Source organism: Sphingobacterium sp. UBA5670, from assembly GCF_002420705.1.
Lineage (GTDB): Bacteria > Bacteroidota > Bacteroidia > Sphingobacteriales > Sphingobacteriaceae > Sphingobacterium.
The window spans coordinates 316,335-410,157 of the sequence record NZ_DIIM01000003.1 but is presented as its reverse complement, the minus strand read 5'-3'; the positions used below and the strand labels follow the sequence as shown (position 1 = coordinate 410,157).

Below are 93,823 nucleotides of genomic sequence, written 5' to 3'. Positions count from 1 at the left end.
AAACCCTTCTTTTTTCATGATTTCTTCTTTCGAAGTAACCGTCCCTCCCTTGCGGAGTGGTGCAAAGATAGGGAGATTAAATACAAACTTCCAAGCCTTTTGTTCTTATTATTTTCATTTTGGGCATAACTCGCTGTCAGGGTGGGAGATTCTTTTTGATTTTTGGTGGCGGGAGGTGCAGAGGAAGGCCAAAAACAGCTGATCCTGCAACCCAAATGAAAACAGGGAAGCACAAGGCACCGTGAAAGGAGCTGCCTCGAGGTTTCCCGAGGTTTGCCAAAGGATTTCAGCTCCGGCTTCAGGAGCAGGACGGAGTCTGGAATGGGACTATGCTGCCCCAGCTATACCACCGGCCTTCGCCGGCAACTAGGCGTTGACGCTGACATTGGGGGAAACAGGCAGGAGGCTCTGCAGGATATTATGTAGTACTACTGAATATATTCTGTCCATACAGCATGTATACGGGATATTGTACTTAGATGGGGATATCGGGTATCTATCAAAAAGTCTATATAGAAAGGACGCATACCTGGATCGGGATCTTACCTGTCTCAGGAAAGCTTATGGATAAGCTCAATCAACCAGTATGGTATCTATGTGTTATGTACCTGACACCGACATCCGGGGGAAACGCGTCGAAAAAGTATCGGAGCAGCTTCGGTGCAGGTTCGGGACAGCCTGTGGACAGCTTCGGAGCACGTTCGGGACAGCCTGTGGACAGTTTCGGTCTGCCAGCGTGCTGCGTCCGTGTTCCTTCCGTGTTGCCTCCGAGTATAACCCTGACTCACCCCGCTAGCACCAAGGACAAATGGCGTTCCGGTTGCGACCATGCCCCCCGGATGCCCCGACCAAGGGCCAACGCAGGCCCGAACCGCAGCCGAAAAACTCCGCAGCAACACTGTAAACACGCGAACAACTCGGAAAAACACGCTATAAAGACTTAAAAAGAATTTGGGGGCGGCAGCATCAGACTAGGAATGCCTTAATGTAACGATGCAGTGGAGCAGCTCTTGTTTCGCTCACCCCGCAGGTTTAAGTCGATATACCCGCAGCTTTAAAGCATCACACAAGTACTGTTTATTTATCCGTAATACACCATGAATCCAGGGTAAGTCCGAGCTGAGTCCGTGTTGAGTCCGAGTCTAACACGCTGCGAGCCCAGTCGCAGTATGCTCACAACCCGCTTAAACAGTATTTAAAGTGGCTTTGGGGACTGAATGAAGACCGGATAAGCCCTAGATAACGGCCGAAAAACGCGATATACTCGGAGTAACACAGCATAAAAGAGGCTAAAAAGAAACAGGCAATTTTACAACTATCGGAATAACTCTTTTTTCAGTAAATTTGATCTAGGTTAATAAATAACAAAAAGGAAGATCTTATTTTTAAGAAATTAAAGATAATGAATACTTTTATTCCAAATAAAATCATATTGATCCATGATAGACTATGCGCAGCTTTTAAAACAGGTCGAAGAATATGCCGAGAGCTATATTATAGATAATATCTCCGTTTGCCACTGTTTCCACAATACGATACACACTCGTTCAGTTGTACGTGCTGCAGAGGAAATTTCAGCGTACTACAAATTAGGAGAGGAGGATCACTTTATCGTTATCAGTGCAGCCTATTTTCATGATCTGGGTTACGTAAAATCCGATAATGCTATCGGTCATGAGAAGAAAAGTGTGGAGATTGCATTCGACTTTCTACGGGACAAAGGCATACCGGAAGACATCCAGGAAAAAATCAGAGGTTGTATTCTGGCAACCAGAATGCCTCAAGATCCCGCAAACCTGCTAGAAGAAATTCTCTGCGATGCTGACCTATTTCATTTCGGAAACGATGATTTCGTCACTAGAAATAAATTGATGAAAGCCGAAGCCGAAGCAGTACTCGGGAAGGAGATCGATAAAGATGTATGGAGGGCGGGCACAATTAAATTATTAAAGAGCCATCATTACCACACTGAATATGCACAGCAAAAGCTCAATGCAAAAAAAGAGATGAATCTAAAAGAACTAGAGAAAAAACAGGAGAAATCTATTTTAAAAAATAAGGAAAGCAAAAAAGAAGACAAAAAGGAAAAAGAAAAAGGTGGCAAGCCGGAACGTGGAATAGAAACAATGTTTCGTATTACTTCGTCAAACAATCAACGATTAAGTGATATGGCAGACAATAAAGCTAATATATTGCTAACGGTCAATTCTATTATCCTTTCTGTCGTCATTGCTGTTTTATTTCGAAAATTAGATGCCAACGAACATCTTATTATCCCAACAATAATCTTAACAACCGCAGTGGTTGCAACGATGGTCATGGCCATACTGTCAACAATCCCCAAAATTCCTTCAGGCAAATTTTCCAAGGAGGAAATTGAACAAAAGTCAGTCAATCTTCTTTTTTTTGGAAACTTCTATAAAATGAAACTCGACGACTACAATGAGGGAATGCAGAAAGTAATGGTCGATTCTGAATTTTTATATGGCATGCTGACCAAGGATGTTTATTCGCAGGGGGTCGTTTTAGGACGCAAATATAAGCTTCTTCGATACGCATATGGAATTTTTATGTTTGGGCTTGTTATATCGGTTGTTTCTTTTGTCGCCGCAACCATATTTTAATAGGTCCATATCAATAGAATCCCAATATGTTAAATCAGGGTACAAGACATACTTTAACAGCTTAAAAATAAAAAACTTAAACCAATTATTAGCTTCCAATTGACACGATATAAAATATTTATTGATGTCTTTGTAAACATGTTGCCATACTTATAAATTAATACGGATGAAGAATAAAGACCTTTACATCAACAGAGATATTAGCTGGTTATCATTCAATGAAAGAGTACTTGACCAAGCTGGGCGGCAGGAGGTACCTTTATTGGAAAAACTACAGTTTCTCGCCATTTTTTCCTCCAATCTGGATGAATTTTATCGGGTTAGAATGCCTGTATTAATGGCTTGGAAAAAAATAATGAAGCAAAATCCCGAACAGCTCATTCCAAACCTCGATATTGGCACGTATAAAAAGGCCTCAAAAACGATAAACAAACAACAGGAAAAATTTGGCCTATTACTCGCTGATATTATACAAGAATTGGCAAAAGAACATATATTCTTTATTTACAATCAAGCTATTCCTATAGACATAAAAGAACGCGCCGCACAATATTTCTTTCATACAATTGCCTCCTATCTCCAAATCATCCAGCTGGATGATACATCCTTTTTTCCAATTAACAATCAGCTGTACTTTGCGGTCACAGACGACAACACGGGAGCGGTATTCTTTCTCAACATTCCGTCCAATCATATTGGTCGATTTTTTACCTGTGAGGTTAATGGAAACACCTATGTCTTGCTCATAGATGACATCATCAAACTATTCTTTCCCGAAGCCGTAAGAAATACATCATTAAGCTTCTACTCCTTTAAAATCACCCGTGACGCGGAATTAAATCTGCAAGATGAATTTGAGGGGGATATTGCACAAAAAATTGAAGCGGAAGTCAATAAAAGAGACCTTGGCTATGCAACACGCTTTTTATTTCAACCTAATTTCCCAAAACAGCTGATTGAAACACTAGCTAATTTATTCGATCTGCGAAAAAGCAGCATTGTTGAGGGGGGAAACTACCACAACCTGAAGGATTTTTTCTCATTCCCGATTAAAATGGATAAATTTTCTTATCCCAAACAACAGCAGATCGAGAGATACCAAAATTTCCAGGAATCTATTTTTGATCAGATAGATCGAAAAGATATGCTGATCTGTACGCCTTACGAATCTTTCGACCCCATATTACGTTTCTTCAACGAGGCAGCAATAGATCCAGCCGTCGAGGAGATCTACACTACGCTATATCGTATCGCCAGTGACTCTCGTATTGCACAGGCGCTAGCCACAGCAGCGAAAAATGGAAAAAAAGTCAATGTATTTGTCGAATTGAAAGCACGTTTTGATGAAGCGAACAATATGCATTGGGCCCGTCTGATGAAAGAACAAGGTGTAAAAATTACCTACAGTATCCCGAATCTAAAAGTGCATGCTAAAATAGCACTTGTCAAACGTAAGGAAGGTCGTGAAAGTGCTCTATTTGGAACAGGAAATCTAAATGAAAAAACAGCTAAGATCTACACGGACTACTTCCTCATTACCTCGAATAAGTTATTGACTAAAGAATTAAAGATGCTATTCGAGTTCTTACCAGCAAGGAAGAAACCCAATAATCCGAATGAGCTATCCTTTGATCATTTACTGATTGCACAGTTTAATCTCAAGCATACATTTATATCGCTAATTGACCAAACCATCCAAGCAGCTAAAACCGGAGCCTCGGCAGCCATAAAAATTAAATTAAACAATCTAGAAGAAGAATCGTTAATCAATAAATTGTACGAAGCAAGTCGGGCAGGAGTTCAACTGCAGCTATTGGTCAGGGGCATCTGTAGATTAAAACCACAAGTACCTGGACTAAGCGAAAACATTGTCGTGAAACGGATTGTAGGTCGATATTTAGAACACGGAAGAATATTTATCTTCCAATATCAAACGAATACAAACACATACCTTGGATCATCAGACTGGATGAACCGCAACATCTACCGCCGCATAGAAACATGTTTTCCCATTCTGAACCCTGCATTAGCGGTTCAGATGCAAGAACTTTTTGATATTCAGTTTGCAGACGACAGCGAAGCGACTGTACTCGATGAACGAGGGCAAAACCAGTCTATAGAAATAAGGCAGCAGAATGTTTCTCAGCAACAAATCCTTGATTATTTAAAACGTTAATATGCAATCAATCAGGACTAATTACGAAAATAAGCCAAAGTCTTCTTGAAAAGGCCTACGATACAATTATTGAGCGTAAGCTAATCCTGTAAACCTGACAGCTTCATCAATTTAAAAGTTAATTATATATAAAGATGAAAAATTCTACGATACTAACAACTATGGCATTAGGTCTAGCAACGGCTATCTTCCCCGCCTGTAACCCCAATAATAAGGCCAAAGAAAACAACAGCAAGTTCACTCATGTTCAAGCAGAACAACCACATAATATTCCCTATACATTGTCTTCAGGCATAAAGATGAGTTTGCCGGATGAATTGCTGGAGATATCTGGAATAGCCTTTATTTCAGGACAGGATGATGATATTTATGCCATCCAGGATGAGCAGGGATTGCTATATAAATTTAACCAAGCGACTCAGAAAGTTACGTTTACACCCTTCGGTAAAGATGGTGACTATGAGGATATCTCTATCAGCAATACGCACATCTTTGTCTTAAAGAGTAATGGCAGTATCTATTCTTTTCCTAGCGCTGAAAAGGAAAATATAAAAAACGTTGTCGAACAGAAAAACCTGTTGCCAAAAGGAGAATATGAAGGGCTTTTTGTAGACCGGGAAAGCAACTTAGCCTACGTATTATGCAAAGAATGTAAAGTGGATAGAAAGCAGGCGCAAACTTCCGGTTATATCTTTACAATCGGCGAAAATGGACAATTCCAGCCAAAAGGAGAATTTGCCATTCAGCTCGACGAGCTGAAAGAATTCGACCCCAAAATCAAGAAAACATTTAAACCATCTGCCTTGGCAAAAAAAGCGGATAGTAAAGAATGGTATATATTATCCTCTGTAGACAAAGTTCTTGTCGTGACCGACGAGAATTTTCATGTAAAATCACTGAATTCCTTAGATCCGAAAATGTTCCCACAGCCTGAGGGTATCAATTTTGATTCCAAATTCAATCTCTATATCAGTAGTGAAGCCGGTAATCAGGATAAAGGGCTCATTTATAAATTTGAAAAACAATAGGCATGCAAAAGGTCGTCCCTTTCTTTCTCATTTTTCTTGCTAGTCATGGTTATGCACAACAAAAGCACAAACCGTCCGTAGTACATCAGGATAAAGCAATAGCTCCTATTCTTATCAAGGATAGCATAACGGTCATTGCGAATGCAAAATATGGCAAAGCGAGCCGGTTTAAAAAGTTCTTTTTGGGAGAAAACTACCGTAAAGAATGGGCGGCAAAGACCGCTTTGCCCTTGCTCCAGCTCTCTCAGCTGAACGGCGGATTAAGTCCTGTCAAACAGGGCGGTGGGATGCAATCTGTATCTTTACGGCTAACAGATCCCACAGGTAGAGAATGGGCTTTAAGGTCGGTCAATAAAAGGACAGAATCACTGATCCCCGAAGAATTACACGGCACCTTCGTCCAGGATGTCCTGGATGATGCGACAAGTGCGCAACATCCCTATTCTGCCTTAATGATCCCAGCTCTCGCAAATGCGGTAAACGTCCCACATGCACACCCCATCATCGGGGTTGTTGCCCAAGACAGCATATTAGGCGAATATGCCCCACTGTTTGAGCATACAGTGGCCCTATTGGAAGAGCGCGAACCACTTGGAGACTCAGATAATAGCCCCAAGGCTGTACGAAAGCTGCAAGAAGATAATGATGATAATTTTAAACCCAAGGCTTATCTAAGGGCCCGAATGCTGGACGTACTGGTAAGTGATTGGGACAGACATGAAGATCAATGGCGATGGTACAATGAAAATCAGGACAGTACAGATCGCGATAAGGATTATATTCCTATTCCCCGTGACCGGGATCAGGCATTGCGTGTCACACAAGGTTTTCTGATGAAAGATATTTATCAGCAGTTTGTGAACCCCGTTATGCAGGGTTTTACAATGGGAATTCCTAATATCCGCTATTCGTTATTCAAATCACGGTTCTTAAATGCTCACCCCAGCAACCAACTATCCCATAAGGAATGGACCAAAGAGGTATCACAATTTGTCGCCCGTCTTACAGATTCCGTGTTATGGGAATCGGTTCATAGCCTTCCCCAGTCATCGATTGCTATTCGTGGTGAACAAATTTTCAAGACACTTCAGAGCCGCCGTGATGCGATGCCTGCAGCAATGGAAGAATACTACCATTTTATCAATAACATTGTCGATATTCATTTAAGCGACAAAAATGAAAAGGTTGAAATAACCAGCACAAAAAATAAAAGCTTAAACATTAAGGTTTTAAAAATCAATAAAGATGGTAAAGTCACCAAAACATTGATGGACAAAACCTATAAAGATGACCTGACAAAAGAAATTCGTCTTTATTTATCCGAAGGTAAAGATTCTGTTGTGATCAATAATGCAAGCTCTCCCATAAAGCTTCGAATTATAGGGGACAGCATTCCAAAAACGTATGTGATCAGCCAAAGCAAATCCAAAATCAGGCTGTATGAAAACACCAAAGGATCAACATTCTTGGGAAACGCTAATAGGATAAAACTTCATTATGGCCGGGATAGTTTAAATACGCAATTTGTGCCGGTAAACCTTTATAACTCTTGGCTTCCATTGCTTACTGCCGGCTATAATGCCGATGACGGCTTCTCGCTCGGTCTTGGTGCCGCCTACACCCATCAGCGCGGATTTAGAAAAACACCATTTACATATAAGCAGCAGCTCACCGTTGCAACGGCTTTTCGGACCGGGGCATATAAAATCCATTATAGAGGAGAATGGACAGCTATTGTCGGTAATGCCGATCTTGTTGTCGACGCGTTGGCGAAAGCCCCTGACAACACCCAGAATTTCTTTGGCGTGGGGAATAACTCGCTCTTTCTGAAGGAACAATATGGTGCAAAATATTATAGGAGTAGGTTTAATATTTTCAATATCAATCCGCAGTTAAGATGGAAGCCTTCATCCACCTTAAACTTAGCAGTAGGTCCACATATTCAATTTTATCACTTAGATCCTGTTGAAAATGAGGATCGATTTATTCTAAATCCTCAGGCATTGCATTCATACGATAGTCTTTCGATAACCAAAGACAAAGCTTTTGCGGGCATCAATGCATTTTTGACACAGGACTCCCGTAATCGCAAGATCAATCCGAGCAAGGGACTATTTATCGAAGCCGCTTTAAATTCCTATTTTGGACTCAATCAGTATTCAAAAAATTCCGCACAGTTAAGTGCAGCAATGACCGGCTATTTTAGTGCGTTTAATGAGGGCATTATATTCGCCAATAGAATAGGGGGCGGAACAGTCGTCGGTAATCCTACGTTTTATCAATATCTATTTCTAGGCGGCCATGAAAATCTCAGAGGATTCCGTCAATATCGTTTCGCCGGCCAGCAGATGATCTATAATAACATCGAAGCACGCGTTAAAGTGCATGATGTCAAAAGCTATGTCCTTCCAGGTGAATTCGGACTCATGGGGATGTACGATATCGGGAAGGTGTGGGCCAAAGGTTATAACAACGACAAGTTTCATCAGGGGGTAGGCGGCGGAGTTTACTATATCGTAGCCAATGCGCTTCCTTTACATGTTGTCATGACAAAATCCAACGAAGGCTGGTATCCCTACTTCAGTACCGGTTTCCGCTTCTAAAATTTTCGATCCATGGAAATAAAGAAAGTACAACTCAGCACGACAAAAAGTGCCAATACGTATACAAAAAATAGACTTGACTTTGAACCATTCTTCAAATACCTGGAGTCATTTATAGAAAATGGCACTCCATCGGATGATATGATTCCTTTATTTGCATTGGAACGAATTAAAGAAATAGAGCATGTGAATGGTAAACTCTGCAAACATAATCTCAATGCATATAAGGATATCCTTCAATTAATTTATAGTCTCTCCGTATCGCTGATTGACACCGATCCAAAAAAATACTGGGCATTAACGACACCACTAGCGGAAGAAGCCTTCTATGGAACGGAAGCTTTTTTTGACCTATGTGGAACGAAATTCGCGGAACAGGAAATTCAAGGCAAAATGCGCGCTGGAAGTCTCCTAACAAACCAAGAAAAATTATTCTATACACTGATCTTCGAACGATTATATGGTTTTTCATCCAATGAGCATATCAGCATTGTCTATCATCAACTCGATGATCAGGGCAAAATCATCGATTACTATGATTTAGACATCGACTGCAAATTTGTTGAGATCAAAGCGAAGAAAACTTTGCCCGCTATTGATATTGGACGTCTGTCGGAAAATCCCAGTGATTCGCTATTCGACTGGAATACGGTCATTAGCACCGTCAAACTGGAAGATTTCGAATTATCGGGATTTAGCATAGTGACCTTCAGGAAGACCAGTACTGAACATACCTTACAGAGAATCCAATCTATTCTATTGGATCTTCCGACATACAACTATCATCTTTTCTTATCAGATTTAGAGAAAATCATGACGCCGATATTAAAAGGTGCTGATACTGTTTTTAGCCTATTTCCATTGTTTCAGTTAAATGGAGTGCCTTTTTTTGATTATACCATCACCAATAAAAGCATCCTGATCTCCGAAGCCTACACCACAAATAATTCCTTCAGGATCAATGCCGAACTTGCAGGCTACCTCAAACATCCGCATGTGATCTTTTATAATAATAATGCGATGAATGGCATCCGGAACACAAAGTCCATTTTCGACGAGCAGATTAGCAAATCTGGGGTAAAAGCCTATTTGTGTATCCCACTGATTCATAACCATTCCCTTTCGGGTATATTGGAAATATACAGCCGTGAAGAGGATCAGCTCGAAAATGAGACCATGCAGGCCCTAGGCGCCTTAGTTCCTATCTTATCACAACTATCGCAGGATATCACCCTTGAATTTAAAAAACGTATTGACGATATTATCATAAACCGCTTTACGACCATACAGCCCTCCGTTCAGTGGAAATTTAACCATGTCGCTGCTCAGTACATCCAGGAACTAGAAAATGACAGTCCAGACGCACATATCAAAGCGGTCGTATTTGAAGAGGTCTACCCACTTTATGGCGCTGTTGACGTCAAAGATTCCACGATCATACGAAATGCTTCTATTTTAAAGGATTTTAGCTTTAAGATCAAACAGCTCGCAATGCTTATTGATGAACTGTCTCTGGATGGAAAGCACAAGTTAATTATGACTTTTTCAAGCCGTGTCGACCAGATTACGGAATCTCTTGACCATATTTCTTTTGATGAATCAATGGTGAAGATCATCGATTTTTTCAGAAAAGATGTACAGCCATTTTTGGAAGAAGCCAGAAGGCAATTCCCGACGAAAATAGAGGTCATTGAACATTATGCAAGACATTTTTTCACCAATCGCGATACAGGTGAATTCTATCGGAATGAATTTGAAACTTCTTTACGCCAAACCAACCAGGTTATCAGCAGGGAACTCGATCATTTCAACAGTTTTATTCAAGGGAATTATCCGTCTTATTTTCAAAAATTTAGAACTGATGGCATTGAATATGATATATACATCGGTGAATCCATTACTCCGCAAAACCCATTCAGCTACGAATTTATTAACGTTTTTAGACGTCAGCAGATTATTTCGATGGCTAGAATTGCTTTAAAAACTTATCATCTAAAAGACATCCTACCGCTCGCTTTGGAGACAACTCAGCTGATCTTTATTAATCCTCATAGCATTGATATCAGCTTTCGGGAAGATGAACGTCGGTTTGATGTAGAGGGATCGCTCAACATCCGTTATGAAATAATCAAAAAAAGAATAGATAAAATACGTATAAAACGAACCAAAGAACGGCTTACACAAGTCAATAAAATAGCTATTGTTTATTTATCGGATGAAATCTTAGAGGATCTCATGTTAAGTATACAAGCAATCTACGACATGGGCATCATTGAACAGACCATAGAACATCTAAAATTGGAGGATGTGCAGGGAATCGCTGGTTTAAAAGCAATTCGTCTTTCGGTGAATCTAAACTATCGGGATTTCTCCTAACTTTGTTCTACAAAGGGAAATTCGTCCTGATTGATGATGCTCTGTCAGTGGCTGTCAATTGGGAGCGTTTAACATAATTATTTTTAAAAAAATTATCATGATTACTGATGCCAACTATTTTTATCTGAGTGATCTGCTGGGCACCTTATTTTTTGCTATATCGGGAACCCTCTCAGCAAAACGCAAGGATATTGATATTTTTGGAGCTGCCTTTCTAGGCTTTGTGACCGCCATTGGTGGAGGATCAATGCGGGATGTATTTTTAAATCTACGGCCCGTGTGGGTCAATGACAGCAATTATCTCATTGCTATTTTCCTAGGAATTCTAATCGCCATTATCTTCAATAAACAATTGTACGGTTATTATCGTACCTTGACGCTTTTTGATGCCATAGGAATTAGCTTTTTTACTATCTTGGGCGTACAAAAATCGCTCAACTACGAAAGTAATACCTATGCAGCCATTATCTTTGGGATGTTCACAGCTGTATGTGGCGGTATGACACGCGATGTCCTGCTAAATGAAACACCGCTAATCTTTAAAAAAGAAGTATATGCTACAGCCTGTCTGGGTGGTGGTCTCATTTATATATTCCTTGTGCATCTTGATCTCGACCTTTCTTGGGCGGCCTTTATTGGAGCCGCAGTTGTATTTTTGATTCGGATGACGGCCGTTAAATATCGGTTATATCTTCCGCGCCTGGACTAAATAGAATAAGCTATATCGGTTTTAGTTTCTCCTCGACAAGGCTAATACCTTAGATAATTTAGTTCGTTTTTGAGACCAGGACGAAGAAAAGTCACAAGCAAAAGAAAAAGCGTTAGTTTGGACTAACGCTTTTTCTTTTGTTGGGGGAATTTCATTTTATAACCTACGCGAATATTTCCTTTCGCAATGGCGTCTAATCTCCCTTTTAACATTGTTTTCTTCAAAGCACTCAATTTGTCGGTAAACAATTTCCCTTCAATATGATCGTATTCGTGCTGTACCACACGGGCAGCCAGACCTGTTAGATCCACTTCGTGTTCTTCAAAGTTTTCATCCAAGTAATTGATGCGGATATTTCTGTGACGCAATACGTCCTCATTAATATCTGGTATACTTAAACATCCTTCCCCAAAAGCCCATTTTTCACCAGACTCTTCAACCATGATCGGGTTAATGAATACTTTTTTAAAAGATTTGAGCATCTCTTTATTTTCTTCATCATCTTCTGCAAATGGTGTTGCATCGATAACGAACATACGTATAGGTAAACCTACCTGCGGAGCCGCCAATCCAACACCATGCGCTGCATACATGGTATCGAACATATCATCAATCAATTTCTTTAAATCTGGATAGTCTTCATCTATTTCATCAGCAACCTTTCTTAATACGGGGTCGCCATACGCCACTATCGGAAGTTTCATATGTAAATAATTATTTATAAGTGCCGATACTCCTTGCTATATATGAGTCCGCTGCACACTGTTTACTTTTAAAGGTTGTCACGTATCGATTGTTAATTGTATGCACAATTTCTTTTGAGATCATATGAGGCTAATTTGTGCCTCTGCATTATGGTGCGTATTAACAAGTAGAATCCACAACAAGATTTCATTCTTCGGTACAAAGGTACGGATTATTATTAAAAGTGAATATTTCGTCAAAAGTTCGATAAAAGTTACTTTTGCTTTATGGATCCATCCTTTCTAAATTTAGCAACACAGTTCAAGCTTCGGCTAGAGCAGGCTTTAGAGACTTCATTGAAGCTCCAGCGACTTGATGGATTTCTACAAATTATCCCAACGGAATTAACAAGTTTAATCTTATTGTATCCTCACAATAAATCCGTTAGACATCAGACTTCCACACCGTGTATTCATATCGATGAAGACCAGTTAGTAGCGAAGTTTGACTTAATTGTCAGACGTATTGTTTCCAAAACAAAAAATGACAGACGTGTTTACGCACGAAACACTGTAGTTGCCCGGATAGACAAAAAAACTAGCTTGCAGTTCCTCGTGGAACATCATCTACAGACAGCTCTGCCAGGCAAATACCGCTATGGACTCTATGAGCAGGGTGAACTTGTTGCCGTCGCTATATTCTCCGGAGGACGGCGTATGCTGGATAGAGAGGAAGATTATCGCTCATTTGAGTTATTACGATTTTGCAACAAATCAGGCTTTAACGTTATCGGCGGATTAAGTAAGCTAATTAAAGCTTTTCGTCAGGATTTCTCACCAGGAGATATTATGACCTTTACCGATCGCGATTGGAGCCAGCACTCTTCTTTAGAAAAAATTGGGTTTGTTGCGAAAGAAATAACAGCACCGATCAACTTTTGGATTGTAGGAACAACACGGTATGCCTATCGAAACACTGCGGAATTAAACACCCTCGTGGACCAGTTTCCCAGTGGCTTTCCAAAGCAAAATATGGGCAGTATCAAGATGATTTTATATATAAAATAAGGTAAATTGTGTATATTGTACACTGTAAGAGTTTGAAAAATAAATAATCAAAAATAATAACGTTATGAAGAGAAAACTTCGCATGGGTATGGTCGGAGGCGGAAATGATGCCTTTATCGGAGCTGTACACCGTATTGCCGCTTTTATGGATGGCAAGATTGAACTGGTTTGTGGTGCATTTAGTATTGATCCGCAGATTTCAAAACAATCTGGAGAAGACCTATTTGTAGCTCCTGAGCGTGTCTATCTAAACTATGAAGAGATGGTCGAAAAAGAATCTCTGCTTCCTGAAGGAGAGCGCATGGATTTTGTGACGATCGTAACCCCTAACTTTTTACATTTTGCTCCAGCTAAGTTGGCAATGGAAAAGGGTTTTGATGTTGTTGTTGAAAAACCAATGACTGTATCTGTTGAAGAAGCAAAAGAATTGCAAGAAACTGTGGAACGTACAGGCCGCACCTTGTGCCTTACCCATACATATTCAGGCTATCCAATGGTCAAACAAGCCAAAGCAATGATCAAAGAAGGTCATTTCGGCAAGATCAGAAAGATTGTTGTTGAATATCCACAGGGATGGTTGAGTCGTTTAACAGAACGTGAAGGCAATGCCGGAGCGGCTTGGCGTGCAGATCCAAAACGTTCAGGGAAATCTTTGGTTATGGGTGATATTGGTACACATGCGGCTCATTTAGCGGAGTATGTATCGGGATTGAAGATTGAAGAACTATGTGCTGATCTAACGACATTTGTTGAAGGTCGTCTATTGGACGATGACGGTTCAGTACTTTTGCGTTTCGAAAATGGCGCAAAAGGTGTATTGATGGCATCACAGATTTCAGCCGGAGAGGAAAATGCTGTCCGTATCCGTATCTACGGTGAAAAAGGTGGGTTAGAATGGGCCAACGAAGATCCGAACAATCTAATCATCAAAATGCTCGACCAACCCCGTCAGCTTTACCGCACAGGAAATGCATATGCTGCACCGTATACGTTGAGTTCTTTTGCAACGCATAATACCCGTGTACCTGCAGGTCACCCAGAAGGTTTATTAGAATCATTTGCAAATATCTATCGTAATTTTGCAGCGACAGTGACGGCAAAACGTGAAGGAAAGACTCCAACAGCGGAACAACTGGATTTTCCAACTGTTTATGATGGAGTAAGAGGTATGGCCTTCATTGATACTGTTGTAAAAAATAACGAAGGAACAGAAAAATGGACTAAATTTGTTCTGTGATAGACAGATTAAATCCTATACTTTCTCTTTTGGAGCAGCAGGCTGTTCCAAAAGAGAAAGTTATTGTAATCCTAGGGCCCACAGCCTCGGGAAAGACCAAATTAGCTGTACAGCTGGCCCAACAAATTAACGCTGAAATTATCAGTGCAGATTCTCGTCAGATCTACCGGAGAATGGACATCGGCACGGGAAAAGACCTATCTGAATACCAAGATATTCCCTATCACCTTATCGACATCCATGAACCGGGGGAACGTTATCATCTCGGAAACTTTATAGCAGATTTTCACCAAGCCCAACAATCAATCGCAGCAAAGGGAAAACATACCATCCTTTGTGGTGGCACGGGCCTATATATCCAAAGTGTTATCCAACAAAATCCATATGCCTTAGTCCCCTCGATAGAAGGACTGAAAGAGTCTTTGCTTGAGTATTCAGAAGCTGAGCTATTAAAACGTCTTCAGGAATATACACCCCCAGCAAATTTTCAAATAGATCTCTCCACCAAAAAGCGTATGATCCGAGCAATAGAAATACTCGCATTTTTAAAGCTTTATCCCGATCACCTCGGTCCGCAACGGACGATCGACAGTATCGTTATCGGACTAAATCCGCCCTTGGAAACTAGACGCGCGCACATTAGCCAAAGACTAAAACAACGGTTGAAAGGAGGCTTTCTAGAGGAAGTGGAGAAACTATTGGCCGAAGGCATCACACACGAGCAACTGCAATATTATGGTCTGGAATATAAGTATGCCTCACTACATCTGCTAGGGCAGCTGGATTACCCCGCCTTCATCACAAAATTGGAAACAGAAATACACCGCTATGCAAAACGGCAAATGACTTATTTCCGTAAAATGGAAAAAGATGGGATAATAATCCATTGGGTTTAAAAGCGCGCAAAATAGAGTCCGTATAAAACAAAAAAGGGCTAGTATCACTACTAACCCTTTTCGTTAATCTTTTTCTATTATAACTTGATTTCTTCATCCTTCGCATTGAAGAAATGGAATTCAGTTAGGTAATATGACGTCATTGGATTTACTTTAATCCATTTTCCGTACTTCATGAACCATTTCATTCTTTTAGAAATCAAACCAGACTTAATGTAGGCGTCTATGTAAGGGTGAACACATAAGGTCACCTTTTTTTCGTTTTGTTCTTGAAGAATAAATTTCAAATTATTTTCAATATCATCCATCACGACAATACTGGATCGGATTTCACCTGTACCATCACAAGCCGGACATTTTTCGTTTGTGACAATATTCATTTCGGGTCTTACGCGCTGACGTGTAATTTGAACCAATCCAAATTTACTTGGTGGTAAAATCGTATGTCTCGCTCTGTCAGACACCATACATTCTTTTAAGAACGTATACAACTCTTTTCGGTGATTAGGCTTATGCATATCGATAAAATCGATGACTACAATTCCGCCCATATCACGCAAACGCAGCTGTCGCGCAATTTCTTTTGCTGCTTCCATATTGACCAGCAATGCATTATCTTCCTGATTCTCCTTGTTGGCAGAACGGTTACCACTATTGACATCAATGACATGCAGGGCTTCGGTATGCTCAATTACGAGATATGCGCCACCCGGCAATGTTACAGTTTTGCCAAAAGCTGCCTTGATTTGCTTTTCAACTCCAAAATGATCGAAAATTGGCTCTTTATGTTTATAAAGCTTGACAATTTTCTCCAAATCTGGAGATATATCGTGTATATATGATTTTGTTTCTTCGAAGATCGAAGGATCATTAACATAAATATGTGAAAACTCGTCTGTCAAAATATCCCGTAGAATAGTGGATGCACGATCCATTTCGCCAAGAACCTTTTGAGGCGGTTCAGCATTACGAAGACGTTTGGTAAATAGCTCCCATTTTGAGATCAGGTCCAATAAGTCACGTTGTAGTTCTTCAACGCCTTTACCCTCGGAAACTGTACGAATGATAACGCCAAAATTAGCTGGCTTAATTCCTTCGACAATCTTCTTTAGGCGGTTGCGTTCGTTACTACCTTTGATACGTTTGGAAATGGAAACAGTACTTGAGAAAGGTACCAAAACGACAAAACGACCTGCTATTGAAAGGTCTGAGCTCAGACGAGGTCCTTTTGTTGAAATGGGTTCTTTGGCGATTTGTACTGGCACGAGCATATTTTTGCTCAAGACATCAGAGATCTTACCAGCTTTATCGATATCCTTTTCAAGTTTTAAACTATTGAGCAGTTTCTCTTGATAACTGCCATTCTTCACTATACGCGTAAGTTTCAGCAAAGATTGAACTTGAGGACCTAAATCTAAATAATGTAGAAAAGCATCCTTTTCGTAGCCTACATCTACGAAAGCTGCATTAAGCCCTGGCATAATTCGCTTAATACGTCCGAGATAAATGTCTCCAACGGCGAAGTTATTATTTGCGGGCTCGCGGTTAAGTTCAACAAGCTGCTTATCTTGTAGTAAAGCAATAGTTACCCCTTTATCAGGAGTTGAATCGATAATTAATTCCTTTACCAAAAGCTACTCATTTTTGATACCTATGCAATATCCTATCGCAATCTTTGGTATCCGATTAAACATTTAAAGAACGTTGTTACGAAAAAAACAATCTACACACCCTTCACAGACATGTAGATCGTTTCGTAAAGCTATCTCAGCAAAATGGGCCAAGATGTTTAAAAGCTCATCACAAGACTATTTTTTCTTGTGTCTATTTTTTCTTAAACGTTTTTTACGTTTGTGAGTAGCCATCTTGTGTCTTTTTCTTTTTTTTCCGCTTGGCATAGCTAAATTTTTTAATGATTATAAAATAATAAATTAATTACTTGCTCAATTCCGCAATCTTTCGATCAATGAATTGTGATAGGGAAGGATCAGCTGCCAGCTCCTTACTTTTTTGAAAAGCAGTCACGGCCTCTTTTTTCATCCCAATATTTTCATAGCCTGTGGCTAAGTAAAAGTATGACTCAGCATCGGGTTTTTGATCGATAACGGTCTTAAAACGCTCGATGGCCTTGTCAAACTGACGGGATTGTAATGAAAACAACCCCAAAGTTTTGTTTGCTTCTAAGTTTTTAGGATCAGCAGCAACGACTTCTCGCAATAAGGCAATACCTGCCATGGGATTGTTCGTTCCTGATACCATTGCGGCACCTAATCCTGTTTTTGCATCCAAACTACCTGTATTCGCTTTCAACGCTGCCTCGTATGCATGAATTGCATTTTGATTTAACGCCTGGGCTAAAGTAGAATCCTGCAAATTTGTATAAGCAGCACGATAAGCATTACCTGCTTTCAACCAATATTCAAATTTTGGGGAAACCTTTGCCATTTCCTCATAGACGAAAGCCTGAGGGGCTGGTTTTGCGACATCGTCCCACTTATCTGCCAACTGTTGCAACAGCTTTATCTTATCCTCTCCAGAAGCTTTTGCAACTTGGCCCTCAATATCGGAAATTTCTTTGACTAAACTAGCATCTAAACCTTGTTTTGTCATCGAAGATATATTTTCCAAATTTACTTCATTGGAAGGCTTCGATTCAGATGCTGCAGCAGTTTGTTTTTCTTTGTTCACCAAACCTTTAATAGGCTGCGCCAAGAGCACAGCAACCAAGGCTACTACTGATCCTATTACTATTATCTGTTTGGTTTTTGCCATGTTAATCTATTTTAAAGATTATTTATTGCCATTCTTTACTTTCTCTACGAAAATTTTAGCTGGCTTGAAACTAGGAACAAAGTGTTCAGGGATAATGATTGCTGTATTTTTTGAAATGTTTCTTGCAGTCTTCTCAGCTCTTTTTTTGACTACGAAGCTACCAAAACCTCTTACATATACATTTTCTCCTCCGATCATTGCGTTTTTGACAACTTTAAAGAACGCCTCTACGGTTTCTTGAACATCTACCTTCTCTAAGCCAGTTTTGGTAGAGATCTCTGCAATAATTTCTGCTTTAGTCATATCTATTTTACTGTAATTATTTATTTTTCAACCCTTAAGCCAACTAATGTTTGGGGATGCAAAAGTATTGTTTTAAAATGAGTAATGGAAATTATTTAAATACTTTTTTGATAAATAAGCTTCCAAAAGCCAAACATTTACAATCAATTAACGAGACATTACATCAGACCCATCTTTAAATTAACCTCAAAAATAAAAACAATTATCTAATTTACAACATGTTGCCTCATGAGATGTCATATAAAAATCAATATATGCCAATTGCATGACTTAGTCGGTCCAAATCTGCTTCCGTATGATGCGCATTCACCACAACCCGATTCAATAAGGGGTCTGTAGCAAGCGGATAAGGAAAACTTGACACCAATATTCCAGCATCCATCAGTCTGGCATAAAGGTTCGGGTCCGTTGAAGAAAAAACAGGAAAATTAGAAACAGTATTTAATTGCGACGCTATACGCTCCCGGAAGTAACTTATATTATGTTGCAACTTTTGGAATTGCTCCAGATAAATCTGCTCGCCATAAACAAATGCATACACGCTCGCCGGTGAGCTTGGAGAAGCGCCGATATAAAAGTTGGATCGCTTAAGAGACTTGATCCGCGGCTCGTCCGCCAAGATCAAACCCGCATCTGTCGCTAGACCTTTCGCCAAGGAGGCAACGACAATTAATTCAATATTGGACACGTGAAAATTGCTTCTATCGAATGAAATACCGTTCTTACGGGTAACACCAATTCCATGCGAATCGTCCAGAAGCAATACAATCTTCTTGTTTGGATCAATATGGCTAAATACCGTAAAGTCATAAGCCTCCGGCTTCATATTATCCAGGCTGTTGCTAACGATGATAAATGAAGTCTGCGGCGATTGATTGATATAAGCGACAGTAGCAGTAGCCCAGTCAACAAAACTTCCTGTTGCCGCGGGTTTTTCGTCTAACCACAAAGACGGATGACAGGATGGGGCATGCAGGACTTCTCCTTCTGTAGCCAATGTCCTGACAAGAAATTGAGCCGCCAAATATCCGCTGGAAAGCAATAGGCTTGCTTCAAAACCAAAACGTTTTGCCGCATAGTCCTCTGCCTGATCAAATATGCCCTGTTGCACATTATTATTTCGTGATGTGCCATTATTTATACCATATCGTTGTATACCCGCTATGAAAATAGAGGTATATGCTAGATTGGTTGCCAGCCCGAGATAGGATGTCCCACCGAAAAAGAGATATTCTCTATCTGCAGTCGTAATAAAACGGCCTGTTGGTTGTTCTAAACGCGTAAAATTATTCATCTATGTATTGCCGATTCATTTAATTAGCGGGTCAGTACTTCGGGGTTGGCTATATGTTGTGGGGCGCCTTCGAAAAAGGCGACAATATTCTCAAAGGCAAGTCTAAATAATTGTTCATAACCATTTTTCTCTACATAGCCAATGTGTGGCGTACAAAGCACATTTGGCAGCTGCAATAATGGATAGTTAGGGTCAAAAATTGGTTCGGACTCATAGACATCTACCGCAGCCATCCCCGGAACACCTGTTTCGAGTGCCGTCAATAGTGCACCCTCTTCGACTAATTCAGCACGAGAAGTGTTGACAAAAAGTGCCGTCGGCTTCATCGACCGGAGATCTTCGAGCTTTACGATACCTCGTGTCGCAGGTACCAACCTGAGGTGTAGAGTTACCACATCTGAAAAATGAAAAAAATCGGATTTACTGGCTGCAGCCAAAAAGCCATCTTTCACAGCTTGCTCGCGTGAATTTTCGCTTCCCCAAACAATTACTTGGGCACCAAAAGCCTTAGCAAACTGCGCTATTCGCTTCCCTATTTTCCCATAACTCCATACCCCTATTGTTTTGCCAGAGACACATTCTCCTATGTTTGTTTGCCACAAACCTTTCTTCATATCACAAAGCGCCTGAGGCAAACCACGAAGGGCATTCATAATCAAAAGCCAAGTCAATTCAGCTGGAGCAATGGGAGAGCCCATACTTTCGGCAACAGCCACGTGGAAGCGACTACAAACCGCCAAATCTAAATGGTTTGAAATTTTGCCCGTCTGGCTAATTAGCTTTAGCTTGGGAAGCTGAGACAGCAGGCTTTCTGTGATTTTTGTACGCTCTCTGATGAGCACCAATGCATCCGTATCACTTAATTTTTCAGCCAGTAAAGCCGGATCTGAATAGGACTGTTTCAATATTTGGACATCATGACCATCAAGAATTTTGAAACAGTCCAACTTTCGGACAGCATCCTGATAGTCATCTAAAATGGTTATTCGCATTTTTTCTGACTTAATTTTAAACTCTTATTTCAATATCAAATTAAAATAAACTGTCTCTTATATCCAATATAACTGCATAGTATATAAAAGCAATCTATTACGCTTCACTGGAGAACTTATTTTAGAGGAAATTTTGTTTTCCGACATCAATTTACAGCATAAAGTTGGAATCCTGCAATTCGTCATGATATTTTGACATTCCATCCACTCTTTTTCGCAGGAGCGCTTACTTCAATTCATCTTTGAAAAAAAATAAAGAAAAATGAAGCTGCTATTAACCTTACTATGTTTAAGTATAACCGTCGTATCCGCACAGTCTATCCTAAAAGGGAAAGTGCTCGGCAAAAACGGCAAGCCTATTTATTTAGCCAATGTTTATATTGAAGGAACCTACGATGGCGGCACCACGGATTCGCTTGGTAACTTCATTTTTGAAACCAATGAACAGGGGGCTAAAATCATAAAAGCGTCCGTTGTGGGTCTACCAACCTATAGCAAGCCTATCCAGCTACCCCAGAAAGAATTGCTGATTATTCACATGCAAGAAAGTGAGAATCGACTACAGGAAGTCACAATCCAAGCAGGTGTTCTACAAGCCAATAGCTCCGGAAAAAACACGGTAATGAGCCCATTGGACATTGTCACCACGGCAGGAAGCATGGGCAATATCATCAGTGCGTTAGCGACGTTGCCCGGTGCACAGGTCGCCGGAGAAAATGGTCGCTTGATGGTTCACGGTGGGGATGCCTCCGAAACACAGACTTATATCAATGGAATCAGAGTTGCTCAACCCTATACCGCCACACCCAATGAGGTGCCTGTCCGGGGCCGATTTTCTCCTATGTTATTTAAGGGAGTGAATTTTTCTACAGGGGGTTATTCAGCAGAATTTGGTAATGCGCTATCCAGTATTTTAGCGCTAAACACCGAAAATAAGATTGAACAGCCAAAAACGGAGCTTTCATTATCTTCCGTCGGATTGGGTTTGGGACACACTCTACAATGGGGGAAAAACTCGTTGACATTTAACAGTAGCTACACAAACTTAAAACCTTATTCAAAAATAATTACACCCGACATTAAATGGACAAAACCTTATGAAAATGCTTCTGGAGAAATGATCTATCGTCATCAGTTCAAAGAAGGTTTCCTAAATATCTATGGCGCCTACAATTTTGAAGATATGGGGCTTTATCAAGCTGACATCAACTATGAACAGCCTGTCCCATTGAAAAAGAAATCCAACAATTCATATGCTAATATTACCTATAGTCAGAATCTGGGAAACCGGTGGACGTTCAATTCTGGTATCGGTCTAGGCTATCTCACCGATAAGCTGCATTATGACGATATTTTCCTGCCCAACGAAGAAAAGAGTCTTCACATAAAGGGGGTACTGAGCAAAATCTGGAATAATAAAATTAAAAGTATCGGGGGCATAGAATATTTTGACAATAATTATCAAGAAGAATACCAGCGTCAAAACCTTGACTACAACTATGGGTACCATAGTAAGATGACCTCTTTGTTTACTGAAACCACTTTCGGTATCCTACCAAACCTAATCGGAAAAATCGGATTACGGGAAACTTCATCCAATCTTCAGAAAAAGAATACGCTGGAACCGAGGGCCTCTTTGGGATACGCATTGAATAAATATACCCAGCTCTCCATTGCCTATGGCTCATTTCATCAACAAGCTGCTACTCCAGTATTAAAATATGCCCCAAAGCTTGACTGGCTGGAGGCCAACCACTACATCGCCAATTATTTCTATGAACGGGCGGGCCATCTACTTCGCATAGAAGCGTACCACAAAGAATACAGCAACTTGGTTAAATACAATAGTATGACACCAAGGTACGATAGCCAATACGACAATACCGGAAACGGTAAGGTAAAAGGCTTTGACCTATTTTATAAAAATACCAGCAGCATCAAAAATCTCCAGTACTGGATTTCATATTCGTATACCGATAGCAAGAGAAATGAAGCTAATTATCCTGCCACGGTTACTCCTCCATACGTGTATAAACACAGTATTTACCTTGTTGGAAAGTACTGGTTTGCTAGCCTTCGCTCACAGCTCAGTCTGACAAATTCCTTTGTATCCGGCAGAAATTACAATGATCCTAACCAAACGGTTTTCATGAATGGACGAACAAAAGGTTATAATAATCTTTCCATGAGCTGGTCGTTTCTCTACAGCCAGCAAAAAATTATCCATTTCTCCGTCAGCAATGTTCTTGGTGCCGCTCCAATTTATGGATATCAGTATGCAGACCGACCAAATTCACAGGGAATATATGACCGTAGACCCATCGTTCCAACAGCAAAGCGTTTTGTCTTTTTAGGCTATTTCTGGACGATCAGCAAAAACGAAAAAGAAAATCAATTGGACAATCTCTAAAACTCAACAACTCATCGCAAAAATATGTCGGTTCATCCAGCATTATTGCTACTTGACAAGACTTATGACGAACTTCATTACTGTTAGATATGCGAGAAATCAGCTACAGCAAACATTAAAATATATTTAATATAAAACGAGAAATCATGAAATCATTTATTATTGCAATCCTCTGCTTACTAAGCAGCACCACATTTGCACAGGGCAATTTTGAAAAAAGTATGGGACAAGCCATGGGATTATGGCAATCAGGAGAGACGCAAAAAGCGGCAGCTCTTTTAGAGCGTATTGCTCAGGTAGAAAAGAACAATTGGATTCCGGCATATTACCAAGCAATGGTGCTAACGACAGCTTCTTTCAGGGAGAAAAACAAAGAAACGCAAGCAAAATATATCCAATCGGCAGAAGAGATTCTGAACACAACAGCTCAGGACAATAATTCAGAATGGCTTGTTTTGCGGGCAATGAACAAAACAGCACTGATGATCACAGATCCTATGACAAAAGCGAAAGAGTTGTCACCTAGCATTATAGGGCTTTATAAAAAGGCGCTAGCAATAGCCCCCAATAATCCCCGGGCTGTATTGGGACTTGCAGAGTTTCAGATGAATGCTAAAAAATATTTCAATCAAGATACCAGCAAAGAATGCGAGGATGTGAAGAAAGCACTATCTTTATTCGATGAAGAAAAAGTTACTGTCCCATTTGGGCCGTCTTGGGGTAAGGATCGGGCAGAACAACTGGTAAAAGAATGCAAATAACACTTTGTGAAAAAAGTACTACTTAAAGCCATATTACAGGCATTACTAGCGAGCTTGGTCGTAAGCATCTATTTCGTGATTGTGGCCAAGTTGCAATATAAAAATACGCCGTGGACTTCAATTGTTCTTCACCCGAACATGTTGAGAGGGCTATTCTATGGCTTTTTTCTTTTCCTGGGCAATGGATACCTATCCAAATGGGCCTCTAATAAGTATCCGAACACAAAGGATTTTGGAAAGAAAATGGTCTTTTTTTATACTGGAAGTATTGTACTATCTATACTTGTAGTGTTTTCTGTTAACATTTTTTTCTCGGATCTATTTACGGTAAAAAACAACGAAAACTTTCTAAAAAGATTTCATGATTTTGTCGGTCAGCAACATATTGCCTATTACTTTCAAATCGCAATTACTTCTCTTTTTATCTCGATGGTTTTCTTTGGTTTCTATTTTTACAAGCGATTTAAAGATTACCAGATCAAAGAGACGCAGCAAGAGAAACAGCAAATAACAGCGCAATTTGAGTCCTTGAAGAATCAATTGGACCCACATTTTTTGTTCAATAGCCTGAATGTACTTAATGGATTAATCGAGGAAAGCCCCAAAAAAGCGAGTATGTTTACGACTGATCTTTCTAAAATTTACCGATATGTGCTGGAACAGAAAGATAAAAGCCTTGTTTCACTACAAGACGAGCTCGCATTTTCAAAAGCTTATTTAAACCTTCTGAGCCTGCGTTTCGAAGACGGCATTCAGATCGATCTAGCTATTAGCGAAGAGCAAAATAAGGGATTTATTTTACCGCTTTCTCTTCAATTGCTGATCGAGAATGTGATTAAACACAACGTTATTTCCCTAAAAAAACCACTTTTTCTGAAGATTTATCGGAATGCTGATTATCTATATGTGGAAAATAATCTTCAGAAAAAGAAAGTACTCCATGGCAACTCAGGAATTGGTTTAAAAAATATTCAGGATCGTTATAAGATATTATCCAGTTTGCCTGTAAACATTCAGGAAAGCGATACTGCATTTTCTGTCGGATTGCCGATTATGGCTGAAATAGTTGCCTAAAAAAATTTGCCCTGAAATAAACATATACGACCGGTCATCAAGGATCGCATTTCAGGAGCTATATCAAGATCATCTCCATAAAAGATGATCAATAAGCATGAAAGATAAACAATGAAAATATTAATTATAGAAGACGAACTCCCTTCGGCAAGATTTCTACAAAGAAAACTGGAGGCCCTCGGTTACAATGTATCTGCCGTACTGCAGACCGTGGAAGAATCCATCGAATGGTTTCTGTCAAATACTGAACCTGATCTGCTATTTATGGACATTCAGCTCGCCGATGGCATTTCATTCGATATCCTTGAGCAGGTAAAACCCAATTCGGCCATCATTTTCACTACAGCATTTGACGAGTACTTATTAAGGGCTTTTAAACAGAATAGCATTGATTATCTGCTGAAACCTATTGAAGATGAAGAATTGGAAAACGCTATCGAAAAGTTTATCCAATATAGACGTCCCAGTCCCCAGTTTGACCTAACGTCTCTTGAAACATTGTTTAAAAATACCGCACAGTCGTATAAAGAACGCTTTACCATCAAAATTGGCCAAAGTCTAAAAGTGATAACAACCCAGCAGATAGAATGCATTTACAGTGAAAACAAAGGTACCTACCTCTACAGCAATGAAAATGGAAACTATCTTTTAGATCAGACATTGGACGCCTTAACACCGCAGCTGTCACCTAAAGATTTTTTTAGAATCAACCGGAGCACAATTGTTCAATTTGACGCCATCAAAAATATTGCGATACACTCCAATGCGCGATTGAAAATATATCTAAAACATTATGAATCGGATGAGCTCATCGTCTCTCGTGAAAAAGTTGCTGCTTTCAAAAATTGGCTTGACAAATAATCGAACTGGGTTGCCAAAAGTTATTCGTCACTAAAGTGGACTTCCCATCAAATGGAGGAAGTAAAAAAGTGGTATTGTTGTGAAAACGCTCCATGGTAATACGAGCTCAAAGAGGAAAGCGAAGCGTGCTACATATTGATTCTGTAGTTTAGCGGAATACTAAAGCGGAGAGAAACCGCAAAGCCTTTCATCGGTCTATAGTCCTTTTTATCATTGATGGAGAATCCATAGCCAAAGTCAAGATCCAGTAAAGTTGCCAAACTGATCCCCAATTTTGGTGTAACGGTATAAGGAGTGACCTCCGCACGTAAAAAGGGCGTTAATACATAGGTCTGAGGATAATAGGTTATCGCAGCCTCGGGAATCACGGCAAACTTCTTTTGCGTCCAAGTAAAGTTAGCTGTTGCATCTGCCCGCAGAATATGATCCCCAATAAAGGGGAAAGCGAAATAAGCTCCTGTTTTTATTATACTGCCTTTCTGGAATTGGTAACTCAAGGTAGGGCCAATTAAATAGTCTTGCGCTTTAACGCTGCAACCAAGTGTCAGTAAAATAAGTGTGCCAAGAAAATATATAGCCCTATTTCGCATCTTGTTTAGTAAATATGAAAATTTAACGGAATATTCACGCCTACTGATACTGTAATTCCATCTATAGGCTTAAAATTTTTCTTCGTGTTATAATCAAATCCGTACCCAACACCCAGGTCAACGATAGAGAAAAGACTCGCACCTATCTTGGGGGTAATTGTATAAGGTGTAAGTTCCGCTTTTACAAAAGGGAAGAGGACAAAATCATTTAAATAATAGGTAAACCCTAGTTCGGGAATGATAGTCGTTTTACCTTCCATCCAGCTGAAATTGGCCCCGGCATCAATTTTCATATATTGAAAATCGTTAGGAGCGAACAAGCCCCAGCCTGAAACTTTCAGAAAATTACCATTTTGATACTGATAACCCACCGAAGGACCCCAGATCCATTTATTATGTTGTTTCCAAGGCTGTTCCTGTGCCATGGAATACGAAACAAATAATGAAAGGATAATAAATAATGACAATGTTCTTAGTTTCATCCAGCTAAATTACAAACTATAATCTATTTTATGGAATACAACAGGTACCCTGTAGAATAGTTTTACTTAAAACAGAAAAAATCCCATTCACATAACTAACCGCGTCACATGAAATCGATAAAAACGACTTTTATGGCCATTTCTAGTGTTTCAGGATCTTAATTCTGATAAATTGGGCTCTATCACTCAAGGAACCATCCTCCCCCCAATAACCGTTGACATGATTGGCAGCAGTATAGATAGATCCATCTTTGCCCCAGAACATCAATTCAGGCTTCCAGGTGGGCATCCACTCTTTAAAACTGATAAAAACCATAGGCGTCACTTTTCCCTGTTTCACGTGGAAGAGCTGTAAGTCACCGGTAGATTCATAGGGATCAGCATGCAGCGTAACCAAGTACTTAAGATCAGGAGAAAAGAGGGGGTAATCTCCACATTCTACAATAAGATGCCCATCCTGTCGATCAAAAAGCCGTACATCAGCACTTTCCCAATAGTTCCCTTCAATAGCAAAAGCATTTAGAAAATCATAATGCCCTTTATAAAAGAAACGAGATTCAAGCTCATTGTCAATGTCCTTATCTGTAAACGTCAGCTTTTTCCCGTTTGTTAAAGGTAGTTCCAAAATCTTCCCATTCTTTGTATAAGACAAAGTGTCCTTTATCAAATAATCTTTTGCTGTCTTTTGAGCAGCCAAAAAGGTCTGTTCATCAATCAATTCCAGATGGAGGTATTGATCCAACGCGTGGCCTTTCTCGTAATATGTTTCCTTGCCGTTTACATTTATGGAAACAATCGAATTCAATTCCTTAGGTGAAATTGTGATTTTGTCCTGTTTGCCCAGCTTAGACTTGGCTACATAGACCTTTTCCCATTGTGTGATATCACCTGTTTCACCGTTAGCTCCTTTATAATCACGTTGAATACGATCCATGATCGCAAACCATTCACCCTCTTCCCCTATAATATCCAATTTGGTCCCATATGGATATTTCCCCAATACAGGCGCATCTTTTGCTGCTCCTTGTCTGAATTCTACTCCAGCACGGTCAACAACGTACATATTTTCCAAAACTTTGGTCTTATCATAATCAATTGGCAAAGGCGGGAATTTAGCAGAACCTACCGAATCTTTTAAAGAAGCTGCCTCAAGCTTGGAAGAATCCGCGACGGCCTTCTCTGACGTCTTCGTACGATTACTACAACTCAAAATACTAAAGCAAACAGCAGCTCCAATAACCGTGTAAAATGATAAAAATATAAGTCTTTTCATAAAGGTCAAGTTAGCCATTCCCATGCCAAAAAAAATACCGGTATTCAGGTATTCTTCGAGAGACAATACTCGCTAGATCATTACAACAAAGGTTGCGACCCTCATTTTTAAGATTAGAAAGAGCTTATACGACGCATTAGTTGCCTCAAGTCCCAATTATAACAAGAAGAATACTAATCTTTTAACCACAGTTTTTTTCCTTTTATCTCTAAACCAGTCTTTCGCTGTTGCAGGATGGTCCACGCGATTGCACAAGCAATCGTAAAGAAACGAAAAAAGTTACTCCATTTATTTCCTACAGCCGTATCTGCAACATCAAAGATCATCCATACGGAGTTCATAAAAATATGCAATGCTATGGGCACCCAAAGATTGAATTTCCATTCTGCGTACAGCCAGGAGAACAGGATAGATCCCAAGAAAGTAATTCCAAAAATTAGGGCCAGCTCCCCTAAATCTTGACTCTGATACAGGTGCAAAAAAGCAAAAATCATCGATGTTGTGAAAATAGCTGGAATGAAGCCCAGCCGGGTATATCGAAAGACTAAACCAAAAAAATATGCGCGGAAGATTATTTCTTCAAAAAAACCTGACGACACACTATTGATTAAGAAAAAATTGGGATCTATATGACGATTAAAGGAAAAATTAAAGGCGTAGCCCAGAAACATGGGTAAAGTCGTTAACATTCCAAAAGAAATTCCTTGTATAAAAGATCGATTCAAACCGAACTTGTCAAGGAGTCCTGTTGGGCCCATTGGCTTTAGCAGCATTGCCCCTAAAAATAGCGGTAAAAGACTGGTTGAATACGTCAGCGCATGTCCCAAGAATCTATTGTGAACACAGTTGGTAATCCTGGATTGGACTGTCGCAAAAAACAAATAGTCTAGGATAAAGTATATTCCGAAGAAAAGAAATAGTACCAGCAGGTTTAAATTTTTGTTGTTCATCTTTTTTGAGCAAAATTATGCTCTAGTAAAAGAGTGAACAAAATTATGTGGTATACTGCATGTTTTAGGGATGATTGACAAGGTTACGAACGAGCTTTCAATAGATAAGATTTAACTGTCCCAACAGCAGACCTCGAGACAAGAGCACAATCTTCCGTACCGGCAAATCGTAATAGCAGTCCTTGAGTGTTTCCTTCCTTTTCAATTATTTTTTCAAGATTGACCAAATAGGATCTGTGGCAGCGGACAACGGTACCCGTATTTAATAATTGATCCAATCGGGCCAAGGTAATTCGCACCATCTGTTTTTCCACTGTATCGTCTTTTCGATAATAGATCATACAATAATTATCCATTGATTTTGCAAAAATAAAATCGTTGCGTAGTAAAGTGAATGTTTGATTCCCGTTGGGAATATTGACCACATTTAAACAGCAATTATCTATTTCCTTAAATTCATGTTGAGCAACTAGGCTGATCTTTTCAGCTGGCGCTAGATTCTTTGTTTCTTGAAGGCGATGCATGTCGATACGGAGCAGAAAATAGATTGATCCTATCGGTACATACAAGGATAAGGTATATAATCCGATGTAGGGTAAGTTACTCCACTGCAACAGCCCATGATTAATCATATAACTATGATAAAAGAAATTCAGAAAACTAGCTAATAGGTAGACAAGGGAAATACGAAGTAGCTCCGCTCCAATTGTCCATTGTTTTTTATACAGAAGGATAGAAACTAAAGTGTAGGCTAACGCGAATATGATTCCATATCCCGACAATAACCAAAATTTATAAGCATTATCAAAATTATATGTCCCAAACGGTTGAAAAACGATGAGGAATAAATAGGATGATAAGCCAAGCAGCAAAGCGTAAGTAAGCGTTTCGCCCATTGACGCGATCCTAGAATTTACACATCCAGGATATTTTCCGATTCGGCTTTTAAATATCATAATTGCATAAATTTAGTATTTTTCCTCAAATCGATAATAGCATATTATGTCAGATTTTTGTAGGGAAGAGGCCTATTTAAAATTTTTTAGCATAAAATTGAAATATATTGAATTTATGATTTAACTTAGAAGATACTTTTTCAAGCACTGTATAGTTCTTCGGGGCTACTGGCGATTGTCATATTATTTAAACCATGTAATTCTTCTTGCTATGCGCTTACATCAACTACTTACTTTCCTTTTCTGCACGGTTTCTGTGCAAGCCATTTATGGCCAACAAAAGCAGGTTTTAATAGAGAATGTTAAACTGATCGACTATAGCAGCCAGACGTTGACACCGCCAAAACATGTTCTCATCAATGGGAACACTATACAGACCGTCAGCGACTTGCCAATTAAAGCGATGGGCAATGATCTAATCAAAATTGACGGCAAAGGTAAAACCTTAATGCCAGGTTTAATTGATGCCCATGTTCATTTGGTATTCGGTGCTTTGACAATGCCACAAATGATGAAAAATGATCTATCCGAGGAGTTTCTTATTAATACAGTGGGTCAGTCAGCACAGCAGATGCTGATGCGGGGCTTTACGAGTGTAAGGGATGTCGGCGGTCCAATATTTCCACTAAAGGCTGCTATTGACAAAGGCAAACTTCTGGGACCGAGAATATGGCCTTCAGGTGCTACAGTGAGCCAGACTGCGGGACATGGCGATTTTCGTACTCCAGAGGAGAAATCACGGCGATTTTTCGGGATTGTCTCTCGTGCAGAACGCTATGGCGCCACATTTATTGCAGATGGACGGGACGAGGTGCTGACTGCAGTAAGAGAGAATCTGAGGTTTGGAGCCAGCCAAATCAAACTCATGGCTGGCGGTGGGACTTCTTCAGCATATGATCCTGTAGATGTCACACAATATACATTAGACGAGATGAAAGCAGCGGTGGAGGCGGCAGAAGACTGGGGCACCTATGTCACTGTGCATGCCTATACACCTAGAGCAATACGAAGAGCTATCGAAGCAGGTGTAAAATGTATAGAACACGGACAGCTGCTCGACGAAGAAACCTTGCAGCTAATTGCGCAAAAAAATATTTGGCTCAGTTTACAGAATCTTATAGAAGATACTCCCGATATGGATCCACAACGTAGAATTAAGCGAAAACCTGTCATCGAAGGTCAGGAAAAAGTATGGCCCATGGCTAAAAAAATAGGTGTGAAGCTAGCCTGGGGCACTGATTTTCTTTTCGAACCTGATCTGAATAAATTACAGAACGAATTTATATTGCGCCTTCAGAAATGGTTTACGAATGCCGAGATCATTAAAATGGTTACCCAAGATAATGGCGAACTCCTGCAGCTTTCGGGATTAAGAAGTCCTTATCCTGGCAAGCTCGGAACAATCGAAGAGGGGGCTTTGGCAGATCTACTTCTCGTTGACGGAGATCCTCTTAAGAATTTAAAACTATTAGCAGATCCAGGTAAAAACTTTTTGCTGATTATTAAAGATGGTCAGATTTATAAAAATAACCTTCAAAAACGTTAACATATCCAACGCTGAATTTATTGTATATCGAAAATATATTTGATCGCAATGATAAAATATATTTTCGACGACATCAGTTAAAACGGGCTATTTTGGCTCTTCAAGGTGAAAAAGGAATCAAACAATTTTTACCATCACAAGATGCAGGCGGTTGCATTACAGTATAATTTATTTGAAGAGTAAACAGCTTTGCATTTAATTGATTAGTTTTGCGTTTAAACGATAAATCAAAGCATTCGGTGGCATTATTATTTAACGACGGACGTCCAGTAGTAAGACTAAGAGCATTTCGGGCTATCGACGATCCCCAAACCTGTGAACGATTCATAGAGGGACACGCTCACGTGTTAACCGCTATAGGCGTAAAGAAAGTAACTTCTTCGAAAAATGACTGGATGTACAATCCCGCCTCATTCGTACTGATCGTCGAATCACTAGATGGCGATAAAGTCTATGGTGGCGTACGTATTCACGTGTCTGGAGGGAGCGAACCACTTCCGATTGAACAGGCTACGGGAGCGATGGATGCTAAAATCTTAGACCTTGTTTATGATTATGCGCAACAGGGGACTGGTGAAGGCTGTGGTCTATGGAACTCTAGGGAAATTGCTGGATATGGCATTGGGAGCATATTTTTAACAAGAGCTGGTGCAGCAATCAGTACACAGGTTGGCATTAAATCGCTGTTTGCTTTATGTGCGCCTTATACAGTGAAATTAGCAGAAAGTGTAGGCTACCGAATTGATACAAGCGTTGGAAATAACGGTACTTTCTATTATCCTAAATTGGATTTATTGGCCACAGTGATGATCATGCGAAATTTAGACACCTTGACAGAAGCCGATCAAGAAAATAAAGAAGCAATTTTGTCCCTACGTAATAATTCCAATATTGTCCGCATAGAAACTTTGCGGAATAAGGAGATCGAGATCCACTATCAAATCGATATTCCCAATCTCGATCAATGGGATTTAAACGAGATTATTAAAAATCTGAAACATACATCATTAGATCATAGACCAGATGATCGTAATTTAAATATTTTGTAATGGACACAAAACATTATGGTGCCGGCTATTTAATGGATACTGGCGATTTTCTTAAACAGTTAAAAATACATTCATATACCCCGTTCAATACCATTAAAGAGGGCGTAGTTGTCGATCTTGGTTGTGGTACGGGTATGGATGCCATCAACCTGGCAAATATGCTCGGGCATAATGTTCTCGTCGTCGGATTAGATCATGACAAGGCCTTAATAGAACATGCCAAAACGAGCAGTACAGAAGTGAAAAACGTGGACTTTGTTCAGGGCGAGGTTTATCAGCTTAGCTTTACAGACAATTCTATTTCTGGAATAAGAATGGAGCGTGTTGTACAGCACCTGCTGGAACCACAAAAAATGTTTGCCGAAGTTCACCGTGTTTTGCGTGAAGGTCAACCCCTGGTAATCGTTGAGACAATTTGGAATAGTCTGACGTTTTATAGCAAGCATGTTGACATTGAGGCTAAGATATGCCATTATTTGACAGAGGAAAAAGTTAATAACGGCTGGGCTGGGAATAAATTGACCTCAAACTTATTGGCTCAGGGCTTTAAGCAGGTTCAATTGCAGACTTTCTGTATGGTGACACGTTCGAAAGAGGAGGCCAATCGCTACCTTTTCCTAGATAAAATTCTGTTGGAGATGGTCGAAAAAGAGAAATTGAGCGTAGCTGAAATGGAAGAATTTCAAAAAACATTAGACCAAGCGGATGAAGCAGGTTGTTTCCTTGTTTCTATGAATTTAGTTATAGCTGAAGCAAAAAAATAGCACTATAGTGATGAAATGCTGGCTTAACTTGATCTTCCTATTTATTGTTACATGCAGTTCAACATGTTTTGGAGAGGTTATTATCGACCATTCGACACAGCGCACGTTGATTGGATATGGCTTGGAGCGTTATACAGGACAGGGAGAACCCGACTTTGCAGATACCTCGGCAGCTTCCTTTCAGGCTTTGGAAAGCAAGGTTCCCAATTTGGGTATATCTCCCGCTGATATCTGGTTTCGATTGCCTGTGACCAATAAGGGCAAAGAGAAACTTGAACTCTTGCTTGAAATTGCCTACCCTCTGCTGGATGAAGTCGAACTTTTTGCACCATCATCAAATGGGAGTTATAAATCGATCAAGCTGGGCGAACATCAATCTTTTTCGACTAGAAAATATAAAGTTCCTAATTACGCATTCGACATTCAATTACCTGGAAACGAGAAGACCATCTTTTTTCTTCGCGTCAAAAGTACCGAACAGATTATTCTCCCGATTTATTTAAGCAACGAGCGCAGTTTCTTAAAAGAGATGAATGACGACAGTTTGTTAAGCGGCATCTATATTGGTATTGTCGGCATTATGGCGATATACAATTTATTCCTATTTTTCTCTGTTCGTGAAAGGGGCTATCTGTATTATGTCCTTTATGTTCTTTGTGCAGGAATAACACAAATGGGCATTAAAGGTTACAGTTTTCAATATTTGTGGCCAAATTGGACTTACTTTGCAACAAAGGGTCCTATTATCTTTGGCTGTTTATCCGGATTATGCGCGCTGCTTTTTGCAGATTCATTTCTTCAATTACAAAAAAACGCTCCTCAGTCAAGACGTGTAATTACTGTTTTTATCGTCCTTTTTGTCGTTGGCAGCCTTCTTACACTATTCAACCTGACACAACCGGCCTTCATGGTGATGCAGCTAACAACAGGAGCGGGGTCTTTATTTGTCCTTTACCTATCTTATCGTGTGATGATAAATGGTTATAAACCTGCCAAATATTTTGTGTATGGCTGGACAATCTTGCTGTTGGGTTCTGTCATATTTCTTTTAAAAGATTATGGCATCTTAAAGTATAGCGATTTTACCAGCAATTCTGTACAAATTGCATCTGTTGTGGAGATGGCCTTATTGTCTTTCGGTCTAGCCTATAGTATTAATATTTTAAAAGAAGAGAAAGAAGCATCACAAGTCAGAGAATTAGCGATTTCACTAGAAAACGAAAGACTGATACGTGAACAAAATATTGTATTGGAGCAAAAAGTAAATGAGCGTACACGTGAATTAACAGAATCTAACGAGTCCCTGCAAACCACGCTTACTCACTTGAAGGAAACACAGTCTCAGCTTGTCGAAGCGGAGAAGATGGCCTCACTTGGTCAATTGACAGCAGGAGTCGCCCATGAGATTAACAACCCGATTAACTTTGTTACGTCGAATGTCGCGCCTTTAAAACGCGATATCAAGATGATATGGGAAACCCTGGAGGAAGTAGAACGCATAGCTTTTAAAGATGGTATATCTGATGCAGAAAAACAAACTCAAATCAAGAAGTTCAAAGATGATCTGGATATTGATTATCTGAAAACGGAAGTTGATTTTCTATTAAAGGGGATGCACGATGGTGCTCACCGGACCGCTGAAATAGTAAAGAGCTTACGGATCTTTTCTCGCGTTGACGAGGATACGTTAAAATTTGCAGATCTAAATGAGGGGCTAGGATCAACAATGGTTATCCTCAATAGCTTATTAAATAACACAATAGAAGTTGATAAGGTTTATGGTGATATGCCCAAGGTTGAATGTCATGCCGGAAAACTTAACCAGGTCTTCCTGAATATTGTGACAAATGCTATTTACGCCGTAAATAAGAAGTTTAATCACGATGTTGGTGGTAAACTATGGATTGAGACAGGTGTCTCCGAAGACAATGCGTCTGTGTATATCAAAATTGCAGACAATGGTATCGGGATTCCGAAAGAAATCCATGAACGGATATTCGAACCCTTTTTTACTACGAAAGATGTGGGAGAGGGTACGGGTTTGGGAATGTCCATTGCCTATAATACCATTGCGAAACATCATGGTCGAATTATTGTAGATTCAGAAGTAGGACAGGGTACAAGTTTTACACTTATCATTCCTATTCAACAAAGCAATTAGTACCACGATTAAACTTAAAATAGTTCAATTAACTATTATTTTTTCATATCTTTTGTAAGGGAATAAACCATATAGTAAAATTATGCAGAGGGAGCTTGAAATATTATATATCGATGACGAAGTAAACAATTTGGTTAGCTTTAAAGCGAACTTTAGATACGATTATGCTATCCATACAGCGTCCAATACGAGTGAGGCCGAAACGATACTTCGTACTCATCCTGATATCCGTATTATCTTCTGTGACCAGCGCATGCCTGATGAGATGGGTATAGACTTTTTACACCGCATCAAAAAAGATTTCCCAAAACCGATCCGTATTCTTTTAACGGCCTATGCCAATATGGAAACTGTAATCGATGCAGTTAATAAGGGCCACATATTTAGGTTTGTCAGAAAACCTTGGATGAATGAAGAAATCGTTTCCGCGATAGAAGAAGCAAATAAATTTTATGTAGCCAACTCCATGCTGGAAGTTAAAAATCAGGAGCTACAAAAAGCTTATGATGAATTGGATAAGTTTGCGTACAGTGTTAGTCATGATCTTCGTGACCCTTTGACAGGGGTTCTTTCGGCAGTGAAACTTGGATTAGAGTTTGACAGCATAGACCGTATTCATGAATTGCTATCTCTAATGGATAGTTCATTGGTCAGTTTAGATGCCTATATTGACAGCCTACGGGACTATTATCTCTTGAGAAGGGGAGAACTCATGCTATCCGAGATAAATTTCGAAGAACTCTTTAGCAACATACGCCAGTTTTACAGCATGTACACGCAAAATAAAGATATTGCTTTTGAAATTTCAGTGGATCAAAAGGAAATTTTTAGTGGGGACAAAGCTCTTCTAGAACTGATTTTGCATAATCTTCTCTCTAATGCTTTTAAATACCAACGTAAAGGACAGGAAAATCAATTCGTCAAACTATCAGTCTCTGTGTCAGAACGTAAAGCTAAAATTAATGTAAGTGACAACGGAATAGGTATATCGCCAGAGTATGTAGAAGATATCTTCAAACTATTCTTTAGAGCCAGTGACCAAGCGAAGGGAATGGGATTTGGACTCTATAATGTTCAGAACGCACTCTTGAAACTACAAGGGAAAATTTACGTGCAATCACAACCAAATCAGGGTACCACATTTACAGTCGTCATACCGAGCAAGTAAGCCCCTCATGGCTAGTGTATGCGGGGGGAACGAGTGAGAACTATTATAACTTAAGCAGACATTTGAACAAAAGTTAACTTTCCTAAAATTAGAATTTTTTAGGAAAGTAGCTTCTGACGAAGTAAAAACTCCAATTGATCATTAGAAGTCTCGAGCTGAGAATTGGTCTCCACAATCTTTTGACGCTCAGCATAGACTTCATAAGCGCGTTGTATCGTCTGATCAAGTTCCTCTTCACTCCAAGGCTTATTGAGATAATGAAAGATTTTCCCTTTATTGACAGCATCAACAACGGCTGCCATGTCTGTATATCCCGTCAGAAGGATACGCATTGGGGCTGCATTAATCTTGATAATTTCTTCCAAAAACTCCACACCAGTCATTTCTGGCATCCGTTGATCAGTAATGATAATATGTATTTCGTTGTTTTTGACAATATCGATTGCATCGGCACCGCTTATTGCCGTAAACACTTTATACTTTAGTCGAAATGTCGCTTTAAAAGAAAACAAATTGTTTTCTTCGTCATCAACGTACAATATCGAAATCTTCTTGTCTTCCATAAGCTTATCGTCTGAAATACAAATTTACGTAATAAATTTGCTCAATTAATAACAGATTAAAGAGTTTTATGTTTTCCTAGCAGGAATAATACGCGATATTCAATAAAACTTAAAGAGAGCCCTTATCCAAAACCCAAGCATAAACCCAAGCATAAACACTAGAAGAAACACTAGAGGAAACAATTTAAAGTTAACAACGCAACCAAGCAACTAAAACAACTTCTTTTAAGAAAAAAAGCCATCCTACTTCCGTAAAATGGCTTTTTTGAAAGTGACCCCGCTGAGGCTCGAACTCAGGACCCACAGATTAAGAGTCTGTTGCTCTACCAACTGAGCTACGAAGTCATTCGATAATCCAAATGTAAGGTTCACCGTAGATAAAGTCAAGTGGAAAAGAATATTTTTTTGACTTTTGTGACATTCAAGCGAGATTTTTGATGCAATTGTAATAAACAAGCGAACTGTGAAGAGAGCCCCTTAAACTATTTATTCTTTCGCTGTATATTATCCTTAGTCTTTGGGACAGCGATCTTTCCCATAATCATTGGTCTAAATTCCATCTCTATAGGCTTATCCAATTGCACTTTGCCTCCTTTCTTAAGTGGAATCACAACTGTTTTATAGCCGATCATTTGGGCACGAAGCTCTTGATCTACTTGAAATAAAGATTGTGGTACCCATAGTTGAAAATATCCTTTTTCATCCACCTCTGTGCGGTAGCTTCCTAAGGTAACTTCTGTTCCCATCATGCTCACATCACTTCCAGCACAAACAACTTTACCCTTTATACTTACTTTACTACTATCTCGACTTCCTTTTAACACAGGCACATCGTTTACGGATAGATTGCTTCGACCTTGCTGTCTTATCTTATCATTTTTTGGCTTAGTTTGCACAAGAATAACTTCTCCAGTCAATTTGTTTTGTGCTTGTGCGGCTTGAAAACTCAATGATCCGACCAACATCAGACCTGCAGCAATCCCTGTCCACCTTCCTCGCCAAATAGGATTCTTAGAAAAAGAGAGCGTAACATCCAATTCGCGCATCAACTGATCTTCATAAAATCGACCACATAAGCCTTTGCTGGCTTTTTTTATTTGATCCACAATTTCCTGATCATTCATCTGTGAAAAATCAACAACTATCTTTTCACATTGACCGCAGAAACGGCCTTGCTCTTGTGGGCTCATATTGTTCCATTCCGCAGAGCAAGATTCTTTTACTTGCAATATCATTTTTTCCATGTTACCTCCTGTTTATATTTTGAGAAGGGATGCAGGAAAATAGGGGATTGCACAACACTACGAACAACTAAATCATTAACAGTTGATAAACAGTTAATTAAAATAAAATTCATATTAAAAATAACCATTAAACCGCTTAGATAGGAAAGAATAAGATGAAACACAATCACATAAGAGGTAAACGTTAAAAACCGAGAAAAAAAGTATTTATAAAAACAGGCTGTCCAGAAAAAGTTGGACAGCCTGTTTAGAGTAAGTAATTCTAGTGGTTTACTTCCCTATTTTATATTATCAAGAATTTCTTTTATTGCTCTTTCCAATTGCGGGTCTTTATTTTCCATCCGATCTTGGACTGTGTTTTTCACGAGGATATCTGGGGTAACGCCAGTTTGTTCGAGATCCTGACCATCAAGCGTATAACATCCCCAAGATGGCAAGCGATAGCTAGAGCCATCTACTAAGCCTTTCGCTGATGTAAAAATGATCCAGCGATAGGTCTCATTACCAATTATTTTACCCAACTTCAATGCTTTAAAACCTGCTGCGGTCATTTCGGCGTCGCTCAGAGACTGCTCATTAATTAACAGAACAATCGGTTTGGCTGCTGGCGCAAAATTACTTTGCGGCGCACGTTTCCCGCCCCGGTATTGCCATTGTAAGTAAGGACGCTGCGACAGGAATCGCAACACTTCATCGTGCACATTCCCGCCTGTATTATACCGTAAGTCTAGAATAATACCCTGTTTGTTATTCTCCTGTTCGGCCATATCGATCAGGAAGCGCTGCAACTCGGTATCCGACATATTTTTCATATGTGAATAAGCGATCTTATTGTTACTCAATTGATCCACTCGGCTGCGATTGCCTCTAATCCATTGATCATAAAGCAGATCCCTAAAAGCTGCACTTGATACCGGGCGAATATTTGTCTGGATTTCCTTGCCATTACGACTCAAGGTCAATTGAATCTCTTCTTCCAGAGATGGCCAAGTGAAATAACTATCACGATCGGCATGTGTATTTAGTTTAGTTCCATTAATGGCAACAAGAATATCGCCTTCATGAATATCCACTTCTTTCTTTGCTGCAGGTCCATTTGGAACAACATAATTGATCTTAAATGGGTTGGTAGCATCATACACCACACCGATTTCATTCGTTACAAAACCAAAAGGTTTACGTTCTTCCAGCCCCATTGAACTAAAACCTAAATGTGACGAATTGAGTTCGCCCAGCATATCATTCAAAAGGATGCGCAAGTCGGTTCGATCATTGATACCCTGAAGATATTTTTCATATTTCTTTTTGACCGCAGTCCAATCAACACCGTGGAAGTTGCTGTCGTAAAAATTCTCTTCCAGATTGGCCCATGTCTCATAAAACATTTGATTAAACTCTTTCTCAAGATCCCGATTGAATTTAAAACTGATTGTAATTGCATCAAGCTTATTCAAGTCGAGATTATATTTCTGAATTGTTCCTCGGCTCAATACGAAGTATTTACCAGCGGCTTCTACAAACTGGCCCATGCCTCCGTCAGCGACCTTCTCTGTTTTGGATGGAGTAAACAATTCATATACGGTGCGATATGTACTATATTTCCCTTCGTGATTGGATGAATAGAACAAATAAGATTTATCTCCCTTTTGTATCAACAATGGATCGGATTGCGTTCCAAATGCGGGGCTGACTTGCTCAATCCGATCACGCAATCCTTCCAAATCCAATTGAACCAAAACAGCCTTCTTTGGCTCGGCTGCCGGACTTGTAACTGGTTTAACCTTACTGGTATCAGCCTTCTTCTTATCCTTCCTGCCATCATCCTCCTTCTTAGATGTACTGGTCTTACTTGCAACCGTATCGTTCTTTGTAGGAATCAAAAATAGTTCATCAAACTTTGCGCTACGATAAGGCTGATCGAAGTTGGTCAATGCCATCCGGAAAATACTTGAGTTTTGCATACCGGTAGGGTAGGACGGTTTGGTTCTATTGCTCGCAAAATAAATGTATTTGCCATCAGGAGACCAATATGGCGCAGCCTCCGTAACACCTGTATTTGTCAAATTTGTCGTTTGCCCACTTTTCAGGTTATGCACAAAGATATCTTGTTCAAAATTGCGCATCGCCGTGAACAAAAGATAATTCCCGTCCGGAGAAAATGAAGGCGAAGAATTTTGAAATGCCCAGATTTCATCTTTAACCACCGTCTGGCTTTTCAAACTTGTCAAATCCAATGTACGAACTTCATCCCGGCCACTGAGGTACACCGCTTTTGTTCTATCTGAATTAAATGCAATATCGCGGTTGTTGCGCAGATCTTGCGTCAATTGTTTAACTTCACCTTTACCATCTGCACTGCGAGAAAACCAGTTCTGATACCCTTGATAAGTTTGGCTGTAGAGGAGCGTTTTACTGTCTTTAAGCCATTTAATTTCCATAATACGCTCTCCTTGACTAGGCATCTGACGAACAAACTTTCCTTCGATATCTGAAACGAACAACTCACCTCGGGATACAAATGCCATCTTCTTTCCGTCTGGAGAAACGTCGAAATTACTTATGTTACTTGAAATGTTAAACTCTTTCAGTTTTCCGAGTACCTGGTTACGGTTAAGGGCGATGCTGGGCTGTATCGTTTTCTTCCCATTGACATCGTAAATATAAAGTTGATAGCCCTTTTCAAATGCCACTTTACTCCCGTTCGCAGCAACAAAGGGACGCTTGATAGATTCTGGGAAAGACGTTAATTGGGTTTTCAATTTTCCCGTGATCTGGTAGAGATTGTACTCACCATTGCTTTCGTCCGACACATAGAATATGTTGCCTTTTTGGTCTACTGTGGGCCAAAAATCCTTACCTATATAATCTGTATATTGTTGAAAATCTTTTGTTTTTGGATTATAGGACTTAATGTCCGGATTGAAAGCACCTTTATATCGTTTGCGATTCGCCGAGCTATACCCTTCCCAACTGTCATTGAATAACAGTTCTCCGGATGGGGTCGGTACAACATTACTGATATAGTTGAATACATGTGGAAACAACCTCGTTGCCGTCCCGCCATCCAAAGCAACTTGATAGGCGCTCATTCTATTGTAACGCGATGAGGTAAAATAAAGTGACTTGCTATCCCAACTCCAGCTGTCTACCTCGTCAGATGCATCATGGGTAGTAAGTTGACGAATGTCTCCCCCTGCAAGAGGCATCACATAGACATCCATATTGCCATTTTGATTGGCCGAAAAGGCGAGCCATTTTCCATCTGGAGAAATGCGCGGATTGATTTCATTTCCTTCCATTCCTGTAAGCCGCACTGCGACACCACCTTGGCTTCCAACTTTCCAAAGGTCACCTTCGTAGCTAAAAACCATTTCTTTTCCATCGGGACTCAAGGTCGGGTGGGATAAAAATGTAGGCTGCTGGGCAATAGCACAGGCTATTCCAGCATAGGCTAAAACTGTACTTAAAATTAGTTTTTTTATCATGTTATCTAGGAGGCTAATAATTGTTTGCCAATACAAAGGTAGAATAGGTATTGAACAAACCACTATGAAATGCTTAAGAATTTGAAATTTTATATTTTATGTATTTCTACCTTTGTGTCAGATAATCATAGTCTTAATTTTGGTTAGTCTATTGGTATACATTCGTTCGTAAATAGGAGACACTACGATGTTATCTGTAGCCATTTAAAATATTTACCCACCTGAATTATGATATACTAAAATAGACTGAAACAAATTCAATTCATTTTATGTTTTTATACCAAGATTGGTCATTAAAATAGTATACTATCGGCTAAAAATGCTTTAACCGAGTTCAAAAAAGTACGACATTATTTTCTTCTTTAGACGACTATGAAAGAAGATAATTATCGAATTGAATGGATATAATTATCACTTATTCGATTATCATACTGAATATAATCGGATTAGCTTATACAGACCGTAATCCAAAAGTTCAGGTATTTTTTAAAATCATTCTATTTTTAAATGGAATACTTATCCTTAACTTTGCACCCTCAAATCAGAAACTATGGACGCAACGTTAACTCACTCAGAAGAAGATCTTTATAACAAACGAAATCGTATAAGAATCGCTGTATCACTTTTCTTTTTTTGCCAAGGTATAGCGTTCGCTTCCTGGGCAAGCCGGATCCCCGTTATTAAAGCAAATCTCAACTTAAGTGAAGGCCAATTGGGCACTATCTTATTGATGCTTCCCGTTGGACAGCTTGCTACAATGGCCCTATCGGGAAAATTGGTTACTAAATATGGAAGTGCAAAAGTTTTACGTATCGTTCCCATCGCCTATGCTTTGGTATTATGTTCCATTTCATTCGCACAGAACGCTTGGCAATTAGGCTGTATTTTATTTCTATTTGGCGTCACGGGCAACATGTGTAACATATCAGTCAATACACAGGGAGTGGCAACGGAACAGATTTTCAAAAAATCAATTATGACCTCTTTCCATGGGGCCTGGAGTATTGCAGGCTTTACTGGAGCATTGGTTGGTCTATTAACGATGAACCTCGGACTGAACACCTTATCACATTTCCTAATTATCTTATGCTTTGTCATAGGCAATACGCTAATCAATCAAAGATATTTAGTACCTGGGAAATCTCCTCAAAAAGAAAAACGAAGTTTTTTCTCCAGACCTGAAGGGAGCTTACTTCAATTGGGCATTATCGGATTTTTCAGTATGGCCACAGAGGGAGCAATGTTTGACTGGAGTGGAGTATATTTCAAAGAGATCGTGCAGGCACCCGAAAATCTTGTTGTTGTCGGTTATGCTTCATTTATGATCATGATGGCCACGGGTCGTTTTGTTGGAGATGCAGTCATCCGCAAATTAGGACGAAAAAGAACTCTTCAGTACAGCGGCCTATTGATGTTCGTCGGCATGATGACATCTGTTGTCTTTCCGGAGTTTACCATCTGTACTTTAGCCTTTATGTTAGTAGGTATAGGTGTTGCCTGCAACGTTCCTTCCATCTACAGCATCGCTGGACAGAATAAAAATGTGTCATCTGGGGTCGCTCTAGCGATGGTTTCTAGTATTAGTTACCTAGGCTTTCTCATGGGACCTCCCTTAATCGGGTATATTGCAGAAGCCTTGAGTCTACGTTATTCCTATGGTGTTTTCGCCTGCTTTGGCTTGCTAATGTTTGCTATGGTGGGCCGCCTATCCTTATTTAAGGATACGTCACTTGCTTAGGATAATACATATCCTTCACTAAAAACAAAGTTTAAATTTTAACCTGCAGAAATTTTCAGGCGAAATGACATGTGTTTGCTTCTTACGATATAAGGCATTTAGCGGTACAGATCTTCCTCAATTGGCATAATAATATTTTTTCCCAATTATATACTTAACGCCCAAAAAGTAAAATGGATGTAAATGATAAATCGAAAATATTTTGATAAAAGCACGAAAAGCGTTAGCTATTTAAACAAAAAAAGCGATGGAAATCCATCGCTTTTTTACCAGTAGCCCCGAGCAGAATCGAACTGCTATCAAATGTTTAGGAAACATCTATTCTATCCGTTGAACTACGGGGCCATTTCAGAAGCCAAACTTAGGCTTATTTTACAAATAAGTCAATAGCAAGCCTAAAATCCTGTCATTTTTTTTTAAAATAGATTCCTCAACAATAGATTAGTGTTTCTTGCTTTATTAGCGGCATCAGCAAAAGGCAACACACCAACAAAAACTAATTTAACGAAAAATCAAATCAATAAAATAAATGAGAATAGAAAAGGGGAAAAAAAATGTGGAGGGAGAAGGATTCGAACCTTCGAAGCCGAAGCAACGGATTTACAGTCCGTCCCATTTGACCGCTCTGGAACCCCTCCAGCATTATGTTGTTCTGAATTGAACGTCGCAAAAGTAGGTTTTGATTTGCATAACTGCAATTATTTTATGCCGTAAATTTGTAACTATCGCTGTATTAATCCTTTTATTTTCACTTATTACCTCCCAAACATCCCCAATGCCGTATCAACTTATCATTATTATAATAAAAACTTATTGTTATAATGCAGTCATAATAGATTTTGACAATAGTGTATTGCTAAAATCAATTCGCTTTTTGGGAAGAGTTGCTGTATCTTTGTGTCAACAAAAAAAAGAAAGATATATTATGAGTTTCACAGGTAAAAGTTTTCCAAGCATTACAGTAGATGCAATTGATTATTTAGGCGATAATTTACAAATTAACATTTTTGAAAAAGCGGTTAAAGAAGGTAAAAAAGTGCTTTTATTTTGGTACCCAAAAGACTTCACTTTTGTTTGTCCTACTGAATTACATGCTTTCCAAGAAGCTGCTGCTGAGTTTGAAAAACGCAATACAATCTTAATCGGTGCTTCATGTGATACAAATGAAGTTCACTTTGCGTGGTTAAACACAGCAAAAGATAATGGTGGTATTGAAGGTGTTGAATACCCTATCTTGGCAGATACTAACCGTAATTTATCTAGTGTATTAGGAATTTTGGACGTTCAAGAGGTTGAACACCCAGAATATGGCACTTTAGCACAAGGTTCTGCTGTCACTTACAGAGCTACTTATTTAATTGACGAAACCGGCCGCGTATTCCACGAATCTGTAAACGATATGCCTTTAGGTCGTAACGTTAAAGAATATTTACGCTTGATCGATGCTTACGCGCACGTTCAAAAATTCGGTGAAGTATGTCCTGCAAACTGGGAAGAAGGTAAAGATGCCATGAACGCGGACAGAAAAGGTGTAGCTGATTATTTAGCTAACCACTAAAAAATACAAGGCCATAGGTCTCATCAACAGGAGCTATTCCCAGTTCCTGTTGATTTCTTCAACAATCACCTTAATAATAAAATCATGTTACAAGAATTAGAAAACGATAATTTACAAGAAATTGTAAACAATAACGATATTGTTATGGTTCAGTACTCCGCAACTTGGTGCGGGAACTGCAAAATCATGAAACCAAAATTCAAAAAATTGGCGGGAGAAAACGACAGTGTGCCTTTCGTGATTGCAGATGCAGAGAAATTCCCTGAATCCCGCAAATTGGCTAATGTCAATAATCTGCCAACTTTTGCCGCATTTAAAAACGGTAAATTGGTCAATCAAGTACAAACAAATAAGTTGGACGCATTAGTAGAATTATTCAATGAAACTACCGGTAATTAAACATTTGACAGAATTCATCGAACAAAATGATGTAGATTATGTCTTGGAAACCATCGAAACATTGGAAGCGCTGACAGAGGCCCCTTTGAAAGATGAAGAACTCGATGTTCTTGGTGAATTGATTTCCAATCTATATGGAGCTGTCGAAGTCGATAAATTGATAAAAGAAGGAAACTCCAAAAAAGATGCTTTGAACATGTTTATGAAGCGTGTTTTAGGCGCGATCGATAAATAGTCTTTACTGATGCCGAACGTAAAACTTTCTTTTTAAGGTGTCCTGATCCGTTTTTGAGTACGGGAAGTAAAGAGTTTTAGGTCAACTAAAATTTGTTTAACGGGTTGGTTATGTCCGAATTTGATCGATCATATTTTTCGAAAACAGTAGCCGATATATCCGACAAAAAAATCGCTGTATTGCAGCATTTTAAACGAATAACACCTGTATATAATTCGTTTTTCAAACGCTAAAATGTTGACAAAATTTAGCAATGTGGAAAACTAATTAAAGTAATCTAACAGAACTAAATATTTTCTACATATATTTACTATGTTAAAGGTTGCCACTTGGAGCGAAGCGACAAAATAACTATTCTCTAAAAATTCGTTTCAGGAAAAAATATTTTAATTGTTAAACGGAAATTCCAACATGATTGGGATTTCCGTTTTTTATTTTCATGAATATGCAAAATCCCTTTTCAACTTCAGTAGCTAACCAAACCTTTAACGAAACTATTCTGCCCATTTCCTTTGATTATTGATAAGTTTTATCTCCAATTAAAACCCATCAAACAAACGCTCAATAACTGTATTTCTACACCAAAGAACAGACAAACACTTTCAATAAAATTACAATAGCCAACAATCTGTTGTTAATCAAAATCTTTATCTTTAAACATGCGAAAACCTTTTCTATCTGTTATCATTATATTGGCCGGTATCCTCTCGGCTTCCCTTGTTAAAGCACAGCATCCACAGTGGAATGCTGCTGAAATCAAACTTAATCTAGAAAAACTGAATGTACTGGGTTCGGTTCTCTATTTTGCTGCACACCCAGATGATGAAAATACACGGCTGATCGCTTGGCTTGCACAAGAAAAAAAATATAGAACAGGCTACCTATCGCTAACCCGCGGCGATGGGGGACAGAACCTCATTGGAACGGAACAGGGTATTGAACTAGGGTTGATCCGAACACAGGAACTATTGGCTGCACGAAAAATAGATAAGGGCGAACAATTCTTTTCCTCAGCCTACGACTTTGGTTTTTCAAAAACTCCCGAAGAGACTTTTGAATTCTGGGATAAACGAAGGGTACTTAGTGAAGCTGTATGGGTTATTCGCAAATTTAGGCCTGATGTCATTATCACACGTTTCCCGCCAGATCCCAGAGGGGGACATGGCCACCACCAAGCTTCTGCTATTTTGGCTCATGAAGCCTTTAAGGCCGCAGCCGATCCGACACAATTTCCCGAACAACTTCAATTTGTCACCCCTTGGCAGGTTAAACGTCTCTTGTGGAACACGGCCAATTTTGGCGGACAAAACAACACGCGCGAAGATCAGTTAAAAATAGATATCGGCGATTATAACGCTTTATTAGGGGAGTCGTATGGAGAAATTGCGGCACAAAGCCGATCTTCACACAAAAGCCAGGGCTTTGGCTCAGCGGGCCAACGCGGTTCATCCATTGAATATTTTGACTATGTAGATGGTTCTCCTGCAGAGAAGACACTATTGGATGGCGTTGATACCTCATGGAAAAGAATACAAAACAGTACAAAAGTTCAATCTTTGATTGATCATATCAATCAAACTTATCAGGTAGAAAAGCCTGAACTTGTTATTCCCGAACTTATCCAACTTCATAAAGCATTGGAACAAATTACTGATGATTACTGGAGAAAGGAGAAGACAAGAGAAGTCGAGCAACTTATTCTGGCCTGCGCCGGGATCTGGTTTGAAAGTATTGCAAAAAAACCATCTTATGCTTTGGGAGATCAGATGAAAGTAGACCATTCGATCATTGTCAGGCGACCAAATGTATCCGTTGAGCTCACCCAATTGAACGGTCATGACATGCACGAAATCTTAAAAACAAATAAATTGCAAAAAGACTCCGTTCTTTTATACGCTAATAGTACAACACAACCATACTGGCTGATTGAAGCACATAGTAAAGGTAAATTTAATGTCAGTGACTTTAATCTTACCGGCTTCCCCGAAAACCCAAATGCTCCACAGCTATCATTTGGGCTTCGGATCAATGGTGAAAACATGACCTTTAATCAACCTATACAGTATAAATACACAGATCCTGTGCGTGGAGAAATCTATAACCCCATTGTGATTCTCCCACAACTATCAGCGAAAAGCTCAAGCCCTTTGGCACTTACCCAAAATGCAGCCGCGGTCAAGGTAAATTTAACTTTTCACAAAAACGGAATGGAACAAGCAGGAACATTTAATATCATCTCCAATGTCCCTCAAGGTTGGGAAGTTTCGCCCGCATCATTTGATCTATCTTTCGACAAAGGAAGTAATACAGCAACGAAACAGATCACGATAAAACCAATAGACAGATCTAAATCTTCTATTGATACACTAAGCTTTCAATTGGCAAAAAAAGAGTATCTGAAAGAGATAAAAACTATAGATTACTCACATATCCCCAATATTGTTTATTTTCCGGATGTAGCGATCAAAATGAGTAATATTAGCCTGATTAACAATGTAAAAACTGTCGCATATATTCATGGGGCAGGGGACCTCATTCCAGAATCGCTCGCTGCCATTGGTATTAAAGTGGATGTTTTGAGTAGTGCACAGGCATTAAAAGCAGATCTCAATACCTATGATGCGGTGATTTTAGGTGTACGAATATTCAATGTCAACAGAGAAATTGCACAGTTACAAAATAAACTTCTTTCTTACGTCAACATGGGCGGGACAGTCCTGGAACAATACAACGTAAACAACGGATTAATCTCAAAACATTTTGGACCTTTCCCTTTTAGCATCGGCAGAAACCGCGTGACCGACGAAATGGCGAAAGTACACTTCGATAAGAACGATCCAATTTTCAACTACCCAAACAAGATCAGCGACGCAGACTTCGATCATTGGGTACAGGAACGCGGACTTTACTTTGCGGAAGATATCGATAAGAGATACCGCACTCCAATTACAATCCAGGACCCCGGAGAACCGCTGCACAACGGCTCTTTATTGATAGCCCAATATGGAAAAGGTAAATTTGTCTATACATCACTATCTTTTTTTAGACAATTACCCGCCGGAATTCCCGGAGCTTACAGATTATTTGTAAATTTGTTATCAAAATCAAAATAATATAATAATGGAAAATCAGATTGACAACAACTGCACTTCAATAGATGCTGGTAAAGCAAAAGGAATTATTCTTTTAGTTGCTGTAGTGTTTGGTGCATTAATTGGATTCACGGCAAACGAGACATTTTTAAGCATTTTTGGCGGTGCCGCTGTCGGATTGATTATTGCAGCAATTTTTAATAGCGTCATTTATCCTCAGAAACCTTCTGATAGATAAAAAATATGAATAGCTGGAGGCGCTTCTACTGGTTGGTCGTTATCTGGCTATTTGTATTTGTCCTTTTTCTGTACTTTTTCACTAAACACTATTCATGAGTACAGCAGATTGGATCGTTTTATTTCTGACACTTTTATGCATTGTCGTTTATGGCATGTACAAAAGTCGAGGCATCAAAAATATTGACGGGTACCTTCTAGGCAACCGCTCGTTGCCTTGGTATCATGTGGGTTTATCGGTAATGGCAACGCAAGCGAGCGCCATTACTTTCTTATCCGCACCCGGACTTGCCTATTCCTCTGGAATGAGTTTTGTCCAATTCTATTTTGGCCTTCCCTTGGCCATGATTGTCCTCTGTATCACATTTATCCCTATTTTTCATAAACTAAAAGTCTTTACGGCCTACGAGTTTCTAGAAAAACGTTTTGACGTAAAAACCAGAGGGTTAACTGCTATTCTTTTTCTGATACAACGAGGCATATCTACAGGTATTACAATCTTTGCTCCTGCACTAATTATATCAACTATACTCCATATTGATCTTACCTATACCACATTGGCAATCGGAAGTTTTGTTGTTATCTATACAACCTATGGAGGAACCAAAGCCGTATCTCATACGCAACTGCTTCAAATGAGCATTATCTTTGGTTCTTTACTCGTTGCAGGCATACTGGTCATTCATCTGCTCCCAGAGCATATTGGTCTATCAAAAGCGCTTCATATTGCAGGAAAATCTGGGAAAACCAATGCGTTGGATTTTACTTTTGACCTCAACAATAACTATACACTCTGGACAGGACTGATCGGTGGTTTTTTCCTCCAGCTTTCCTACTTTGGAACTGACCAAAGTCAGGTAGGTCGTTATTTGACGGGAGCTTCAGTCAAAGAAAGCCGCATGGGATTGATCATGAATGGACTCCTGAAAATTCCGATGCAATTTGCTATTCTACTCATTGGAGTCCTGGTATATGCCTATTATCAATTCCATCAGCCGCCTATTTTTTTCAATCAAGTCGAAATCAACAAGCTTAAAGAAAGTAAATATGCACCTGATTATCAGATGCTGGAAGAAAGGCATAGCGAACTATTTAAAACACGTGAATCTGTTGTTCAGCAGCTCAATACAGCATTAGATCACAACGATAAAAAAGATATTGCCAATTATCAAACCTCGCTGGGACAACTTAATGCCCAAATGCAGCAGGTAAAAGAAGGAACTTTAGATTTAATCAAAAAGAATAACCCTGCAGCGGAAACCAATGACAATAATTATGTATTTCTTGCTTTTGTGACAAGTGTCTTTCCAAAAGGACTCATCGGGCTTCTCATAGCCGTCATTTTTCTCGCATCTATGGGTTCGACAGCAAGTGCCATTAACTCATTGGCTTCAACTACGACGATTGATATCTATAAAAGATTCATTAACCGTGACTCCTCCGAAAAGCAGGATCTATTGTGGTCTCGTTTATTTACATTGATCTGGGGTATATTTACCGTGGCTGTCGCATTGTATGCCAACAGACTGGGCAATCTCCTCGAAGCAGTCAATATCTTGGGTTCATTATTCTATGGTACTATCCTGGGAATCTTTATCGTCGCGTTTTACATGAAGAAAATCCATGGCAAAGCTGTTTTCTTAGCAGCAATACTTTCCGAAATTATTGTGGTCTCCATCTGGATGATGAACAAAATTCCTTTTCTCTGGCTAAATCTTATTGGCTGTGTCGCTGTGATGCTATTCGCTTACCTCCTACAAATAGGAAGCAAAGAATCTCGTTTTACAAAGGACAAAGAATAACTTGCGTAAAAGAAAAAGCCTGATTAGTTCAGGCTCAGTACTTTTTATAGATATTGTACAAGACACTTTTATCGTATATAGTCAACTCGGGTGTTGTATCCCGCACGACAAACTTTCGTTTAAAAGCAACGATAGCAGCTTTTAGATTTGATGTGTCATAGCCAATGATTTTAAGTGCATCTATCGCATTAAAACCTTCCGGAGGGGCCACAAGCTGCCCTTCATCATACCAGATACCAAAACCTCGCTCTGCAAGCTTTTTCCAAGGGAAAAAAACACTTGGATCATTCTTTCGCGATGGCGCAATGTCGGCATGTCCAATAAAATTATTTGTGGGAATTAAATATCGTGATTTCAAGGTATCTAGCACAGTCATTAATGAAGTAATTTGTGCCTCGGGAAAAGGTTCCCTACCATTATTATCCAATTCGATCCCAATAGAACAGGAATTCATATCTACGATAGAACCCCATTTTGCTACCCCTGCGTGCCAGGAACGAACATAGTCGTTCAGCATTTGTATAATTTCACCATTCCGGCCAATAACATAATGAGAACTTACCTTGGTCCGTGGGATCTGGAATGTTTTGATCGTCTGCCCAATGCTATCCTGTGCAGTATGGTGAATGATCACAAAGTTTGGTTTACGAACGTCATAATGAATCGCTTCCTCCTGACGCCAATAAGAATGAGTACCGGATTTCTGTAGCAAAAGAATTTTTCTTTCCTCAGGTGTCAGTAGATTGGTATCCGGTTTTGCCACAACCTTCTCTTCCAGCACAACTGCCGGGGCAAAAGCTGCCACGAGCGGTTTTGAAGCCACTGGCTGTACTTTCGACTTGCAGCTCGCCAAAGACAGCAATGAACAAAGTAATATCCCTACCGACACAGATCTAAACATTATTTTGGTAAACTATAGACAATCCCCATCGCTAAAGACTGGCTTAATTGCACTCTTGAAATAACATCCGGATCGTAAATCATGATGCCATTTAAGTTCACATTGATTACTCGGGTAACTTTCGCTGTTACCGTTACATCTAAACGGTGCGTTGGATCGGAAAGCTTCTCGTAATCAGCAAAAAGATTGTAACGGGCCTTTACGTTCAACTTATCTGTAAAATTTTTGTCCAAGTTACCCGTTAACTGGAATGCTAATGCATTTGCAAAAGACCGGTCCTCTTTTACACCAAATCTCTCACCTGTACCAGTGCTTGGATTATTAGGATCCCTATAATATCCATACTTCTCGAAAAAACCTTCTCCTGAGCGAGGTTTAACACGCTCATCCAAGATAAAAGTCTGGCGCGCAGTACCAGTACCAAAACGTAGAGAAAACTCATTACTCGGCTTATACTCAAGACCGAAAGACTCTGTTAAATAGGCTGGAGCCATAAAAGCATTCTCAATATAATCAATCGTATCTCTACCATTTACCGTTTTATATTTATAGCCTGCATCAAATTGCGACTCAAATGTCACCGACGTAAACAAAGCCCAATTGGCCGACAATTTATAGGAGAGTTTATTATCCCAAAATATACGGTCATTATTTTTCTTCGCTATATTATTGGTGTTCTTAATCTTCCCATAACGTAAATCAACTTCAGTTACAAAGTTGAAATTGTCTCTGGTATAATCCGATTTATGGTTAGCATTCAATCCAACAGCAATAGAGCCAACACCACCACCTTTCCAATTATCATTAAATGAAGCCTGGTTTAAATTGATACCAAATTTCGTCCAATGCTTCCAATAATCGACTTCTAGATTTAGTTTTGGAACTACAGGACGAATCGTTTTAATATTTAGAGGTTGTTCTCTCTGTACAGAAATTACAGTATCTGGTTTTGCTCGAAGATCTTTCAGATCCTGCGCCTTTAAGCTGGTCATAGAAAGGCAAAGCATAGCCATGCCGACAAAATTGAATAACTTCATTCTGAAAACGTCTATTTTTTGTTTACGGTACTAATTTATAATTAATTGTTGGAAAAGGCTCAATAAAATATTCCGAAGGACGCAATTGATACCGTGAATAACAATCTTTGATATAGTTCGTCAGTTCATAATCACTCGCTGCCAAAATAAAGAAATAGGAGGGTCTGAATATCCTTCTAAATCGCTCTGATTCTTCGCTATTGAGTCCGGTGACCTTGCTAATAAGCTGTTTCGTAAATTTATAATCGATCACATTTTCTTTATAATCATTTTCAATGGTTTTGGTCAGTCGCCTTGCTCTTTTGGCCTCCTTGCTAAATAAGCTATAGATTGAATTGATGCTTAATCCAGCGCCAGTTGGACCAACAGAAAACACGTCGCCATAACCTGAAAGCCGATACGCTTTCTCATAATCCTCTTTCGCCTTTTTCAGAATTTCTTCGGGGCTCTTACGCGCAAAAACCTGAACCTCATCTATATAAAAAGATTCGCGCACCAAATGAAATAGCAATAATCCTCGATTATCCACCACGAGCGTGTCTGAAAAATAACCTTTACTTATGGCGACAATACGATCTCCCAGCTGTGCATTAAAGTCAAATTCTCCTTTAATGGTATTGTAATTCACCTCCCCAGTGCGTAGGTTCGCCAGTTTCACATTTCCAATACGTTGTTTGGTATTCTTATCAAAAACGATTCCTTCGACTTTTTTATCTTGGCAAAAAAGTTGAGAAGTAAAGCCCACAAGGGCAATAAGTAGAAAAATATATCGCAATAGTATCACTTTCGTAAAACTACTATATCGCCGTACAAAAGCGAAATATTTAACATCTTTTAAAGCGTAACTATTTAGATATAACCAATAGTTGGCCTAAAGATAGCGCATCATCGGTGAGACCGTTCAGGGATTTGATTTGATCAACGGATACATTGTACAGCTTACTGAGCGAATATAATGTATCCTGAGCTTTAACCTCATGAATACGCATAGCTACAGGGCTCTTAATTTCTTCTGTTTTTACAACGGCAGGAGGTGTTTCTTGCACATTTTGTACGATCTCGACCTGTACAGTCTCTTCCCGTACTACTTTTTCACGCAGAGATTCACCACGGTCATATTGATCAAGATGGTATCTTTCGATCATTTCAATCAACAATTCTGGATAACGTGGATTGGTGGCATATCCCGCCGCTTTCAAGCCTTTAGCCCAACCTTTATAGTCATTCTTATCCAACTTAAAGAGTGCCGCATATCGCGGCCGTAACAGAAACTTCGAGTGATCTCGAAAAGATTGCTCGGGATTTTCATAAACACGAAAGCAGTCATTGATATTATCATCGGGACGAGTCACGGATTTTCCCTTCCAAACACCACCACATTTAATACCGAAATGATTATTGGCTTCACGAGCAAGATAGCTATTGCCATTACCGGACTCCAGTAAAGCCTGAGCGAGTTTAATGCTCGCTGGAATGCCATATTTATTCATTTCTGCAACAGCCACATCCTTGTAATGAGCAATATAATCGTTACCGGCCATGGTGGGTCGACCTACAGAAGAAGATGATGAAGAAGTTTTTGAATTAGAACCGGACTTAGAGGATGAAATTGTGCCTCTCCGGCTAGAACATGATGTAATCAACATCATGAATACAAACATGCCATAAAAAAACTTCTTCATGCAATATTGTCGCGCTTATTTTTTTGTTGACGAGAATCTATTTTGCTTAGCATCATTATCAAACATATCTAAATGATACTGTCTGATTGTAGCGAGTACTTTTGCTGTCCAACCTTTACTCGTCGAATAACCGGAACGAGCAATCGCTTTTACCCAAGCTTCGTATTTTTCACCAGGATGTTTTTCAAAAAGGCTTTGAGTAGTCTTTTTTCTTTTTACTATTCCTACAAAATCGTCATACGAGTCCATTACAGACCGATAACCTTTGTAAGCTGACCGAATAACGGTACTGTTGTTTTTTCCTTTGACACCAAAATGGTTATTCAAATTTTTTGCTACCCTGCTACCACCATTTCCGCTTTCATGCATAGCGATGGCTAAGATAACCGATGCTGGAACACCGTGTTCCTCCATCATTTCTTTTGCTATTGGACTGTACTTATCGACATATGCCGCATTACTTTGAGCTGAAACTTTTGTTAATCCAAAAATTCCTAAAGCTAGTACCAGTACAAAGCTTTTTAATTGTTTTAAATTCATGAAGAATGTTTTAGTTCACAAATTACTTCTTGCGTAAGGCAAAAAGTCCGTCTCGAATTGGTAATATTACCTTTTCTACGCGCTTGTCCTGAGCTAAACGTGCATTCAAATCAATGATCTGCTTTGTTTGATTGTCTGGTTTTGAATCCAATACCTTACCTTTCCATAAGACATTGTCAATCAAAATAAGTCCCCCAGACGGAACTTGATTTATTATCGTTTCGAAATAATATAAATTTCTCTTTTTGTCCGCGTCGATAAATACCAAATCAAATGTTTCATCTAATGTCGGTAATATGATCGCTGCATCCCCAATATGGTACCTAATTTTATCAGCAAATGCTGATTCATCAAAATAACCCTGAACCCGTTCCTGTTGCTCCGCATTGATATCAATGGTATGTAATATTCCACCTTCCTGCAATCCTTCAGCGAGACATAATGTTGCATATCCCGTAAAAGTTCCGATCTCTAAAATACGTTTCGGAGCAACCAATTTACTCAATAAAGAAAGAACTCTCCCCTGGTAGTGTCCAGATAACATATGGGGCATTGTTTCCTTCAAATATGTCTCCCGATTTACCCTTTTCAGTAACGAATTTTCTTCGTCTGTAGTATGTTCCAAATAGGACTCTAAATCGTCGGCAACAATTTCCATAACCACAAAGGTACCAAAAAACTTTTTTATGATAAAAACTTTTTTTTACAAAACACTGGATAACAGCTAAATACAATTAACCTTTTGTAAAGAGAATTTTTTGGAAATCGCGTTAGATGCGTAAAAAAGCGATATTGCCATTTTTTGATTTTCTGTCTAGCTTTTAGATTCTATACATAAAACAGCCCACTAAAAGATGTTATTTTAGCGGGCCATTTTTTATTATTAAACAACAAATATATTAAGCAAGATCAGCAGTGATCAGGCGTAAAAATTCGGACCTTGTGACATCATTTTGAAATGCTCCAGTAAAGGCAGAGGTAGTCGTTACTGAATTCTGTTTCTGTACACCACGCATAGCCATACACATATGCTTACATTCCATCACTACGGCAACTCCCCGCGCACCAAGTGTCTCTTGAATACAATCCCTGATCTCATTGGTAAGACGCTCCTGAACCTGAAGGCGACGTGCAAAAATATCAACGACACGTGGTATTTTGCTTAAACCGACTATATGACCATTGGGAATATACGCGATATGGGCTTTACCAAAGAAAGGTAACATATGGTGCTCACAGAGAGAATATACTTCAATATCCTTAACGACGACCATTTGACTATAGTCCTCCTCAAACATAGCCCCTCGCAATACCTCAGCAGCATCGATATCATACCCATGTGTCAAAAATTGCAATGCCTTTGCAACACGTTCTGGCGTTTTCACCAAACCTTCCCGTTTTGGGTCTTCCCCCAGACACTCCAATATATCTGTATAATGAGCAGCGATGCGATCTACCTTTTCAGTATTGTATTTGTCGATCTTAATATATCCATCCAACTCTTCGTTGTCAAATGAGTGTTGACTCATAGTTTCTACTATTTAAATGTATTAAAGATTAATCGCCAAAATATTCGACGTAATTATTTTCTGTTTCATGCAAACGAACACTATGCAAGACCACTCCTTGTTCATCAAATAGCGGTTTTAAGATCTTAAATATTTCGATTGCGATATTTTCCGTAGAAGCCATGACTCCTTTCATAAAGTCAACATCTAGATTGAAATTGCGGTGATCGACTTTGTCAATGATACTACGATTGATTATTTCTTTCATGATCTTTAAATCGATCAAAAATCCAGTCTCCGGATTAACCTTTCCTTTAACTGTTACATAAAGATCATAATTGTGTCCATGCCAATTTGGATTGGAGCAGAGGCCAAATACTTGCTCATTCTGCTCTTCACTCCAATCTTCACGATAGAGCTTATGCGCAGCACAAAAACGTTCACGACGAGTTATAAATACCATAATAATACAAAGATAAGGCTTTAGCTGCAATTTTAACATTTCCTTTTAAGGAATGCCGTCAGAATATAGTAATATATTTAAGTATTTCTACCCTTGGTTATTAAACAGGGGCAATTTTGAGAAACATCCCTATTCAAGAGTACTATTAATTTTTATATGAATTGCCATATTGAGGTAAACGACTCATTATTATGAGTAATAACTAGATTTCGGTAATTAATTTGCTATACGATTTTGTAGAAAAAATTTGTATGCACCCTGTTGAGAAAAGCGTATCCATAACTGGACATTTCGACGTGATTTTCTTTACCTTTTAGATAGGGTTTAGTTAGGGTTAGTTTAGGTATAGTTTAGGTAATAGCTAAGTAAAACCTAAACTATACCTATATTAAATGTATGTAAAAGCTAAGCTAATAGATAAGAAAGTGATCACCATTTATGATGTATAATAGGATTATGAGGATGCAGTTCAGACACGATGATCTAAAAGGATATTTTTAGCGGCAAATCAGTTACTTATTATAATCAAGGTCAAATTTGTAAGGGTGACTCTATGCAAGCAAGATGTTTTTATTCTCAAAAGAAGGTCTACGCGTACAAGATAATTTGTAATTTACCATCAAAAACGAACTCATCATGCAAATATTAGTGATTGCGGCCACTTCATTTGAATTGCAGCCTTTTCTAGAAGTGGTATCAAATTACGGTCAATGCGATACCCTAGTAACGGGTGTCGGCATGGTCGCCACGGCCTTTGAGCTGGGAAGAGTACTGCACGAAAAAAGATATGATCTCCTCATTAATATAGGAATAGGTGGATGTTTGGATCGCCATGTTGAAATAGGGGCGGTTGTTCAAGTTGTTTCGGAATTGTTCGTTGAACTTGGGGCGGAAGACGGTCATAATTTTATTCCGATAGATCAATTGGGCTACGGAAAGTCTAAATTTACCTCGTGTTTACTGAATGATAAAGAGCTTAGGCTTCCTTTTCTTAAACAGGGAGAAGGAATTACCGTAAACAAAGTTCATGGTAGTACAGAAAGTATCGAAAAAATTCAAAAACTGCATCCAAATAGCCTTGTTGAAAGTATGGAGGGAGCTGCTGTTTTCTATGCTGCCGACAAAATGACAATTCCCGTGATCGAGATTCGTGGTATTTCGAATTACGTAGAGAAAAGGAACCGTGCCACGTGGAACATTCCGTTAGCGATAATGAATAGTAATAAGGCCCTTATAAAAACATTAGAATATCTGAACGACCTATATTCAAAAATTTAATCAAAAGTCATTTACTTATTAAAAAATGACATAAAACTATAGAATTAGCGGGTTCAAATCTTCAAAATATCAATTTTAAATAGTAGATTTGTAATCTAAAAATTGACACTATTTTACAACTGATGAGAGAAATACAATTCAGAGAAGCACTTCGTGAAGCAATGAACGAAGAAATGCGTAAAGACGACAAAATATTTTTATTAGGAGAAGAAGTTGCTGAGTATAACGGAGCTTACAAAGTAAGTCAGGGTATGCTTGATGAATTCGGCGCAAAGCGTATCATTGATACACCTATTGCTGAACTTGGCTTTGCTGGTATTGCTGTTGGTGCTGCAATGAATGGTTTGAAACCAATTGTTGAATTCATGACATTCAACTTTTCACTTGTTGCAATTGACCAAGTAATCAATGCGGCAGCTAAAATTCACTCCATGAGCGGTGGACAGTTCTCCATCCCAATGGTCTTCCGTGGCCCTACAGGAAACGCTGGTCAGCTTGCTGCACAACACTCTCAAAACTTTGAGAACTGGTTTGCAAATACACCTGGTTTGAAAGTTGTGGTACCATCTAATCCATATGAAGCGAAAGGTTTATTGAAATCAGCTATTATCGATCCAGATCCTGTTATCTTCATGGAATCTGAGGTAATGTATGGTGATAAAGGACAAGTTCCTGAAGAAGAATATTACTTGGAAATCGGAAAAGCTAATATTATCCAAGAAGGTACAGATGTAACCGTTGTATCGTTTGGTAAAATGCTTCCTCGTGTTGTCATTCCTGCAGTTGAAGAATTGAAAAAAGAAGGTATCAGCGTTGAATTAATCGATTTACGTTCTGTACGTCCTATCGATTACCCTACAATCATCGCGTCTGTTAAGAAAACAAACCGTTTGGTAATCGTGGAAGAAGCATGGCCATTGGCATCTATTTCTACGGATTTAGCATTCAATGTACAACGTAACGCATTTGATTACTTAGATGCGCCTGTTATCCGCGTAAATTGTGCAGATGTACCTCTTCCTTATGCTCCGACATTGATCGAAGCTGCTTTACCGAACGTTGAGAAAGTTGTTAAAGCCGTGAAAGAAGTATCTTATATCAAGAAGTAATACGAATTGCATTCTTAAAAAAATTAAAATCCCTTTTACTAAGTAAAAGGGATTTTTTTTATATTTAAGCTGGCCAATTGTCGCTTATTAAAAAAATTAAAAATCCATATATGAAAAAATTAAGAATTGCCTCCTTGATGGCTGTATTTGCATTTCTAGCGATATCCGCTTCTGCACAAAAGACATACACATTACGCGTAAATCCCGATTCAGGGAAAAAAATATCGCAAAACCTTGTGATGACAATGGATATTGACGCTGCTGGCCAAAAGATGGTTACAGACCTTAATATGGGTTTTAATATCACCAATACGACGAAAAAAGACAATACTTTCGCGTTCGACCTTAGATATACCGGAATCAACATGAAAATGAATATGGCGGGAATGGATATGACTTACGACTCTAACAATCCCGAGGCTAATGACTTTTCCAAACAGATGCACGCGACTTTGGGCAAGCTGCTCGAAAATAGCATTAGTTTTAATGTTGATCAACTTGGCAAATCTTCTGATATCAAATTACCTGAGGGTATTAACATGCCCTTTGATAAAAGCATGTTCGAAAATATAAGTACAGTATTACCTGAACAGCCAATAAAAATAGGTGATTCTTGGACATCTAAAACTGAATCAGATGACTCAGGAATTTCGGTGGAAAGCAAAATGACTTTAATAGAAGCAAATGAGCTTGGCTATAAAGTAAATGTCGAAGGAAAAATGTTCGGCCCTGATGCCAATCAGGTAGGTAACGTACAGGGCTTCTATGTCTTGGATAAAAAGACCTGTCTTACAAAAATGACAGAAATGACCAGTGATGTAGATATGCCTGAAGCAAAAATTAAGACTACATTAAAAAGCCAATAGTAAATAGAACTAGAAACAAAATAGGGGCTAAAAAAGCCCCTATTTTGTTTTTTTATATGCATTAAATTATGCGTTGATCTCTTCTTTGTATTGATCAGCAGACAACAAAGCATCTACATCAGCACCGTTGTTCAATTTAATACGAACAATCCAACCTTCACCATATGGGTCAGAATTAACCAATTCAGGAGATGCATCGATAGCCTCATTAACAGATAAAATTGTAGCTGATACAGGTAAAAATAAATCAGAAACTGTTTTTACGGCTTCAATTGTACCGAAAACTTCATTTGCGGTTACTTCTTCACCTACAGTGTTTATGTCAACAAAAACGATGTCACCCAATTCACGTTGAGCGAAATCGGTAATCCCTACAACTGCTTCATCACCTTCAACACGAATCCATTCGTGATCTTTGGTGTATTTCAATTCTGCTGGAAAATTCATTGTATTTAATTTTTTGATTTTTAATGCCGTGAAGTTACAAAATATCTTTAATTGTCAAAAATGATATTCATCATAACATTTTTGTGTTTATTTTTATGCTATGAATCCTCAAATCGAAAGACTTTACCATATTTCACAAAAGAAAGAACGTCGCATCATTGGCCTGATGTCCGGAACTTCCCTGGATGGCCTTGATATCGCCGTATGCCGCATAGAAAATGCAGGTAAGACAACGAAAATACAGCTAGAGCATTTCACTACAATGGATTATGAGGATGATCTCAGAGCACGAGTCCGTGAAGTTTTTGCAAAACGAAATATCGACCAACAATTATTTTCGGGACTGCATGCTTACATTGGAATCACGCATGCTAAATTAATCAATAGAGCATTACAACAATGGAATATATCAAGCAGCGAGATTGATTGTATCGCCAGCCACGGACAGACTGTCTACCATGCGCCCCAGTCGCTGACTAGGGATCTGAACTGGCCAAATAGTACGCTACAAATCGGAGATGGAGACCATATCGCCGTGGATACAGGTATCATAACCCTATCTGACTTTAGACAGAAACATATTGCCGCAGGGGGAGAGGGCGCACCTTTGGCTGCTTATGGCGACTTCTTGCTTTTCTCACATCCCACAGAAAATCGTTTCTTACTGAATATTGGCGGTATTTCTAATTTCACATTTATCCCAAGTCATCAAACAAAGTTGAATGCATATGCTACCGACCTCGGACCAGGAAATACAATGATGAATCAATACATGAAGGCTAATTTTGATCAGGAGATGGATAGAGATGCCTATATGGCTAAAAAGGGCAAAGTAAACGATGCACTATTGAATCAATTATTAACGGAGGAATTTCTAACACTGTCCTTTCCAAAAACCACGGGGCCGGAACTATTTAATCTCGCTTATCTCGAAAAGGCACAAGACCGTTCGAAAACAACCCATATTCCACATGAGGATGTCATGGCGACCCTCAATCGCTTTGCGGCAGATGCGATAATTAATGGCATTCGCAAGCAATCAGAGGGATTATCTCATGTCGCTGTATATATTAGTGGCGGTGGACTGCACAATCCATTGCTGTTCGATTACATTAAAAGAAGCTTACCGATGTGCAACGTTGAAAGTTTTGCAAGATTAGGAATAAATCCAGATGCCAAGGAAGCTGTTCTCTTTGCACTATTAGCAAATGAAACTCTGGCGGGCAACAAATCCAATGTCGAGCAAATTAAAGATTCTCCCGCTGTCTGTATGGGCAAAATCAGCTTACCCGAATAATTATTCCGTATCGATGGCTTCCTGTAAAAATTCTTTAAAAGGAAGCATACTTTTATAGGAAGCCACGATATTATCCAGGGCATTTTTCGCCGATAACTCCTTTATTGTTAAAGGTCTATCCAAAACAAAACTCTTCAATTTTATAAATTCTATAAAAGGATTGTCCTCACTATAACCAGCTGGAGCACGTTTCAATAGATCTTCTTTGAAAAGATTGATCTTATTTTCGGACAATACCGTTTTCAGTATATCATCTAGTTTACCGCCATTATAATCGATTTCCTGCCTTATCGCTTCCAGATGTTGCTTTTCAGGCCGCCAATAGCCACATGCAATAAAGGAGTTTTCTGCCCCTATATGAATATAGTATTCAGGCCCTTGCAACTTTCTTCCATCAACTGATATTCCTGCACCAAACCAACTTTTATAAGGTGTTTTATCATTTGAAAAGCGTGTATCACGATAAATACGAAATAGACATTTACTAGCCTGTATGGAGGTATTAATTTTAGGATCAAACTCACTCAATGTCGCAATTAAATCCGTCAAAAAACTTCTCACATCAGCCAATGCAGCTTCATATTTCCCTCTGTTATCGGCAAACCATTCCCGAGAATTATTAGCTTTCAATTCCGTTAAAAAATCAAATGTAGATTTTTGAATATGACTCATAATACAATCAATTGATTAAAATTAAGAAAACATAGACCATTGGTGCCGCTAATAACAACCCATCAAATCTATCTAAAAAACCACCATGTCCAGGCAATATATTTCCCGAATCCTTAACATGCAAGCTCCGCTTAAGCATTGACTCGACCAAATCCCCCAATGTTCCTACAATACTGATAATTGCTGCAATGCTGATCCATTGCCAAAGCGGAAGATAACCGAAATATTTTTCCAGATTTACAGCTGCAACAATAGCTAAAATCAAGCCACCAAAAAAACCTTCCCATGTTTTCTTTGGCGATATTCGTTCGAATAGTTTACGCTTTCCGAAACTCCGTCCAGCCAGATATGCCCCAGTGTCATTTGTCCACAATAAAATCAAAAAGCCCAAAGGCAGGACATAATTAAAATTTCCTTGGATAAAACCTAATTTGGAAAATAGGAAAAAAGGTAGGGTAACATAGGCTATTCCCAAAAAAGTATAGGCAATATCGTTAAAAGGAAACGTTCGCTTTTGGAAAAGAGAAATAATATAAGTCACACTGACAAAAGGAATAATCAGCACCAAAAATTTTTCTTCCAGTATATTCATCGAAATCAACGATCCCAATGCAAATAGTACCAGTGCAAGTGCTATACCTAATCCCTTATTTGGAGCCCGTTCTTCGGATGATACTATTCCATAAAACTCATAAAGACACCAGGTACTTAGTAATGTAAAAAATACGGAATATACATAAGCGCCCAAAAGAGTGGAAGCGATCATAACAGCGACAAAGATAACTCCGGTTATTGCTCTAGTTTTCATGTCTTAAAGTCCCCTTTCCGCTTCCTCAATCAATCTTTCGGCTAGGTCAGTAGATCCTTCACTGACATAGAGTTCAATTTTCCCAAATAAATAGGAAGAATCTTGTTTATTCAACGCGACAGCAGGAATACCATTCTCCTCTAGCATTTGTTTGACTATCTCGGCCTGAATAGCATTCGTATATGTTTTAATTTTTTTCCAATCGTTCTCCATTGTTTTCTTTTTGCGTTGATCGATAAAATAAGAATACAAAAATAACAGTAAAAATGAAGCCTACAAGATATATCCACCAAGATTGTAACTCAAACGAATTGAGTTCATCGTAATTTTTTCCTTGTCTTGCATAATAGAATGACATCACTGTAGCTCCAGCATTATTCACAAAATGCCCAAAGATGGGTAGCAGGATATTTTTACTCCATAAATAAAGGTAGCCAAAAAATGCCCCTAACAGCATACGGGGAATAAATCCAAAAAATTGCAAATGTATTGCGCTAAAAATTATCGCGACAATCCATATAATAAGATGTGGGTTTCCCAGCCATCGCCCAACGATATTCTGCAAAACGCCACGAAACAGTAACTCTTCTCCTATAGCAGGAATCAATGCCAGTACAATTATGTTGAACAGAAAGCCAACAATATTTGATTCCATGATAATACCGCGAACCAGATCCCCCGAATCTTTCTCACTTTGCTCCATCCAACGTTGTACAGATTGCATATTATCGGGTAACTGTAATGATTCATTCCAGTGGCCGATCAGACTCATCAAAGGCATAAAAGCGAGCATAGCAAAAAAAACATAGGCAAACTGCGCCATGTTAGGTCTATAGCTGCATTGGAAATATTTAATTCCATAGCCTTCATACATATTCATCAAATAGGCTGGAATTACAAAAGAACCTAGACTGCTCATTAACAACAATAATCGCATCTCATTGGCAGAACCATTCATAATGACCCCTATAGAAAACACCTGTCCAGTCATCTTATAATAAAAGAACAGCAGGATAATATAGAAAACTTGTGATACAAACGTAAAACCAATGATCATTAAGATCAAACGTAACAAAGATTGAAAGGGGGAAGTAGTCTGTTCGGAAAACATAGTTATTAAATATCAGTTAAAGATAACAATAAAAGCAAGATTTATTGGAGTCGTAGCACGCAATCAAATTTTATCGCTTCGTTTTTACCAGCATAGTGACAACTAGCGATATGATCCAATTACCGTAAAACTCCACTGGATGTGTTCGATCATCTCGGATATGGATACGTTTACTTCAGTAATATGATCAAAAAAAGGGCTTTGGAAAATCCAAAGCCCTTTTTTATGTAGGTTTTCCTAATTCACCCGAATAGGATCGGCCGGTTTTTGTAGATTTTTGTACGGATAAGTTTTCATTTCTTCCAACAAGATTTTCACCGTTCTTTCAAGTTGAGGATCACGGCCTTCTAAAAGATCTTTCGGCAATTGCTCGATAAATACATCTGGAGCAACTCCTTCATTTTCAATGATCCAATTTCCTTTCAAGTCATATACACCAAAATTTGGAGATGTAATACGACCTCCATCCAACAATGGTGGATAGCCACTGATACCGACTAAGATTCCCATTGTTGTACGACCTACCAATTTGCCCAGTCCTTTAAAACGGAACATATAAGGCATCATATCTCCACCGGATCCAGCATTTTCATTAATAATCATTGCTTTAGGCCCATAAATACCATTGCCAGGTGTCGTAAATCCTTTACCATCACGAATTCCCCAACCAGAAATCAATTCGCGCGATAGAAGATCAATTACATAATCAGCAACCCAACCACCACCATTATTTCTTTCATCCATTAGAAGGGCCTTTTTATCCATCTGAGCGAAGTAATAACGATTGAAATAGGTGTAGCCTTCAGGACCTGTATTCGGCATGTACACGTAGGCTATTTGACCATTACTCAATTCGTTTACTTTTTTACGGTTACGCTCGACCCAATCCATGCTCCGCAAACTCATCTCATCACTAAATGAAATAGGTTTAACGACCACTTCACGCGCTCCGACCAATGAAGGTTTTGAATTGATCTTTAAAGTCACTTGTTTGCCAACTGTATTGTCAAATAAACTATAGATATCTTTAGCCTCTGTCAATTCTGTACCGTTAACAGCAACAATATAATCTCCTTCCTTGATGTTCAATCCTGGTTCAGCTAATGGAGCTTTGAATGTTGGATTCCACTCCAGACGAGTAAACAACTTGGTAATCTGATAGTAGCCATTCTTTAAGGTGTAATCTGCACCGAGCACACCGACTGAAACTGAAGGTGTGGAAGGTTGATCACCAGGATAAATATAATTGTGTCCTACGACCATTTCGCCCATCATCTCATTTAATAAATAGCCAAGATCAGAGCGATGGTTTACAAAGGGCAAGAATTTTTCATACTTGGTTTTCATTGCTTTCCAGTCTGCACCGTGCATATTTTCAACATAAAAATAATCTTTTTGCATAGACCAAACTTCATTGAATACCTGCTTCCATTCGGCAGCTGGATCTACCAATTGCTGAATTCCGCCCAACTTAACTTCACCGGCAGTAGGGGAGGCTACTTTTTGCCCAGCTGTTACAATATTGAACCCATTTCCCGTTTGATACAACATTTTTTTACCATCAGCACTAATAACAAAACTACGTGCATTCTCCACGAAGGTTTTATTTTCAAGATCCTTAAAATCATATGCACCGATTGTTCCACCACGTTGATAAGTCAATTGATTCGGCACTAAACCATTCAAGTTCCAATAAGGCCCTGCTGGCAAAGGAAGCGCAACAATTCGATTTTCCACACGATCGAAATCCACCTGAATAGATTTGTCAATTGGCTTGCTTGCCACTGTTTCCTCTTTTTTATCTTTTTTAGGAGCTTTCTTATCGTTCTCTTTTACACGATCTTTTTTATTCGTTTCTCCCTCTTCCTTTTTGTCGGCTTTATCTTCTCGGATTTGCTCTTCATCACTATCATTCTTAAAGAACGATGGTGTTTTACTCGACAAAATAAAGGCATATACTGCATAATCTACATTACGTTGAGCAGCAGACATATGCAATCCTGAATTTGTCAGCCCTGTATTTGTACTCGCTGTGAAAAATAAATATTTACCATCTTGAGAGAATGCTGTACTACGAGCAGAGCTCATTCCATCGGTAATCTGTTGGGTTTTCTTTGTATCCAAATTGTACATGAATACGGCAGGTACTCCATTTTCCAGCGTACGTATAAAGGATATCCATTTTGAATCTGGAGACCAGCTTGGTTGAAAATGATTAGATACACGGCCAGTTTGCCCACTCAATTTGTCATCTGCAACTTTAACAATAGCCTTAGAAGCAATATCAATATAATACAGATTGAGATGTGAATCATTATAAAACAATTTCTTGGAATCTGGTGACCATGTAGGTTCAAAATAGAAATTAGTTTGCCCCAAATTAAAGTATAAAGGTTGATCTTTTCCAAATTGATCCATTAGGACCAACTGATATGAACCATTTTTGTCTGAAATATAAGAAACCCACTTACCGTTTGGAGACCAATCCGGAAAACGCTCATGAGAGCCTGGTGAATTTGATAGATTTCGAGCTTCGCCTTTTTCTTTAGGCACTGTAAATATCTCGCCTCTCGCCTCAAACAATGCGCGTTGGCCTGTTGGTGACAGGGTAGCATAACGTATATCATCCTTAATATCTTTGTAATAAGGTCTTTTATACATCACATCTGTGTTTACGCTAATATGCAGGGGAGTTACCTTATTATTGCCTAGACTCAAGGTATTTAATGCACCTGCATATTCAAAGATCAGATCAGTTCCATTCCCGTTCAGCGAACGCACATCATAATCTTTGAAATCCGTTAGTTTTTCTACCTTCTTGGTCTTGGTATCATAACTGAAGATATTGACAATCTTATCGCGATCAGACAGGAAATAAACCTTAGTTCCCAACCATAATGGTTTAACGTCGTTGCTCTTAACCTGTGGAATTGCTTCTATTTCTTTGGTTTTCGTATCGAAAATCCAAATAGTCGGCATACCGCCACCGCGATAGCGTTTAAAGGCTACACGGTCTCTTTCTGTAGGATCAGTATTCTTGATATAGGCCCAATAACGACCATCTGAAGAAGGACTGCCCTGCGTGGCTTCGGGCATCATCAGTGCCTTGTCCAATCCTGAAATTTGTATATTGGAACTATATAATCGCGGACTTAAAGCGTAAGTAAAATCTCGCGATGTCGTATAATATACTTCATCATTGTTGAGCCATCCACGTAACACATCCGAAGATGGATGATAAGTTATACGTTTTGGTTCACCTCCTGCTACAGGAATTACATAGACATCCGTATTTCCGTCATAATTGCCTGTGAATGCTACTTTCTTGCCGTCAGGAGAAAACATTGGATTCTGTTCCACCCCTGGATTTGTTGTAAGGCGTCTCGGATTTGCTCCGTTTTTGTCGGCAATCCAGATATCTCCACCATAGACAAAAGCGATATTAGCAGCGCTTATACTTGGATTTCGAAGCAATAGGGTTTCTTGCGCTTTTGTTTGCAGAAAGGTTGTTCCGAGTAAAAAGGCTGTAATTAACTTGAAATGAATTTTATTCATAAACGTTTAAAGGTTAAAATTTACCACACACAAAACTACAGATTTGTGAGCTGGACCTAGTTAGTATATCAACAAAGTTGCATAAAAAAAATCACAAAAAAAAGCCCCGCTTTCGAGCGGGGCTTTCATTTATCTATTGATTATTAGAAACCGTATTCTTGTTCGATTTCCAATACAATGCCTTCGTCTACTAAAACACGTCCACAATGTTCACAGATAATGATTTTTTTGCGCTGACGGATCTCCGATTGCATTTGCGCAGGAATTTTATTGTGACATCCTGAACAGCTATCGCGATCAATCGAAACAACAGCAAGACCATTTTTGAACGAGTTACGCAGACGGTAATATACTTTTACCAAACGCTCCTCAATATTCGCTTCAGCTTCAGCAGCTTTTGCCAATAGCGCATCTTCTTCCTTTTGTGTTTCAGAAGTAATTGTTTCTAATTCCTTCTTTTTACCCTCCAGTTCATTTTTGCTGTAATCAAGATTTCCTACAGTAGCTTCGTAGTTTTCGGTTTTGTTGCGAATCTCGAATTCTGCTTCTTTGATTCTTTTCTCACAAACCTGAATTTCAAGACCTTGGATTTCGATTTCTTTCGAAATAGCGTCGTATTCACGATTATTTTTTACCTCATTTAACTGCGACTCATATTTCTTGATAGCAGCTTGGGCATCCTTAATCATGTTTTTACGCTTAACGATCGAATCTTCCAAATCGTCTAAGTCTATTCTGATCTTCTCAATACGAGTTTCTAAACCCGCAATCTCATCTTCAAGATCTGCAACTTCCATAGGCAATTCACCACGAACTTGGCGAATCTTGTCTATTTTAGTATGTATGGCTTGCAAAAGCCATAATGCTTTCAATTTTTGTTCTACGGTTTGTTCCATCAACTGTAGTATTTTATAGGATTTGTATCTATTTCTGTTGTTAAGGTTGCAAAGTTAGGAAATTTTTTCGTAATAATGTCGTACAATAATTCTTGCGTAAATTGTTCGCTCTCAAAATGTCCCGTATCAGCGATAACGATTTCACCTTCTGCGTCAAAAAATTCATGATATTTATAATCAGCCGTCACAAAAAAATCAGCGCCTGAACGTTTGGCTGCCCCCAGTAAAAATCCACCAGATCCACCACAAACAGCTACTCGGCCAACTTTTTTACCTAATAGTGCTGTATGACGGATGACATTCAATCCAAGTTTTTCTTTAAGATAAGCTAAAAAATCCAGTTCATCCATTGGTTCTGCTAAATTTCCAATCATCCCAGCTCCAATTTCGCTTGCTGTATTCGCCATATCAAGCAAATCATAAGCTACTTCCTCATATGGATGAGCTTCATAAAGTGCCAAAAGCAACTTTCGCTCGATGCTTTTCAGATAAATTACTTCTATCCGGGTTTCTTCTACACGTTCCTGAATACCAATCTCTCCAATTGCAGGATCAGCACCAGCTAACGGTCTAAAACTACCATAACCAGCTGTATTAAAGCTACATTGATCGTAATACTTCCCGACTTTTCCAGCTCCTGCATCAAATAAGGCCTGTCGAACATCTTCGACGTGACTTCTCGGAACGAAAACAATCATTTTCCGTAAAATATTTGTTTTCGACTCCAATATAGCCTGATTCTCCAGACCTAACTTATTCGCAATCTTTGTATTCACGCCGCCTGTAACATTATCCAAGTTAGTATGAATCGCATACAATGCTATTTTATGTTCGATTGCTTTAATAACCGTACGCTCCACATAATTCTTTCCATTGAATTTCTTCAATCCTTTAAATACAATAGGATGGTGTGAAATAATTAAATTACAGCCTTTATCAATAGCTTCTTGCACGACAGACTCCGTACAGTCCAATGAAATGAGCACTTTTGTAATCTCCGTATTTGCATCTCCCACAATAAGTCCAGCATTATCATAAGATTCTTGTAAATCTAAAGGAGCAAGCCGCTCCAAATAGTCAATGACATCTTTAATTCTCATGGTCTACAATTACCTCCTTTTCTCTAAATTTATTATGTTCTTCTAAAATTCTTTTGTTTGCATTAATTTCAAACCAATAATTAGCTAATGTCACAAAATGCATGATGATTAACACACCTGAAATAGATAATGGTAACGGAATATTTGTTGCTAAATAAATCCAGGCATATAATGATCCCTTTCTAAAGGTAGGATTCTCCTCAACAGCAATTTTTCGGTCAAAGAATTCGTTGATCAACGAATCCCGCAAACGTGTAGCGACCTGAAAATTCCAATAAATATTCACCAAGGGGATCGCGACCAACCAGGATTGATTAGGGGTCATTAATCTATTTTCACTGGCGACTAATTTTAAAGTTTTCCGGATCGTATTTGCAAACAATAGCCACACGATAATACGTATAGCTACAATAGCCATGGCTGTATAAATTACCTCTGGCTTACTCAATTCTTTTATTAGTTCCTCTTGCGTCATTGAAATATCTATTGCTTATTTATTTTCCAGTTGTAACAAATCTACTAATTCTTTCAGCTTTTTTATTTGCGGATTATGATCTCCAGTAAATTCGATTGTTTTAAAACCAAGATTTTTTGCCTTTTTATAAAAAGGATAAAAATCATCCTTCTCCAATGCTGTCCCATCTTCATAAGTTAAGATGTAGGTAGTTGGAATTTTATTTCGTTTCGGATTTATCAAATGAATCTTGTCCGTCATTGTTTTTAAAGGGTGGGGGACATCTCTGGGAAATTTCGTATCATCCTTCACCCAAAAAGGAAGAATATAGCCATCCTGTTCAAATTTTAAGAGTCCATTATCCGTATCCGGTTTTCGCATCAAATTCATTACTGATTGCTGATCTTCAGGAAGAATGGCATCCAAATAAACCAATTTTCTGATGCGATCTGGAAGACTGTCTGCGACAGCCGTTATAACCATACCACCATAACTATGTCCAACCAATATAATATCATGAAGATCCTCAAACAAAATTGTATTCACAACATCATTTACATGAGTCTGCAATCCAATAGAAGTATCTGCTAAATGATAACGCTCCCCCAAACCAGTTAGTGTGGGACGGTAAATTTTGTTTCCTTTCTTCTCTAATTCGCTGGCCGTATTTTTAAATTGCCAGGCACCGCCCCATGCTCCATGAACTATTACATAAGTAGAAGGCTGTGCATAAACACTTTTACTTAAAATAGATAATGAAAAACAAAACATTAAATACAATAATCTACAGTAATTCATATAGTTATATTTCGGATAAAATTTATTACAATTTATCTTTGCTGCACAGCTATTTTTTTATAATTCGTCATCTCCCATCTAATTGAAGTAAAAAAGAAAAATGTAACCACTTACTCACTTTGTTGACATGGATTAAAATCCACTTGTAGTTACTTTTCAGAGGTTATTGCCCATTATAAATTAAATAGGGTAGGGGAGAACCTTCAAAAAAATTAAACAAATAAAAGAAATATAGTAGGCCTTTTATGAAAATCATCTTTTCGTTTTCGCCATTCAGCAATAGTGAAACTTTGAATGGATTCATCCTGAGCTGTTACATTGGATGCTACGCAAAGTAAAGTCGAAGGTTTACAGGTTTTCAGCAGATCTGCTAAAAGCTGATTATTCCTAAAGGGAGTTTCAATAAAAATCTGAGTTTGTTTTTCACGCCCGGACTGCAGCTCGAGATTTTTAATTTCTCTGGCTCGTTCTATTTTATCAATCGGCAGATAACCATGAAAAGCAAATTTCTGACCACTGAAACCCGAAGCCATCAGAGCCAGTAGAATAGAACTAGGGCCAACGAGCGGAACAACTTTAATGCCCAGCTGATGTGCACGCGCAACAATTGAAGCTCCAGGATCAGCGACACCAGGGCATCCCGCTTCCGACATCAGACCTACATTCTTACCATGCGTCAGACCTTCAAAAAAATCATTAATATTTCCTTTATCCCGCGCATGTTTTCCATAATCATGAATTTTGAGTTCGCTCTGAGGAGTTTTTAAACCGGCAAGTTTTAGAAATTTGCGTGCCGTCTTCTCATTCTCCACGATATACTCGTCCAATGAATTTATCGTTTCCACCAAATAAGGAGTAAACGACTGAAAGGCTGCATCATCACTCAATGGAACAGGAATTAAATATAATATACCATTTGCCATAATACAAACGTACTAATTAAGCTCCATTTGGCTATACTAATTTTAAACTTAGCATTATTTAACTTTTTAAAATGATTATAATTTCGAATTTTAAACTCATTATTAGTATTTTAGCATAAATATTTATTGCAACAATAAACATCATTCAAATGATCACACAAATTACAGAAGGCGTAAAAATCTCGGTTGAAACCATCTATCAATCTGAGTATTCGAATCCGGACCGTGAACATTTTATGTTTGCTTATCATATCAGCATAGAAAATCTCAGCGATTACACGGTTCAACTTATAAGCCGCTATTGGAAAATTTTTGATGCAAAAGGGGACTATAGAGAAGTATCAGGAGATGGCGTAGTGGGCGAACAACCCATTATTGAACCTGGACAGACCCATCAATATACTTCAGGTTGCAATCTTAATAGCGAATTCGGATTCATGGAAGGATATTATAATATGATCCGAACACTAGACAACAGCAGCTTTCAAGTTGAAATACCTCGTTTCAATCTGATCGCAGATTACGCGTTGAATTAATTTTATCAAGGCAGTATCATTATTGCCAATTAATCATACAACGAAGCTTTTTTCGCATCGAATAAGAAACTATTTCTTTATTTTTGCGAGCGTTCCAAATTAACGGGTTATATCCAGGCCATTTGAATTAGTCATTCATTTAATGGTATGAGCTAACCTCGTGCAGAATGCGACCCGATAGATTAAATTAGTCAGCAATCAAAAAGATTATTGATTTAATATATAAATAACTGATAATCAACTATATATAAAATATTGATTATCAACACAATGCATACTTTCAAGAGCAGAAATCTCCTGGAAGTATTTTGTTGCGTAATTGACTGAATATAATTTAGGGTGATATAACGTGAGTATTTTAGCTACAGAACAAGTAAGCCATTCTTTCCACGATCGATGGCTTTTTAAAGATTTACATTTCGGCCTTCAAAAAGGAGATCGAGTAGCCTTGGTCGGGATAAACGGAACAGGTAAATCAACATTACTTTCCATTTTAGCAGAACGGGTCCTACCGACTTCAGGAAAAGTTGTAAAAGAAAAAGGCATAAAAATTGGTTTCTTAGAACAGGATCCTGATTTCACAGGATTAAAATCTATCAATGATTTTATCTATAGTGCAGACAACGACCAGCAGCGTCTTATCCGCGAATACGAGGAGCTTCTATCGGAAAGTGACATCGATCAAAATAAACTGGAAGATCTGACGGAAAGAATAAGCTCTTTGAATGCCTGGGAATATGAACATAATATAAAGACGATTCTCAATCGCCTAAACATAATGGATTTTCACCAGGATATTAAAAGTCTTTCAGGAGGGCAACGAAAACGCCTGGCACTAGCAAAACTTCTAATAGATGAACCCGATATTTATATATTGGATGAGCCTACCAACCATTTGGATATAGAAACAATTGAATGGTTGGAAAAGCTATTGACAACGGGAAACAAAACCGTTCTTTTGGTCACCCACGATCGTTACTTCTTAGACAACATCTGTACGGAAATCCGCGAGCTAGATAGGGGCAACCTCTATAATTATAAAGGAAACTATTCGTATTTTCTAGAGAAAAAATCTGAAAGAGAAGCGATCGATGCAGTGATGGTAGAGAAGAGCAGAAATCTTCTTCGCCGCGAATTGGAATGGATGCGACGTCAGCCTCAAGCACGCGGTACCAAATCCAAATCGCGTATCGATGCATACTATGAATTAGAAGAAAAATCTAAAGCAATAAAAGGAAACGATTCCGTGCAACTTAGTGTGAAAGTTAGCAGACAGGGATCTAAAATATTAGAACTGGAAAAAGTTTCAAAACGGTATGGAGCAAAAGAAATCATACTAGATTTTTCATATACATTCAAAAGGGGGGATCGTATTGGCCTAGCTGGAAAAAACGGAACTGGAAAATCTACCTTTCTAAACTTAATCACTGAAGAAGAAAAACCGGATACAGGAGCGATCGCTGTTGGAGAAACAACCGTTTACGGATACTACAAACAAGGCGGATTGGAAGTGAACGAAAATGACCGTGTATTAGATGTTGTAAAGAATGTAGCGGATTATATTGAGATGGCAAATGGAGAAGTAATCACAGCTTCTCAGTTACTGACTCATTTCTTATTTCCTCCTGAAAAACAATTTGGTTTTGTTAATAAGCTAAGCGGAGGGGAGAGAAAACGTCTTCAGCTTATGCGGGTCTTAATGAAGAACCCAAATTTTCTAATACTCGATGAGCCTTCCAATGATTTAGATATTGACACCTTAAATGTACTGGAAGATTTTCTTGATAACTATAAGGGAGTACTCATCTTAGTATCCCACGATAGATATTTATTAGACAAATTAACAGATCAACTTTTTATTTTCGAAGGAAAAGGGAAGGTACAAATATACAATGGAAATTATGCTGACTTTAAGCTTGAACAAGACGAGATTCAAAAACTAGAAAAAGAAAAGCAGAAAAAAAGCATTCAAGAACAAGTAAAACCAGCCGTAAAAGAAGAGAAGAAAAAGCTTTCTTACAAGGAGCAATTGGAGTATACCAAGTTAGAAGAAGAAATCGAAAAGCTGGAGCAAAATATAAAGTCAAAGACGGAAGAGCTAAATAAAGTAACAGACCACCTAAAACTTTCATCCCTTGCAGAAGAAATTCAATCCATCCAAAAGGAGATAGACGAGAAATCCGAAAGGTGGTTATATCTTGCTGATTTTATGTAAAATTTCACAAAGCGTTTCACGTGGAACGTAAAGAAAACTTAAATTTGTAAATAACAAAAAACACCACGTTTCACGTGGAACAAGAATAGAAAAATGTTTAAAAAATATAATGTAATAGTAGTTGGTGCGGGTCATGCTGGCTGTGAAGCCGCAGCCGCAGCCGCCAACTTGGGATCTTCAACTTTACTCATCACAATGAACATGGGGGTAATAGCTCAAATGAGCTGCAATCCTGCTATAGGTGGAGTTGCCAAAGGCCAAATTGTACGGGAGATTGATGCAATGGGAGGATATACCGGTATAATTGCAGATAAATCAACTATCCAGTTTCGCATGCTTAATTTATCTAAAGGACCAGCCATGTGGAGCCCGCGTACGCAAAATGATCGTATGCGGTTCGCAGAAGAATGGAGGTTACAATTAGAGTCTCTGCCCAATTTAGATATGTGGCAAGATACCGTCAAGGAAGTAATTGTAAAGAACGGTAGAGCTTGTGGTGTTATCACGTCTATGGGAATTGAAATAGAATCTGATGCAGTCGTATTAACCAATGGAACATTTCTAAATGGTGTGATCCATATCGGTGACAAGAAATTTGGTGGTGGTAGAACAGGAGAGAAGGCAGCCACAGGTTTGACAGAACAGCTTGTGTCACTCGGATTCGAATCTGGAAGAATGAAGACCGGAACTCCACCACGTATTGATGGAAGAAGCCTCAACTATGCGCTGATGGAAGAACAATGGGGTGACGAAAAAAGAGGTAGATTTTCTTATACAGATGTCGATATTCCTACAGAACAACGTTGTTGTTGGATTACATATACCAACGATAAAGTGCACGAAATGCTACGGACAGGTTTCGAAAAATCACCTATGTTCACCGGACGAATCAAAGGACTAGGACCACGGTATTGTCCTTCGATAGAAGATAAAATTAATCGCTTTGCTGAACGTGACCGACACCAGATATTTGTCGAACCTGAAGGTTTTAAAACAGTAGAGATTTATGTAAACGGATTTTCGACCTCACTACCAGAAGACGTTCAACTAAAAGCATTACAACTAATCCCAGGTTTTGAAAATGCCAAAATGTACCGGCCAGGCTACGCCATAGAATACGATTACTTTCCGCCAATGCAATTAGATCTTACACTCGAAACGCAATTGGTAAAACACCTATTCTTTGCAGGCCAGATCAATGGAACCACAGGATATGAAGAAGCAGCTGCACAAGGTTTCTTAGCCGGTATCAATGCGCATCAACGTATCAATGACGAAAAGGAACTAATCTTAAAAAGATCCGAATCTTATATCGGCGTATTAGTAGATGACCTCGTAACAAAGGGAACAGAAGAACCTTACCGAATGTTTACATCAAGAGCAGAACATCGTTTGTTATTACGCCAGGACAATGCAGATATTCGCCTTACCCCATTAGCTTATAAATTGGGACTGGTAGGAGAGGAAAGGCTAAAGAAAGTAGAGAACAAAATAGATAACTCTAATAATATTATCGAGTATCTGAAACAAAACTCCACTAATCTCGAAAAGATGAATACCGTGCTGGCCGAAGTAGGCTCAAGTGCACTTGCTCAAAAAACCAGATTAAGCAATGTACTGGCAAGACCACAAGTCAGTATTCAAGACATTATAAAAGGAGATGAGGGCTTCGCACAATTTGCCTCACAATTCGATAACGATACCATAGAACAAGCAGAGATCAATCTCAAATATGAAAGCTACTTCGAAAAAGAAATAGAGATTGTGAACCGAATGAAAAAGATGGAAGATAGAGAAATAAATCCCGATTTCGATTACAGTTTGTTAACTTCACTGTCAATCGAAGCAAGGCAAAAATTAGCGAAGGTCAAACCTCGCACACTGGGTCAGGCTTCGCGAATTTCGGGTGTTTCACCTTCTGATATCAGTGTATTGATGGTTCACATGAGTTAAATAATTGATTTTCAGATTATTAAACAATTAACAAATACAAGCTTAAAATAAGCGATTTAAGACAATATTCTATTTTTTATGACAACTTCTTCAAAAGAAAATAAAAGTAGTTCAGAAAGGCTAAAAAGTGGCTTAAAGCCAAGATTACTGATTTTAAGCTTGTTTATTATGCTTATTGGCTTATCAATACAGTGTGCGAGTATACAGCAACCAACCGGAGGGCCAAAAGATTCTATTCCACCTAAAATTTTACTGGAAAGTCCTACGAATTTTTCGAAGAACTTTACAGCAAATAAAATAGTCATTACTTTTGACGAATACATAAAACTCGCCAATCAACAAAAAGAATTTAGTGTCACACCAGATATGGGGAGCAATCCCGAATTCAAAGTCAAGAAAAAAAATCTTGAGATTACCTTACCGGATTCCTTGGAAAAGAATACAACATACAGCATATACTTTGGTAAGGGCCTTGTGGATTATAATGCGGGAAATGCATTGGTCAACTATGCATATGTATTTGCAACAGGAGACAAAATAGACTCGCTCAGCATATCTGGCAATGTAAAAAGTGCGATTACCAAAGAGGTCCAAAAAGATGTTAAAGTCTTGTTGATCCCCATTAGTCAAGATTCCATTTTTGGTAAAAAGAAAGCCAATATATTTACGACAACAGATACAGCCGGCAATTATAAACTAAATAATCTAAGAGAGGGAACATACCGTATTTACGCGCTTCAGGAAAAAAACAATGATAGAATTTACAATGGTGCCGACGAAGAAATAGGTTTCTTAAAAGATTCTATAGTGCTAGAGCGAGATTTGAGTAATATTAATCTGGAAATATTCAAGGGTACCCCAAAGAAGTTTAGAACGCAAGAAAAGAAATTTGAAAAAAATGGGAGTGTACTCCTTATTTTTAATAGAAGAGTGGATAAACCTAATCTTAATATACTTCATGATGAAGTAAACAATAAAGATAAAATCGTACGTTTTTCAAAAACTTCAGATTCGGCGACCCTGTTTATCCCTAATTTGAAAATAGATTCTTTAAAGCTGGTCTTAACGGAGAATGAAAAGCCACTGGATACCATTCTTGTTAGAAAAGGAAATGTAAAAATAGAACAAACCATAGAACCTATTTTTACTCCAAATAACGGAAGGGTAGATCGCATCACTCACCTTCAAGTATCCGCTTTCACACCAATAAAGAATATAGACAAGACAAAATTAAAGTTCAAAGAAGACTCTTTGGTGCGCACCAATTATCAACTTGCGGTAGATACAGCCAATTCCAACATGTATCATATTCGATATAATTGGAGAAAGGACAAAAAGTACCAAATTGAATTCGCAGAAGGTGCTATTACTGGCTATTTTGGAGAACAAAACAAAGAGAAAAAACTGGATCTTACCTATGACGATAGCGAGAACTATGGCGATCTTACTTTTGATTTCACAGATCTGGATAGCAATACAACTTACTTGGTAGAATTGATCAATGAGAAAAAGGACAAAATCTATCGTTTAGACAAAATCAACATAGATAACCCGACGGTTGTATATAAACAATATCCAGGAGGTAAATACAGTTTGCGTGTAATCCGGGACGATAATGGCAATGGTATTTGGGATACCGGAGATGTAGAAAAAAAGACCTTTCCAGAGCCTGTTATATACTTAAACAAAGTATTCACCATACGAGCAAACTGGGAGCAAAAAGATAGCTTTTCATTAAGTGGCCTCAAAAAAGAATAATTGAGGTCACCAAATAAAAAGCTATTTTAAACTTGCTAATTCGTTTAAGCTAAAACCAAGAACTGTACAAAACATAATTATGCGGTAACTGCTGTAACAGTTCTTTCTGTTCCTCAGTTAGCGCTTTTATTTTTTTTGCTGGTACACCGGCATATAGGAATCCCGACTCACAGCGCGTATTCTCCAAAACTACCGCGCCAGCTGCTATAATCACATTAGATTCGATAATAGCATTATCCATAACAATTGCGCCCATACCAATAAGCACGTGATCTTCAACAATGCAGCCATGAACCATAGCCTGGTGTCCCACGTTTACATAATCACCTATTGAAGTACCGCATTTTTTATAAGTACAATGTATAACAGCGCCATCTTGAATATTCGTATAGTTACCTATCCGAATATAATTGACATCACCACGAATAACAGCGTTAAACCAGACCGAACAATGGTGCCCAATCTCAACGTCGCCTACAATCGTTGAATTAGGCGCTAAAAAGCACTCTTCAGCAATTAGCGGAGACTTATCCAAAACGGGTAAAATAAGTGCCATATCCCTTAAAAAATTGTATCCTGTAATACATTCGAATGCTTCGGATAGTCAGTTGTATAATGCAATCCTCGACTTTCCTTCCGCAACATAGCCGATTTAGTCACAATATAAGCGACTTGAATCACATTGCGCAATTCACAAAGTTTGACAGAAAGTCTCGTATTTCTGTAGAACTCTTCGGTCTCCTCATATAATAGATGTAGTCTCTTAAGCGCTCTTTCGAGCCTAAAATCAGAACGGACAATACCAACATAATCGCTCATAATCTTCTGACATTCCCGCAGGTTATGGCTTACCAAAATATCCTCATTAGAAAGTGAGGTCTTAGAATCATCCCATTCGGGAACGTCACATATATGACTGATTGATTTAACCAATTTAGTAGCATCTAAGAATATCCGATGGGCATAGACAAGTGCTTCAAGAAGCGAGTTAGAAGCCAGCCTATTTGCGCCATGCAAGCCAGTAGAAGAACACTCTCCACAGGCATAAAGATTAAGAATACTGCTTCGTCCAAAATCATCCACATAAATCCCACCGCAAAGATAATGCGCTGCAGGTGTCACTGGTATAAAGTCTTTCGACATGTCAAGTCCAATAGAAAGACATTTCTCATAAATATTAGGAAAATGTCTGAGAATATCATCCTTATCCCTATGCGTGATATCGAGATAAACATAATCAATACCAGATTTTTTCATCTCAGCATCAATAGCTCTAGCCACTATATCTCTAGGAGCTAACGAAGCACGTTCATCATATTCCTCCATAAAAGACTCTCCATTGACTCTTCTTAAAACTCCACCAAATCCTCGTACAGCTTCGGATACCAAAAATGCCGGAGAGTCCTTAGGATTATATAGCGAAGTTGGATGAAATTGCATGAACTCCATATTACGTACCTTCCCTTTGGCTCTGTAGACCATTGCAATACCATCTCCAGTAGCAATCGTCGGATTAGTTGTGCTTGAATACACATGCCCAGCCCCACCAGACGCCATTACCGTAACCTTGCTCAAAATTTTATCGACCAGATGGGAAGATGTATTGAAAGCATAAATACCATAACAAGTAATATCCGTTTTGTTCTTGTCTACATATTCCCCTAGGTGATGCTGCGTAATTAAATCTATGGCAAAGTAATGTGTAACAATTTCGATATTTGGATCAATATGTGCCTGCTCCAATAATGCCCGTTCAATTTCGTAGCCAGTAATATCCTTGTAATGTAGGATGCGATGTGCCGAATGTCCCCCCTCTTTTGCCAGGTCGTAGAGTCCGGATTCTTCCTTATCAAATGACGTCCCATATGAAATAAGCTCGGCAATACGATCGGGAGCCTCCCGCACTACGTTTTCCACAATTTCAACATCGCATAATCCATCCCCAGCTATCTGAGTATCAATAATATGCTTCTCAAAGCTATCAGACTTATCCACAACAGCAGCTACTCCCCCCTGCGCATATTTTGTATTAGACTCATCCTCATTGGACTTAGTGACTATCAACACTTTACCGAATTTAGACGCTTTTAACGCAAAGCTTAATCCAGCTATACCTGATCCAATGACCAAAAAATCGACCTTTCTATCTGCCATATATTTTAAATTCACAAACTATCCCCAAAAGTGACAATTCAAATTAACGAAAAATGTGGAAAACGTGTAAATAAAAGGTTAAATAAAAATGAAAAGTATTTAACAATTCACAAGTCCCCTATTTTCCACTCAAATTTTTTAAACTTTTCCGCATAAAATTCATGAGATTTCCACAATTTTTAGACACAAACTATTCAACAAAAAAATATGGAAAATAAAAACCCGAGAAAATTAGAATTTTAAAAATCAGTCATTTAATATCAAAATACTGTTGAAAAATTGTTGAAAACTCTATAAAAACCTAAAATCAAAATAGAACTAACTCAATTTATACCACTTTTCCACACTATAATAAACAATAAGAGATCTTCTATTTAAAATAATTAGTATTTATTGAAAAAAAAGATTGTGGAATACGTTCGAAAATCTTTGTTTAGTTTTGTCAAGTTCAATTAGACGCGTTCACATTTCGATATTCGGGAACTGTAGGCTCCCCTATCGAAATATTCGATTCTAATTGAGTTTATTTTATTTTTTAATAATTCTATTGGCTTTTAAAGTGCTTTAGAATGCAATATTTATTTTATTTTTTTTGAAATATGGTTATAACGTGATTTAAGAGGCTTATTTTTCAGATATTTTATTTTTTTTTCATTTAGACGCTTTTATATTTCAATATTCTGAGCTTTTGACGTTCTATGTGGATTTATGCGATCCTAAAGAGAACAAACTGACGAAAGGATGTTTGTAAATCTAATTTAGGCGCTGTGAGGTTTGAATATTCTTTATTTTCAATAGAATAATGACTTTTATGGAATTCTAATAGCCTTGATTTGCTTTTAATTTTTACATGAAGGTACCTGATGTAATTCTCTTGCGAGATTTGGATTTTAGAATGCTTTAGGTTTATTTATTTTCATTTTTTTGAAAAAAAAATTTTATAGCTCTTTCTTGGCCACTAAAATTTGAATGGTACATTTTGATCAATGTGATATAATATCTGGATTTATGCCAAATTTATAGTTTATGGATTTTCAAATTCCAATTTTTTAAATTTATGTGATTTTAGTTGCAAAATTTCACTTCTTTTTAGACTGTGTAATTTGTATGTGAAACTCCAGGCTTCAAATTTTGAAATAAACAAATTGAGAATTGAATATTCTCGTAAAAAATGTTTTTAATACTGTTTATTACATTCTAGAAGGCTTAATGTGAATTGCTATTTCGAGAGTGGATTCAATAACAAAGCAGATTGAAATTTTAAATAAAAATAATTTGTTCAAATAATTTATTGTAGAACGAACTATCTTACTATATTTGTTGCCCAACATTGATTTTCTTCTCGGATTTTATGAAATTAGATTTCTGAGATTTAAATATTTTGGATAAAGAGTTGGATGTTCTTTTATAAACAATTCTAAACGGGTTTATTTCCAAAATAAACGCTTTATAGATGGAATAGATTTGTTTTATGTAATATTTATATCGCTTATTTAATTCTAAGTGATTAGCGGTGAATTTTAGATGGTTTCTATGCCTTCTACAATCTAATATTTGATTATAAGCATAAAGTGCAAGTATTTACCTGAATATTAGGAATTTGAATTATTATCTCTCTATTAATACCTTTATAATTTTAATATTTAATTTATTTTTATAATTTTTTGCGTTCGTATTTGGCGTTTTTATATCGTATAATTTATATTTATTTCAATTAAATTGAAATATCAATATACTTCCGTTAGTAATTCAGATTTAAAAAGTAGAATAACTTTGCTCAATCGAGTTCTGATCGCTATAGCTCACTTTAGGTGTATTTTTATCAAACCTCTTTACAATTCAGTATATACCTATTCGAGGGATTATTTAGCTAATATTCAATCCTCAGTGGCTCTGTTGTAGATAGAAAATCCAGAATATATCTTTTCATACTTTTCAAAAAAAATTAACCTTTTCAAATTCGCTTATAATTGACTTAGTTTTATTTGTTAATATATATCGGATTCTAATTGTATTCATTTAAAAAGATAGATTTAAGAGATTTCGATTTTATCTGGCTAAAGTTCATTTATGCCTATTTGCTTCCCATATTCGTTAAAAAGCGATTTAATTTTCAAAATATGTTATTCTAGAGCGCTTCACAATGAAAATTTTCATCTTTTAGCTGTACTTTTTAAGCTTATATATATATGAGCAAATGTAACCGATATGTTAAATCATATCTTATACTTGTTTTTAAAAGAACTGATAAACTATACCGACTGGTAAGCAGATTGCTATAAATGCGGGGAACAGCGCTAAAAATTATTTCAGGAGATTCTCAAGGCCTTTATATTCCATTCTTCGGCGGTGTCATCCTATCAATCGAGTTTGACCTTTTTAAATTCGTCTATAATCGATCAATTAAACCCGCTGAGAATTCAATATAAATTTGTTGGTCAATGCGGAGTTCATTAATTTGTTTTATAAGGGCTTTGAATCGCTTCATCACGTAAAATGTTAATAAATAAAGCTTCCTATTGTGCGATATTTTTCATTGTTTTGTAATATGCCTAAGAACGCTCTATAGGCTACCAAAGTTGGATATTGGCGAAACTGATTTTCTAACATAGAAATAGTTTGCGATAAACTCTTTGAGCTTTTGCTGTATCACATGTGTTTCGATTGGATGTTATATATTCGATTCTACAAGGGTTTATATTGAAATGATTTCTTCTTATTGTTTTTAAATGATAATAATTTAACTATTATTCTTTATTAGAAGGTTTATGTATTTTAAATCGTTATTTCGTTTTCTCTTTTGTAAGCTAATGGAATTTATGAATGATAATTGTTACTAGGTCAAATTCTCGGCGGTGCCCTGTGTTAAGATCGATACTGATACCAACCATTCTTATCCCTTGGAGATAATTGATGTATGAGCTATCAACTACTAAGGTGTGATAATTCGACAATATAGACTGTAGTTGTTAAGTGTAAATTGGTATCATTTGATTAATTTGCTTTTAATTGACTTTTATATATGGAACAATGCTTATTTTTGTCATTCATAAAAGTTGAAAGTACCCGCATGGAAATTGTAAATTATGAGCTTCAGGCCAAAGGTTATATCGATGCTCCGATCGATCCCTCATTGGATTTGGTTAAAGAAATCCAACGATTAAAGAAAGAAAAGAATGCTGTAATTTTAGCTCATTATTATCAAGAGTCTGAAATTCAGGATATAGCAGATTATATAGGAGATAGCCTAGGACTATCACAAGAGGCTGCCAAAACAGATGCGGATTTAATTGTCTTTGCTGGAGTGCATTTCATGGCTGAAACAGCCAAAATACTTTCACCAACGAAAAAGGTTATTTTACCTGATGCAAAAGCTGGCTGTTCGTTGTCAGATTCCTGTCCACCGCATCTTTTCGCTAAGTTTAAGGAACAATATCCCGATCATCTGGTCATCACTTATGTGAACTGTACTGCTGAATTAAAAGCACTTTCGGATATTGTATGTACATCAAGCAATGCTGTTCAAATTGTGGAGAGTTTGCCTAAAGATCAGAAAATCATCTTCGGTCCTGACCGTAATCTAGGTGCATACGTTAAAAAGAAAACTGGTCGGGATCTAGTCCTTTGGAATGGTGCCTGTATGGTGCATGAGATTTTTTCTCAGGATAAAATTGATCGTTTGAGAAGCGAATACCCCGAAGCGAAATTTATTGCCCACCCCGAATGTGAAGACCATATATTAGCAAATGCAGATTATGTGGGATCTACAGCTGGAATGCTTAAATTTACGCAGAATGATGCGGCTCAGTCCTATATTGTCGCTACAGAATCAGGTATTCTCCATCAGATGCAGAAAGCGAGCCCTCATAAGACCTTTATACCAGCACCTCCTAACAATGCCTGTGCATGTAATGATTGTCCCCACATGAAGCTGAATACGCTTGAGAAGCTCTACAATTGTCTTAAATATGAATCGCCTGAAATTCTTCTTCCTGAAGATGTTATTTTTCGTGCCCAGCGTCCTATTGAACGTATGTTGGAAATATCGGCGAGCTTAGGATTGTAGAAATTTGGGATAATTTTTGATATTAGCGAGAGAAAGAAAGATTGATTTTCGGTACCCAAAGTGGACTTTTATTTCTTTTTTGATAAAATAGGAAAAAGAGTTACGAATAAAGGTGCCAAAATCTATTGGATTTATTGCGATCGCTGTTTTGTAATGACCACAAAATCAATCTTTAAAGGATGATTGTTTGGCATTATCTATAATGAACTTTTAAACTTTTAAACATGTTTGATTTTGACAATACCGAGCGGACCAATTTAGAGGAAATGGGAGAGTTCGGACTGATTGATTATATAAGCAAAGCTGTAGAATTAACAGAGAAGTCCACTATTAAAGGGATAGGTGACGACGCAGCTGTTTTGGATTTTGAGGGTAAGAAAACTTTGATATCTACCGATTTACTGCTGGAAGGAATTCATTTTGATCTGAGATATGTACCCCTGAAACACTTAGGCTACAAAGCCGTTCAGGTCAATTTGAGCGATATCTATGCGATGAATGGAATAGCTTCCCAAATCACCTTTTCAATTGGTCTATCATCTAAGTTTCCCTTGGAAGCAGTCGAGGAAATTTACCAGGGAGCACTGATTGCCTGTAAGAAGTATAACGTTGATTTAATTGGTGGCGATACCTCAGCTTCAGCCCAGGGTCTCGTTATTTCTGTGACGAGCATAGGTTACGCTGATTCAGACAGAATTGTTTATCGCAACGGAGCACAAGAGGGCGATCTACTGTGTGTTTCAGGCGATCTGGGCGCGGCTTATATGGGCTTACAGCTCTTAGAACGTGAGAAAGATATCTATTTGGAAAATCCGAATGTACAACCTGATCTGGAAGGGAAGGATTATATTGTTGAACGTCAATTGAAGCCAGAAGCCCGTAAGGATATTGTTGAGCTATTTGCCAAGCTATCGATAAAGCCTACAGCGATGATGGATATTTCAGACGGTCTAGCATCAGAAATCTTGCATATCTGTCGTCAATCAGATAAAGGATGCCGTTTATATGAGGAAAAAATACCATTAGATCAGATGACTTATGACACTGGACGGGAATTTGGGATTGATCCAACAGTAGCAGCACTAAATGGGGGCGAAGATTACGAGCTTTTATTTACCATAGCACAGGCTGATCATGATAAAATTAAGAATTTACCTGATATTAGTATTATTGGCTACATGACACCAGCTTCCGAAGGCTGTGAAATGATTTCGAAATCAGGAAATCTCTATCCAATATCAGCTCAAGGCTGGAATGCTTTTAAGAAGAAAGATTAAAAAAAGACCCGTCTTAGACGGGTCTTTTTTATGCTTCTTCATTTTCTAAGATAAATTCTTCCTTTTCATTTGGATCTCTTTCACCAACATTGAAATTATTATAGCCCAAACCTACTTCAATCTGTAATAGCCGCTGCTGAAGCATTTCAAGAATAGCTAGAAAATTATAGACGAATTGAATTTTATTTTCGGAATTTTTAAGAATTTCCTGAAAATCCAATGTCTTGTTAATTTCAATCAGTTCAGCGATTGCTTTCTTTTGCTGTTCAATCGTATAAGGGTATTTTATTACTGTATGGGTTACCTCAGGGGGGCGATTACGGAATTGATGCATCATTTGCTCGTAGATCATCATCAGACCATAGAGGTCGAAGTTATCTAGATTTTCTCCGCTGGAATCTAGTTTAAGGCGTTGCTGGATATCGTAACGTATATTGCCTCTGCTGTACTGTTGAAGACGATCCTCTTCCATCCTCCTCAAATCCTCGCAGGTCTCTTTAAATTGCTTATAGAGGATAAGTTTTTGAACAAGGTCCTCCCTAAGATCAATTTCATTTTCATTTTCGTCTAGATCGGGACGTGGTAATAGCATTTTGGCTTTGATACGCATCAGTGTCGAGGCAACAAAGATAAACTCACTTGCCATTTCCATATTGAGCGCTTGCATCTGGCTTACATACGACAAAAAATCATCTGTAATCTTTGAAATCGGAATATCGTGGATATTTAGTTCATCCCGCTCGATAAAAAATAATAATAAATCAAAAGGTCCCTCGAATTGAGGAAGCTTGATTTCGTAGCCTTCTTCTACTTGCATATCTTATACAAATTTACATATAAAATCTTTTGGAAGGGCTCCGGTGCAAACTATTCATTATTTTATTTGTTGTACCTCAATATGTAAATACGATTTATTTTAAAGATTAGATAAAATTGTCGTTACTTTGTACCAACATATCATGTAAATAGCATTACTATGCAGTTTGAGACTGGAGAACTATTAAGTAAAATAAACGATCCCTCTGATCTTAAAAAGCTAAAGGAAGACCAATTAGAACAGGTAAGCCAGGAGTTACGTCAATTTATTATTGATCAGGTTTCGGTTAACGGTGGTCACTTTGCAGCAAGTTTGGGAGTCGTTGAGTTAACGGTGGCGTTACATTACGTAATGAACACCCCATATGATCAGTTGATTTGGGATGTTGGCCATCAGGCTTATGGACATAAAATCCTAACAGGGCGTCGCGATATATTTCATACAAATCGAATAGAGAACGGAATTTCGGGCTTTCCCAACCGTTTTGAATCTAAATATGATGCATTTGGCGTTGGGCACTCTTCAACATCTATTTCTGCAGCGCTAGGTATGGCCGTTGCATCCCAAATAAAAGGGGAAAAAGACCGTCAACATATTGCGGTCATTGGAGATGGTGCTTTGACCGGTGGAATGGCATTTGAAGCGTTAAATCATGCAGGTATTTCCAAATCAAATCTTTTGGTAATCTTGAATGATAACTGTATGTCCATCGATCCTAATGTTGGAGCATTGAAGGAGTATTTGACAAGTATAACGACATCAAAACGATATAATCGTTTTAGGGATGATATAGCTGCTGTGTTGACCAAGATTTCTGAAATTGGTCCAAACGCACTTGGTATTGCCAAGAAACTTGAAAAAAGTATAAAGGGCACTTTATTAAAAAATGCTAATCTTTTTGAGTCCTTAAATTTTAGATATTTTGGACCAGTAGATGGACATGATGTCAAGAAGTTAGCAAAGACACTTGAGGATCTTAAGCACATCCCTGGACCAAAATTATTGCATGTTGTCACAATAAAAGGAAAAGGCTTTGCGCTAGCTGAAAAAGATCAAACGAAATGGCATGCCCCAGGTTTATTCGATAAAATTACAGGAGAGATCAAAAAATCTTCGAATGATAAACCTGTGGCACCTAAATTTCAAGATGTATTTGGGCACACCTTAGTCGAGCTTGCAGAAGAGAACAGTAAGATCGTGGGAATAACTCCAGCAATGCCATCTGGATCTTCCATGAATATTATGATGAAGGCAATGCCTGAACGTGCTTTTGATGTTGGTATTGCTGAACAGCATGCTGTTACTTTCAGTGCAGGACTCGCAACTCAGGGACTATTGCCATTTTGTAATATTTATTCATCTTTTATGCAGCGAGCTTATGATCAAGTGATCCATGACGTTGCATTACAGAACCTGAATGTCGTTTTCTGTTTGGATCGAGCGGGAGTGGTTGGCGCAGATGGCGCTACACACCACGGTGCTTATGACATTGCGTTTATGCGATGTGTTCCAAACATGACTGTTTCGGCTCCGATGAACGAGGAAGAGTTACGAAATTTAATGTATACGGCTCAATTACCTAACAAGGGGCCTTTTGTGATTAGATATCCGAGAGGAAATGGTGTTATGCCAGACTGGCGTCGCCCATTTACGGAAATTGAAATTGGCAAAGGGCGTCTCATTACCGAAGGAGAAGAACTTGCTATTTTAAGTTTCGGCGCTATAGGAAACGAAGCTGTAAAAGCCGTACAGCAATTGAATGAATTGGGTATCCATCCCGCGCACTATGATCTTAGATTTGCTAAGCCTTTGGATGAGGTTTTGCTCCATCAGGTATTTAAGAAGTTTGCAAAAGTTATTACTGTAGAAGACGGAAGTTTGCAAGGGGGTATCGGATCGGCAGTATTGGAATTTATGGCTGATCACGGTTACCGCAGTCAAGTTGTCCGTTTGGGTATTCCCGATAAGATCATTGAGCATGCAGAACAAAATGCGCAGTGGAAGAATGCGCATTATGATGCTAATTCTATCGTAATGGAAGCTAAAAAACTTTGCGATGGAAAGCTGACCAGTACAATGGTTGGATAAAAATCAATATTGAGATATTATTAAAAGGAGGTCTGTGTAGATCTCCTTTTTTGGTTTTTGACTACAAACTTTAGGAGAGCACTCAAGTAATCTGCTATGTTACAATTCACTTTTTCCGAAGAGCCAATTTATAACGATCTTGATTTTTCGGTTGTGTATAAATCCGGTAAATTATCATTTGACAGCGATGTTAAGTTGGTTTTAAATTCTTATAAATTTAATATTAAAAATATATGAACCAAAGGTTGTAATTCGCTATAATTTTGGTTAATTTAGGTCTAGACCTTAAAGACTGAAACGTAGTGAGTTTGCTACTTTTTTTGTTCTTTTTTTTGAAATAAATTTGGAATGTTAATAATTATTTTTAGAGATCAATTTTAGCGCTAGTTTTCCACAATTTTACACAATAAAGAACTGGTATATAGTGTATTATCAATTATTTTATATTTTAGTTTTTTAGCTGATTTTTTTTTGTCATCTTCGTTCTCAGAGAAAGTTATCAACATATTTTTTGTCGCGTATTGTAAATCAACTTATTAACAATTTTAGAATGGAAAAAACGTATTCAAGTGTCTGGAATAATTGTCTTTCGATTATCAAAGATAATATACCAGCACAAAGTTTCAAGACCTGGTTTGAACCTGTGAAAGCAGTCCGTTTGGAGGGTGACGTTTTGACTATTCAAGTGCCTAGTTTATTTTTTTACGAGTGGCTGGAAGAACACTATGTAGGAATTCTTCGTAAGACCGTAAAGAAATTTTTAGGAGAACAAGGTAGATTGGAATACAATATTGTAGTAGAGAAGTCTTCCGCTTCTCATCCTTATACGACTAATCTTCCATCGAATGGCAATGGAGCAGAAGGAAAGAGACAATCTATCCCGGTACCGGTATCTTTAAATAGAGATATCAAAAATCCATTTGTTATTCCTGGATTGAAAAAATTGCAGGTTGATCCGCAATTGAATCAAAACTACACCTTTGAAAATTTCATTGAAGGTGAATGTAACCGTCTTGCTCGTTCAGCAGGTTATGCTGTAGCGAATAAACCAGGTGGTACGTCATTTAACCCTTTGATGATCTATGGAGATGTTGGTTTGGGAAAGACTCACCTTGCTCAAGCTATCGGAAATGAGATCAAAAGAAATCTTCCCGATAAATTGGTCATTTATGTGTCTTGTGAGAAATTCTGTCAACAGTTTGTGGACTCATTGAAAAACAACACAATCAATGATTTCGTTAACTTTTATCAAGCAATGGATGTTATTATCATGGATGATGTACATAACTTTGCTGGTAAAGAAAAAACGCAGGATATTTTCTTCCATATTTTTAATCATTTGCATCAATCTGGAAAGCAAATTATCTTGACTTCGGACAAAGCACCTAAGGATTTAGCTGGTTTGGAGGAACGTTTGCTTAGTCGTTTTAAATGGGGATTATCTGCAGATATTCAGATTCCTGACCTTGAGACGAGAATGGCAATCTTGAAGAAGAAGATGTATTCTGATGGTATTGATTTACCAGAAAATGTAGTGGAATATGTCGCTACGCAAATCGACAACAGTGTCCGTGAATTGGAAGGTGCCATGGTTTCATTATTGGCGCAATCTACATTGAACAAAAAGGAGATCGATTTGGGTTTGGCGAAATCCATGTTGAAGAATTTTGTGAAGAATACACACAAGGAAATTTCAATGGACTTTATTCAGAAATTAGTTTGTGAATATTTTGAAGTTCCTGTGGATATGGTAAAGTCGAAAGTTAGGAAGCGCGAAATCGTGCAGGCCAGGCAAATTTCGATGTATTTAGCTAAAGCTCATACCAAGTCTTCACTGAAATCCATCGGCGCATTCTTCGGAGGAAGAGACCACTCGACTGTCATTTATGCATGTCAAACCGTAGAGGATTTAATTGAAACAGACAAGAAATTTAAGACTTATGTAAGCGATATTATGAAAAAATTGAAATCTTAATGTCAATTACCGCAAGTAGAAAACAAAAGGGTTATCCAATTAACAAGGATAACCCTTTTTTAATGGATTTAAGGCGATTTAATGCATTAAAAAACCTCTGACTATATGTTTATATAATCAGAGGTTTTTCATCCCTGTAGAATGATTGATTGTTATTGATTGCTCTGTCCGTTGCCGGATCCTTTATTTTCTGTTGTTTCTTGAGTTACGGGAATGTTTACCGGAGGTCTTTCTGTTACATATTTCTGGTAAGATACCTTTTGCTCATCTGTCAGTAATTGAAGTATTTTGTTGTCCGATGCACCTTGAATTTTCCCAATACTCTCCTTCTTCGCATCAGCAGTCGCTGTGCTATCCTGAATGATGGCTGCTATGGCCTTTTCTTGATCCAATACAATTGTTGATACCGCCGTTTTTTGTTCATCGTTTAATGTGAGCTTGGTGACTAATTCAGTCACTACTTTTGTCGCATTTTCTTCTGGTGTTGTTTGCTGTGCAAATGTTAGGCTCATTGCTAGGAAGAAACCTATACCTGCTAAAAATAACTTTTTCATGATGTTTAATTTTAGATGAAATTATTCAATTTGTATGCTGAAGCTTCTTTATTTTACTACCCATTAATGATTAGATCCGGTTTGTACAGGCTCGGCCGCTGCAGGTACAGATTTGGCAGGCCGTTCGGCTATCATTTTTTGATAAAGTGATTTTTGATCTTCGGTCAGTAATTGATTGACTTTTGTATCCACTTCGTTTTGAAGTTTATTCAATGACTCACTTTTTGCCTGAGCAGAGGATGCACTATCTTTTACTATAGTATGTTCTGCTTTGGCTTGATCCAATAAAATAGTCGATACCGCCGTTTTTTGTTCATCGTTCAGATTCAGTTTCTGTACAAGTTCAGTAGTTGCTTTTGCAGCAGTTTCTTCCGGAGTGACTTGCTGTGCGAATGTAAGGCTAAACGCCAAACAAAGTCCTACTCCTGTTAAAATTAGCTTTTTCATATCTATTGTATTTAAAAAGTTACAATTAAACTGTCTTGTTATAAAAACTTAGAAAGTATTATTAATATTGTATCAAGTATGTTACTTTAACAGATTTTTAACATTAATTGCGTTTAAATGATTGAAAAACAACAGATTGTTTTATTTTTTAATATCGGTAGGGGATTTCTATTTCGATATTTAGGGTACGGTTAATGATTAGATGTGCTGTTATGATCGGAGTACATTAAAATCTAATCCAATAGAAATGATGCTTGGGAGTTAAGCTGCAAAATCAAGGTAAATATGAAAAAAGTCCTTGTTTTATTTGCAAGGACCTCTTTGAAGCGTCTTAGTGTTTAATTATCAGAACGTTTGGACATTCTTTCTTTCATTTTTTCTTGCTGTTCATCAAATAATTTAGCTTGTTCTGGAGTAAGCCATGATTTGATTTTGCTTGTCTGTACCTCCTGAAGTTGCTTAAATTTTTCCATGTTTGCTTTACGATCTCCACCGTCGCCTCTAAGAGCATCACGCTGCTGTGCCTGACTTAAGGTAAGATTATAGATGGAATCTTTTTGCACTTGATTGAGACTTAATAATTTGTCCAGACGATCTACACGCATTTTAGCTTGTTCCTCAGGGCTGCGTTGCTGACGTTGTTGAGCAAAAACTCCTGTAGCACTTAACATTAGGCAAGCTGCTGCCATTAAAATTTTCTTTTTCATCTTTATATAGTTTATATCATGAGTGCCAACCATGATAATTGTACACTCAATTTCATTATCCACTTATTATGGACCAAAAAGCTTTTCAGCTCTTTCTTTATCTATTGAATATAAATTTGATGAAAAAGTTTAGTATTGTATTTGATCTTAACAAAATTTAAGGTTGATTAACACTTTGAGAAACTGCGCCATGCAACATTTTTATGAATAGTCCTTTTTGTGTAGGATCATGAAATTGGATTCCTATAGGAAGGTAAACCAAGTCCATCGTTTCAAATAGCTTTTTAAAAGGTTTTAACCGCTGAAAGTCTTTTTCGGTAGTCAATAGTATTTTATTGGTACTTGCTAGGTTCATGTACGCTGTTGTGATCTTATCTAAATCTGATTGGCTAAATGCATGATGATCTCCAAAAGAAATGTGCTTGATTAAATTTGCCTTCTTCTTGATATAATTTACAAGCGGTTGCGGTTTGGCAATACCAGTAACTAGAATAATATCTTTGCCGCTAATATCGATTGTGGTTCCGTCGCTATCGATCGGTTCAAAGTAATCAATATAACTAAATGTAATTAAAGCTTCTTTGTTATATCGCCTGATTCTGTGTTCTATGGACTTTCTATCTTCAGCTGAAAGATGAATAGGACATTTGGTGATCGTTATAATTTGCGCTC

At 38.3% G+C, this 93,823-nt stretch carries 78 protein-coding genes and 3 tRNA genes (1 of these 81 running past the window's edge); 38 read left to right on the top strand and 43 right to left on the bottom strand.

The features are described from left to right. Nucleotides 1–479 precede the first annotated feature (479 nt). From B3C94_RS04575 to B3C94_RS04545, 7 genes are all read left to right on the top strand, one after another. Complete coding sequence (locus tag B3C94_RS04575) at nt 480–944, top strand: hypothetical protein (RefSeq protein WP_293899690.1); 465 nt, start codon at nt 480–482, stop codon at nt 942–944. A gap of 495 nt (nt 945–1,439) precedes the next feature. Next, nucleotides 1,440–2,624 carry a Pycsar system effector family protein gene (locus tag B3C94_RS04570; protein ID WP_293899687.1) on the top strand — a complete coding sequence of 395 codons (1,185 nt, stop codon included), beginning with the start codon at nt 1,440–1,442 and terminating at the stop codon, nt 2,622–2,624. Between the two features lie 166 nt (nt 2,625–2,790). Further along, a complete protein-coding gene (gene ppk1 / locus B3C94_RS04565; RefSeq protein WP_293899683.1) occupies nt 2,791–4,800 on the top strand; it encodes a polyphosphate kinase 1 in 2,010 nt (669 codons plus the stop codon). A 134-nt stretch (nt 4,801–4,934) separates the two neighbouring features. Further along, a complete protein-coding gene (locus B3C94_RS04560; protein ID WP_293899681.1) occupies nt 4,935–5,828 on the top strand; it encodes a hypothetical protein in 894 nt (297 codons plus the stop codon). 2 nt (nt 5,829–5,830) lie between these two features. Beyond that, nucleotides 5,831–8,431 (top strand): hypothetical protein, encoded by a 2,601-nt coding sequence (locus B3C94_RS04555; RefSeq protein ID WP_293899678.1) that lies wholly within the window; start codon nt 5,831–5,833, stop codon nt 8,429–8,431. Nucleotides 8,432–8,443: 12 nt separating this feature from the next. After that, a complete protein-coding gene (locus B3C94_RS04550) occupies nt 8,444–10,807 on the top strand; it encodes a GAF domain-containing protein (RefSeq protein WP_293899675.1) in 2,364 nt (787 codons plus the stop codon). A gap of 97 nt (nt 10,808–10,904) precedes the next feature. Next, complete coding sequence (locus B3C94_RS04545) at nt 10,905–11,516, top strand: trimeric intracellular cation channel family protein (RefSeq protein ID WP_293899672.1); 612 nt, start codon at nt 10,905–10,907, stop codon at nt 11,514–11,516. 122 nt (nt 11,517–11,638) lie between these two features. Here B3C94_RS04545 and def read toward each other — a convergent pair whose 3' ends face one another. Then, entirely contained in the window at nt 11,639–12,220 is a 582-nt protein-coding gene (gene def, locus B3C94_RS04540) for a peptide deformylase (RefSeq protein WP_293899669.1), read from the bottom strand. 267 nt (nt 12,221–12,487) lie between these two features. On the opposite strand from def, the gene B3C94_RS04535 reads away from it, so the two are divergent. The 3 genes from B3C94_RS04535 to miaA all read left to right on the top strand — a co-directional run bounded on the left by B3C94_RS04535 (nt 12,488) and on the right by miaA (nt 15,400). Continuing rightward, nucleotides 12,488–13,267: a hypothetical protein gene (locus B3C94_RS04535; protein WP_293899666.1), complete on the top strand. Its 780-nt coding sequence runs from the start codon at nt 12,488–12,490 to the stop codon at nt 13,265–13,267. Between the two features lie 64 nt (nt 13,268–13,331). Beyond that, complete coding sequence (locus B3C94_RS04530; protein ID WP_293899663.1) at nt 13,332–14,504, top strand: Gfo/Idh/MocA family protein; 1,173 nt, start codon at nt 13,332–13,334, stop codon at nt 14,502–14,504. Next, nucleotides 14,501–15,400: a tRNA (adenosine(37)-N6)-dimethylallyltransferase MiaA gene (miaA, locus tag B3C94_RS04525; RefSeq protein ID WP_293899660.1), complete on the top strand. Its 900-nt coding sequence runs from the start codon at nt 14,501–14,503 to the stop codon at nt 15,398–15,400. Before B3C94_RS04530 ends, miaA begins: the two co-directional genes overlap by 4 nt. 77 nt (nt 15,401–15,477) lie before the next feature. On the opposite strand, the gene B3C94_RS04520 is transcribed toward miaA, so the two are convergent. From B3C94_RS04520 to B3C94_RS04500, 5 genes are all read right to left on the bottom strand, one after another. After that, nucleotides 15,478–17,031 carry an Rne/Rng family ribonuclease gene (locus B3C94_RS04520; RefSeq protein ID WP_293899657.1) on the bottom strand — a complete coding sequence of 518 codons (1,554 nt, stop codon included), beginning with the start codon at nt 17,029–17,031 and terminating at the stop codon, nt 15,478–15,480. Nucleotides 17,032–17,335: 304 nt separating this feature from the next. Next, complete coding sequence (locus B3C94_RS04515) at nt 17,336–18,172, bottom strand: tetratricopeptide repeat protein (RefSeq protein ID WP_293899654.1); 837 nt, start codon at nt 18,170–18,172, stop codon at nt 17,336–17,338. A gap of 18 nt (nt 18,173–18,190) precedes the next feature. Then, nucleotides 18,191–18,475, bottom strand: a complete 285-nt coding sequence (locus B3C94_RS04510; protein WP_046673299.1) for an HU family DNA-binding protein — start codon at nt 18,473–18,475, stop codon at nt 18,191–18,193. 247 nt (nt 18,476–18,722) lie between these two features. Next, on the bottom strand, nt 18,723–19,769 hold the full coding sequence (locus B3C94_RS04505) for an 8-amino-7-oxononanoate synthase (protein WP_293899651.1): 1,047 nt from the start codon (nt 19,767–19,769) through the stop codon (nt 18,723–18,725). A gap of 23 nt (nt 19,770–19,792) precedes the next feature. Next, the gene (locus B3C94_RS04500; RefSeq protein ID WP_293899648.1) at nt 19,793–20,761 is read right to left on the bottom strand and encodes a D-2-hydroxyacid dehydrogenase family protein; all 969 of its coding nucleotides are present in this window, start codon (nt 20,759–20,761) and stop codon (nt 19,793–19,795) included. A 262-nt stretch (nt 20,762–21,023) separates the two neighbouring features. Between B3C94_RS04500 and B3C94_RS04495 the strand changes: the two genes are divergently transcribed. The 4 genes from B3C94_RS04495 to B3C94_RS04480 all read left to right on the top strand — a co-directional run bounded on the left by B3C94_RS04495 (nt 21,024) and on the right by B3C94_RS04480 (nt 25,867). Beyond that, nucleotides 21,024–23,171: a TonB-dependent receptor gene (locus tag B3C94_RS04495; RefSeq protein ID WP_293899645.1), complete on the top strand. Its 2,148-nt coding sequence runs from the start codon at nt 21,024–21,026 to the stop codon at nt 23,169–23,171. Nucleotides 23,172–23,317: 146 nt separating this feature from the next. Then, a complete protein-coding gene (locus B3C94_RS04490; protein ID WP_293899642.1) occupies nt 23,318–23,932 on the top strand; it encodes a tetratricopeptide repeat protein in 615 nt (204 codons plus the stop codon). Nucleotides 23,933–23,938: 6 nt separating this feature from the next. Further along, complete coding sequence (locus tag B3C94_RS04485; protein ID WP_293899639.1) at nt 23,939–25,006, top strand: sensor histidine kinase; 1,068 nt, start codon at nt 23,939–23,941, stop codon at nt 25,004–25,006. A gap of 111 nt (nt 25,007–25,117) precedes the next feature. Further along, nucleotides 25,118–25,867 carry a LytR/AlgR family response regulator transcription factor gene (locus B3C94_RS04480; protein WP_293899636.1) on the top strand — a complete coding sequence of 250 codons (750 nt, stop codon included), beginning with the start codon at nt 25,118–25,120 and terminating at the stop codon, nt 25,865–25,867. Between the two features lie 128 nt (nt 25,868–25,995). Here B3C94_RS04480 and B3C94_RS04475 read toward each other — a convergent pair whose 3' ends face one another. From B3C94_RS04475 to B3C94_RS04455, 5 genes are all read right to left on the bottom strand, one after another. Then, on the bottom strand, nt 25,996–26,457 hold the full coding sequence (locus B3C94_RS04475; protein WP_293899633.1) for a hypothetical protein: 462 nt from the start codon (nt 26,455–26,457) through the stop codon (nt 25,996–25,998). 5 nt (nt 26,458–26,462) lie between these two features. Beyond that, a complete protein-coding gene (locus tag B3C94_RS04470; RefSeq protein WP_293899630.1) occupies nt 26,463–26,939 on the bottom strand; it encodes a hypothetical protein in 477 nt (158 codons plus the stop codon). A 142-nt stretch (nt 26,940–27,081) separates the two neighbouring features. Beyond that, nucleotides 27,082–28,212 (bottom strand): SH3 domain-containing protein, encoded by a 1,131-nt coding sequence (locus B3C94_RS04465; protein WP_293899627.1) that lies wholly within the window; start codon nt 28,210–28,212, stop codon nt 27,082–27,084. Between the two features lie 173 nt (nt 28,213–28,385). After that, complete coding sequence (locus B3C94_RS04460; protein ID WP_293899625.1) at nt 28,386–29,162, bottom strand: CPBP family intramembrane glutamic endopeptidase; 777 nt, start codon at nt 29,160–29,162, stop codon at nt 28,386–28,388. 83 nt (nt 29,163–29,245) lie between these two features. Further along, entirely contained in the window at nt 29,246–30,118 is an 873-nt protein-coding gene (locus tag B3C94_RS04455; protein WP_293899622.1) for a LytTR family DNA-binding domain-containing protein, read from the bottom strand. A gap of 211 nt (nt 30,119–30,329) precedes the next feature. Between B3C94_RS04455 and B3C94_RS04450 the strand changes: the two genes are divergently transcribed. From B3C94_RS04450 to B3C94_RS04430, 5 genes are all read left to right on the top strand, one after another. Beyond that, nucleotides 30,330–31,664, top strand: coding sequence for a metal-dependent hydrolase family protein (locus B3C94_RS04450; RefSeq protein WP_293899619.1), 1,335 nt, complete (start codon nt 30,330–30,332; stop codon nt 31,662–31,664). Nucleotides 31,665–31,903: 239 nt separating this feature from the next. Beyond that, on the top strand, nt 31,904–32,713 hold the full coding sequence (locus tag B3C94_RS04445) for a hypothetical protein (protein ID WP_293899616.1): 810 nt from the start codon (nt 31,904–31,906) through the stop codon (nt 32,711–32,713). Then, nucleotides 32,713–33,477 carry a methyltransferase domain-containing protein gene (locus B3C94_RS04440; protein ID WP_293899613.1) on the top strand — a complete coding sequence of 255 codons (765 nt, stop codon included), beginning with the start codon at nt 32,713–32,715 and terminating at the stop codon, nt 33,475–33,477. The genes B3C94_RS04445 and B3C94_RS04440 overlap by 1 nt, the downstream gene beginning before the upstream one ends. A 10-nt stretch (nt 33,478–33,487) precedes the next feature. Further along, on the top strand, nt 33,488–35,638 hold the full coding sequence (locus B3C94_RS04435) for a sensor histidine kinase (RefSeq protein WP_293899610.1): 2,151 nt from the start codon (nt 33,488–33,490) through the stop codon (nt 35,636–35,638). An 82-nt stretch (nt 35,639–35,720) separates the two neighbouring features. Then, on the top strand, nt 35,721–36,806 hold the full coding sequence (locus B3C94_RS04430) for a hybrid sensor histidine kinase/response regulator (RefSeq protein WP_293899607.1): 1,086 nt from the start codon (nt 35,721–35,723) through the stop codon (nt 36,804–36,806). 98 nt (nt 36,807–36,904) lie between these two features. Here the strand turns inward: B3C94_RS04430 and B3C94_RS04425 are convergent, their stop codons facing one another. The 4 genes from B3C94_RS04425 to B3C94_RS04410 form a co-directional block, all read right to left on the bottom strand. Further along, nucleotides 36,905–37,369, bottom strand: coding sequence for a response regulator (locus B3C94_RS04425; RefSeq protein WP_293899604.1), 465 nt, complete (start codon nt 37,367–37,369; stop codon nt 36,905–36,907). Between the two features lie 272 nt (nt 37,370–37,641). Beyond that, a tRNA-Lys gene (locus tag B3C94_RS04420) sits at nt 37,642–37,714 on the bottom strand. 137 nt (nt 37,715–37,851) lie between these two features. After that, entirely contained in the window at nt 37,852–38,613 is a 762-nt protein-coding gene (locus B3C94_RS04415) for a hypothetical protein (RefSeq protein ID WP_293899601.1), read from the bottom strand. Nucleotides 38,614–38,891: 278 nt separating this feature from the next. Continuing rightward, nucleotides 38,892–42,098 (bottom strand): S41 family peptidase, encoded by a 3,207-nt coding sequence (locus B3C94_RS04410; protein WP_293899598.1) that lies wholly within the window; start codon nt 42,096–42,098, stop codon nt 38,892–38,894. A gap of 550 nt (nt 42,099–42,648) precedes the next feature. Between B3C94_RS04410 and B3C94_RS04405 the strand changes: the two genes are divergently transcribed. Beyond that, on the top strand, nt 42,649–43,836 hold the full coding sequence (locus tag B3C94_RS04405; protein ID WP_293899595.1) for an MFS transporter: 1,188 nt from the start codon (nt 42,649–42,651) through the stop codon (nt 43,834–43,836). 273 nt (nt 43,837–44,109) lie between these two features. Here B3C94_RS04405 and B3C94_RS04400 read toward each other — a convergent pair. After that, a tRNA-Arg gene (locus tag B3C94_RS04400) sits at nt 44,110–44,181 on the bottom strand. A gap of 212 nt (nt 44,182–44,393) precedes the next feature. Beyond that, nucleotides 44,394–44,474, bottom strand: a tRNA-Tyr gene (locus B3C94_RS04395). Nucleotides 44,475–44,611: 137 nt separating this feature from the next. On the opposite strand from B3C94_RS04395, the gene B3C94_RS04390 reads away from it, so the two are divergent. From B3C94_RS04390 to B3C94_RS04365, 6 genes are all read left to right on the top strand, one after another. Beyond that, complete coding sequence (locus B3C94_RS04390) at nt 44,612–45,394, top strand: peroxiredoxin (protein ID WP_293899592.1); 783 nt, start codon at nt 44,612–44,614, stop codon at nt 45,392–45,394. Nucleotides 45,395–45,478: 84 nt separating this feature from the next. Next, a complete protein-coding gene (locus tag B3C94_RS04385) occupies nt 45,479–45,793 on the top strand; it encodes a thioredoxin family protein (RefSeq protein ID WP_293899590.1) in 315 nt (104 codons plus the stop codon). Continuing rightward, entirely contained in the window at nt 45,774–46,028 is a 255-nt protein-coding gene (locus B3C94_RS04380; RefSeq protein WP_046673203.1) for a DUF6952 family protein, read from the top strand. The genes B3C94_RS04385 and B3C94_RS04380 overlap by 20 nt, the downstream gene beginning before the upstream one ends. A gap of 659 nt (nt 46,029–46,687) precedes the next feature. Beyond that, nucleotides 46,688–49,141 (top strand): PIG-L family deacetylase, encoded by a 2,454-nt coding sequence (locus B3C94_RS04375; RefSeq protein ID WP_293899584.1) that lies wholly within the window; start codon nt 46,688–46,690, stop codon nt 49,139–49,141. Between the two features lie 7 nt (nt 49,142–49,148). Further along, the gene (locus B3C94_RS04370) at nt 49,149–49,358 is read left to right on the top strand and encodes a hypothetical protein (protein WP_293899581.1); all 210 of its coding nucleotides are present in this window, start codon (nt 49,149–49,151) and stop codon (nt 49,356–49,358) included. 94 nt (nt 49,359–49,452) lie between these two features. Beyond that, nucleotides 49,453–51,159: a sodium:solute symporter gene (locus B3C94_RS04365; RefSeq protein WP_293899578.1), complete on the top strand. Its 1,707-nt coding sequence runs from the start codon at nt 49,453–49,455 to the stop codon at nt 51,157–51,159. A 34-nt stretch (nt 51,160–51,193) separates the two neighbouring features. Here the strand turns inward: B3C94_RS04365 and B3C94_RS04360 are convergent, their stop codons facing one another. The 8 genes from B3C94_RS04360 to B3C94_RS04325 form a co-directional block, all read right to left on the bottom strand. Next, nucleotides 51,194–52,060 (bottom strand): N-acetylmuramoyl-L-alanine amidase, encoded by an 867-nt coding sequence (locus B3C94_RS04360; protein ID WP_293899575.1) that lies wholly within the window; start codon nt 52,058–52,060, stop codon nt 51,194–51,196. Next, the gene (locus B3C94_RS04355) at nt 52,060–53,097 is read right to left on the bottom strand and encodes a DUF3078 domain-containing protein (RefSeq protein WP_293899572.1); all 1,038 of its coding nucleotides are present in this window, start codon (nt 53,095–53,097) and stop codon (nt 52,060–52,062) included. Before B3C94_RS04355 ends, B3C94_RS04360 begins: the two co-directional genes overlap by 1 nt. A 22-nt stretch (nt 53,098–53,119) precedes the next feature. Continuing rightward, nucleotides 53,120–53,872, bottom strand: coding sequence for a hypothetical protein (locus B3C94_RS04350; RefSeq protein ID WP_293899569.1), 753 nt, complete (start codon nt 53,870–53,872; stop codon nt 53,120–53,122). 70 nt (nt 53,873–53,942) lie between these two features. Beyond that, nucleotides 53,943–54,779, bottom strand: coding sequence for a glucosaminidase domain-containing protein (locus B3C94_RS04345; RefSeq protein ID WP_293899566.1), 837 nt, complete (start codon nt 54,777–54,779; stop codon nt 53,943–53,945). A gap of 15 nt (nt 54,780–54,794) precedes the next feature. Continuing rightward, nucleotides 54,795–55,319 (bottom strand): glucosaminidase domain-containing protein, encoded by a 525-nt coding sequence (locus B3C94_RS04340; RefSeq protein WP_293899563.1) that lies wholly within the window; start codon nt 55,317–55,319, stop codon nt 54,795–54,797. A 22-nt stretch (nt 55,320–55,341) separates the two neighbouring features. Beyond that, on the bottom strand, nt 55,342–55,977 hold the full coding sequence (locus tag B3C94_RS04335) for an O-methyltransferase (RefSeq protein WP_293899560.1): 636 nt from the start codon (nt 55,975–55,977) through the stop codon (nt 55,342–55,344). 241 nt (nt 55,978–56,218) lie between these two features. Next, nucleotides 56,219–56,848, bottom strand: a complete 630-nt coding sequence (folE, locus tag B3C94_RS04330) for a GTP cyclohydrolase I FolE (protein ID WP_046673193.1) — start codon at nt 56,846–56,848, stop codon at nt 56,219–56,221. Between the two features lie 28 nt (nt 56,849–56,876). Continuing rightward, the gene (locus tag B3C94_RS04325; protein WP_293899555.1) at nt 56,877–57,290 is read right to left on the bottom strand and encodes a 6-pyruvoyl trahydropterin synthase family protein; all 414 of its coding nucleotides are present in this window, start codon (nt 57,288–57,290) and stop codon (nt 56,877–56,879) included. Nucleotides 57,291–57,926: 636 nt separating this feature from the next. On the opposite strand from B3C94_RS04325, the gene mqnB reads away from it, so the two are divergent. The 3 genes from mqnB (at nt 57,927) to B3C94_RS04310 (ending at nt 60,543) form a co-directional block, all read left to right on the top strand. Further along, a complete protein-coding gene (mqnB, locus tag B3C94_RS04320) occupies nt 57,927–58,568 on the top strand; it encodes a futalosine hydrolase (RefSeq protein ID WP_293899552.1) in 642 nt (213 codons plus the stop codon). 122 nt (nt 58,569–58,690) lie between these two features. Further along, nucleotides 58,691–59,677 carry a pyruvate dehydrogenase complex E1 component subunit beta gene (locus B3C94_RS04315; RefSeq protein WP_293899549.1) on the top strand — a complete coding sequence of 329 codons (987 nt, stop codon included), beginning with the start codon at nt 58,691–58,693 and terminating at the stop codon, nt 59,675–59,677. Nucleotides 59,678–59,787: 110 nt separating this feature from the next. After that, nucleotides 59,788–60,543: a DUF6263 family protein gene (locus tag B3C94_RS04310; RefSeq protein ID WP_293899546.1), complete on the top strand. Its 756-nt coding sequence runs from the start codon at nt 59,788–59,790 to the stop codon at nt 60,541–60,543. A gap of 66 nt (nt 60,544–60,609) precedes the next feature. On the opposite strand, the gene gcvH is transcribed toward B3C94_RS04310, so the two are convergent. After that, nucleotides 60,610–60,990 carry a glycine cleavage system protein GcvH gene (gene gcvH / locus B3C94_RS04305; RefSeq protein WP_293899543.1) on the bottom strand — a complete coding sequence of 127 codons (381 nt, stop codon included), beginning with the start codon at nt 60,988–60,990 and terminating at the stop codon, nt 60,610–60,612. 100 nt (nt 60,991–61,090) lie between these two features. Between gcvH and B3C94_RS04300 the strand changes: the two genes are divergently transcribed. Beyond that, nucleotides 61,091–62,287, top strand: coding sequence for an anhydro-N-acetylmuramic acid kinase (locus B3C94_RS04300; protein WP_293899540.1), 1,197 nt, complete (start codon nt 61,091–61,093; stop codon nt 62,285–62,287). Here B3C94_RS04300 and B3C94_RS04295 read toward each other — a convergent pair whose 3' ends face one another. From B3C94_RS04295 to B3C94_RS04250, 10 genes are all read right to left on the bottom strand, one after another. Then, a complete protein-coding gene (locus tag B3C94_RS04295; protein WP_293899537.1) occupies nt 62,288–62,959 on the bottom strand; it encodes a DUF2461 domain-containing protein in 672 nt (223 codons plus the stop codon). It lies immediately after the preceding gene. Nucleotides 62,960–62,966: 7 nt separating this feature from the next. Then, nucleotides 62,967–63,767: a phosphatidate cytidylyltransferase gene (locus tag B3C94_RS04290; RefSeq protein WP_293899534.1), complete on the bottom strand. Its 801-nt coding sequence runs from the start codon at nt 63,765–63,767 to the stop codon at nt 62,967–62,969. Nucleotides 63,768–63,770: 3 nt separating this feature from the next. Then, nucleotides 63,771–63,980, bottom strand: a complete 210-nt coding sequence (locus B3C94_RS04285; protein WP_293899531.1) for a DUF2007 domain-containing protein — start codon at nt 63,978–63,980, stop codon at nt 63,771–63,773. Beyond that, entirely contained in the window at nt 63,955–64,878 is a 924-nt protein-coding gene (locus B3C94_RS04280; protein ID WP_293899528.1) for a CPBP family intramembrane glutamic endopeptidase, read from the bottom strand. The genes B3C94_RS04285 and B3C94_RS04280 overlap by 26 nt, the downstream gene beginning before the upstream one ends. Nucleotides 64,879–65,115: 237 nt before the next feature. Beyond that, on the bottom strand, nt 65,116–68,433 hold the full coding sequence (locus B3C94_RS04275) for a S41 family peptidase (protein WP_293899526.1): 3,318 nt from the start codon (nt 68,431–68,433) through the stop codon (nt 65,116–65,118). 143 nt (nt 68,434–68,576) lie between these two features. Beyond that, entirely contained in the window at nt 68,577–69,329 is a 753-nt protein-coding gene (locus B3C94_RS04270) for a zinc ribbon domain-containing protein (protein ID WP_293899523.1), read from the bottom strand. Beyond that, nucleotides 69,329–70,429 (bottom strand): Nif3-like dinuclear metal center hexameric protein, encoded by a 1,101-nt coding sequence (locus B3C94_RS04265; RefSeq protein ID WP_293899520.1) that lies wholly within the window; start codon nt 70,427–70,429, stop codon nt 69,329–69,331. Before B3C94_RS04265 ends, B3C94_RS04270 begins: the two co-directional genes overlap by 1 nt. Further along, nucleotides 70,419–70,904, bottom strand: coding sequence for a hypothetical protein (locus B3C94_RS04260; protein WP_293899517.1), 486 nt, complete (start codon nt 70,902–70,904; stop codon nt 70,419–70,421). The genes B3C94_RS04265 and B3C94_RS04260 overlap by 11 nt, the downstream gene beginning before the upstream one ends. 15 nt (nt 70,905–70,919) lie before the next feature. After that, entirely contained in the window at nt 70,920–71,654 is a 735-nt protein-coding gene (locus B3C94_RS04255; protein ID WP_293899702.1) for an alpha/beta fold hydrolase, read from the bottom strand. Nucleotides 71,655–71,893: 239 nt separating this feature from the next. Then, the gene (locus B3C94_RS04250) at nt 71,894–72,604 is read right to left on the bottom strand and encodes an SAM-dependent methyltransferase (RefSeq protein WP_293899514.1); all 711 of its coding nucleotides are present in this window, start codon (nt 72,602–72,604) and stop codon (nt 71,894–71,896) included. Nucleotides 72,605–72,753: 149 nt separating this feature from the next. On the opposite strand from B3C94_RS04250, the gene apaG reads away from it, so the two are divergent. The 4 genes from apaG (at nt 72,754) to B3C94_RS04230 (ending at nt 79,066) form a co-directional block, all read left to right on the top strand. Then, entirely contained in the window at nt 72,754–73,140 is a 387-nt protein-coding gene (apaG, locus tag B3C94_RS04245; protein ID WP_293899512.1) for a Co2+/Mg2+ efflux protein ApaG, read from the top strand. A gap of 349 nt (nt 73,141–73,489) precedes the next feature. After that, nucleotides 73,490–75,355, top strand: a complete 1,866-nt coding sequence (locus B3C94_RS04240; RefSeq protein WP_293899509.1) for an ABC-F family ATP-binding cassette domain-containing protein — start codon at nt 73,490–73,492, stop codon at nt 75,353–75,355. Nucleotides 75,356–75,448: 93 nt separating this feature from the next. Then, complete coding sequence (gene mnmG / locus B3C94_RS04235; RefSeq protein WP_293899506.1) at nt 75,449–77,308, top strand: tRNA uridine-5-carboxymethylaminomethyl(34) synthesis enzyme MnmG; 1,860 nt, start codon at nt 75,449–75,451, stop codon at nt 77,306–77,308. 168 nt (nt 77,309–77,476) lie between these two features. After that, nucleotides 77,477–79,066 (top strand): Ig-like domain-containing protein, encoded by a 1,590-nt coding sequence (locus tag B3C94_RS04230; RefSeq protein ID WP_293899503.1) that lies wholly within the window; start codon nt 77,477–77,479, stop codon nt 79,064–79,066. Between the two features lie 49 nt (nt 79,067–79,115). Here the strand turns inward: B3C94_RS04230 and B3C94_RS04225 are convergent, their stop codons facing one another. Further along, nucleotides 79,116–79,622, bottom strand: coding sequence for a gamma carbonic anhydrase family protein (locus B3C94_RS04225; protein WP_293899500.1), 507 nt, complete (start codon nt 79,620–79,622; stop codon nt 79,116–79,118). A gap of 5 nt (nt 79,623–79,627) precedes the next feature. Beyond that, nucleotides 79,628–81,220 carry an L-aspartate oxidase gene (gene nadB, locus B3C94_RS04220; RefSeq protein ID WP_293899497.1) on the bottom strand — a complete coding sequence of 531 codons (1,593 nt, stop codon included), beginning with the start codon at nt 81,218–81,220 and terminating at the stop codon, nt 79,628–79,630. A 3,070-nt stretch (nt 81,221–84,290) separates the two neighbouring features. Here nadB and nadA point away from each other — a divergent pair. Together nadA and thiL are read left to right on the top strand one after the other, a co-directional pair. After that, nucleotides 84,291–85,286, top strand: coding sequence for a quinolinate synthase NadA (gene nadA, locus B3C94_RS04215; RefSeq protein ID WP_293899494.1), 996 nt, complete (start codon nt 84,291–84,293; stop codon nt 85,284–85,286). A 224-nt stretch (nt 85,287–85,510) separates the two neighbouring features. Continuing rightward, nucleotides 85,511–86,563 carry a thiamine-phosphate kinase gene (gene thiL, locus B3C94_RS04210; RefSeq protein ID WP_293899491.1) on the top strand — a complete coding sequence of 351 codons (1,053 nt, stop codon included), beginning with the start codon at nt 85,511–85,513 and terminating at the stop codon, nt 86,561–86,563. 28 nt (nt 86,564–86,591) lie between these two features. Here thiL and B3C94_RS04205 read toward each other — a convergent pair whose 3' ends face one another. Then, on the bottom strand, nt 86,592–87,380 hold the full coding sequence (locus tag B3C94_RS04205) for a segregation and condensation protein A (RefSeq protein ID WP_293899488.1): 789 nt from the start codon (nt 87,378–87,380) through the stop codon (nt 86,592–86,594). A gap of 159 nt (nt 87,381–87,539) precedes the next feature. On the opposite strand from B3C94_RS04205, the gene dxs reads away from it, so the two are divergent. Both dxs and dnaA read left to right on the top strand, forming a co-directional pair. Next, a complete protein-coding gene (gene dxs, locus B3C94_RS04200) occupies nt 87,540–89,468 on the top strand; it encodes a 1-deoxy-D-xylulose-5-phosphate synthase (RefSeq protein ID WP_293899485.1) in 1,929 nt (642 codons plus the stop codon). Between the two features lie 550 nt (nt 89,469–90,018). Next, nucleotides 90,019–91,443 carry a chromosomal replication initiator protein DnaA gene (gene dnaA, locus B3C94_RS04195; protein ID WP_046672557.1) on the top strand — a complete coding sequence of 475 codons (1,425 nt, stop codon included), beginning with the start codon at nt 90,019–90,021 and terminating at the stop codon, nt 91,441–91,443. Nucleotides 91,444–91,595: 152 nt separating this feature from the next. Here the strand turns inward: dnaA and B3C94_RS04190 are convergent, their stop codons facing one another. The 4 genes from B3C94_RS04190 to lpxK form a co-directional block, all read right to left on the bottom strand. Next, nucleotides 91,596–91,997, bottom strand: coding sequence for a hypothetical protein (locus B3C94_RS04190; protein WP_293899482.1), 402 nt, complete (start codon nt 91,995–91,997; stop codon nt 91,596–91,598). Nucleotides 91,998–92,060: 63 nt separating this feature from the next. Continuing rightward, the gene (locus tag B3C94_RS04185; protein ID WP_293899479.1) at nt 92,061–92,444 is read right to left on the bottom strand and encodes a hypothetical protein; all 384 of its coding nucleotides are present in this window, start codon (nt 92,442–92,444) and stop codon (nt 92,061–92,063) included. A 338-nt stretch (nt 92,445–92,782) separates the two neighbouring features. Beyond that, complete coding sequence (locus tag B3C94_RS04180) at nt 92,783–93,151, bottom strand: hypothetical protein (RefSeq protein WP_293899476.1); 369 nt, start codon at nt 93,149–93,151, stop codon at nt 92,783–92,785. A gap of 157 nt (nt 93,152–93,308) precedes the next feature. Further along, on the bottom strand, nt 93,309–93,823 hold the 3' portion of the coding sequence (gene lpxK / locus B3C94_RS04175; protein ID WP_293899473.1) for a tetraacyldisaccharide 4'-kinase. 535 nt of this gene lie beyond the right edge of the window; only the last 515 of its 1,050 coding nucleotides appear in the window; the start codon falls outside the window, past its right edge; the stop codon is at nt 93,309–93,311.

Coding starts and splice junctions, on each gene's coding strand:
- B3C94_RS04345 (WP_293899566.1), bottom strand. CDS start 54,779: ATGAAGAAGTTTTTTTATGGCATGTTTGTATTCATGATGTTGATTACA.
- B3C94_RS04370 (WP_293899581.1), top strand. CDS start 49,149: ATGGAAAATCAGATTGACAACAACTGCACTTCAATAGATGCTGGTAAA.
- B3C94_RS04250 (WP_293899514.1), bottom strand. CDS start 72,604: ATGGCAAATGGTATATTATATTTAATTCCTGTTCCATTGAGTGATGAT.
- B3C94_RS04490 (WP_293899642.1), top strand. CDS start 23,318: ATGAAATCATTTATTATTGCAATCCTCTGCTTACTAAGCAGCACCACA.
- B3C94_RS04460 (WP_293899625.1), bottom strand. CDS start 29,162: ATGAACAACAAAAATTTAAACCTGCTGGTACTATTTCTTTTCTTCGGA.
- gcvH (WP_293899543.1), bottom strand. CDS start 60,990: ATGAATTTTCCAGCAGAATTGAAATACACCAAAGATCACGAATGGATT.
- B3C94_RS04500 (WP_293899648.1), bottom strand. CDS start 20,761: ATGCGAATAACCATTTTAGATGACTATCAGGATGCTGTCCGAAAGTTG.
- B3C94_RS04190 (WP_293899482.1), bottom strand. CDS start 91,997: ATGAAAAAGTTATTTTTAGCAGGTATAGGTTTCTTCCTAGCAATGAGC.
- ppk1 (WP_293899683.1), top strand. CDS start 2,791: ATGAAGAATAAAGACCTTTACATCAACAGAGATATTAGCTGGTTATCA.
- B3C94_RS04530 (WP_293899663.1), top strand. CDS start 13,332: ATGAAGAGAAAACTTCGCATGGGTATGGTCGGAGGCGGAAATGATGCC.
- B3C94_RS04535 (WP_293899666.1), top strand. CDS start 12,488: ATGGATCCATCCTTTCTAAATTTAGCAACACAGTTCAAGCTTCGGCTA.
- B3C94_RS04180 (WP_293899476.1), bottom strand. CDS start 93,151: ATGAAAAAGAAAATTTTAATGGCAGCAGCTTGCCTAATGTTAAGTGCT.
- B3C94_RS04205 (WP_293899488.1), bottom strand. CDS start 87,380: ATGCAAGTAGAAGAAGGCTACGAAATCAAGCTTCCTCAATTCGAGGGA.
- nadA (WP_293899494.1), top strand. CDS start 84,291: ATGGAAATTGTAAATTATGAGCTTCAGGCCAAAGGTTATATCGATGCT.
- B3C94_RS04355 (WP_293899572.1), bottom strand. CDS start 53,097: ATGAAGTTATTCAATTTTGTCGGCATGGCTATGCTTTGCCTTTCTATG.
- B3C94_RS04560 (WP_293899681.1), top strand. CDS start 4,935: ATGAAAAATTCTACGATACTAACAACTATGGCATTAGGTCTAGCAACG.
- B3C94_RS04300 (WP_293899540.1), top strand. CDS start 61,091: ATGAATCCTCAAATCGAAAGACTTTACCATATTTCACAAAAGAAAGAA.
- B3C94_RS04575 (WP_293899690.1), top strand. CDS start 480: ATGGGGATATCGGGTATCTATCAAAAAGTCTATATAGAAAGGACGCAT.
- def (WP_293899669.1), bottom strand. CDS start 12,220: ATGAAACTTCCGATAGTGGCGTATGGCGACCCCGTATTAAGAAAGGTT.
- B3C94_RS04285 (WP_293899531.1), bottom strand. CDS start 63,980: ATGGAGAACGATTGGAAAAAAATTAAAACATATACGAATGCTATTCAG.
- B3C94_RS04380 (WP_046673203.1), top strand. CDS start 45,774: ATGAAACTACCGGTAATTAAACATTTGACAGAATTCATCGAACAAAAT.
- B3C94_RS04335 (WP_293899560.1), bottom strand. CDS start 55,977: ATGGAAATTGTTGCCGACGATTTAGAGTCCTATTTGGAACATACTACA.
- B3C94_RS04295 (WP_293899537.1), bottom strand. CDS start 62,959: ATGAGTCATATTCAAAAATCTACATTTGATTTTTTAACGGAATTGAAA.
- B3C94_RS04340 (WP_293899563.1), bottom strand. CDS start 55,319: ATGAATTTAAAACAATTAAAAAGCTTTGTACTGGTACTAGCTTTAGGA.
- mqnB (WP_293899552.1), top strand. CDS start 57,927: ATGCAAATATTAGTGATTGCGGCCACTTCATTTGAATTGCAGCCTTTT.
- B3C94_RS04185 (WP_293899479.1), bottom strand. CDS start 92,444: ATGAAAAAGCTAATTTTAACAGGAGTAGGACTTTGTTTGGCGTTTAGC.
- B3C94_RS04450 (WP_293899619.1), top strand. CDS start 30,330: ATGCGCTTACATCAACTACTTACTTTCCTTTTCTGCACGGTTTCTGTG.
- B3C94_RS04230 (WP_293899503.1), top strand. CDS start 77,477: ATGCTTATTGGCTTATCAATACAGTGTGCGAGTATACAGCAACCAACC.
- B3C94_RS04260 (WP_293899517.1), bottom strand. CDS start 70,904: ATGACGCAAGAGGAACTAATAAAAGAATTGAGTAAGCCAGAGGTAATT.
- B3C94_RS04390 (WP_293899592.1), top strand. CDS start 44,612: ATGCCGTATCAACTTATCATTATTATAATAAAAACTTATTGTTATAAT.
- B3C94_RS04385 (WP_293899590.1), top strand. CDS start 45,479: ATGTTACAAGAATTAGAAAACGATAATTTACAAGAAATTGTAAACAAT.
- B3C94_RS04275 (WP_293899526.1), bottom strand. CDS start 68,433: ATGAATAAAATTCATTTCAAGTTAATTACAGCCTTTTTACTCGGAACA.
- B3C94_RS04365 (WP_293899578.1), top strand. CDS start 49,453: ATGAGTACAGCAGATTGGATCGTTTTATTTCTGACACTTTTATGCATT.
- B3C94_RS04515 (WP_293899654.1), bottom strand. CDS start 18,172: ATGGCAAAAACCAAACAGATAATAGTAATAGGATCAGTAGTAGCCTTG.
- B3C94_RS04310 (WP_293899546.1), top strand. CDS start 59,788: ATGAAAAAATTAAGAATTGCCTCCTTGATGGCTGTATTTGCATTTCTA.
- B3C94_RS04280 (WP_293899528.1), bottom strand. CDS start 64,878: ATGTTTTCCGAACAGACTACTTCCCCCTTTCAATCTTTGTTACGTTTG.
- B3C94_RS04360 (WP_293899575.1), bottom strand. CDS start 52,060: ATGTTTAGATCTGTGTCGGTAGGGATATTACTTTGTTCATTGCTGTCT.
- B3C94_RS04255 (WP_293899702.1), bottom strand. CDS start 71,654: ATGTTTTGTTTTTCATTATCTATTTTAAGTAAAAGTGTTTATGCACAG.
- B3C94_RS04315 (WP_293899549.1), top strand. CDS start 58,691: ATGAGAGAAATACAATTCAGAGAAGCACTTCGTGAAGCAATGAACGAA.
- B3C94_RS04290 (WP_293899534.1), bottom strand. CDS start 63,767: ATGAAAACTAGAGCAATAACCGGAGTTATCTTTGTCGCTGTTATGATC.
- B3C94_RS04425 (WP_293899604.1), bottom strand. CDS start 37,369: ATGGAAGACAAGAAGATTTCGATATTGTACGTTGATGACGAAGAAAAC.
- folE (WP_046673193.1), bottom strand. CDS start 56,848: ATGAGTCAACACTCATTTGACAACGAAGAGTTGGATGGATATATTAAG.
- B3C94_RS04430 (WP_293899607.1), top strand. CDS start 35,721: ATGCAGAGGGAGCTTGAAATATTATATATCGATGACGAAGTAAACAAT.
- B3C94_RS04270 (WP_293899523.1), bottom strand. CDS start 69,329: ATGGAACAAACCGTAGAACAAAAATTGAAAGCATTATGGCTTTTGCAA.
- apaG (WP_293899512.1), top strand. CDS start 72,754: ATGATCACACAAATTACAGAAGGCGTAAAAATCTCGGTTGAAACCATC.
- B3C94_RS04470 (WP_293899630.1), bottom strand. CDS start 26,939: ATGAAACTAAGAACATTGTCATTATTTATTATCCTTTCATTATTTGTT.
- B3C94_RS04375 (WP_293899584.1), top strand. CDS start 46,688: ATGCGAAAACCTTTTCTATCTGTTATCATTATATTGGCCGGTATCCTC.
- B3C94_RS04495 (WP_293899645.1), top strand. CDS start 21,024: ATGAAGCTGCTATTAACCTTACTATGTTTAAGTATAACCGTCGTATCC.
- B3C94_RS04265 (WP_293899520.1), bottom strand. CDS start 70,429: ATGAGAATTAAAGATGTCATTGACTATTTGGAGCGGCTTGCTCCTTTA.
- B3C94_RS04480 (WP_293899636.1), top strand. CDS start 25,118: ATGAAAATATTAATTATAGAAGACGAACTCCCTTCGGCAAGATTTCTA.
- nadB (WP_293899497.1), bottom strand. CDS start 81,220: ATGGCAGATAGAAAGGTCGATTTTTTGGTCATTGGATCAGGTATAGCT.
- B3C94_RS04405 (WP_293899595.1), top strand. CDS start 42,649: ATGGACGCAACGTTAACTCACTCAGAAGAAGATCTTTATAACAAACGA.
- B3C94_RS04435 (WP_293899610.1), top strand. CDS start 33,488: ATGAAATGCTGGCTTAACTTGATCTTCCTATTTATTGTTACATGCAGT.
- mnmG (WP_293899506.1), top strand. CDS start 75,449: ATGTTTAAAAAATATAATGTAATAGTAGTTGGTGCGGGTCATGCTGGC.
- dnaA (WP_046672557.1), top strand. CDS start 90,019: ATGGAAAAAACGTATTCAAGTGTCTGGAATAATTGTCTTTCGATTATC.
- B3C94_RS04550 (WP_293899675.1), top strand. CDS start 8,444: ATGGAAATAAAGAAAGTACAACTCAGCACGACAAAAAGTGCCAATACG.
- B3C94_RS04325 (WP_293899555.1), bottom strand. CDS start 57,290: ATGGTATTTATAACTCGTCGTGAACGTTTTTGTGCTGCGCATAAGCTC.
- B3C94_RS04455 (WP_293899622.1), bottom strand. CDS start 30,118: ATGATATTTAAAAGCCGAATCGGAAAATATCCTGGATGTGTAAATTCT.
- thiL (WP_293899491.1), top strand. CDS start 85,511: ATGTTTGATTTTGACAATACCGAGCGGACCAATTTAGAGGAAATGGGA.
- B3C94_RS04570 (WP_293899687.1), top strand. CDS start 1,440: ATGATAGACTATGCGCAGCTTTTAAAACAGGTCGAAGAATATGCCGAG.
- B3C94_RS04505 (WP_293899651.1), bottom strand. CDS start 19,769: ATGAATAATTTTACGCGTTTAGAACAACCAACAGGCCGTTTTATTACG.
- B3C94_RS04225 (WP_293899500.1), bottom strand. CDS start 79,622: ATGGCACTTATTTTACCCGTTTTGGATAAGTCTCCGCTAATTGCTGAA.
- dxs (WP_293899485.1), top strand. CDS start 87,540: ATGCAGTTTGAGACTGGAGAACTATTAAGTAAAATAAACGATCCCTCT.
- B3C94_RS04475 (WP_293899633.1), bottom strand. CDS start 26,457: ATGCGAAATAGGGCTATATATTTTCTTGGCACACTTATTTTACTGACA.
- B3C94_RS04510 (WP_046673299.1), bottom strand. CDS start 18,475: ATGACTAAAGCAGAAATTATTGCAGAGATCTCTACCAAAACTGGCTTA.
- B3C94_RS04410 (WP_293899598.1), bottom strand. CDS start 42,098: ATGATAAAAAAACTAATTTTAAGTACAGTTTTAGCCTATGCTGGAATA.
- B3C94_RS04440 (WP_293899613.1), top strand. CDS start 32,713: ATGGACACAAAACATTATGGTGCCGGCTATTTAATGGATACTGGCGAT.
- B3C94_RS04465 (WP_293899627.1), bottom strand. CDS start 28,212: ATGAAAAGACTTATATTTTTATCATTTTACACGGTTATTGGAGCTGCT.
- B3C94_RS04415 (WP_293899601.1), bottom strand. CDS start 38,613: ATGGAAAAAATGATATTGCAAGTAAAAGAATCTTGCTCTGCGGAATGG.
- B3C94_RS04545 (WP_293899672.1), top strand. CDS start 10,905: ATGATTACTGATGCCAACTATTTTTATCTGAGTGATCTGCTGGGCACC.
- B3C94_RS04555 (WP_293899678.1), top strand. CDS start 5,831: ATGCAAAAGGTCGTCCCTTTCTTTCTCATTTTTCTTGCTAGTCATGGT.